This window comes from Xanthomonas sp. AM6 (assembly GCF_025665335.1).
In the GTDB taxonomy this organism is placed as follows: Bacteria; Pseudomonadota; Gammaproteobacteria; order Xanthomonadales; family Xanthomonadaceae; genus Xanthomonas_A.
The window spans coordinates 1,603,716-1,717,601 of sequence record NZ_CP106869.1; the positions used below are offsets into that span (position 1 = coordinate 1,603,716).

Sequence of the window (113,886 nt, forward strand, 5' to 3'; positions counted from 1 at the left end):
AAGGCGACGACCGCCGCCAGGACAAGGTGGTGATCGAGGCGTTGCGCGACATCAAGCCGGGCGAGGAGCTGACCTACAACTACGGCATCACCCTGGGCGAGCGGCACACGCCGCGGCTGAAGAAGATCTGGGAATGCCGCTGCGGCGCGAAGAACTGCACCGGCACCATGCTGCAGCCCAAGCGCTGAGCGCGCCTGCACGTCGCATCGACGTGCGGTTCACGACGTTGCAACCGCCGCGCTCCTACGGTGACGCTCCCCCATGCACAGGAGTTTCCCATGAGCGCAGCACCTTCCCTTGCCGGCAAGCACGTCGCGTTCCTGGCCACCGACGGCTTCGAGCAGTCCGAGTTGCAGGAACCCAAGCGCCTGCTGGAATCGTGGGGCGCGCAGGTCGACGTGATCGCGCCCGGCGACGCGTCCAGCATCCGCGGCTGGAACAAGAAGGACTGGGGCGACAGCGTGCCGGTCGACAAGCGCCTGGAGCAGGCCGATGCCGGCGCCTACGACGCGCTGGTGCTGCCCGGTGGCGTGATCAATCCGGACAACCTGCGCACCGAGGCCGGCGCGATCCGCTTCATCCAGGCATTCGCCAGCGCCGGCAAGCCGGTCGCGGCGATCTGCCATGGCCCCTGGCTGCTGGCCGAGAGCGGCTTGGTGCGCGACAAGCAGGTGACCTCGTGGCCGTCGGTCAAGACCGACCTGAGCAATGCCGGCGGCCGCTGGCAGGACGCCGAGGTGGTGGTGGACGGCAACCTGATCACTAGCCGCAAGCCGGACGACATCCCGGCGTTCGCGGCGGCGGTGGCCAAGGCGCTGGGCTGAGTCGGCGCAGTCTCCGTAACGGGAAACGGCGGCCCGCGGGCCGCCGTTTTGTATAGAAGGGCTTCCCCCGGCTGGGGAACGAAACAGCCGGGTCGATCGCCGGGAACGTGTCGCGGCTGAAGCCGCTCCTACAGTGCACCAGTTGGCTGGCCGGGCCCCTTTTGTAGGAGCGGCTTCAGCCGCGACGGCATCCGAAGTCTGACGCTGTCCGCAACCGATCCGGTTCCGACAGAACTCCCCGCCGATCGTCGCGGCTAGAGCGCGTGCGCGACGCGTACCGAAACCAGCGTGCAGTTTTTCGCGCCCTGTTCCGCGTCACGCAGCGCCATCGCATCACCTGCAGCCGTGCAGGCTCATTGACCCGACAGCGCCCCGGCCGGCACCAGCTGGCTGATGTCCTGGTTGAAGTGCACCACCAGCTTGCCGTTCTCCACCGCCGCCGACTGGATCTGCACGTTGCCCATCACCGCGGCCAGCGCCGGATCCAGTTTGTAGATCGGTTCCTTGCGCGCGTAGTCGTCCAGCCACACGTTGAGCAGCTCGCGGGTGTTGGCGTCGAGCTTGCCGCCACTGGCGGCCGGGCGGAAATCGTCGATGGTCGGCGCCTGCAGGTGGAAGCCCTGGGTCTGCTGCTCGTAGCGCAGCGCGCTGGTCAGCAGCACCGTGCCCAACGGGGTCGGCGCGCCGCCGCCGGTGGCCATGCTCAGGTCGAACTGCATCTTCAGCCGGTCGCCCGGCGGCAGCGACAGCTTGGGGTCGCGAATGGTCATCTTGACCAAGCCGCCGAGCGCCTTGTGCGTCTGCGGGAAGCTGCCGTCCAGATAATGCTGCACATCGGCGGCGCCGACGCTGACCTGCTTGCCCTGGATCATGGGCTCGGCGTGCAGTTGCGACGCGGTGGCGAGAATCAGCAGCGCGGCAGCGCGCAGGATCGGCAGGCGAAGCTTCATGGTGTGGCGCCTTGGCGGGATAAGAGGGTCAACATAACCGCAGCGGGTGAATGCGCGATTAGCGAAACGGGGCGGTGGAGGCGGATCGTGCATGCCATGGCGCCGCAGCGGTCCGCCGCGCGCGGAACACCGTGGGAGATCACGGCAGGCTGCAGCCGTACCCACGCGCGACAATCGCGGCAGACGACACGCGTGGTGCATGGCGTTGCGCATCCTCGCCAGCCTGGCGCACGTGCGCAGACGGCGCACGTGCGCAAGCTAGGTCGTCACGCTCGGCGCCAGCCGCGCGAGGATCGCGTCCAGCGACGGGCGCAGCGGCGCCAGCAGCGCCTGCGCCTCGCCGTCGCTGCGCTCGCTCAGCCCGCGCAGCAGTTGGGTACCGACGGTCAGCGCGGCGCGCTCGTCGCCGTGCAGCCCCGGATGGCGCTGCGCCGCTTCCAGCAGGCGCATCCAGTCCTGCCGGCAGCGGGCCTCGAATTCGATGGTGCAGCGGCCTTGGCATTGCAGCCCGTCGGCCTCGATCGGCGTGACGGTGATGCGGTAGCGTTGGGAGGCGGTCATGGGCGTGCGCAGGGGCGGGTGGTGAACCCAAGATAGGCGCCGACCGCCGCCGCCACGAGGGGGATGGCCGCGACGCTCTGTTCCAGCGGCTTCCGTGACGGGTTCAGCGCGCTGCGCGCAGCAGCGGCAACGGATCGTAGGCGCCGCCTTCGGCATAGACGCCGTAGTGCAGGTGCGGCGGCGTGCCGCGCGCATTGCCGCTGTCGCCGACGCTGCCGAGCGGGTCGCCGGCCTCGACCAGGTCGCCGACCTGCAGGCCTGGCGCCCAGTCCTGCAGGTGCGCGTAGTAATGGCGCTGCCGGGCCGGGCCTAGCACCCAGACCTGGCGCCCGCCCAGGCCGCGGTCGGCGACCGCCACCACGATGCCGCGGGTGGCCGACAGCACCGGCGTGCCGCGCTTGGCGAAGATGTCCACGCCGGCATGCTGGCGGTCGCGGCCGCGCGGCGCGCCGAAGGTGGCGGCGACGCGGCGCGGGTCCACGCCTTGCACCGGCATGTGCAGCGCGGCCGGCGGCGGCTGCCGCGCCAGTTCCCAGCCGACCCGCACGCGCAGCGCCCACGGCTGCCGCCAGGCCCATGCCAGCGACAACGCGAGACCGGCCAGCACCGCGAGGCGCAACAGCCAGCGGCGCAGCCGCCGCGCCGGCGAGGGCGCCGCCGTCATCGGCTACTGGTCGCCCTGGGCCGCGGCCTGCTGCTGCAGGTGCTGTTTCAAGCCCTCGTCGATGCCGAGCTGGCGCGCCAGCTCGTCCAGGTAGCTGCGTTCCATGAAGCTCTGCTCGTCGGCGGCGAGCAGGCTGGCCAGGTACATCTCCGAGGCGATTTCCGGGGTCGTCGCGGCCTGCGCCACCTCGGCCGGGTCCAGCGGCTTCTCCAGTTCCGCATGCAGCCAGCGCTGCACGTCCTCGTCGCCGTTGAGCCGGGTGAACTCGCCTTCGATCAGTTCGCGTTCGCGCGTATCGATATGGCCGTCGGCCTTGGCCGCGGCGACCAGCGCGCGCAGGATGGCCTGGCTGTGCTGCTCCACCTCCAGCGGCGGCAGCCGGTCCAGGGTCTGCGGTTCCGGCGCGGCGGCGCCGAGCTGCTGGCGCTTGTAGTCGCCGTAGGCGCGGTAGGCCATCACCCCGAGCGCGGCCAGGCCGCCGTAGGTGGCCAGCTTGCGCGTGGTGCGGTTCTTGCCCAGCAGCAGGCCGAGCGCGCCGCCGCTCAGGGCGCCCTTGCCGAAGTCGGCGTTGAGCATGCCGCCGAGGCCGCCGCCCTTGGCGGAGGCGCCTGCAGCGGCGGGCGTGCCGGTCTTGGCCATGGCCTGGCCGGCGGCGCCCTGCGCCGATTGCAGCAGTTGGTCGAGAAAGCCCTGTAGCTTCATGCACGCATTTCCTGTCGATGGGAGGCGCAGGTATAGCGGGCGTCGCCTTAGCGGCCTGTCAATCCCGTTGCCGGCGCCGGCGAGCGCGCAAAAAAAACGAGACGGCGCGGGCCGTCTCGTCGGTGTGCTTGCCTGGATCAGGCGTCGCTGCTCAGAGCGCGGCGTCCTTGAGCTTCTTCAGCGGGCGCACCTTCAGCTTGGTGGTGGCCGGCTTGGCGGCGAACCACTGCTCTTCCTTGGTGAACGGGTTGATGCCCTTGCGCTTCGGCTTGGCCGGCACGCTGACGGCGGTGATCTTGAGCAGGCCCGGCAGGGTGAACGAACCGGCGCCCTTCTTGTTGACCGAACCGGCCACGGCCTGCTCGAGCGAGGCCATCACCGCGCGCACGTCCTTGGCGATGACGCCGCTGGTTTCGGCGATATGCGCGACGAGTGCGGACTTGCTCAGTGCGTCCTTGATCGGCTTGGGAGCGGCCGGCTTGGCGGCGGTCTTGGTGGCTACTTTCTTCGCTGCCTTTTTCGGGGCAGCCTTTTTCGCGGTCTTTGCCATGATGTCCTGATTCCGTAAACGATAGGTGGTTGGGTCGCGCCGACCCCGTCGGCATGGCGAAATGTAGGGCATGTGCTACGCCGCGCCAATAGGCAAACGGCAAAAAACACCGAAAAAAACCCGGTGCCGGGTCTTTTTTGCGTCGCCGGGCGGCTTTGGCTCGGAAAAACGGCAGCGTACCGCCGTCGGGGACGCGTCGCGCCGATGCCCTCGGGCGCGCGAGGCGTGCTCGCCTGGCGCGTCGCGAACGCCGTCTGCGGCGTGGCTGTCCGCCTCTGCGGCGGCGCCCGCATGCGGGCGCGCCGCCGACGCTGGCGCGGTCCGCCTGTCGCGCACGCGTGTGGCCGCGTGCGGATTGCCGTCGCCATCGGCCGTCGTCGAGCCGGCCATGCCGGTGCGCAGCGCGCAGCCATGGGCGCAGCGAACCAGATGGCATGGCGCGGGAATCGTCTGTCGCCGGTGGCTCGGCGCGCTGCGCCGCACAAGGCCGTAACGCGTTCTGCCTTATCGTGCCGGTCTCATCCACCGACAGGAGCACCGCATGGGCATTTCGCGTCACGCCACCGCGCATTGGGAAGGCGACCTCAAGAGCGGCAAGGGCCAACTGAGCACGCCGCAGAGCGGGTTGCTGGAGAACACCCGCTACGCCTTCAGCAGCCGCTTCGGCGACGAGAAGGGCACCAACCCGGAAGAACTGATCGCCGCCGCACACGCCGGTTGCTTCACCATGGCGCTGTCGGCCAAGTTGAGCGAGGCCGGGTTCCCGCCGACCTCGCTGGACACGCGCGCCGAAGTCGACCTGTCGATGGAGGGCGGTCCGCAGCTGTCGCAGATCCGGCTCAAGGTCAAGGCGGTGGTCCCGAACATCGAGGCCGCGCAGTTCCGCGCGCTGGCCGACGACGCCAAGCAGAACTGCCCGGTGTCCAAGGCGCTCAGCGCCGTGCCGATCAGCCTGGAAGCGGACCTGGGTTGAGCGTGGCGGCCCGGTGCCCGCCGGGCCGCGCGCTTTCGAAACGCCGTCTTGTCCCGGCCGCGCCTGCGCTGCGCCAGGCGCGGCCTGCCGCTTCGGTGCGTTGCCGGGCGCGTTCCAGCGGCGAACGCGCATAAGCGCATTAGCGTCCGTGTAGCGGCAGCTGTCGCCGCGCTAAACAGTCGGCGCCGGCCGGTCCCAATTCAGTCGTGTTTCACCGGCGCGGACCGAGCATGCGGTTGCGCGATCCACGCGCCTGGAATCCTCGCCATGAACAAGCTCTCGACCCGTCTTCTGACCGCCGCGCTCGCCGTGGGCGTGGTCGGCTCCGCCGCTGCGCAGGACTACGGCCGCTACGACGACTATCGCGACCGCGGCTATTCGGGCAACGGCGCCTACGACTACGCCCGCGTGGTGCGTGCCGACCCGGTCATCGTGCCGGTGCGCGGGCCGCGCGAGACCACCGAGCGCTGCTACGAACGCCCGGCCTCCGACGAATACGTCGAGAACGGCTACCGCAGCGGCTACTACAGCGATGGCTATCGCGGCAACGACGGCGGGCGCAGCGCCGCCACCGTGGTCGGCGGCATCGCCGGCGCGTTGCTGGGCAGCCGCGTCGGCGGCGGCAGCGGGCGTTTCGTCGGCACCGCGGTCGGTACCATGGTCGGCGGCCTGGCCGGGCGCTCGATCTACGACAGCAACGCGCGCACCACGGTGCGGACCGGCTCGGTCAGCGTCTGCGAGCCGGTGGCCTATCGCAGCGAAAGCTACGACCGGGTGGACGGCTACGACGTGACCTACGAGTACGGCGGCCGCTACTACCACACCCATACCACGCAGCGTCCGGGCGACCGCATCCGCGTGCGGGTGGACGTGCTGCCGGATTGATCGGCGCCTGCGTGGCGGGAGGGCTCCGGTCATGCTGCCCATAGATCGCCGGCGTAGCGCATCACGGTAGGGCGGGAGCGGCGGCTGTCTGCACAAGCGGCATGGGTCGTCTTGGCCGATGTGGCGCATGCCGGCACGCCGCTGCCCGCTGCACCGCTGCCTGCAGCGCTTCGCTTGGCGTCGTGCCAATAGCTGCTCTCGCTACCGACGCAGGCGGAAATGCCCCCGCAAGCGAGGCAGTGGCAGCAGCCGGCACCAGCGGCTTGCTCCTCTTAGAATGCGCCGCAGCGGTCCCCGACGTCCTCCGAAGCTGCGGTGAGCCATGAAACTGCGTATTGCAACGCCGGCCGACGGCGCCGCCTTGAACAGGTTAAAGCGCGAGGCGTCGCTGGTGGCCGACGAGTACAGGCAGGCGCTCCTGGCCCATCCCGACTTGCTGCGTGTTCCCGAGGACCAGTTGCGCGCGGGCGCGGTGCTGCTTGCCGAACACGGGCGCGACATCGTCGGGTTCGCCGCGGTGGGTCGGCGGGAGGACGGAATCGAACTGGAAGGCTTGTTCGTCGCCCCGTCCCACTGGAGGCGGGGAGTGGGGCGGCGATTGGTCCAGGGCGCGGCCACCGAGTTCGGTGGCGATGCGCCGGTCGCCGTCCATGTCGTGGCAAGCCCGGACGCGGTGGCGTTCTACCAAGCCTGCGGTTTCGACGTCGTTTCCGATACGACGACACGGTTCGGCCCGGCCATCGTCATGCGGCGCGCCGGGACGCGCTGAGCAACCGCAGGAACGGCGCGGCCGGCGCTGCGGTGCCTGGCCGCTTCGAGGCGAGTGCCAAGCCCTTGGCCGCTGGTCCTTCTTGGATTGCCGTAAGGCAGGCGACTCCGTTCCGGCTCAGCGCCAGTCGATGCGGCCATCGATGACGGTCTGCACCTGGCCGCCGGACCAGACCTCGCCGGCGCTGTCCACGCTCAGGGTCAGCAAGGCGTCGTGGCCGACCTCGCGGCCCTGGCTGGCGACGTAGCGGCCGTCGCGGCCGGGCAGGGCGTGGCGATGGTCCAGCCATGCCGCGAGCACCGCGTTGGCGGCGCCCGACGCGGCGTCCTCGAAGCGGCGGCCGTTGCCGACGAAGGCGCGCACGGCAAGTTCGTAATCCTGGCCGCCGGCACGCGCGTAGGCGAACACGCCCATGCTGCCGGTGCTCTCGGCCAATGCGGCAACCGCGTCCCAGTCGGGCGCCAGGCCGCGCAGCGTGGCCTCGTCGGCGACGTCGACCAGCCACCAGCGCCTGCCTCCGTCCATCAGCACCGGCGGCTGCGTGCCGAGCGTCCAGCCGCGCAGCGCGGCGGCCAGGCGCGGATCCGCGGCATCGGCGGTCTCCGCCACCCGTGCGCGCGGGGTACGGATCGCGATGCTGCGCACGCCGCCGTCCACGTCCACCCGCAGCGGCAGCAGCCCGGCGACGCCTTCCTGCACCAACAGGCCGTCCCTGGGCGCGGCGATGCCGGCCTCCAGCACCGCATGCGCGGTGCCGACGCTGGGATGGCCGGCGAACGGCACCTCCTTCTGCGGACTGAACATGCGGATGCCGTAGCTGGCGCCCGGCTGCGTGGCCGGGAACACGAAGGTGGTCTCCGGCAGCCGCGTCCAGCGCGCGATCGCCTGCATGGCCGCCGCGTCCAGGCCCTGCGCATCCAGCACCACGGCCAGCGGGTTGCCGGCGCCGGGGCGCGGGGAGAACACATCCAGTTGCAGGAAACGGCGCGTGGTCATGGCGGGCATTCGCGAGTGGGGCGCGCAGCTTAGCAATCGGCGTGCGCGCCGGTGCGCCCGCGCTTTGCCGGCAACCCCCAGCAAGCGCCGGGCTTGGCATAGAATCGCAGGTTCCGCCCGGCGTTCCGGGCCTCTTTCCCTCCACCAGACCCCCCACACGAAATGTCCTCTTCCCCCCACGTCGATCGTTGGATCGTCCTCAAGTTCGGCGGCACCTCGGTGTCGCGTCGTCATCGCTGGGACACGATCGGAACGCTGGCGAAAAAACGCGCCGACGAGACCGGCGCGCGGGTGCTGGTGGTGGTGTCGGCGCTGTCGGGGGTGACCAACGAACTGACCGCCATCGCCGACGGCAGCGCCGACAGCGCGCAGCGCGTGGCCGCGCTGGAGCAGCGCCACCGCCAGTTCCTGGGCGAGCTGGAACTGGACGCCGACGCCGTACTCGGCGAACGCCTGGCGGCGCTGCGCGGGTTGCTGGACGACCCGCGCGCGGCGGCGCGCACGCTGGACTGGCAGGCCGAGGTGCTGGGCCAGGGCGAATTGCTGTCCTCCACGCTGGGTGCGGCCTACCTGCGCGCCAGCGGCCTGGACATCGGCTGGATGGACGCGCGCCAGTGGCTGGACGCGCTGCCACCGCAGCCCAACCAGAGCGAGTGGTCCAAGCGGCTGTCGGTGTCGTGCCAGTGGCAGTCCGACGCCGCCTGGCGCGAGCGCTTCGTCGCCCAGCCGGCGCGGATGCTGATCACCCAGGGCTTCATCTCCCGGCACCAAGACGGCGGCACCGCGATCCTCGGCCGCGGCGGCTCGGACACCTCGGCGGCGTACTTCGGCGCGCTGCTCGGCGCCAGCCGGGTGGAGATCTGGACCGACGTGCCGGGCATGTTCAGCGCCAACCCGCGCGAGGTGCCGGACGCGCGCCTGCTGACCCGGCTGGACTATTACGAGGCGCAGGAAATCGCCACCACCGGCGCCAAGGTGCTGCACCCGCGCTCGATCAAGCCGTGCCGCGACGGCGGCGTGCCGATGGCGATCCTGGACACCGAGCGCCCAGAGCTGCCCGGCACCAGCATCGACGGCAACGCGCGCACCGTGCCCGGGGTCAAGGCGATCAGCCGCCGCAACGGCATCGTGCTGGTGTCGATGGAAGGTATCGGCATGTGGCAGCAGGTCGGCTTCCTGGCCGACGTGTTCGCGCGCTTCGCCAAGCACGGGCTGTCGGTGGACCTGATCGGCTCGGCCGAGACCAACGTCACCGTGTCGCTGGACCCCAGCGAGAACCTGGTCAACACCGACGTGCTGGCGGCGCTGTCGGCCGACCTGGCGGAGATCTGCCGGGTCAAGATCATCGTGCCGTGCGCGGCGATCACCCTGGTCGGGCGCGGCATGCGCTCGCTGCTGCACAAGCTCTCGGACGTGTGGGCCACGTTCGGCAAGGAGCGCGTGCACATGATCTCGCAGTCGTCCAACGACCTGAACCTGACCTTCGTCATCGACGAGGCCGATGCCGACGGCCTGCTGCCGATCCTGCACGCCGAGCTGATCGACAGCGGCGCGATGCCGGTGGAGGAGACCGAGGTGTTCGGCCCGCGCTGGCGCGAGATCACCGGCAGCGTGCGCGCGCGGCCCACGCCGTGGTGGCACGCCGAGCGCGCGCACCTGTTGCGCCTGGCGCAGGCCGGCACGCCGCGCTACGTCTACCACCTGCCGACCTTGCGCGAGCGCGCCCGCGCGCTGCAGGCGATCGCGCCGATCGACCAGCGCTACTACGCGATCAAGGCCAACTCGCACCCGGCGCTCCTGGAGGCGCTGGTCGCCGAAGGCTTCGGCCTGGAATGCGTGTCGCACGGCGAACTGCGCCGGGTGTTCGACACGTTGCCGGAGCTGTCGCCGCGGCGCGTGCTGTTCACCCCCAGCTTCGCGCCGAAGGCCGAGTACGAAGCCGCGTTCGCGCTGGGGGTGACCGTCACCGTCGACAACGTCGAGCTGCTGCAGCGCTGGCCGGAGCTGTTCCGCGGCCGCAGCCTGTGGCTGCGCATCGACCTGGGCCATGGCGACGGCCACCACGAGAAGGTCAACACCGGCGGCAAGGCCTCCAAGTTCGGGCTGTCGGCCACGCGGGTGGACGAATTCGTCGAGGCCGCGCGCAGCCTGGACATCCGCATCGTTGGCGTGCACGCGCACCTGGGCAGCGGCGTGGAGACCGCGCAGCACTGGCGGCGCATGTGCGACGAACTGGCCGGCTTCGCGCGCCGCATCGGCAGCGTGGAAGTCATCGACATCGGCGGCGGCCTGCCGATCGCGTACAGCGCCGACGACGAGCCGTTCGACCTGGACGCCTGGGCGCAGGGCCTGGCCGAGGTCAAGGCGGTGCATCCGGCGTTCCGCCTGGCGATCGAGCCGGGCCGCTACCTGGTCGCCGAGTGCGGCGTGCTGCTGACCCGCGCCACCCAGGTGATCGACAAGGACGGCATCCGCCGGGTCGGCCTGGACGCGGGCATGAACGCGCTGGTGCGTCCGGCGCTGTACGACGCCTGGCACGACGTGGCCAACCTCAGCCGGCTGCAGGACCAGGCCGATGCGGTGTTCGACGTGGTCGGCCCGATCTGCGAATCCAGCGACGTGTTCGGCAAGCGCCGCCGGCTGCCGGCCGCCACCGCGCCGGACGACGTGATGCTGATCGCCGACGCCGGCGCCTACGGCTACGCGATGGCCAGCACCTACAACCAGCGCGAGCTGCCGCGGGAGGACGTGATCGATGCGCCCGCAGGCTGAGACCCATCTTCCTGCGCCGCCGCGCGCACCGCGACCGGCTCGCCGCGCTGCGGCGCGAATGCCGGTCCACCTGATTCCGGATACGCCATGACCGCTTTCGACAAACAGCAGATCACCACCTTCCGCTTCGTGCGCTGCGCGTTCGACGCCGACAGCGGCGTGGCGCGCCTGGTCTATGCCTTCGACCAGGGCCCGGAGCTGGTGGAGACGATCACCGTGCCCGGCGCGCCGTTCGTGCTGGACGCGGCGCGCGCGCAGGCGGTGCAGCGCGCGCTGCGCCTGCTGCACCTGATCGCCGGGGTCAGCTACTACAAGGCCGCGGTGCCGCCGCGGATCGCCATCGACGACTACGCGATCGACGCCGACACCGCCGCGCTGCTGGACAGCGTGTACCTGCATGGCCTGGGCGAGTTCGCCTACCGCAACGGCCTGGACCTGCACGGCAAGATCCGGTTCCCCGCGACGGCGCCGGCGGGCGAGGGCGCGGCGGCGCTGGGCCTGCGCGCGCACGCGCTGGTCGCGATCGGCGGCGGCAAGGATTCGCTGGTCAGCATCGAGGCGCTGCGCGCGGCCGGGGTGGAGCAGACCGTGGCCTGGATCGGCGGTTCGCAGCTGATCCGCGCCTGCGCCGAACGCACCGCGCTGCCGACCTTGAACATCGGCCGCGCGCTGGCGCCGGAGCTGTTCGAACTGAACCGGCAGGGCGCGTGGAACGGGCATATCCCGGTGACCGCGGTGAACTCGGCGATCCTGGTGTTCGCCGCGCTGCTGCACGACGCCGGCCAGGTGGTGTTCTCCAACGAGCACTCGGCCAGCTACGGCAGCCAGATCGCCGGCACCGGCGAGGTCAATCACCAGTGGTCCAAGGGCTGGGCGTTCGAGCAGGCGTTCGGCGCGCAGGTGCAGCGCTACGTGGCCGCGGACCTGCGCTACTACTCGCTGCTGCGCCCGCTGTCGGAGCTGGCGGTGGCGCGCCAGTTCGCCAAGAACGACCACTACGACGCGCATTTCTCCAGCTGCAACCGCAACTTCCACATCCTCGGCGAGCGCCCGGCGCACCGCTGGTGCGGGGTCTGCCCGAAGTGCCATTTCGTGTTCCTGGCGCTGGCGCCGTTCATGCCCAAGACGCGGCTGGTGCGGATCTTCGGCCGCAACCTGCTCGACGACGCGGCGCAGGCGCCGGGTTTCGACGCGCTGCTGGAGTTCCAGGACCACAAGCCGTTCGAATGCGTCGGCGAGGGCCGCGAATCGCGCGCGGCGATGGCCACGCTGGCTGCGCGCGCGGAATGGAAGGAGGACGCGCTGGTGGCGCGTTTCATCCGCGAGATCCAGCCGCAGCTGGACGCCGAAGACCTGCGCGTGGAGCCGCTGCTGGCGCTGGACGCGCAGCACCGCATCCCGGCCGAACTGTGGGAACGCGTGCGTGCGAATTTCGCAGCTTGAGGGGTTGCGCGTCGCGCTGTGGGGCTGGGGCCGCGAGGGGCGGGCGGCGTACGCCGCGGTGCGCGGCCGGGAATGTGGAATGGGGAATGGGGAATCGGCGGCGGCGCTGCCGCTGACGGTGTTCTGTTCGGCTGACGAGGCGGCGTCGCTGGCGGCGTTGGGCGATCCGGCGCTGCGCGTGGAGACCGAGGCCAGCGCCGAGCGGCTGGCGGCGTTCGATGTGGTGATCAAGTCGCCGGGGATCAGTCCGTACCGGGCCGAGGCGCAGGCCGCGGTGGCGGCCGGCACGCGCTTCCTCGGCGGTACCGCGCTGTGGTTCGCCGAGCACGCCGGCGCCGACGGCGTGGTGCCGGGCAGCGTCTGCGTCACCGGCACCAAGGGCAAGAGCACCAGCACCGCACTGCTGGCGCACCTGCTGCGCGCCGGCGGGCATCGCACCGGGCTGGTCGGCAACATCGGCCTGCCGCTGCTGGAAGTGCTGGCGCCGCCGCAGCCGCCGGACTACTGGGCGATCGAGCTGTCCAGCTACCAGACCGGCGACGTGGCGCGCAGCGGCGCGCGGCCGCAGCTGGCGCTGGTGCTGAACCTGTTCCCGGAGCACCTGGACTGGCATGGCAGCCAGGCGCGCTACATCGAGGACAAGCTGGCGCTGGTGACCCAGGCGCGGCCGCGCATCGCGCTGCTCAACGCCGCCGATCCGCAGTTGGCGGCGCTGGCGCTGGCCGACAGCGAGGTGCGCTGGTTCAACCGCGAGGACGGCTGGCACATGCGCGGCGACGTGGTGCATCGCGGCGACGTGGCGGTGTTCGACAGCGCGCGGGTGCCGCTGCCGGGCCGGCACAATCGCGGCAACCTGTGCGCGGTGCTGGCGGCGATCGAGGCGCTGGGCCTGGACGCGGCGGCGCTGGCGCCGGCCGCGGCGCAGTTCCGGCCGTTGCCGAACCGGCTGCAGACGCTGGGCGAGCGCGACGGCATCGCCTACGTCAACGATTCGATCAGCACCACGCCGCACGCCACGCTGGCGGCGCTGGACTGCTTCCGCGGGCGCCGCATCGCGCTGCTGGTCGGCGGCCACGACCGCGGCCTGGACTGGCAGGACTTCGCCGAACGCATGCGCGCCGGCGCGCCGCTGGAGATCGTCACCATGGGCGCCAACGGCCCGCGCATCCACGCGCTGCTGGCGCCGCAGGCCGCGGCCGGCGGTTTCGGCCTGCACGCCGCGGCGGACCTGCCGGCGGCGCTGGCGCGGGCGCGCGACGCCCTGGGCGCGGCTGGCGGCGTGGTGCTGCTGTCGCCGGGCGCGCCCAGCTTCGGCGCCTACCGCGACTACGTCGCGCGCGGCCGCCATTTCGCCGAACTGGCCGGGTTCGACCCGGAGGCGATCAGTGCGATTCCGGGGCTGGGCATCGCCTGAGCCGGTTGCTCCTGCAGTGGGTTGGCGCGCACGCCGCTTATCAGGTGCCGTGCCTGGAGCGCTTCGATCGATGATGCTGTCCGTGGGAGCGGCTCCAGTCGCGACGGGCACTACCGATAAAGCCCGTCGCGACTGAAGTCGCTCCCACAGTAGACTGCCGGCTGGTTCCGATGGGAGAGACGCGATGCGCACTCGTTCGATGCGGTGGATCGGCCTGCTGGGCCTGGCCCTGGCGTTGCCGTTGCCGGCGCTGGCCGCGATGCAGGCCAAGCCGGTGGAATGGAAGGTCGGCAAGGACAGCTTCAGCGGCGTGCTGGTCTACGACGACGGCGACCACGACAAGCGCCCGGGCCTAGTAATGGTGCCGAACTGGCGCGGCGTCAACGCGTCGGCGATCGAAAAAGCCAAGCAACTCGCCGGAGACGACTACGTGGTGCTGGTGGCCGACGTCTACGGCAAGGGCAAGCGCCCGGCCAACGACACCGAAGCCGGGCAGTTCGCCGGCGCGCTGAAAAAGGATCCGCCGACGCTGCGCGCGCGTGCATTGAAGGCGGTCGAGGTGCTGAAGGCGCAGGCCGGCAAGGCGCCGCTGGACGCCACGCGGATCGGCGCGGTCGGCTTCTGCTTCGGCGGCAGCACGGTGCTGGAACTGGTGCGCGCCGGCGCGCCGCTGGACGGGGTGGTCAGCCTGCACGGCGGCCTGTCCACGCCATCGCCGGCGGCCGCGGGCAGCGCGAAGACGCCGCTGCTGGTGCTCAACGGCGCCGACGACAAGAGCGTGAGCCGCGACGACATCGCCGCCTTCGAGCAGGAAATGAACGCGGCCGGCGCCGACTGGCAGTTCGTCAACTTCAGCGGCGCCGTGCACTGCTTCGCCGAGGCCGACGCCAACAGCCCGCCGGGTTGCCAGTACAACCCGCGTGCGGCCAAGCGGGCGTACCGGATGCTGCACGAGTTCTTTGAGGAGCGGTGGGATTAGGGCTTGGGGGCCGGGATTCGGGATTGGGGGTTCGGGATTGGAGATTCGCAAAGGCCAATCCCGATCACCGATCCGGTCCCGCAGCGACCGGGTTTGGAATTCGTAATCCGTCAAACGCGACTCTGCCGCCCTTGCGAATCCCCAATCCCGAATCCCCAATCCCATCCGGCGCGCCCCGCGCGCCGGATCAATGCCTGCGTTCGACCGCGTAGCGCGCCAGGCCGCGCAATGCGGCCACCGCTTCGCTCTCGGGCAGGCCGTCCAGCGCGCGTTCGGCGGCGGCGGCGTATTCGGCGGCGCGGCGCCGGCTGTAGTCGAGCCCGCCGCTGGCCTGGATCGCCGCCAGCACTTCCGGCATCGCCTCCGCATCGCCCTGTTCGACGATGTGGCGCAGGCGCTGGCGGGTGGCGGCGTCGGCATGGGCCATCGCGTGGATCAGCGGCAGCGTGGCCTTGCCCTCGGCCAGGTCGTCGCCCAGGTTCTTGCCCAGGTCGGCGGCATCGGCGGTGTAGTCCAGCACGTCGTCGGCGATCTGGAACGCATAGCCCAGGTGCATGCCGTAGTCGTACAGCCGCTGCTGCACTTCTGCCGACGCGCCCGAGGCCATCGCCCCGAGCCGGGTGCCGGCGGCGAACAGCACCGCGGTCTTGCGCTCGATCACGCGCAGGTAGGCGGCCTCGTCGGTATCGGGGTTGTGCACGTGCAGCAGCTGCAGCACCTCGCCTTCGGCGATGCGGTTGGTGGTGTCGGCCAGCAGCCGCATCACCGCCATGTCGTCCAGTTCGACCATCAGCTGGAAGCTGCGCGAATACAGGAAATCGCCGACCAGCACGCTGGGCGCGTTGCCCCACAGCGCGTTGGCGGTGCTGCGGCCGCGGCGCAGGTCCGATTCGTCGACCACGTCGTCGTGCAGCAGGGTCGAGGTGTGGATGAACTCGACGATCACCGCCAGCTGGTGGTGCACCGGCCCGCCGCCGGCGCAGGCGCGCCCGGCCAGCATCACCAGCATCGGCCGCAGGCGCTTGCCGCCGGCGGAGACGATGTGCTCGGCGATCTGGTTGATCAGCACCACGTCCGAAGCCAGACGGCGGCGGATCAGGGCATCGGCGGCGCTCATGTCGGGCGCCGCCAGCGCCTGGATCTGAGGCAGCCCCAGGGCGGGGCGGAGGTCTTCGGCGAGGCTCATGCGGTCGTACTGAGGGGAATGCAGGGATTATAGGCCACCCCGGCAGGGGCAAGTCTGACGCCTGAACCGGGGGAAGGCTGATATCCGCCGCCAGCCCGGTATAATTCACTGTCTACGTCCGTTCCCGAGCGGGCGCCCCCATCCGACCTGCCCGCGCCCGAGCGGGTTCACCATCCCGAACGGAAGAATTCCATGGCCCGCGGCATCAACAAAGTCATCCTCGTCGGCAACCTCGGCAACGATCCCGACACCAAGTACACCCAGTCCGGCATGGCGATCACCCGTATCAGCCTGGCCACCACCAGCGTGCGCAAGGACAAGGACGGCAACCAGCAGGAGCGCACTGAATGGCACCGTGTGGTGTTCTTCGGCAAGCTCGGCGAGATCGCCGGCGAGTACCTGCGCAAGGGCAGCTCGGTCTACGTCGAAGGCTCGATCCGCTACGACAAGTACACCGGCCAGGACGGCGTGGAGAAGTACTCCACCGACATCGTCGCCGACGAGATGCAGATGCTGGGCGGCCGCGGCGAAGGCGGTGGCGGCGGTGGTGCCGGCATGGGCGGCGATCGCCCGCAGCGCTCGGCCCCGCCGCGCCAGGAACGCCCGAACCAGGGCGGCGGCGGCCAGGACTACGCCCCGCGCCGCCAGCAGCCGGCGCCGCAGCAGTCCGCGCCGATGGACGATTTCGCCGACGACGACATCCCGTTCTGAACCACGCGTGGCAGCAAGTGGTGATGGACATCCGAAGAGAGCCCCGTTTTTACGGGGCTTTTCTTTTTTCGATGATTCTTCCTCGGTGAAAGTCCGACAGGGCTGCAGCTTCGACAGTCGGCGAAACAAACGCGGATCAACACGCCATCGCTTGGGTGGACGCGCAGGCCGCGATCGAACGTGTCAAAGGCACCCCCAGCGCCCAGCCGCAATCCAGGCGCTCGTCCACGGTGCCGGGCAAGTTCTTCTCGAAGGCAGTGCCTGAATCGGCCCAGTTCGAACGCGGCGTCACTGGTCCGGCCACGATCGGGTAGGGGCGGCGAACACGCCGGGCGTCGGCAATGGGGACCGAGGTGGGTAGGAGCTTGCGTGCCGAAGCGGCTTCCTGAGCCGCCTATGCGAAAGGCACCTAGTGGTCCACCTCCATGGGCTATCCGAAATTCCACCACCGTCCTGCAGCGACCGGCGCGACGACGTTGTGCCCTGCAGCATGGGTTTTCGTGCACTGCGTCTTGCAAAAAAACGAATCTCTCCTTTATGGTGCAATCGATTGCATTGCGGCAATCGTCAGCGTTTGATGCCGGTTGGGAGGCCGGAAAGCGGATGTCCATCCAATCGATCGGACCGGCGCCGGCCCCGGGATTCACGCGGCGAGATGCGCTGCGCATTGCCGTGGCCGGCAGCCTTGGGTTGGGCGCTGCGGGCGTGCTGCCTGCGTTTGCCGCTGCCGCGCCGCTCAAAGGCAACATGAAGCATTCCGTCGCCCGCTGGACGTTCCCGCAGCAGTCGATCGCCCAGCTTTGCCAGACGGTGAAAGGCATCGGTTTCGCCGCCATCGATCTGGTCGGCCCGGCGGATTGGCCGACGCTGAAGGCGAATGGCGTGTACAGCTCGATGTGCAACGGCGCGGAACTGGGCCTGGACAAGGGCTTCGCCGGCCGCCAGTTCCACGACCAGCTGGTCGAGCGCTACACGCGGCACATCGACCTGGTGGCCGATGCCGGTTATCGCAACCTCATCTGTTTTTCCGGCAATCGCAACGGCATGGACCCTCAGGAAGGCATGGCCCACGCCGAGGCGGGGCTCAAGCGCATCCTCGGGCATGCCGAGAAGCGCGGCGTCGTGCTGGTGATGGAGCTGCTGAACTCCAGGGTCGATCATCCCGACTACCTGTGCGACCACTCCGCATGGGGCGTCGAGCTGTGCCGGCGGATCGGCTCGGAGCATTTCGGCCTGCTGTACGACATCTACCACATGCAGATCATGGAGGGCGACATCATCGCCACCATCGGCAAGCATCATGCGTTCTTCAAGCATTACCACACCGCGGGCGTGCCTGGCCGGCACGAGATCGGAGACGATCAGGAACTCCACTATCCCGCCATCTGTCGCGCGATCCGCGATACCGGTTTCGACGGCTATCTGGCGCAGGAATTCATGCCTGCGGCGCCGGATCCCGTCGGCTCGCTGCGCGAGGCGATCCGCCTCTGCGACGTCTGAAACGATATCCACCCAGGTGAAGTAGAACCCATGGCAGACAATCACTACGACGCCATCGTCGTCGGCTCGGGAATCAGTGGCGGTTGGGCGGCGAAGGAACTGACCGAGAAAGGCCTCAAGGTCCTGATGCTGGAACGCGGCCGCAACATCGAACACGTCAAGGACTACGTCAACGCGATGAAGGAGGCGTGGGATTTCCCGCACCACAACCGGCCGACCCAGGCGATGAAGGCCGACTACCCGGTGCTGATGCGCGACTACGGCCTGGTCGAGAATCTGCAGGGGATGTGGGCCAACGAAAAGGAATCGCCCTACACCGAGATCAAGCGGTTCGACTGGTTCCGCGGCTATCACGTGGGCGGCCGCTCGCTGATGTGGGGACGGCAGAGCTATCGCCTGTCGGACCTGGATTTCCAGGCGAACCTCAAGGACGGCATCGCCATCGACTGGCCGATCCGTTACGCCGACATCGCGCCCTGGTACGACTACGTGGAGAAGTTCGCCGGCATCGCCGGCACGCGCGAGGGCCTGGACGTGTTGCCCGACGGCGAGTTCCTGCCGCCGATCCCTTTGAACATCGTCGAGAAGGACGTGGCCGCGCGGATCAAGAAGGCCTTTGGCGGGACCAGGCACCTGATCCACTCGCGCACCGCGAACATCACCGAGCCCAAGGTCGAGCAGGGCCGCGTCAACTGCCAGTACCGCAACAAGTGCATCCTGGGCTGCCCCTACGGCGCCTACTTCTCGACCCAGTCGGCGACGCTGCCGGCGGCCATGAAGACCGGCAACCTGACCTTGCGGCCCTTCTCGATCGTCAAGGAAGTGCTCTACGACAAGGACCGCAAGCGTGCGCGGGGCGTGGAGATCATCGATGCCGAGAGCGGACAGACCTACCAGTACACGGCCAACGTCATCTTCCTCAACGCGTCCTCCTTCAATTCGACCTGGCTGCTGATGAACTCGGCCACCGATGTCTGGGAAGGCGGGCTGGGGTCTTCGTCCGGCGAGCTGGGGCACAACGTGATGGACCATCATTTCGGCGCCGGTGCCGCCGGCCGGGTCGAGGGCTACGACGACAAGTACTACTTCGGCCGTCGTCCCTGCGGCTTCTACATTCCCCGTTTCCGCAACGTCGCCGCGGACAAGCGCGGCTACCTGCGCGGGTTCGGCTACCAGGGCGGCGCCAGCCGCACCGGGTGGTCGCGCGAGATCGCCGAGCTGAACATCGGCGCCGACCTGAAGGACGCGCTGACCCTGCCGGGCGAATGGCGCATCGGCATGACTGGATTCGGCGAAATGCTGCCTCACCACGACAACACGATTCGCCTGGACCGGCACCGCAAGGACAAATGGGGGCTGCCGGTGCTGGCGATGGACGTGTCCCTGCGCGCGAACGAAAAGGCCATGCGCAAGGACATGGCCGCCGATGCCGCCGAGATGCTGGAGGCCGCCGGCGTCAAGGACGTGCAGATGCACGATGACGATTACGCCCCGGGCAAGGGCATCCACGAGATGGGCACCGCGCGCATGGGCCGTGACCGAAAAAACTCCGTGCTGAACCAGCACAACCAGGTCTGGGACGCGCCGAATGTCTACGTGACCGACGGCGCCTGCATGACCTCCAGCGCCTGCGTGAATCCCTCGCTGACCTACATGGCGCTGACGGCACGGGCAGCGGACCATGCCGTGCGCGAACTGAAAGCGGGGAACCTGTGATGGATCGCCGCGAACTGCTGAAGATGATCGTCGCCGCCACGGGCGCGGCCATGGTCGGCCTGCCCGCGCTCGTCCACGGACAGGCGCCGGCCGAGGGCGCGAAGAACGCCTTCTCCGCCGCCGAGGTCGGCACGCTGGACGAGATCGCCGAGACCATCCTGCCGCGAACCAAGACGCCGGGGGCGAAGGACGCCGGCGTCGGTGCGTTCATGGCGCGATTCGTCACCGATTGCTACACCGCCGAGCAGCAGGCGGCGTTCCGCGCCGGCCTGGCCGACATCGACAAACGCGCCGGCGGCCGATTCGTGTCGCTCGCGCCGCAGGCCCGCACCGAGCTGCTGCGCGCCCTGGATGCGGAAGCCAGGAAACACCTCGTCACCGTGACCGACACCGGCACTGCCAAAGCGGCGGACGCGATGCCGCATCCCTTCACGATGATCAAGCAGCTGGCCATCTTCAGCTTCTTCACCTCGAAGGTCGCCGCGACCGAAGTGTTGCAGTACGTCGCCGTGCCGGGTCGCTACGACGGCGACCTCGCCTATGCCCCCGGTACGCCCGCTTGGGCGACCAACTGATGGACCGCAACGATCCGCCCATGCGCCACTTCCCCGGAAACACGATGACCAGATCCCTCCTGATGGCGGCCTGCCTGCTGGCCGCGGCGCCTGCGTTCGCGCAGGCCAGCGACGACCCCGCGCGCGATCCGAAGAAGACCGAGGTGTGGAAACCCGTGCCCGCGATGGTGGCCACGCCCCCGGGCCGCGCGCCCTCCGACGCGATCGTGCTGTTCGACGGCAAGGATCTCTCCGCCTGGGAGTCGGAGCAGGGCGGACGCGTGCCCTGGCTCGTCGCCGACGGCGCGCTGACCGTGGTTCCGGGAAGCAAGGGCATCCGGACCAAGCAGCGCTTCTGCGACATCCAGCTGCACGTCGAGTGGCGCACGCCCACCGCGACGCGGGGGTTCGAAGGCCAGCAGCGGGGGAACAGCGGCATCTTCCTGCAGGACCTGTATGAGCTGCAGGTGCTCGACAGCTACAACAACCCGACCTATGCCAACGGCCAGGCCGGCGCGATCTACAAGCAGGCCATTCCGCTGGTGAACGCCTCGCGTGCGCCGGGCCAGTGGCAGGTCTACGACGTCATCTGGAAGGCGCCCCGCTTTTCGCAGGGCGGCGGGCTCACGTCACCCGCGCGCATCACCGTCCTGCACAACGGCGTCCTGGTGCAGGACGACACCGTCGTGTCGGGCAAGACCGAGTACATCGGCGCGCCGTCGTACGCGCCACATGCGTGCGCGCCGATCTCCCTGCAGGAGCACGATTCCAAGGTCAGCTACCGCAACATCTGGGTGCGCGAACTGTAGCGCCGGCGCGCAGCCGGCGCCGGCATCCTATTGCGCCAGGAAGCTGGCAAGGTCGTCGACGTCCTGTTGGGACAGCTGGGGAAAGGGCGGCATCAAGCCGCCGCCCTTCCTGATCTTCTCCTTGATCTGCGCCGACTCCAGCCGCTTGCCCACGTCGATGAGCGCGGGGAACGCGCCCGGGACGCCCGCGCGATTGGCGCCGTGGCAGGCCGTGCAGTTCGTTGCGTAGAGCCGCGCGCCGGCCGCAGGGTCCTCCTTGGACCATGCCGTGGTCGCAAGCGTCGCCCCCAGCAGAACCGCGGCCACTGTCAGAATCGTTTTCAAATGTGGCTCCTTCTTGGGCTAGCGACGTGCACTGGCGGGCACGTTGGCTGGCAGGTGTTCACGCAGGTAGTCCGCGCCGGTCCGGATGACCGTGGCCGGGTCGCGCGGACGGTCGTGCTCGATGATGTACCAGCGCACGCCGGCGCCCGCCGCGGCAGGCAGGATCGCGTTCCAGCCCAGGACGCCCTTGCCCACGGCGGCGAAGCCGCCCTCGTCCTCGGCCTGGCCTTTCGGCGCGTTGTCCTTGGCGTGTACCGCGAACATGCGGCCCTTGAACTTGCCCAGCATCGCCGCCGGGTCGTAGCCCGCACGCGCGACCCAGGCCAGATCCAGCTCGGTCTCGAGCTCGGGGCCGGCCGCCGCGAACAGCAATTCGAGCCCCGTCTTGCCATTGAAGTCGACCAGCTCGAAGTCGTGGTTGTGGTAGGCCAGGCGCATGCCCTTGGCCTGCAATCGCTTCGCGATCTGGCCCAGTTCCTTGCCCAAGGCGGTCCAGCCCGCGGCATCGGCCGGCCGATCCTTCTCGGCCAGGTACGGCACCACCAGTGTCGTGTTGCCGATCGACCGATTGAAGGTCACCACGCCGTCCAGGTCCTTGCGCAGATCGGCCAGTTGCACGTGGGACGAGATCGCCTTGATCGCATACCTGTCCAGCAGTTGCTTGAGTTCCGCAGCGCTGACGTTCTGCGTGCCGACCGTTTCCACCGCGCCCACGCCGGCGTCGTGGACGATCTTCAACTGCTGGTCCAGCGAGCCGGCGTTGCGCAGCGTGTACATCTGCACTGCGATGGGTTTTTGCGGGCCGGCGGCGTCGCGTGCGAAGGCGGGCAGGGCGGCGAGGAACAGCAGTGCGAGCGTCGCGGTCCTGCGTGCAGGGGTGTTCATCAAGAAGTCCTCCCGGGATTCAACCGATGGATGTCCAGGCGCGCGTCCTGGCCGATGTGATGACGCGATCGACGATCAGCGCCGAGCGCAATCCGTCTTCGAAGGTGGGCAGGCCTTCCGGCCGCCCGCCTTCGATGGCGCGATAGGTGTCGGCGACGAACGCCTCGAAGCAATCGCCGTAGCCCTGCGCGTGCCCGGCCGGCAACGTCGCCAGCCGGCGCTGTTCGGCGCTGCCGGCGCCCGGCCCGCGCACGAAGATTTCCTCGCGCTGGTCGGGCAGGCCGATCCACAGCCGTTCGGCGTCTTCCTGGTCGAACGCCACGCTGGCCCTGGCGCCATCGATCTCGAACCAGAGGCGGTTGCGGCGTCCCGCCGAGACCTGGCTGACCGTCAACGAAGCCAGCGTGCCCGCGCCGGTCCTGAACATCGCCGCGGCCACGTCCTCGCTCGATACCGCCTGCATCGCGCCGCCCGCCGCCGGCGTGGTGAAGCTCTGCCCGGTGAGGGTGCCGCGCTCGGCGATCACGGTCGCGAACGCCGCGCTGACGTCGACGAAACGCTCGCCGCCGACCCATTCCACCAGGTCGCACCAGTGCGAGCCGATGTCGGCGAACACGCGCGAGGCGCCGCCCAGCGCCGGGTCCACGCGCCAGTTGTTGCTGGCGGGATCCAGCAGCCAGTCCTGCAGGTAGCTGCCGTGGATCAGGCGCAGCGGCCCCAGTTCGCCCTGCGCGATGCGGGCGCGCGCCTCGCGGACCACCGGGTGGTAGCGGTAGACGAAGGGCACCGTGGCGACCAGTCCGGTCGAGGCGGCCAATGCCGCCAATGCCTGGGCGTCTTCCAGCGTCGTGGCCAGCGGCTTTTCGCAGATCACGTGCTTGCCGGCTTCCAGCGCCGCCTGCGCCATGGCGCGGTGCAGATGGTTGGGCGTGCACACGTGCACGACCTGCACCTGCGGATCGGCGACGACGTCTTCGATGTCGCGATAGGCGCGCGGGACATCCCACGACTGCGCCACCTCGCGTGCGCGTTGCGGGGAAGAGGCGACGACGCCGCGGACCGCGGCGCCGGCCAGCAGCGCCGCGCGACGATGCACGGCGCCGATCATGCCCGTGCCGACGATGGCGATTCCAAGTTTGCTCATCGGTGGGTTCTCAGCGCGTGGAGGGGGCGGCCGCGACGACCGGCCGGTCGCGGAACAGCAACAGGAAGGCGACCAGCACGGCCAGCGCCACGCCTGCCGGGAACAGCCAGATCTGCTGCCAGTCCGGGCCCGCCGCCGTGGTGTAGTGCTCCACCACCGCGCCGGACAGGAACGTGCCGATCAACATGCCCACGCCGTACGTGGCCAGGGTGATGAACCCCTGCGCGCTGCTGCGCGCGGCGGGGCCGGCATGCGCATCGGTGTAGATCTGGCCGGTGACGAAGAAGAAGTCGTAGCAGATGCCGTGCAGCACGATGCCGATCACCAGCAGGGAGAAGCCGCCGCCCGCATCGCCGAAGGCGAACATGGCGTAGCGCACCACCCACGCCGCCATGCCCAGCGCCAGCATGGTCTTGACCCCCAGCCGCACGAACAGGAACGGCATGACCAGCATCAGCAGGACTTCGGACACCTGGCCCAGCGATTGCAGGCCGGCCGCGCCGCGCACGCCCAGATCGTTGAGATACGGGTTGGTGAAGTTGTAGTAGAACGCCAGCGGCACGCAGATGGCGATGGACGCCAGGAAGAACACCAGATAGGAGCGCGACTTCAGCAGCCGCAGCGAGTCCAGTCCCAGGATCTGCCCCAGCCCGGCGTCGCGCTGTTGCGCCAGCGGCGGCGTGTGCGGCAGGGTGAAGGCGTACAGGCCCAGGGCCAGCGACGCGATCGCCGCCATCCGGAACGTCAGCTCGAGCCGGTGCGCCTGTTCCCAGCCCAGCCAGCCGATCAGCACGCCCGCCACGATCCAGCCGACGCTGCCGGCCACCCGCACCGGCGGAAACTGCTTTTCAGGCGATTGCATGTGCCGCATCGCCACGCTGTTGGCCAGCGCCAGCGTCGGCATGAACAGCAGCATGTACACCATGACGCAGGCGGAGAACATGCCGAAGCTCGTCGCCGTGGACGCCAGCCACATCAGCACCGCGCCGGCGAGGTGCAGCACCGCGAGGATGCGCTGCGCCGCGAAGTAGCGATCGGCGATCAGGCCGACCAGGAACGGCGCCACGATGGCGCCGATGGACTGGCTGAGGAAGGCCGTCGCCACCTGGCTCGCGCTGGCCTGCAGGGGACCCTGCACCAGGTACGTCCCCAGGGTCACGAACCACGCCCCCCAGATGAAGAACTGCAGAAACATCATCGCGCCCAAGCGCGGCATGGTGTGCGTCATGGCTTCCCCTCCCAGGGCGGTATCGGCTCAGGTCCCCAGCATGCGGCGCAGCGATTGCGGATCGGCGCCGCTGTCGGCAAAGTCGTCGAAGGCGCGTTCGGTCACGCGGATGATGTGGTCGCGGATGAACGCGGCACCCTCCCGCGCGCCGTCTTCCGGATGCTTCAGGCAGCACTCCCACTCCAGCACCGCCCAGCCCGGGAAATCGTATTGCGCGAACTTCGAGAAGATCGCCTTGAAGTCGATCTGGCCATCGCCGAGCGAGCGGAACCGCCCCGGACGATCGATCCAGTCCTGGTAACCGGCATAGACGCCGCTGCGCGCGCTGGCGCGATACTCCGCGTCCTTGACGTGGAAGATGCCGATGCGCTGGTGATACCGGTCGATGAAGCCCAGGTAGTCCATCTGCTGCAGCAGCAGGTGGCTGGGGTCGTACAGGATCCTGGCGCGCGGGTGGTGGTCGACCACCTCCAGGAAGCGCTCGAAGGTCGCGCCGTCGTGCAGGTCCTCGCCCGGGTGGATCTCGAAGCACAGGTCCACGCCGCAGGCGTCGAAGGCGTCCAGGATGGGGCGCCAGCGGCGGCCGAGTTCGGCGAAGGCCTCGTCCACCAGGCCGGGCGGGCGTTGCGGCCAGGGATAGAAGTAGGGCCAGGCCAGCGCACCGGAGAACGTGGCGTGCGCGGTCAGTCCCAGGCGCTGGCTGGCCTTGGCGGCCATCTTCAACTGCTCCACCGCCCAGGCCTGGCGGGCGGCGGGATCGCCGCGCTTGTCCGGCGGTGCGAAGCCGTCGAACAGGCTGTCGTAGGCGGGGTGGACGGCGACCAGCTGCCCCTGCAGGTGGGTGGACAGCTCGGTGATCTGCAGGCCGTGCCCGGCCAGCATGCCGGCGACGTCGTCGCAGTACGCCTGGCTCTGCGCGGCCTGGGCCAGATCGAACAGGGGGGGCGTGCTGGTCGGTACTTGTACGCCAGAATAACCCAGGCCCGCGGCCCACCCGGCCAGCGTGTCCAAGCGATCGAAGGGAGGTTTGTCGCCGATGAACTGCGCCAGGAACAGCGCTGGACCCTTGAGCGTCTTCAACGTGATTCGCCTGATGCAATCGATTGCATTTATCCTAGCATGGGCCTCCCGCAAGACCCGTTGTGCACTGCACAGCAGAAAGAAGAACTAACGCCATGGCAACCATTTACGACATCGCAAGGCAGGTCGGCGTCTCCGCCGGCACGGTGTCGCGTGCGCTTTCCCGGCCGGAAAAAGTCCTGCCGGCCACGCGCACGCGCATCGAGCAGGCCGCCGCCGCGCTGGGCTATGTCCCCAACACGGTCGCCAGGACGCTCAAGACCCAGCGCAGCGGCAAGATCCTGGTCACCGTCCCGGACATCGCCAATCCGTTCTTCGCCCAGATCCTGCAGGGCGCGGAGGAAGCGGCGCAGGCGGTCGGCTACGCCGTCCTGCTGGGCGATACCCAGCACCAGCCCGACCGCGAGGAGCGCTACGCGCAGATGCTCCGGCGCAACGAGGCCGACGGCCTGATCGTGCTGGGGCACCGCCTGCCGCCGACGGCGCGCGCGATCGTCAAGCAACTGGGCGCCGCCGCGCCGGTGGTCAACGGATGCGAGTTCGACCCGGCGCTGGGCATCCCCAGCGTCCACATCGACAACGCGGCCGCCGCGCGCGCCGTGATGGAACATCTGTATGGACTGGGCCACGAGCGGATCGCCGTGGTGGGCGGCCCGCCCGACAACCCCCTGCACCGGCAGCGACTGGAAGGGGCCCGCGCCGCCGGCAAGGCGCGCGGCCGCCTGCGCAACCTGACCGTCGTGCCGGGCGACTTCTCCGTGGAATCCGGCCATGCGGCCGCGATGGCGCTGTTGGCCCGCGCGCCCGTGCCGACCGCGATCTTCTGCTTCAGCGACCAGATGGCGCTGGGCGCCCTGGCGGCCTGCCGGGACCTGGGCATCCGCGTGCCGGATGAGCTGTCCATCGTCGGCTTCGACGACCTGGCGTCGTCCCGTTACCTCACGCCCCCGTTGACGACCATCCGGCAACCCATGCGGGAGATCGGTGTCCGCGCGGTCAACCTGCTGCTCGCCATCATCGAAAGCGCGGATGTGCCGCTTCAGCAGACGCTGGATTTCCGCTTGATGTTGCGCGGGTCGACGGGCGCGCCGAAGCGGTAGGGGAGGCGCAGGGGCAGCGGGGTCTGTTGGCGCAGTTCCCAACAACGAACTTGGCGCCTGCCAGCCACTTTTTTGACTGGTTTTCCGGATTCGGTCGATCTCCAAGCGGCGCTGATCACGCAACCCTTGCGACGCGTCATTGCGGCGTTCTGGACCCACTGCCGGCGTCCGGTAGATGTGCACACCCCTTCCGAGGCTGTTCGCGTCACAGCCCAGGTTCGACAGGAAGGTCCGCTTTTGCGGGCCTTCTCCGTTCGCCAGGTCGAAAGTGAGGCGTGGGGTGTACGTCGGCATCTGCAGTGCGCACCCCATTCGACGCATGGAGCGTCGGCGCGGGCTGCGCGCGACAGCCTGATCGATGCGGCCGGGCGCCTGATCCTGGCGGGGTGGGTGCAGGGTCCGAGGCGCCGCCGCGCCGCCGCCGACGCTCGCCTTGCGTCGCGGAGCGCGCGCCGTATTACACTTTTGCCGCAAGCCAAACCAACATGGATACAGGGGATCAGGATGAGTGGAAGACTGGGGGCAGTCGCGTTGTGCTGTGTGCTGGGGATGGGGATCGGAATGGGGAGCGCGCAGGCGCAGGTGGACCTGGCGCCGTTCCTCAAGCAGGAACAGGTCGGCGAACTGAAGCTGTCGCCGACCGGCGAATATTACGCGGCCACCGTGCCGTTGGCGGACCGGACCGCGCTGGCGGTGATGCGCCGCTCCGACAGCAAGATCGTCGGCAGTTTCTCGATGGAGAAGAACACCCATGTCTCCGACTTCGAGTGGGTCAACGACACGCGCGTGTTGTTCAACATGGATATCAAGATCGGGGCGATGGATGAGCCACGTCCCACCGGCGAGTTGTTCGCGATCAATGCCGACGGCAGCGCGGCCGAACTGCTGGTGGGCCAGCGCGTCACCGGCAGCGGTCCGGGCACGCTGATCCAGACCAAGAAGGTGGAGGACGTCATCGCGCACATGGTCGGTCGGTTGCCCGGCGACGACCGCAATGTGGTGATCCAGGTGCGTCCTTTCAGCGTCACCAGGGATCCATACAGCCGCACCGAAGTGCTGGACGTGTACAGCGGCCGGCGGCGGCCGCTGGTCGGCTCGCCGAAGGTGCGCGGGGCCAGCTTCTACAGCGACGAGCAAGGCAAGGTGCGTTTTGCCGTGGGCGCCGATGCGGACCGAGCCAGCAAACTGTTCTACCGCGACGCGCAGGGCAGCGACTGGCGCCTGCTCAACGACGAGAATCTCAGCCATCACGCCGAATGGCCGATCGGTTTTTCCGAAGACGGGCGAACCGCTTATCTGCAGGTCCAACAGGACAAGGGTAGCGACGCGATCGTGGCCTGGAACGTGGACAGCAACGAGCGCAAGGTGGTGGCGCGCGATGCCCTGGCCGATCCGAGCCGGGTCATGTATCGCCACGGCAGCCGTGTTCCGGTGGGCATCGAGGTCCTCGGCGACAAGCCGCGCAGCCTGTTCTTCGACCCGGCCTCGCCCGAGGCCAAGACCCAGCGCTCGCTGGAAGCGGCATTCCCGGGGCAGGCGGTCTACGTCACCTCCAGCACCCGCGACGGTCGATTCAACCTGGTGCAGGTGCAGTCCGGACGCAATCCCGGCGAGTTCTATCTGTTCGATACCGTGGCGAAGAAGGCGGATTTCGCATTCGCCAGCCGTGCCGCGTTGCAGCCGCCGAAGCTGGCCGAGGTGCGACCGATCGCGTTGCAGGCGCGCGACGGCCTGCCGCTGCACGGCTTCGTGACCCTGCCTGCGGCGGCCGCGTCCGGCAAGGTGCCGATGGTGGTGATGCCACATGGCGGGCCGTTCGGCGTGTTCGACAGCGGCCTGTTTGATCAGGACGCGCAGATCCTGGCAGGTGCCGGTTATGCGGTGCTGCAGGTCAACTATCGCGGCTCCTCCAATTACGGCCGTGCCTTCCTGCAGGCCGGCGGTGGCGAATGGGGCGGTGCGATGCAGGACGACGTGACCGACGCCACGCGTTGGGCGATCGCCCAGGGCATCGCCGATCCTGCACGCATCTGCATGTACGGCGCCAGCTACGGTGCTTATGCGTCGCTGATGGGGGTGGCCAAGGAACCGGCGCTGTACCGCTGTGCGGCCGGCTACGTCGGCGTCTACGATTTGCCGATGCTGTACGTCAGGGGCGACACCCAGCAGCGCGATTCCGGCAGGACGTTTCTGCGCGAATGGGTGGGGACGAGCGACGAATTGGCCGCGGTGTCGCCGGTCAATCTCGCCGACAAGATCAAGGTGCCGGTGTTCCTGGCGGCCGGTGGCGAGGACGAAACTGCGCCCATCCAGCATTCGAAAAAGATGGAGGCGGCGCTGAAGAAGGCAGGGGTGCCTGTGGAGACGCTGTACGTCCCGACCGAGGGCCACGGCTTCTACACCGAAGAACACCGGCGCGAGTTCTACACCAAATTGCTGGCCTTCCTGAGCCGCTCGCTGGGCGGTGCGCAGGCCGCAGCACCGGCACCTGCGCGCTAGGCCTGCCCGCAAGCCGCATGTCCTGCACGTTCCGCGGCCCGGCCTCCGGCCGGGCCGCGGCGCTTCCGGCACCTGTCCCCGCTCAGCGCACCCCATGCATCATCCGCCGCAGCAGCGGCGCGGCGAGGAAGGCCAGGACCGCGCAGCCGACGCCGATCCACAGCATCAGCCAGAACAGGTGCGCGTACCTGGCCGCGGCGTCGGCGACGTTCAGGGCCTCGCCTTCCGGCACATCGATCGCGGCCAGCTTGCCGAACAGCGCGGCCAGCGCTTCGGAAAAGGCGGTGGCCAGGAACCAGGTGCCCATCATCAGGCTGACCACGCGCGGCACGGCGAGCTGGGTGACCGCCGACAGGCCGACCGGCGACAGGCACATCTCGCCGGCTTCCAGCACCAGGTAGGCCAGCACCAGCCACCACACGCTGGCCATCTGTCCGCTGGCGCCGACCTGCTGCGCGGCCAGCGCCAGCGGCACGAACGACAGGCCGGCCAGCAGCAGGCCCATCGCCGACTTGGCCGGCTTGGACGGCTCGCGGCCACGCCGCTCCAGCCACGCCCACAGCGCGGCGAACAGCGGCGCCAGCAGCACCAGGAACAATGCGCCCAGGTAGGTCAGCGAACCGGCGGTCTGCGGCAGCACCAGGCAGTCGCGGACCAGGAACAGCAGCATCAGCGCGCTCACCGCAACGAACAGCACGCGTGGCGCGGCCGATGCCGGGCGGCGGTCGGACAGCGATGCGGCCAGCACGAAGCCCAGCGGCGCCAGCAGCAGCGAGGCGATCGACCACGGCAACGGGGTGCCGTCGCGGATCACCAGCGACGGCACGATGTCCTTGGTCATCAGCCGGTCGGTGAAGGTGACCCAGGAGCCGTAGGTCTGCTCGTACAGGGTGAAGTACACCAGCGCCATCGCGATCAGCACCATCAGCGCGATCATCTGCTGGCGCTGCACCGGCGCGCACTGGGTGCCGGTGAACCAGGCGAACCACAGCAGCACGGCGCCGAGCACCAGCAGCATCAGCAGCAGCGCCAGCGAGATCTCCCCGCCCAGGCTGAAGGCGCCGTTGGCTGCGGCCCACATCAACCCGGCCACGGGCAGCACGCCGAGCGCCGCGGCCAGGTAGATCGCCCATTCGCGCGGCAGGCCGACCACGCGCTGGCGCAGCAGCGCCGGTTGCGCCGGCTCGGCATGGCCGTGCAGGTATTTCTGGCCCCACAGGAACATGCCCAGTCCGAGCAGCATGCCGATGCCGGCGGCGCCGAAGCCGTAGCGCCAGCCGTAGGCTTCGCCGAGGAAGCCGCACACCAGCGAGGCGAACAGCGCGCCGAGGTTGATGCCGGCGTAGAACAGCGAGAAGCCAGAGTCGCGGCGCGGATCGTCGGGCGCATACAGCTTGCCGACGATGGTGGAGATGTTCGGCTTGAGGAAGCCCACGCCCATGATGATCAGCGCCAGCGACAGATAGGTCGCGCCCAGCGACGCGGTGTCGCGCACCACCTCGCCGCCGACCCGGGTGGCGGCGTGGCCTTCGAAGGCCATGCCGACGTGGCCGAGCACCAGCAGGATGCCGCCGAACACCACCGCCTTGCGCATGCCCAGCCAGCGGTCGGCGAGCAGGCCGCCGATCACCGGCACGCAATACACCAGGCCGCCGTAGGCGCCGAGCAGGTCGAGCCCGGCCTTGTCGCCGAACAGGTGGTACTTGGTCAGGTACAGCAGCAACAGCGCCTTCATGCCGTAGAAGGAGAAGCGCTCCCACATCTCGGTGAAGAAGCAGACGTAGACGCCCTTGGGATGGCCGAGGAAGTCGTCGCGCGCGTCGCGCAGCGGCAGGAGGGAGGCGGACACGACGGGCCTTGGCGGAGTAGGGCAGCGGCGGAGTATAGGCGCGCCGGCGGCGGTTGGCTGGGCTGCAGCCGCAGGGGCGGGCCGGGTGGCGGGAGGTGCGATGCGTGCCGTCAGCCGCTCTTCCTTCTTCCGCGGGAGAAGGTGCCCCGCAGGGGCAGACGAGGGTACGGCAGCCAGTGCAGCGAGTGCTCGCGCTGTGCGCCCGGACCCTCACCCCAACCCCCTCTCTCTCCCCGGTGGGAGGGGGCTGGCCGCCGTGCACGCGATCTCCCAGCCCAATCCCAATCCCCAATCCCCAATCCCCAATCCCAGCCGCCCAACACATGTGCCACAAGCTGGGCGCCGAGACGCTGGACTTGCCTGGCCCCAGACGCTAGCGTGGAAAACGTTTTTGTCGTTTCAGGGGTAACCATGAACAACGCTGCTGCACCGCGTCAGCTCACTTTCCGCGCGGTCGTGCTGGCGATCGTGCTGGCGGTCGTGCTGTCCGCCGCCAACGCCTATCTCGGCCTGTTCGCCGGCCTGACCATCGCCACCGCGATCCCTGCCGCGGTGGTGTCGATGGGCGTGCTGCGCCTGCTCGGCGGCGGCACCATCCTGGAGAACAACATCGTGCAGACCGGCGCCTCGGCCGGTTCGTCGATCGCCGCGGGGGTGATCTTCACCATCCCGGCGCTGGTGATCATGGGCTACTGGCCGGACTTCAAGTACTGGTGGGTGCTCGGCATCGCCGGCATGGGCGGCCTGCTCGGGGTGCTGTTCTCGGTGCCGCTGCGGCGCTCGATGATCGTCGAGGACCCGCTGCCGTTCCCCGAGGGCAAGGCCGCGGCCGAAGTGCTCAAGGCCGGCGAGAACCCCGGGCCGGGGCTGAAGATCCTGGCGCTGTCGGCGCTGATCGGCGGGGTGGTCAAGCTGGGCGCGGCCAGCGGCCTGAAGGTGATCCCCGATACCTGGGCGCAGGCCACCTACCTGGGCAGCAGCAGGCTGGTCGGCTACGTCGGCACCAACCTGTCGCCGGCGCTGCTCGGGGTCGGCTACATCGTCGGGCTCAACGTCGGCATCGTGGTGCTGTCCGGCTCGATCCTGTCCTGGCACATCGCCATTCCGCTGTACCAGCAGTTCTTCATGGGGTCCGATCCGGCGCTGGCGCAGAGCCTGGCCACCGCGCCGGCGGCCGACGCGGCGTTCGCGATCTGGGCGGCCAAGGTGCGATACCTGGGCGTGGGCGCGATGCTGATCGGCGGCGTGTGGACGCTGTTCTCGCTGCGCAAGTCGCTGCTGTCCGGGGTCAAGAGCGGCTTCGCCGCCGCGGGCAAGAGCGCCGCCGGCACGGTCGTCGCCGACACCGACCGCGACCTGCCGATGAAGTGGATGCTGGTGGCGTTGCTGCTGTGCACGCTGCCGCTGCTGGGCCTTTACCAGGCGATCGTCGGCCAGTGGCACGTCAGTATTCCGATGACCCTCATCATGATCGTCGCCGGCTTCCTGTTCGTTTCGGTGTCCGGTTACCTGGCCGGGCTGATCGGTTCGTCGAACAACCCGGTGTCGGGCATCACCATCTCCACCATCCTGTTCGCCTCGGCGGTGCTGGTGCTGCTGCTCGGGCGCGATTCGCCGATCGGCGCGGTCGCCGCGATCATGATCGGCGCAGTGGTGTGCTGCGCTGCAGCGGTGGGCGGCGACAACCTGCAAGATCTGAAAACGGGTTATCTGGTCGGGGCCACGCCGTGGAAGCAGCAATTGATGCTGGCCATCGGTGCGTTCTCCTGCGCGCTGATCATGGCGCCGGTGCTGAACCTGCTGGCCGAGGCGTATGGCATCGGCAGCAAGACCTTGCCGGCGCCGCAGGCGATGCTGATGGCTTCTGTCGCCAAGGGCTTGTTCGGTGGCGATCTGCCCTGGACGATGATCGCCATCGGTACTGGCGTCGGCGCAGTGATCATCGCCTTTGACGAGTGGCTGAAAAAGTCCGGCAAGCGCTTCCGCGTGCCGGTGCTGGCCGCGGCGATCGGCATCTACCTGCCGCTGGAACTGATGGTGCCGATCTTCTTCGGCGGCCTGATCAGCTATCTGGTCGAGCGCTTCCACAAGATCCGCGCCGACGACGAGGACGGCCGCGACCGCGTGCACCGCCCCGGCGTGTTGTTTGCCGCCGGCCTGATCACTGGCGAGGCATTGATGGGTATCGGCATCGCGCTTCCGATCGTTATTACCAACAACAAGGACGTGCTTGCACTCCCTGAGGCCTACCATCTGAACCAGTGGTATGGCCTGGTATTGCTCGCCTTCGTCGGCTGGCTGCTGTACCGCACCGGCAAGAAGGGCGAACCGACGGCGCCGCCGTCCGCGTAAATTGGCCTCCACTCAAACAACGCACGAAGCCCGGCCCATCGCCGGGCTTTGTGTTTGTGTTGCGCAGCGCACTGGCGCTGCGCGTGGCAGTGCGTGCGCAAAAGCCTGTCCGTCGCGCCCCCGCGTGTCGCGATCGATCGCACCACGCGTAGAAGTTGCGGCACTGCAGCGACACTGCTCCGTTGCATCCGATCCTGCATCGCTGCAGCCTTGCAACCGAACCTGCCGCCGTTGACGCTGTTGCGGTCCCCGGTCCCCGGTCCCCGGTCCCCGGTCCCCGGTCCCCGGTCCCCGGTCCCGGCTGTCCCGTCTCCATGACTTCATGCCTTTGCACCCCACCCACCTACACGCCTACCATCGGCGTTTTACCGCGTTCCGGAGACACCCGATGACCTTGCGCTACGCCTTGCTGCCCCTGTGCCTGCTGACCGCGCTGCCTGCGCTGGCGGCGACCCGCGGTTTCGATGTCCGCGACATGGTGGCGCTGGACCGGGTGTCCTCGCCGTTGCTGACGCCCGACGGCGGCACCGTGATCTTCGCCAAGCGGCAAGTGGACAAGGCCAGCGACAAGGCCAGCACCGGGCTGTGGGTGCGCAACCTGCGCACCCGCGATGCGGCGCCGCCGAAGCGGCTGACCCCGGACGGCTGGAACGTCAATTCGCCGGAGCTGTCGGCCGACGGCAGGACCGTGTACTTCCTCAGCGCCAAGTCCGGCCGCCAGCAGCTGTACGCGCTGCCGCTGGCCGGCGGCGCGCCGCGCCAGCTCACCGATTTCGCGCTGGACGTGGACAGCTACCGCATCGCCCCGCAAGGCGACCGCGTCGCCTTCAGTGCCGGCGTGTTCCAGGACTGCGGCTCGGACCTGGGCTGCACGCAGAAGCGCCTGGACGCGACCAAGAACGCCAAGGCCAGCGGCGTGGTGTTCGACCAGTTGTTCGTGCGCCATTGGGACGCGTGGAACGACGGCCGCCGCAACAGCCTGTTCGTCGCGCCGCTGCCCGGCGACGCGAAGGCCAAGCCGGTGGTCGGCGCCTCGGCGATCAGCGTCACCCTGGCCGGCGACATTCCGTCCAAGCCGTTCGGCGGCAGCGAGGACTACACCTGGGCGCCGGACGGGCAGTCGCTGGTGGCCAGCGTGCGCGTGGCCGGGCGCGAGGAGCCATGGTCGACCAACTTCGACCTGTACCGGCTGGACGCGGCGGGCAAGGCGGCACCGGTCAACCTGACCGCGGCCAACCCGGCCTGGGACGCCGGCCCGGTGTTCTCGCCCGACGGCAAGACCCTGTACTACCGCGCGATGAAGCGCCCCGGTTTCGAGGCCGACCGCTTCGGCCTGATGGCGATGGACCTGGCCAGCGGCAAGACCCGCGAGATCGCGCCGAAGTGGGACCGCTCGGCCGACAGCATCCAGGTATCGGCCGACGGCAAGACCCTGTACGTGCCGGCGCAGGAAATGGGCCAGCATCCGCTGTTCGAGATCGATGTCGCCGACGGCGGCGTGTCGCAGATGGTCGGCGGCAACAGCGTGGCCGAGTTCGACATCAAGGGCGGCACCCTGGCGGTGATGACCAATTCACTGCAGACCGGCAACCAGCTGTTCACCGCGCCGATCATGCAGGAGGCCGGCGCCACCGAGATGCGCGCGATCACCCCCAGCGCCGGCGAGATGCTGCCCGACGTGAAGTTCGGCGAGGCCGAGCAGTTCTCGTTCAAGGGCTGGAACGACGAGACCGTGCACGGCTACGTGGTCAAGCCGTGGAACTACCAGGAAGGCAAGACCTATCCGGTGGCGTTCCTGATCCACGGCGGCCCGCAGGGCAGCTTCGGCAACGGCTGGAGCTATCGCTGGAATCCGCAGACCTACGCGGGGCAGGGCTATGCGGTGGTGATGATCGATTTCCACGGCTCCACCGGCTACGGCCAGGCGTTCACCGATGCGATCAGCCAGCACTGGGGCGACCGCCCGCTGGAAGACCTGCAGAAGGGCTGGGCCGCGGCGCAGAAGCAGTACAAGTTCCTCGACGGCGGCAAGGCCTGCGCGCTCGGCGCCAGCTACGGCGGCTTCATGGTCAACTGGATCGCCGGCAACTGGAACGCGCCGTTCAAGTGCCTGGTCAACCACGACGGTGTGTTCGACCAGCGCATGATGGGCTACGCCACCGAGGAGCTGTGGTTCACCGAGTGGGAGCAGGGCGGCACGCCGTACCAGAAGGCCGCGAACTACGAGAAGTTCAACCCGGTCAACCACGTGGCCGACTGGAAGAAGCCGATGCTGATCATCCACGGCCAGCTCGACTTCCGCATCCCGGTGGAGCAGGGCCTGGCCGCATTCGGCGCCGCGCAGCGCCAGGGCATCGAATCGAAGTTCCTGTACTTCCCGGACGAGAACCACTGGGTGCTGAAGCCGGACAACAGCATCCTGTGGCACGACACGGTCAATGCCTGGTTGAAGCAGCATATCGGGCAGTGAGGGAGCAGGGATTCGGGATCGGGGATCGGGGCTGCGCAAGCGGTGGCTGAGCCTGCGTCCCTCTGTTGCCTAACGGGCGCGGCGGGCGAGCCCGCGCGCGCTGCCCGCCGTTCCGAGTCCCCGTTCTCCATTCCCTAGTCCCGGCTGCCGAGATCCCGATGCCCAACGATGCCCTGATCCACAACGACATCGTCATCTTCGGCCTGATCGCCGCCACGCTGGGGGCGGTGTTCTGGACCGCGGCGCGGCCCAGCGGGTTCTGGAAGCGCTTCTACGCCGTGGTGCCGGCGCTGTTGCTGTGCTACCTGATTCCCGGCATCTACAACACCGTGGGGCTGATCGACGGGCAGCACAACCGCCTGTACGACCCGGTCGCGCGCGACGTGCTGCTGCCGGCGGCGCTGGTGCTGCTCACCCTCACCGTCGACCTGAAGGGCATCCTGCGGCTGGGACCCAAGCTGGTGGCGATGTACCTGGGCGCGTCCTTCAGCATCATGCTCGGCGCGGTGGTCGCGTTCCAGCTGATGAAGTGGCTGCATCCGGCCACGGTGGCCGGCGACACCTGGGCCGGCATGGCCGCGCTGGCCGGCAGCTGGATCGGCGGCGGCGCCAACATGCTGGCGATGCGCGAGGTGTTCGCGGTCGACGCCACCACCTTCGGCCAGTTCGCGGTGGTCGATGTCGGGGTCGGTTACGTGTGGATGGCGCTGCTGATCTTCCTCGCCCCGCGCGCGGCGGCGATCGATGCGCGCAGCGGCGCCGACACCCGCGGCATCGACGATCTGAAACGGCGCATCGCGCAGTTCCAGGCGCAGCACGAGCGCGTGGCCAGCCTGACCGACCTGATGCTGATCGTCGGCGTCGCCTTCGGCGCGGTCGGCCTGGCGCATGCGATCGCGGGACCGACGGCGGCGTGGTTCGCGGCCAATGTGAGCTGGGCCAGGCAGTTCAGCCTCGGCTCGCCGTTCGTGTGGGTGGTGGTGCTGTCCACCAGCTTCGGCCTGCTGCTCAGCTTCACCCGCGCGCGCACCCTGGAAGGCGCCGGCGCCTCGCGCATCGGCTCGCTGCTGCTGTATTTCCTGATCGCCTGCATCGGCATGCAGATGGATCTGCTGGCGCTGTTCGATCGGCCATGGATCTTCCTGCTCGGGCTGATCTGGCTGTGCGTGCATATCCTGTTGCTGCTGGCGCTGGGCAAAGTGCTGCGGGTGCCGTTCTTCTATTTCGTGATCGGCTCGCAGAGCAACGTCGGCGGCCCGGCCTCGGCGCCGGTGGTGGCGGCCGCGTTCCACCCGGCGCTGGCGCCGGTCGGCGTGCTGCTGGGCACGATGGGCTATGCCACCGGCACCTACCTGGCGTACCTGGTCGGGATCACCCTGCGCGCGATGGCGGGCGCGGGGTAGCGCGCCCTCATAAACCTGTAGGAGCGGCTTCAGCCGCGACGGGCCTTACCAATACGTTCTGTCGCGGCTGAAGCCGCTCCTGCAGGGCGATGTGCAGCTATCTACTGTTGCAACGCCACGCGGCGCTGCGGCTCTTCCTGCGGCGGCGGATTCGCCTGCAGGTTCTGCTGCTGCAACTGGCCGACGTTGGCCTGCGCCGGCTCGCTGGCCGCCGCCGCGGTCTGCACCTGGCTGCGCAGGTGCGCCGGGTCGTCGGCGCGGCCCTGCACCGCGAACAGGCGCTCGCCGTCGCGGCTCGGCACCAACTGGTCGATCTGCTTCAGGCCATCCTGGCCGGCGTGCGCGGCGACGCTGGCCGCGGTGTTGAGGAACTGCGCGTCGTCGCGCAGGCCGAGCCGCTCGCGCTGCCCGTCCAGTTGCACCACCGCGTCGTTGAACAGGCGGCTGCCGGTCGGCATCGCGCGGTCCTGGGACTGCGCCGGCGATTGCAGCGCCTGCGCCTTGATCACCGAATCGATGCCGTGCAGATCCAGGCGATGCAGGAACATCTTGCCCGGCACCAGGCGCTGGCCGAACGACAGCGGATCCGGGTCCGGCAGCTGGATCTGGTGGCCGGCGGCGTCGGGCATCGCCCACTTCAGCGGGATGCTGTCCTCCTGCAGGTGGGTCAGCAGTTCGTTCTTGACGTGGTAGCCGCGGATCAGGCCTTCGGCGGCGTAGGCCTTGGCCGCGGACGCGTCCAGGCCCTCGCGCTCCAGGGTGCGGTCGTTGACCCCGGCGGCGTTGAAGGTGACCGCGGGCACGTCGTTGACCATCGCCGAGGCCGCGGCCAGGCCGCCGCCGAGCGAATGCCCGGAGATCATCAGGTCCTGGCCGAACGCCTGCCTGGCCTGGCTGCCGAGCTGGATCGCCGCGGCGTACTGCGCGTCGGCAAAGCCCAGGCCCTGGCCGATGTTGTGTTTCCAGTCCTTGCCTTCGTCGGTGCCGCAGAAGCCCAGCACCACGTTGCCCTGGCCGTTGCGGTAGAACGCGGCGTCGAAGCCGCTCTTGGCGTCGTGCAGCATGCCCGGGTCGATGCCGGCGCGCTGCACGGCGGCGTCGTCCAGGCGGGTCCAGCCGTCGGGCAGCGGTGCGAAGGTTTCCGCGTCGCCGGCACGGCGCTGGCCGGCGGTGACGTACAGGTCCTGCAGCAGGGTGGGCAGTTGCCGGTCCACCGCCTGCGGTTGCTGGCCGCGGACGGCATCGGCGAAGGGGGCGGACGCGGCGTTGTCGGGGAGATCGTTCTGGCTCATGCGCGGCTCCTTGCGTGTCGTGCGACAGCCCGCTTCAGCGGGTCGCTTCCAGGGGGATGTCGTGGGCGCTCAGCCAGTCGCGCACGGCGGCGCGGGTCTGCTGCGCGGTGCGGTTGAGCAGGCGCTCGGGCGTGGTGAAGAAATACGCCTGGAAGGTCTTCTGCTGCGCGTTGCGCAGGCCCGGATCGACCCCGGCCTGCAGCAGCTTTAGCACCCACGGGTTGCCGGCGCTGCTCTGCGCGGCCAGGTGCAGCAGCGAGTTGCCGCTGGCGTCGACCCGGCGCGGATCGGCGCCGGCCTGCAGCAGCAACTGGATCTGTTCGTCGCGCTTGCTCTGCACGGCGCGGAACAGCGGCGTCCAGTGGCCGCGCGCGCTGACCGGATCCACCGGCGCGCCGTGCTGCAGCAGGATCTTCAGGTACTGCGGGTCCTTGGCCATCGCCGCCATGTGCACGACGGTTTCCTGGTCCATGCCCGGTTCGGACGGGTCGGCGCCCGCATCCAGCAGCGCGCCGAGCGCGAGCGGCTGTTCGTTCCAGATCGCCCATTCGAGCAGGGTGACGTTCTGGTCGCCGTGCGCGGACAGATCCACGCCGGGCGCGAGTTTTGCGATGCGTGCGGCATCGCCGCGCGCGACGGCGGCGGCGATGTCGGCGAGGCGGGGATCGCGGAACGCGACCGAGTGATCCTGCAGCGTGGCTGACATGGCAGATTGCTCCTTGGCGCCGGGCGAGGCGGCGCATGAGACCGAGAAGGACATCGAGGTCGCAAGAGCGATCAGGGCGGGGAACTGCTTGCGCATGGAAGGCTCCTTATCCTGTTCGCGTTCCTGTTCCGGCGGGACGCAATCCTCGCGTCCCGGCCCGATGCTAGCAGCTGCCTTGCAGCGATTCGGTAAGGTTTTGTTACAGCGGCTGCGCGACGGAAATCGCGATTTTGTGCGGCGAAGCGCCGATCGACCCCGAACGCTATCGCCGTGCGCATGCGGTCTTTTCGGCCCGGCATCGGTCTCTCAGGCCCGGTACGCATGCCTGTACGCCATGCGTTCCTGCCCGGCGGGCGCCGCCACCGGTCATCCGAGCACGGTGGCGTACATGCGCAGCCCGGCATAATGCGGGTTTGCACGAGGACCCTGGCGATGACCGCAACCCCCTTCGATCTGCTGATCAGCGACTGCGACGGCGTGCTCGTCGACAGCGAGGTGCTGGCCGACCGGGTCATGCTCGACGCCCTCGGCGCCTTCGTGCCGCGCGCCGAACTGGAGGCCTTTCTCGCCGGCAGTTTCGGCCAGACCGCGCACGAGATCGTGGAGCGGGTGCAGCGCCATTTCGCGGTGACCTTGCCGCCGGGCCTGTTCGACGAGATCCGGCAGCGTTCCGAAGCGTTGATCGCCGCCGAGGTGCAGCCGATCGACGGCGTGCGCGAGGCGCTGCTGGCGCTCCCGCTGCCGCTGGCGGTCGCCTCCAACAGCCTGCGCCACAGCGTGGTCGCCTCGGTGGCGCGCGCCGGGCTCGCCGAGCGGGTCGGCGGCAACATCTTCAGCGCCGACATGGTGGCGCGGCCGAAGCCGGCGCCGGACGTGTACCTGCTGGCCGCGCGCACCCTGGGCGCGGCGCCGCAACGGTGCCTGGTGATCGAGGACAGCGCCACCGGCGCCAGCGCCGCCCTGGCCGCGGGCATGACCGTGATCGGCTTCACCGGCGCCGCACACATCCCGCCTGGCCACGCCGCCACCCTGCGCCAGCTCGGCGTGGCCGCGGTGATGGAACGGATGCAGCAGTTGCCGCAGGTCTATGCCGACCTGGTGCGTGCCGCTGCGGCGTGAGGCTTGATGCCTTGCGCTTCAACAAGGCGCCCGTTGGGCTGCGTGTGTCGCGACTGAAGTCGCTCCTACAGGCCGCAACGCCTGCTACTAGCTGCGCGGGAGATGCGGCACGTGGCGGCACCGGATGCAATGCGAGCGCAGCGAACCATGCTCTGCGACGGCGCGCGTTGGGCTGCGTGCGTCGCGACTGAAGTCGCTCCTACAGGCCGCATGGCCTGCTACCAATTGCGTTGGAGATGCAGCGCGTAGCGGCACCGGATGCAATGTCATGGCAGCGAACCGCGCTCCACGCCAGCGCCTCCGAAGCCGCGGCGAGATCGCGCCATGCGCGATCCCGCCGTCGCCAATCCCCAATCCCCACTCTCCAATCCCGGCCCTTCAGCAGCAGCGAAACCCGCTCTTGCCGCCATAGCGCGCTTCCTGGCGCTCGCGGAAGAAGGTCTTGTAGTCCATCGGCTGTCGGTCGGGATGCTTCTCCAGCACGTGGCGCACGTAGTTGTCGTAGTCGGGGATGCCGCAGCACAGCCGCGCGGTCTGCACCAGGCGCCGCCACAGCCGGCGGTGCGCCTGGTACTGGCCGACCGGGACCAGGTCGTTGCTCATCACAGGTCCGCCATCTGGTGCGGCTGCAGCGCCACGTACGGCGTTTCCTTGTCGCTGCGCTGCGGGTTGCGGCGCGCGGCCACGATGGTCTTCACCGAGTAGATCAGGATCGAGAACACCACGAACAGGAACAGCGCGGTCAGCCCGGTGTTGACGTAGGCGTTGGTCACGATCTGCTGCATCTGCGCCACCGACTTGGCCGGCGCGGTGACGGTGCCGCTGGCGATTGCGTCCTGGAACTTGTGCGCCTGCGCCAAGAAGCCCTGCGCCGGGTTGGGATCGAAGATCTTGATCAGCCCGGCGTAGGTGGTGCAGATCAGCAGCCACAGCGCCGGCACGATGGTGACCCAGGCGTAGCGGTCGCGCTTGAGCTTGAACAGCACCACCGTGCCCAGCATCAGCGCGATGCCGGCGAGCATCTGGTTGGAGATGCCGAACAGCGGCCACAGCGTGCGGATGCCGCCGTACGGGTCCTTCACGCCGGTGTAGAGCAGGTAGCCCCACAGCGCCACGCAGCCGGCGGTGCCGATGATGTTGGCGCTCCACGACTCGGTCCGCTTCAGCGCCGGCACGAAGTTGCCGAGCAGGTCCTGCAGCATGAAGCGCCCGGCGCGGGTGCCGGCGTCGACCGCGGTGAGGATGAACAGCGCTTCGAACAGGATCGCGAAGTGGTACCAGAACGCCATCATGTCCTCGCCCGGCAGCAACTGGTGCAGGATCTGCGCGATGCCCACCGCCAGGGTCGGGGCGCCGCCGGCGCGGGCCAGGATGGTGGTCTCGCCGATGTCGCGGGCGGTGGCCTCGAGCACCTCGGGGGTGATGGCGAAGCCCCATTCGCTGACCTTGGCCGCGACCGCGACGACGTCGCTGCCGACCATCGACGCGGGCGCGTTCATCGCGAAGTACACGCCCGGCTCGATGATCGAGGCGGCGACCAGCGCCATCACCGCGACGAAGGATTCCATCAGCATGCCGCCGTAGCCGATGTAGCGCATGTGGCCTTCGTTGGCCAGCAGCTTGGGCGTGGTGCCGGAGGAGATCAGCGCGTGGAAGCCGGACACCGCGCCGCAGGCGATGGTGATGAACAGGAACGGGAAGATGCCGCCGGTCCACACCGGACCCATGCCGTTGTGCGCGTACTGGGTCAGCGCCGGCATCTTCAGGTCGGGCATGACCACCAGGATGCCGATGGCCAGGGCGATGATGGTGCCGATCTTGAGGAAGGTGGACAGGTAGTCGCGCGGCGCCAGCAGCAGCCACACCGGCAGCACTGAGGCGACGAAGCCGTAGCCGATCAGCATCCAGGTGATCTGCACGTCGGTGAAGGTGAAGGCCGGGCCCCAGGTCGGGTCGGCGGCGACCTTGCCGCCGAACCAGATCGCGGCCAGCAGCAGGATCAGCCCGACCACCGAGATCTCGCCGATCTTGCCGGGGCGGACGTAGCGCATGTACACGCCCATCAGGATCGCGATCGGCATCGTCGCGATCACCGTGAACATGCCCCACGGGCTTTCCGCCAGCGCCTTGACCACCACCATCGCCAGCACCGCCAGGATGATGATCATGATCAGGAACGCGCCGAACAGGGCGATGGTGCCGGGGATCTGGCCCATCTCCTCGCGCACCAGGTCGCCGAGCGAGCGGCCGTTGCGGCGGCTGGACAGGAACAGCACCACGAAGTCCTGCACCGCGCCGGCGAACACCACGCCGACCACCAGCCACAGCAGCCCGGGCAGGTAGCCCATCTGCGCGGCCAGCACCGGCCCGACCAGCGGCCCGGCGCCGGCGATGGCGGCGAAGTGGTGGCCGAACAGCACGTGCTTGTTGGTCGGCACGTAGTCCAGGCCGTCGTTGTTGAGCACCGCCGGGGTGGCGCGGGTCGGGTCCAGCTGCATCACCTTGGTGGCGATGAACAGGCTGTAGAAGCGGTAGGCGATCAGGTAGATCGAGACCGCGGCGACCACGATCCACAGCGCGTTGATGTGCTCGCCGCGGCGCAGGGCGACGGTGCCCAGGCAGAACGCCGCCAGCACCGCGAGCGCGGCCCAGGCCAGTTTGGAAAACCCTTTCATGCGGATCGCTCCCCTACGAGATTCCGGCAAGGGTCGCCCCGATGGCCTGGGGGGTCAATCCCGGGACACGCCCCGGCCCTAGTACTTTGGTCGTAGGCCGCGGCCGTGGGCGATGGCGCTGGGCCTGGCGTGCGCTGCCACCGGCGCAGGTCCGGCGGTGGTGATGGCGCGGGCTGCGGCACGCCGAGGTGGCCCGCGATCGGCATCGGGCGCGGGGCATCGGCTGGAAGAACGCGGCGCGGGATCGCCGGGCCTGGCTGCAGTCGGGACTGAAGTCCCTCCCACGAGAGCTTGCAGGCCGCCACCAGCACAGCAGTGCTGGACCGGCATGCGCTGCCATCGGCGCAGGTCCTGGCGATGACGAGGGTGCAAGGTGCGGCACGCCGGGGTGGTCCGTACTCGGCATCGGGCGCGGGGCATCGGCTGGAAGGGCGCGGCGCGGGATCGTCGGGCCTGGCTGCAGTCGGGACTGAAGTCCCTCCCACAAGCTTGCGGGCCGCCACCAGCGCAGCAGTGCTGGACCGGCGTGCGCTGCCACCGACGGCAGGTCGAGGTGGCCCATCGGCATCGATCGCGGGGCATCGGTTGGAAGAGCGCGGCGCGGATCACCGGGCCTGGCTGCAGTCGGGACTGAAATCCCTCCCACAAGAGCTTGCCGGCACCGCGCAGCGCCGGCCCGGCGTGCCGCGGGCCGCACGCCCACGATGGAACGATGGGTTGCGCCGCTCGCGGTTGGCCGCCGCCGCGGGCACGCCCATATTCGGGGCTTCACCAGGAGACTGCCTGCCATGACCGACACCCTCACCACCGCGCCCGCGCGCATCGCGCGCACGATCCGTGGCCGCGCCACCGCCGATGGCGACGGGGTCAGGCTGACCCGCGTCATCGGCGGCGCCGACCTGCCCGAGCTGGACCCGTTCCTGCTGCTGGACGAATTCGGCACCGACCGTGCCGAGGACTACATCGGCGGCTTCCCCAGCCATCCGCACCGCGGCTTCGAGACCGTGACCTACATGCTCGACGGGCGCATGCGGCACCAGGACAACCACGGCAACGAAGGCCTGCTGACGCCTGGCAGCGTGCAGTGGATGACCGCCGGCCGCGGCCTGGTGCATTCGGAGATGCCGGAGCAGGAGTCCGGACGCATGCGCGGCTTCCAGTTGTGGGTGAACCTGCCGGCGCGCGACAAGATGACCGCGCCGCGCTACCAGGAGTTCGCGCCCGAGCGCATCCCGCTGGCGCAGCCGGCGCCGGGGGTGGCGGTGAAGGTGATCGCCGGCCAGGTCGGCGAGGTGCGCGGGCCGATCGCGCAGCCGGCCACCGATCCGTTGTACCTGGACATCGCGCTGGACCCCGGCGCGCGCTGGGACTACCTGCTGCCGGCCGGGCACAACGCGTTCGCCTACGCCTACGAGGGCGCGGCGGCGGTGGGCGAGGGCGAGGCGGCACGCGCGCTGCCGGCGCAGACCCTGGCCGTGCTCGGCGGCGGCGACCTGCTGCAGTTGCAGGCGGGCGACGCGGGCGCGCGGCTGATCCTGGTCGCCGGCCGGCCGCTGCGCGAGCCGGTGGCGCGGCACGGGCCGTTCGTGATGAACACGCGCGAGGAGCTGATGCAGGCGTTCGTGGATTTCCAGGAAGGGCGGTTCTAGCGGTTCGCGTCGTCGATCGACGCGCCATGCAACCTGTAGGAGCGGCTTCAGCCGCGACGGGCGTTGCCGGTCACGCCTGTCGCGGCTGAAGCCGCTCCTACATGGACTTCGCCTGCCTCAGCGGTCCAGCGCCAGGCTGGTCGGCCGCATGTCCAGGCCCTGCACCAGCGACTGCAGCGATTGCAGTTCCTGCACGTCGCCGGCGTCGATCCAGACCTGCGCGTAGTGGTCCTTGCCCAGCTCGACCACGGTGACGCGGCGCGAGGCCAGGCCGGGAGCGTCGACGCCGCCCAGGTCGGGCCGGTACCAGTGCACGCTCTCGCCGGCGATGCTGCCTTTCTCTTCGCGCAGGTTGCGCGCCAGCGGGATGTTCGGGTCGCGCGCGGTCAGCATCATGCCCAGCACCTGGCGGCCGTCGGCGGTCGTCGCCCGGCACACGATGAAGCCCTTGTCGCTGCGCTCGTTCCACTGCAGCTTCGCCTGCGGCGGCAACTGCGGGCAGTTCTGCGCCTGCTGCGCCATGGCGGCGGCCGCGGGCAGGACGGCGGCCAGGACCAAGGGGCCGGTAAGCCAGTTTGCAAGCCTCATTCGCGATGTCCCCATGCGCCGCCGCAGTGCGGCGGTCTCGATCTTCAGCGCACGCCGACGCAGGCCGGCACGGCACCTCACCCTCATTCCGTTGCGGGATCCGTGCAATGCATACCCCTACGCAGTGCGTGTCCCGGTGCGCGGCTGCAATTTCCCCGGCCGCTGTCGGCACCTTAGCCCAGCGAGCGGCACTTGACAATTGGGATGCGGATCGACGTGGGCTGGATCCGCCGGCGCCCAGGGGCGATCGCCTGGGTGCAGGTCGGCGGCCCGTGGCCGCCGCGGCGCCCGCACTGCGTTGAAGCAGGGGACGCCGCCGCGCCAGTGGGCGATCGGCGCCGTCGTCCTTCCAACCCTGTACAAGGAGTGCAGCCAATGCCCAGCATCGACCCGCGCAAGTTCATCCTCGTCGCCAGCTACCAATCGCCCGGCGTCGCCGTCGGCGGCGGCGGTTTCGTCATCGTCGGCGGCAAGGTGATCAAGGTGCCGCCCAAGGGCCTGCGTCAGCTGCAGGCGGTCTACGGCCTGCTCGAGGCCAGCGACGGCGTGGGCAACAAGGCCCTGGCGCAGCAACTGCAGGAACTGGCGCTGGCGCTCGCCGAGGATGCGGTGCCGACGAAGGGCCGCGCCGCGGCCACGGCGGCGAGCTAGCGCGTATCGGTCCGCTCTCCAGGCAGCGGAGAGCGATTCCGGGCGGCCTCGGGTCCATCCGGTGCGGCGGGCGTTGCCGATGGCGCCCGTCGCCGATGGCCCGGGACCGCCTGCAACGCAGTCCCATCGCATCGTCGTCGAACGAAGCCCTTGGGGCGCGGCAGCGCGATCGGCGCGCGCCCGGTCGCGCCGCCAGACCTTACCTGCCCGGTTCGGGCAGCGGAATGAATTCCTGGTCGTCGCCGGGAATCAGCCCGAAGCGGCCTTCGCGCCAGTCCTGCTTGGCCTGCTCGATGCGCTCGGTGGAGCTGGAGACGAAGTTCCACCACAGGTGGCGCGGCCCGTCCAGCGGTTCGCCGCCCATCAGCATCGCCTTCAGCGGGGTCTTGGCGCGCAGCCGGCCGCGCGCGCCGGGTTCGGGCAGCACCAGATAGCGCGCGGGGATGTCCACGCCGTCCAGCTGCGCCTCGCCTTCCAGCACGTACAGCGAGCGCTGCACGTGGCCGTTGTCCAGGTCGATCTCCGCGTCCGCGTCCAGGTCCAGCGCCACGTTCAGCGTGTCGGCGAACACCTTGACCGGCGATTCCTCGCCGTAGGCGCGGCCGGCGATCACCCGCAGCCACACGCCGTCGCGGCGCTGCTGCGGCAGGCTGGCGGCGGCGTGGTGGTAGAACGCCGGCGCGGTCTCCTCGGCCGACTTCGGCAGCGCCACCCAGGTCTGCATGCCGTGCAGCGGATGCGCCTGCGCGCGCTGCGGCGCCGGCGTGCGCTCGGAATGGGCGATGCCGCGCCCGGCGGTCATCCAGTTGACGTCGCCGGCGCGGATCACCTGGTCCGAGCCGAGGGTGTCGCGGTGGCCGATCTCGCCGGACCACAGGAAGGTCACCGTGGCCAGGCCGATGTGCGGATGCGGGCGCACGTCGACGCCGCGGCCGGGTTCGAAGATCGCCGGGCCCATGTGGTCGATGAACACGAACGGGCCGACGCTGCGCGCCTGCAGGCTGGGCACCGCGCGGCGCACTTCGAAGCCGCCGATGTCGTGGACGCGGGGGGCGATCAGGGTGGGCATGGCGGGCACTCGCGGCGAACGGGGAGGCAAGCTTCGCATGCCGGCGCGGCCGCATGCCCGGGTGCGGGCAAGACGCAATGTTCCGCCGCGCGCGGCGGCGGCGAACAGTGCAGGGCGCTACAGCAGTCCCGGTTGCGTCGGGATCGCGACCTCGCCGCGGCGCGAGGCCAGGCGGTCGGCCAGGCGCGTGGGCTCCGGCAGCCGGTAGCCGCGCAGGTAGCGCCGGGTCCAGTCCAGCGCGCTGTCCACCGCGACGCGGTGGCCGGGCGAGACGATCAGCGGATTGCAGCGCGGCTTGCTGCGCAGCGCCCAGCCGACGGTCTCGCCGCGATGCACGATCGGGCTGCGGTCCCCGGCCTGCGGCCCGGGTTCGTCGAAGCGGCCGGCCAGCAGGCTCTTGGCCACGCCGATGCTGGGCAGGCCGGTGACCACGCCGAAGTGTGCGGCGATGCCGAGCCGGCGCGGATGGGCGATGCCCTGGCCGTCGACGAACACCAGGTCCGGGCGCTGCCGCAGCAGGGCCAGCGCGGCCAGCAATGCCGGCAGTTCGCGAAAGCTCAGCAGGCCCGGCACGTAGGGCATCGAGGTCGGCACGCGGGCGATTTCGGCCTGCTGCGGCTGCAAGGTGTCGGCATCGAGCAGCACCGCGGCGGCGCGGGTGACGCGGCCGTCGTCCTCGAAGCCGACGTCGAACCCGGCCAGCCAGCGCGGCGGGTCCGGCACCTCGTCCTGCAGCCGCAGCTGCCTGGCCAGCGTGGCCTGCAGCGCGCGCGCCTGCACGATGCTGCCGTCCCAGTCGCCGAAGACATTGCTGCGCGAAGAAGTGTCCATGCGCCGATGATCGCGCCGCGATCGTGGCCGCGGCGTGGAGGGCTGGGGATGGGGAAACGGGAATTGGGAATCGGCGAAGCCGGTTCCTGATCGATGGCGGGCGATGCGAGATCGCGGTCTCGACACAATTGCGGCGGTCGCCCGCAGCGCTGCCGGGCCGCCGCGTTCCGATACGGCACCGGCGCGCGCGCCTTGTAGGAGCGGCTTCAGCCGCGACAGATCGCCCGGCAGCTGGCGCTGGAGAGCCAGGCCGTTGCAATTCTCCATTCCCGGTTCCCCATTCCCAGCTACCACATGTCGCTACAATCCAGGGCCGCACGACCCTTGCATCCCCCCAACGGAGACCGTCGCAGTGACCCGCAAACTCGTACTGTTGCGCCATGGCCAGAGCCAGTGGAACCTGGATAACCGCTTCACCGGCTGGGTGGACGTGGAGCTCACCGAACAAGGCCGCCAGGAAGCCGCCGCCGCCGGCCGCCTGATGCGCGAGGAGGGGCTGCAGTTCGACGTGGCGCACACCTCGGTGCTCAAGCGCGCCATCCACACCCTGCAGGGCGCGCTGAAGGAACTGGACCAGGACTGGCTGCCGGTGCACAAGAGCTGGCGCCTCAACGAGCGCCACTACGGCGGCCTGCAGGGCCTGGACAAGGCCGAGACCGCGGCCAAGCACGGCGAGGAGCAGGTCAAGATCTGGCGCCGCTCCTACGACATCCCGCCGCCGCCGATGGACGCCGAGGACCCGGGCCATCCGCTGCACGACCGCCGCTACGCCACGCTGGACCGCAACGCGCTGCCGGCCACCGAGTCGCTGGCGACCACGCTCGAGCGCGTGCTGCCGTACTGGCACGACGCGATCGCTCCGCAACTGAAGGCCAGGCAGACCGTGCTGGTCACCGCGCACGGCAATTCGCTGCGCGCGCTGTACAAGTATTTGAACGGGGTGTCGCGCGAGGAAATCCTGGAGCTCAACATCCCCACCGGCATCCCGCTGCTGTTCGAGCTGGACGACACGCTGCAGGTGCAATCCTACCGCTACCTCGGCGATCCCGAAGCGGCGAAGAGGGCGGCCGAGGCGGTGGCCAACCAGGGCAAGGCGAAGTAAGGCCAGCGCGGCACGCGCCGCATCAAGGAGGATGGGATGTTCGCGTTCAGTATCTGGCACTTGGTGGTTCTGTTCGTCGTGCTGGGCCTGCCGGTGCTGATCGGCGTGCTGGTGTGGCTGGTCATCCGCAGCAACGGGCGCGCGGAGGCGGCCCGGCGCGCCGCTGCGCCGCCACCGCCGCTGCCGCCTGCGGCGCCGGTGGAAACGCGGCTGCGCGCGCTGGAGGACCTGCGCGCGCAAGGCCTGATCGAGCAGGCGGAATACGCGCGCCGGCGCGAGCAGATCCTGGCCGGGCTGTGAGCGCGCAGCGCCGCGGCGGCAGGCCTCAGCCGCCGCCGCGCGCGTCCACCCATACCCGCATCTCGCCTTCGCCGCGGTTGGCCCAGGCGAAGTAGGGCACGAAGGTCAGGGTCTGCGCCTGCCGCGACGGCGGCGGCGCGTCGTAGCGGTACAGCGGCGCGGCGTCGGCCTGCGCCTCGTCGTCGCCGTGCAGGCGTTCGCCCTCGGCCTGCAGCAGCACCTGGCCGGCCAGCGTGCCGCCGCCGGGTGCGGTGCGGATCGGCGCATCCTCCGGCAGGCGCAGCTGGTGCAACTGCGCGCCGTTGTCGGCCTGCTCCAGGCAGTACACCAGCGGCCCGCGCTGCAGCGCGACCTTGCCGGCCAGATGGCGCACGCGCGGATGCCCGCTGACCCGCATCACCGGCATCGGCAGCTGCAACTGCAGCGTGTCGCCGTGCTGCCAGCGCCGGCGCAGCACGCAGTAGCCGTGCTGCAGGTGCTCCTCGATCGCGATCGGCGCGCCGTTGAGCCGCAGCTGCGGCGCGCGGCACCAGTCCGGCAGGCGCAGCGCCAGCGCGGCCTCGACCGGCGTGTCGCACTCCACGCGAAGTTCGACCCGCTCCTGCCACGGATATTCGCCGCGCTGGCGCAGCGTCAGCGTGCGCCCGTCCACGTCGAAGGCCGCGTCGCTGCCGACGTACAGGTTCACGTAGAGCGTGTCGTCGCGGCGGGTGTAGAGGTAGTGGCCGAGCGAGGTCAGCACGCGGGCGATGTTGGGCGGGCAGCAGGCGCAGCCGAACCAGCGCTGGCGCACCGGCTTGACGTGGTCGAAGCCGTGGTTGCCGTGCACCGTGGGCGGATGCACTTCCAGCGGATTGACGTAGAAGAAGTGGCGCCCGTCCAGCGCCATGCCGGCCAGCACGGTGTTGTACAGCGCGCGCTCCATCACGTCGGCGTAGCGGCTGTCCGGCGCCAGCTGCAGCATGCGGTTGGCGAACATCATCAGCCCGATCGAGGCGCAGCTCTCGTTGTAGGCGGTGTCGTTGGGCAGGTCGTAGTCGACGCTGAACGCCTCGCCGTAGCTCTGCGCGCCGATCGCGCCGGTGAGGTACAGCTGCCGCTGCGTGGTGTTCTCCCACAGCCGCTCGCAGGTCGCGCGCAGCTGCGCATCGCCGCTGTGCCGCGCCAGGTGCGCCACGCCGGCGTACAGGTAGACGAAGCGCACCGCGTGGCCGACCGCGGTGGTCTGCAGCGCGACCGGCACGTGCGCCTGGCTGTAGGCCTTGTCGTGAATCATCCAGGCCGGCCCGTGGCCGCCCCAGAAATAGCTGCGCCCGCGCTTTTCGTATTCCTCGTCGTAGTAGTGCGGGGTGGTGCCGCGCTGCTCGACGAAGTAGCGGGTCAGCGCCAGGTAGCGCGGTTCGCCGGTGGCCTCGTACAGGCGCATCAGCGCCAGCTCGATCTCTGGATGCCCGGGGTAGCCGTGCAGTTGCTCCGGGCCGGGGCCGAAGGTGGCGTCGATGTGGTCGGCGAGCCGGCACACGATGTCCAGCAGCGCGCGCTTGCCGGTGGCCTGATAGTAGGCCACGCCGGCCTCGATCATGTGCCCGGCGCAGTACAGCTCGTGGCATTCGGCCAGGTTGGTCCAGCGCTGCTCCGGCGCCTTCACCGTGAAATAGGTGTTGAGGTAGCCGTCGGCCTGCTGCGCGGCGCCGATCAGCTCGATGGTGGCGTCGGCATCGCGCTCCAGCGCCGGATCGGGATGCTGCGCGAGCAGGTAGGCCACCGCTTCCAGCCACTTGGCCACGTCGCTGTCCTGGAACACCATGCCGTAGAACGCGCCGTCGCTGCGGCCGGCGGCGATGCGGAAGTTCTCGATCGCATGGCTGGGTTCGGCATCGGCGACCCTGTCGTTGAGCGCGTCCCACTGGTAGGGCAGCACCACCTCCTGCACCAGGCGCTGGTAGCGCTCCCAGAACGGATCGGCGATGCGCAGGCGGTCGAGCGGGAGTTCGGGCGGCGGGGCGGGCGAATGCGGCATGGAGGCGGCGATCCTGGGGAGGGGGAGAGGGGAGGGCATCAGTGCACCGGGCGTGCGGCCAGGTCGGAGGCGATCTCGGCCAGCAGCGGCCGCCGCAGCCGGCAGCGATGGATCACCGCGGCCAGCAGCAGGTGGATGGCCGCGGGGATCAGCGTTTCCAGCAGGGTGATCGCCTGCAGCGAGGCGGCGGTCTGGTGTTCGGCGCCGGCGCGGTAGCCCACGCGCACGAACAGGTAGCTGATCACCACCGCGCTGGACGCCCAGGCCAGCTTGATGCAGAACAGGTTGAAGGCGAAGTTGATGCCGGAGGACCGCACCCGGTTCTTCCAGGCGCCGTAGTCGTCGGCGAAGGCCATGATCGAGAAGTGCAGCGGCAGCGCGAAGCCGAGCACCAGGCAGTTGACGAAGATCAGCCCCAGCCACAGCGTCTGCTGCGCCGCGCCGGTGGGCATCCACCACTGCAGCACGCCCAGCGCGGCCAGCGCCAGGTTGGTGTGCAGGTACAGCGCCAGCGGGTCGAAGCGGCGGCACAGCGCGTTGACCACGATCGCCCCCAGCACCGTGGCCAGCGCCACCATCGCGAAGAACAGCGAGGCGTAGCCGGGGCTGCCGCCGAGCACGTAGGTGATGAAGTACAGGTAGCCGCCGCCGCGGATGTTGAACACGTTGATCAGCAGGAACGACATCAGCAGCACCAGCCGCATCTGGTCGTTGCGCAGCAGCCCGCGCAGATGCTGGCCGATGCCGGCATCGCCGAGCAGGCTGACCGGCACGCGTTCGCGCACGGCGAAGAAGCAGCACAGGAACATCGCCACTGCCAGCACGCTGAGCAGGCCCACGCCGAGCTGGTAGCCGCGCGCGGCGTCGCCGTCGCCGAGCACCCGCACCAGCCACGGCAGCCCGACCGAGACCAGGAAGCCGGCGATGCCGCACAGCACGAAGCGCCACGACTGCGCCGACACCACTTCGCGGTGGTCGCCGGTCATGCTGTTGATCAGCGCGCAGTACGGCACGTTGATCGCGGTGTAGCACAGCGACAGCAGGAAATAGCTGGCGAAGGCGTAGGCGACCTTGGCCGCGTAGCCCAGCTGCGGGGTGCTGAAGGTCAGCACGCAGGCGATGCCGATCGGCAGCGCGATCCACAGTTGCCAGCCGCGGAAGCGGCCCCAGCGGCTGCGGGTGCGGTCGGCGAGCACGCCCATCAGCGGATCGGACACCGCGTCGGCGATGCGCAGCACGGTGAACAGGGTGCCGACCAGCGCCGGGGTCAGGCCGAACACGTCGGTGTAGAAGAAGGTCAGGAAGTTGGCGATCAGGCAGGTGACGATGGTGCCGCCGGCATCGCCCAGGCCGTAGCCGAATTTTTCCAGGCGCGAGAGCTTGTGCGTGGCGGCCTGGTCGGCGCCTGCGGCAACGGGGCCAACGGCGGTCGCATTCAACGGGACGGTTCCTGGCGGGCGCGGGGTCCGGCGCCAGGCCAAAGTCGCACGCCGCCGGCATCCGGACAAGAGCCGCTGCGGTATAAAAACGGTACGATTCCGACCTGTGCGAGGATGCCGCCGCGTACGGCCGCATCGTCGTCGATTGCTGCATTGCAGCGTACGCCGTGCGTCAGGGGAGACGTTTCCGACATGCTCGAACTCGCAGTCGCCTATCCGATCCGGGTCCAGAACGGCGGCCTGTTCATCTCCCGCGGGGTCGGCGCGCATCCGACCCGTGTGATCCAGTCCTACGAGCTGATTTTCGTCGAACGCGGCACCTTGTCGATCCGCGAGCAGGACAGCGACTTCCACATCGGCCCCGGCGAGACCCTGATCCTGTGGCCCGGGCGCGAGCACGCCGGGCTCGGCCGCTTTCCCGACGACCTGCGCTTCTACTGGGTGCATTTCGAACTGGAGCCGGCGGCGGAAACGGCCGCCGAGGCGACGCTGCTGTCGATGCCGCAACGCACCGCGATCCGCGATCCGGAGCGCTTCGTCGGCCTGTTCCGCTGGTTCCTGAGCGAGCAGGAGGAGCGGCGCACGCTGCCGATGCTCGAACCCATCGTGCTGTCGATGCTGCAATGCGTGGCCGGCGCCTGGCCCGACCCGCACGACTCCGACCGCGCCGGCGTGGCCTTGGCCTACCGCGCCAAGCAGCTGATCGGCACCCAGTTCCACACCGCGCTCAACGCCTCCACGCTGGCCGCGCAGCTGCACTGCAATCCGGACTACCTGGGGCGCATCTACCGGCGCGCGTTCGGCACCACGCTGACCGAGGCGATCCACCGCCAGCGCATCGCCTTCGCCGAGAAGCTGCTGCTGGTGAACACCTGCGGCGTCGACGAGGTCGCGCAGCGCGCCGGCTTCAGCGATGGCGGCTACTTCCGCCGCATCTTCCGCCAGCGCCTGGGCATGACCCCGACCGCCTACCGGCGGCTGTACTGCAAGGAGCACATCAACTCGGGGTGAGCCGGGCATGCACGCAGCCGCCTACACAGCGCATTGCCTACACTGCGCCGAGGTCCCGGGAAGTCTGCGAATGAAGAAGAAGGCGCTGAAATGGAGCGGCATCGCCCTGGCGGCATGCGTGCTGGCCTCGCTGGTGGCGCTGTACGGCTACGGCCGCTTCGCCGACCGCGCGCAAGGCCCGGCCAGCCACGCGTTGCCGGCGACCGCGGTGCAGACCCCGATCGACCGTGTGGTCGCGCCGCTGACCGCGGCCCATGCGGGCCACAGCGGCATGGTGATCCTGCCCGACAACGTCGATGCGTTCGCGGTGCGCGCGGTGGCGGCGCGCGCGGCCGGGCGCAGCCTGGACCTGCAGTACTACATCTGGCATCCGGACTTCACCGGCAACCTGCTCTACAACGAACTGCTGCGCGCCGCCGACCGCGGCGTGCGCGTGCGCCTGCTGCTGGACGACATGAACGTGCACGGCAGCAAGTCGGTGCTGGCCGCGCTGGACAGCCATCCGCTGATCGAGGTGCGCCTGTTCAACCCGACCCGCGCGCGCGAGGGCACGCTGATGCGCGGCGTGGAGCTGGTGCTGCGCTTCTTCAGCGTCAACCGGCGCATGCACAACAAGGCCTGGATCGCCGACGGGCGCATCGCCGTGGTCGGCGGGCGCAACGTCGGCGACGAATACTTCGACGCCTCGCGCGACACCAACTTCATGGACACCGACGCGGCCGTGGTCGGGCCGGCGGTGGCGCAGGCCACGCAGATCTTCGACGCCTACTGGAACAGCCGCACCGCGGTACCGCTCGGCGCGCTGGTGCAGGCCGAGCCGGAGGCGCTGCCCAGGCTGCGCGCCAGCATCGACGCCGGCCTGCGCTCGGCGCGGGCGCATCCCTACGCGCAGCGCCTGCGCCGCGCGCCGAGCGTGCGCAACCTGCTCGAAGGCGAACGCCCGCTGCACTGGAGCGCCGAGGCCAGGATCGTCTCCGACCCGCCGGAGAAGGCCGAAGGCGCGCCGCCGCGCGCGGACTGGATGACGCCGCTGCTGGTCGGCGAGATGGCGCGCGCGCAGCGCGAGCTGGCGCTGATCTCGCCATACTTCGTGCCCGGCGACGACGGCATGCGCTGGATCGGCCAGCTGCGCCAGCGCGGGGTCGCGGTCGGCGTGCTGACCAATTCGCTGGCGGCCAACGACGTGGTCGCCGTGCACGGCGGCTATGCCGGCTACCGGGTGCCGTTGCTGCACCAGGGCGTGAAGCTGTTCGAACTCAAGCCCGAGGGCGACCCGGGCGGCAGCCTGTTCGGGTCCAGCGGCGCCAGCCTGCACACCAAGGCCTTCGTGGTCGATGGGCAGGAAGGCTTCATCGGCTCGTTCAACCTCGACCCGCGTTCGATGAACCTCAACACCGAGATGGGCCTGCTGTTCCGCGACCGCGCCGCGGCCGCCGAGTTGCAGCGGCTGTACCAAGCCAAGGTGTCGGCGCCGGTCAGCTACCGGCTGGCGCTGCAGGACGGCGCGCTGCGCTGGCACGACGATGCGGCGCAACCGCCGAAGGCCTGGGAGCGCGAGCCGGAAGCCGGGATCTGGCGCCGCGCGGCGGCGCGGGTGATCGGCTGGTTGCCGGTGGAGTCGCAGCTGTAGCGGCGCGATGGCCGATGGTTCCTGTAGGAGCGGCTGCAGCCGCCACAGGACGCCCGATGGTGCCTGTCGCGGCTGAAGCCACTCCTACAAGGGCAGAATCCAGGCGACGGTGAACCGCGCTAGCCGAGCTGCTGCACGATCTCGCGCGCCATCGCGCCCAGCGGCAGGATCTTCTCCGCGCCGCCGCGCTTGATCGCTTCCTTGGGCATGCCGAACACGATGCTGCTCTGTTCGTCCTGGGCCACGGTGCGCGCGCCGGCCTGGCGCATTTCCAGCAGGCCGACCGCGCCGTCGTCGCCCATGCCGGTCATGATGATGCCCAGCGCGTTGGCGCCGGCGGCGCGCGCGGCGGAACGGAACAGCACGTCCACCGACGGCCGGTGCCGGTTCACCGGCGGCCCGTCCACCACTTCGACGAAATACTGCGCGCCGCTGCGGCGCAGCAGCATGTGCTTGCCGCCGGGCGCGATCAGCGCACGGCCGGGCACCACGCGGTCGTTGTTGGCCGCTTCCTTCACCGCGATCTGGCACAGCGTGTCCAGGCGCGCGGCGAAGGCGGCGGTGAACTTCTCCGGCATGTGCTGGACGATGACGATGCCGGGGCTGACCCGCGGCAGCGCGGTCAGCACTTCCTCCAGCGCCTGGGTGCCGCCGGTGGAGGTGCCGATCGCGATCACCCGCTCGGTGGTCTGCGCCAGCGCGCGGCCGCCCTGCGCCGGCAGGATCACGTCGGCGGTGTGCTTGACCTCCGCCTCCACCGGCGGCGCGGCGCTGCGCGCGGCCAGGCGCTTGACGTTGGCGCGCGCAGCGGTGCGCACCGTGGCCACCAGTTCCTCGGCCGAATCGGTGAGGAACTGCTTCAGGCCGAGCTTGGGCTTGGTCACCACCGCCACCGCGCCGGCGGCCAGCGCATCCATGGTCACCCGCGCGCCCTTCTCGGTGAGCGTGGAGCAGATCACCACCGGGGTGGGGCGCTCGCTCATGATCTTGCGCAGGAAGGTGATGCCGTCCATCTTCGGCATCTCCACGTCCAGCACGATCACGTCCGGCCACTGCTGGCGCATCTTGTCCATCGCCAGCAGCGGGTCGGCGGCCGAGGCGATCACCTCGATTCCGGGCGCTTCGTTGAGCACCGCCACCAGCACCTGGCGCACCACCGCCGAATCGTCGACCACCATGGCCTTGATCGTCGTCGTCATCGGTCGTTCCTTTGCGTAGCGGTCGCGGCGCTCATGGCTTGCGGTACACCGACGGCGCCACCTGGACCACGTCGTCGTTGATGTCGTTGAGGCTTTCGGAGTGGCCGATGCAGAAGATGCCGCCGCGCTTGAGCGTGGACAGCACCCGCGCGACCACTTCGCGCTTGGTCTGGCCGTTGAAGTAGATCATCACGTTGCGCAGGAAGATCACGTCGAACTGGCCGAGGTTGGGCAGCGCGGCGTTGAGGTTGGCGTGCAGGAAGCGCACGTTGTCGCGCAGCTTGCGGTCGATCAGCAGGCTGCCTTCGTATTCGCCGCGGCCCTTCAGGCAGTAGCGCTTGAGCAGCGCCGGCGGCATGTGCTCGATGCGCTGCAGCGGATACAGGCCGGCGCGCGCCTTGGCCAGCACGCGGGTGCTGATGTCGGTGCCGACCACCTCGTAGGCGCGGCCCTGCAGCGCGTCGTCCAGCACCATCGCCATGCTGTAGGCCTCCTCGCCGCTGGAACTGGCCGCGCTCCAGCTGCGGAACGGCGCGCCGCCCTTGTGCTCGGTCGCCAGCCGGCGCAGCAGCTCGAAATGCTTGGGCTCGCGGAAGAAGTAGGTCTCGTTGGTGGTCAGCAGGTCGATCGCGGTCTGCACCTCCTCGCTGCCTTCGCGGCTCTCCAGCAGTTTCAGGTACTGGCTGTAGGTCTGCAGCGAGTGCGCCTTCAGGCGCTTGCCCAGGCGCCCGCACAGCATCGCCTTCTTGGCCGGGGAGATGGTGATGCCGGCGGCGTCGAAGATGAAGCGCTGGAACTTGCCGAATTCCTGCTCGGTGATGTCGGTGGTCATGAGGGTCCGTGAGTCAGTGATGCGGCGCTTGCGCCGAAGTGGGGCCGTGTTCCTGCAGCCGGGTCTGGTGCTCCAGCAGCCAGGTGGTCAGCGCACCGCCGCCCATCGGCCGCGCCAGCAGATAGCCCTGGCCCAGGTCGCAGCCCAGTTGCTGCAGCAACTGCCAGTCCTCCACGGTTTCGATGCCTTCGGCGACGGTGCTCAGGCCCAGCCGCTGGGCCATGCCCAGCGCCGATTCCAGCACGGTGCGCAGGTTGCGGCTGCGATGCGCGTCGTGCACGAAGATGCGGTCGATCTTCAGTTCGGTGAAGGGGATGCGGGTGAGCTGCTGCAGCGAGGAGAAGCCGGTGCCGTAGTCGTCCAGCGACAGGCCGAAGCCCTGCAGCCGCAGCCGCGCCAGCATGCCCAGCGCGCTGGCCTCGACCAGCGAGCTTTCGGTGATCTCGAGGATCATGTCGGCCGGCACCAGGCCGTGCCGGCGCAACTGGTCGTGCAGTTCGTCGAGCAGGCCCGGGTCCTGCAGCAGGCAGGGCGACAGGTTGATCGCCAGGGTCAGGCGGAAACCGGATTGCTTCCAGGTCGCCAGCCGCGCCATCGCCTGGTCGGCGACGCTGGCGGTCAGCGCGTGGATCAGGCCTTCGCGCTCGGCCAGGGCGATGAAGCGGTCCGGCGCGATCTGGCCGTTGACCGGGTGCCGCCAGCGCGCCAGCGCTTCCACGCCGCTGACCTGGCCGCTGCGCATGTCCACCTTGGGCTGGTACGCCACTTCGATGTCGCTGCGGCGCAACGCCTCGCGCAGCATCGCCGCATCGGTGGCGCCGTCCAGGCCGGCATCGCTGCGCGCTGCCGGTGTGGGCGGCGGGTTCGCCTGCAGGGCCGCGCCGAGCTCGGCCGCGCGCAGCGGCTTCTCCAGGCCGGCCAGCACCTGCAGGCCGTTGGCGCGGCCGACCTGCAGCACCGAATCGATCAGTGCCGCGCCGCGTTGCGAGGCGACCACGATCGGCACGCGCACGCTGCAGCGGGCCAGCGCGTCGAGCAGTTGCACGCCGTCCATGCCGGGCATTTCCAGGTCCACGATCAGCAGCCCCGGCGCCGGCCCCTGGGTCACCCGCGCCAGCGCCGCATGGCCGTCGTGCACGCCTTCCACCGCCTCCGCGCCCAGCCGCAGGCACAGCGCCAGCGCGTGCTCGCACTGGACCTGGCTGTCGTCGACGACCAGAACCGTTCCGAATTGGCTGAGCGTGGCGGTTTCGTGAACGAGCGGCATGCGGATGGCGTCCGTGGGCAAGGGCTGGGCGCGGCGCGGTGCGCCGCGCCGCGCGGGCGACTCAGGCGGCGATGCCCGCCTCCACGCCCGGCTCGATGCCGGCCATGGCGACGAACTCCTGGGTGGACAGCGCCGCATCGGCATCGAGCAGGATCACGAAGCGCTCGCCGACCTTGCCCATGCCGTGGATGAACTCGCGGCGGATGCCGGCGCCGAAGGCCGGGGCCGGGGCGATGTCGGCGGCGGCGATCTCCAGCACTTCGCTGACCGCGTCCACCAGCAGCCCCAGCACCTGGCGTTCGTTGCCGTTGGCGACTTCGACGATGACGATGCAGGTGCGCTTGGTGACCTCGCTGGCGGCGCGGCCGAAGCGCTGCTGCAGGTCCACCACCGGCACCACCGCGCCGCGCAGGTTGATCACCCCGCGCAGCGCCGGCGGCATCATCGGCACGTCGGTCGGCGTGCGGTACTCGATGATTTCCTTGATGCCGAGGATGCCGACCCCGAACATCTCCTTGCCGAGCAGGAAGGTCAGGAACTGGTCGGGCGCCAGGTCGGTGCCACCGAACGGCACGGAAGATTCGTGTGCGGTCATGGCCTGTCCTCAGAAGGTTTCGAAATGGGCTTCGTCCGGCGCGTCGCCGGCCAGCGCGAGATGGCTCTCGGCGAAGCGCGCCAGCGGCTTGCGCGCGGGCGCACGGGCAGCCTGCGCCGGCCTGCGCGCGGCCGCCGCCGGCGCGGCGCGGTGCGCCGGCCGCGACGGCGTGCCGCCGAGCTTGAAGAAGCTCATCAGCTGCTGCAGCTGCTCGGCCTGGCCGCTCATCTCCTCGGCGGTGGCGGCCAGTTCCTCGGAGTTGGACGCGGCCTGCTGGGTGGTCTGATTGAGCTGGCCGATCGCGGTGTTGATCTGGTTGACGCCCGAGGCCTGCTCTTCGGAGGCCGCGGTGATTTCCTGCACCAGGTCGGAGGTGCGCTTGATCGACGGCACCATCTCGTCCAGCAGCTTGCCGGCGTTCTCGGCCAGTTCGACGCTGGAGCCGGCGACGTCGCCGATCTCCTGCGCGGCCACCTGGGCGCGCTCGGCCAGCTTGCGCACTTCCGCGGCCACCACGGCGAAGCCCTTGCCGTGCTCGCCGGCGCGCGCCGCCTCGATGGCCGCGTTCAGCGCCAGCAGGTTGGTCTGGTAGGCGATGTCGTCGATGATGCCGATCTTCTGCGCGATCTGCTTCATCGCCTGCACCGTGGCGCGGACCGACTCGCCGCCGTCCATCGCCTGGCTGGAGGCCTTGCTGGCCATGCCGTCGGTGACCTTGGCGTTCTCGGTGTTCTGCCCGATCGAGGCGGTCATCTGCTCGATCGCCGCGCTGGTCTCTTCCACGCCGGCGGCCTGCTCGCTGGCGGCCTGGCTCAGCGCCTGCGCGGTGGAGCTGACTTCCTCCGAGGCGCTGGCCAGCGCTTCGGCGCTGCCGTTGACCTCGTTGACCACCTGCGACAGGCGCGCGATGGTGTCGTTGACGTAGTTCTTCATCTCCGCGTAGGCGCCGTCGTAGTGCTTGTCGATGTTCTGGGTCAGGTCGCCGTCGGCCATCGCGCCCATCACCCGCACCACGTCGCGGATGCTGTCGCCGGTGGTGCTCATCAGATCGTTGATGCCCTGGCCCATGTCGCGTTGGAAGCCGGCCAGGCCGTCGAGCGAGACGCGCTGCGAGAAGTCGCCGCGGTTGGCGGCGGCGACCGCCTGCCGCTGGCCGTTGATGATCGCCTTGAGCCGTTCCACCATGGTGCGGATCGCATACAGCGCGCTGCTGGTATCGCCGCTACGGGTCCGCACGTCCAGGTCGATCTCGCCGCGGGCCACGGCGTTGGCGATCTCGGCCACGTAGGCCGGCTCGCCGCCGAGCAATTTGCTCAGGGAGCGCACGATGAACACCGAGACGCCGATGCCGAGCAGGACCGACAGCGCGATCGCCGAGATGATCAGCGTGCGCGAGCTGGCGTAGAGCACGTCGGCGGCGCTGCTCGCGGCTTCGCCGCCGTTGGTGTTGAGCTCGACCAGCTTGGCCAGCGAATCGGCGGTGCCGCGATAGATCTGGCGCTGTTCGCCGTTGAGCAAGGCCAGCGCCTCGTCCTTCTTTTGCTGGTGCGAAAGATCCAGGACCTGCTTGTGCAGTTCCAGGTAGCGGTCGAACTTCTTGGAGAAGTCCTCGTAGATCGCGCGCTCCTCCGGCGTGGAGATCAGCTTGGCGTAGGTCTGCCGGTTCTTGGCGAAGGCGTCCGCCACCTGCTGCATGCGGATGTCGTAGTCCTGCATTTCGGCCGGAGCGCGGTTGATGACGTGCTGCAGTTCGTACAGGCGCAGCTGGTTGAAGCGGCCGGTCATTTCCTCGATGTTGCGGATGCTGGGCATCCAGTTGCCGGCGATATCGGTGGAGGCCTGGTTGATCTTGTTCATCTGCAGCATGGCAAAGATGCCCATCCCGAGCATCAGCAACAGCACCACCCCGAAGCTCAAGCCGATACGGGTCGCGATTTTCAAGTTTCCGAACATGTCATGCTCTCTCTGTTGCCGCGCTCGCCTTGGGCCACGCGTGCTGGATGGATGGGTGTTGCGTTTAGGTCAAAAACGTTGGAAGTCGCTTTCGTCCGGCGTCGACACCAGCGCCAGCCCGCCATCGCCGTAGCTGAACGAACGTGCGCGCTGTGTGGCGGATGGCTTCGCGGTCTTGCGCGGTGTCGCCGGCGCGCGCCGCAGGACCGGCGCCTGGCTGGTGCGGAAGAAGCTCATCAGCTGTTGCAGCTGCTCGGCCTGGCTGCTCATTTCCTCGGCGGTAGCGGCCAGTTCCTCGGAATTGGACGCGGCCTGCTGGGTGGTCTGGTTGAGCTGGCCGACCGCGGCGTTGATCTGGCCGACGCCGGAGGTCTGTTCCTCGGAGGCGGCGGTGATCTCCTGCACCAGGTCGGAGGTGCGCCGGATCGACGGCACCATCTGGTCGAGTAGCTTGCCGGCGTTCTCGGCCAGCTCGACGCTGGAGCTGGCGACGTCGCCGATCTCCTGCGCGGCGATCTGGCTGCGCTCGGCCAGCTTGCGCACTTCCGCGGCGACCACGGCGAAGCCCTTGCCGTGCTCGCCGGCGCGCGCCGCTTCGATGGCCGCGTTCAGCGCCAGCAGGTTGGTCTGGTAGGCGATGTCGTCGATGATGCCGATCTTCTGCGCGATCTGCTTCATCGCCGCGACCGTGGAACGTACCGCTTCGCCGCCCTCGCTGGCCTCGCGCGCCGCCTTGGCCGCCATGCCGTCGGTGACCTTGGCGTTCTCGGTGTTCTGCGCGATCGAGGCGCTCATCTGCTCCAGCGCCGCGCTGGTTTCCTCCACGCCGGCCGCCTGCTCGCTGGCGGCGTGGCTCAGCGACTGCGCGGTGGCGCTGACTTCCTCCGAGGCGCTGGCCAGCGCCTCGGCGTTGACGTTGACCTCGCCGACCACCTGCGCCAGGCGCGCGACGGTGGCGTTGATGCTGTCGCACAGTTCCTTCAGCTGGCCCTGGCAGGCGCTGTCGGCGGTGCGGGTCAGGTCGCCATCCTCGATCGCCTTGAGCACCTGGCGCACGTCGTTCAGCGGGCCGATCAGCGCATCCAGGGTCTGGTTGACGCCGTCGACGATGCGGCGGAAGTCGCCGTGATGCAGGCTGGCGTCGGCGCGCACGTCGAGGCGGCCGGCGCCGGCCGCGTCGACCAGCAGGTCGGTGTCGCGGATCAGCGCGCGCAGGTTGGCGCGCACCTGCTCGACGGTGTCGTTGATGAACGCCTTCTTGCCCGGGAAGCGCTCCAGCGGCGCGTCGAAGTTGCCGCGGCCGAACTCGGCGACGCAGGCCATGGCCTGCTTCTTGACCGCGATGTGCCCGGCGACCATGCGGTTGATGCCGTCGGCCATGGTGCGGAAGTCGCCGTCGAAGCGGGTGCTGTCGATGCTCACGTCGATGTCGCCGGCATCGTGCTCGGCGGACATGTGGTTCATCTGCGCGATCAGGCCCAGCAGGTTGCGGCGCACCTGCTCGATGGTGTCGTTGATGAAGGCCTTCTTGCCGGGAAAGCTCTCCAGCGGCGCCTGGAAGTTGCCGCGGCCGAATTCGGCGACGCAGGCCATGGCCTTCTTCTTGACCGCGATGTGCCCGGCGACCATGCGGTTGATGCCGTCGGCGATGTTGCGGAAGTCGCCCTCGAAGCGCTGGCTGTCGATGACCACGTCGATGTCGCCGGCATCGTGCTCGCGCGACATGCGCTCGATCTCGTCGCCGATCTGGCGCACGCCGGACTGCACCTCGCGCAGCGCCAGCAGGATCTCGCAGGCCTGGTCGTTACGCACCGTCGGCATCACCACGTCGAAATTGCCGCGGGCGAAGCGGGTCAGGGTGGTGGTGGCGATGCGCAGCGAACGCGAGATCGCATGCGCCACGTAAGCGAGCACCGCGCCGCCGAGGACCGCCGCGGCGACGGCCAGCGCCAGAATCTGGCCCGGCGGGAGCGCCAGGGCGAAGCCGGTGGCGCTGGCCGCCAACGGCAGCAGCACGGCGACGGCCGAGCCGATCCACAGCTTGGAAGAGAGCGAGAGAGCGTTGGACATGGCGGCGTACCTGTGCGTGGTTGGGTGGCGTGCACCGGACGTCGCGACCAGTGCGGGTGAGTGGCGTTGGCTCAGAACGTTGCGAAGGCGACCTGGCCGAGCCGCATGGCGGAGGGTGGCCCGGTCGGCGATGTGCGGTAGGACATGCGGCGGTTCCTGGCGGCGGCTGCGCGCTGCGCTGCGAAGCGGCCGTCAGGCCGCCAGCGACTCGGCGGCGGGCTCGACCTGGGTCAGCAGCGAGGGCACGTCCAGGATCAGGGCGACGCCGCCGCTGCCGAGGATGCTCGACCCGCTGATGCCCTTAACCCCGGCGAACACCTTGGACAGCGGTTTGATCACGGTCTGCCATTCGCCCAGCAGCGTGTCCACGACCAGCCCGAAGCGCTGCGCGCCCTGGCGGATCACCACGATGCTCTCGCGCGGCGGCGGCGCGCCGGCGATGCCGAACAGCGAACGCAGGCGCACGTACGGCAGCACCCCGCCGCGCAGGTCGATGTAGTCGCTCTGGTAGTTCGGCGCGAACTCCACGCATTCCTCGACCACGTCCAGCGGCACCACGAACACCGACTTGCCGACCCCGACCTGGAAACCGTTGATGATCGCCAGGGTCAGCGGCAGGCGCACCGAGATGGTGGTGCCCACGTCCTGCTGGCTGGCGATGTCCACGCTGCCGCGCAACGCGGTGATGTTGCGCTTGACCACGTCCATGCCGACGCCGCGGCCGGACAGGTTGGTGACCTTCTCGGCGGTGGAGAAGCCCGGCTCGAAGATCAGCGCGAACACCTCGCGGTCGGACAGGCTGCGGCCGGGTTCGATCAGGCCGCGCTCCAGCGCCTTGGCCAGGATCCGGTCGCGGTTGAGGCCGCCGCCGTCGTCGCTGATCTGGATGACGATGCTGCCCGAATCGTGGAACGCGTTCAGCCGCACCGTGCCGCGCACCGGCTTGCCGCGCGCCTGGCGCACGTCGGCCGGCTCGATGCCGTGGTCCATCGCGTTGCGCACCAGGTGGGTGAGCGGATCGGCGATCTTCTCCACCACCGACTTGTCCAGCTCGGTGTCCTCGCCGTTGACCACCAGCGCGATGTCCTTGCCCAGTTCGCGCGCCACGTCGTGGACCACGCGGTGGAAGCGGCTGAAGGTGCCGCCGATCTTGACCATGCGCAGCTGCAGCGCGCTCTCGCGCACTTCCTCGACCAGCCCGGCCAGGATCGAGGTGGATTCGAGCAGTTGCGCATCGCCGGTGCGCTGCGCGTTGGCGCCGGTGCTGGCCACGGCGATGATCAGTTCGCCGACCAGGTCGATCATGCGGTCGAGCTTGTCGGCATCGACGCGGATCGAGCCGCCGTCCTGCGCGCGCGCCGCGTTGCCGCCTTCGCCGCGCGCGGCGGCGGGCGCTGCCGTTGCTGCCTTGGCGGGCGCGGCGGTTGCGGCTGCAGGCGCGGCGACCGGTGCCGGGCTGTCGAAGCCGGCGAAGTCGTCGGCACGGGCGTGGCCGCCGGCCTCGGCGACCAGCAGCGGCAGTTCCAGGTTGGCGGCGTCGCCATGCGGGTCCACCGCCACCACCTGCAACTCGCAGTCGTCGCGGACGAATTCGAAGATGTCCTCGATCGCCGTCTGCTGCGCGTCGGAGCGCAACAGGATGTCGAAGCCCAGGTAGCACGCTTCCGGGTCCAGCTCCGGCAGTGCCGGCACGCGCTCGTGGCGCGTGCGCACCTTTTCCAGCGTGCCCAGGCTGCGCAGGCAGCGGATCAGGTGCAGCGGCGAGTTGCCGAAGCGCAGCGCGTCGGCGAACAGCTGCAGCGAGATCCGCCAGTAGCCGGTCTGCGTCGCGGCGGTGGCCGCCACCGCGACCGCGGCCGGCGCGGCGGCCGGTTGCAGGTAGGTGTGCAGGCGGGCCAGCAGCGGCTCGCCGTCGGCGGCGAGCACGGCCTCGTCGGCGTCGGCGCCGGCCGCCGCTTCCACCAGCGCGCGGATGTGGTCGCAGCAGGCCAGCATCAGCTGGATCAGCTCCGAGTCCAGCGCCACCGCGTTCTCGCGCACCAGGTCGAGCACGCTCTCCACCACATGGGTGAAGCCCACCAGTTGCGCCAGGTCGAACAGCCCGCCGGAGCCCTTGATGGTGTGTGCGGCGCGGAAGATGGCGTTGACCGCGTCCGGGCCGGCTTCGCCGCGTTCGGCTTCCAGCAGGTTGCGTTCCATGTCCTCGAGCAGGTCGCGGCTCTCGGCGATGAAGGTCTGCAGCAGTTGAGCGAGATTCATGGGGTGGCGCCGATCAATGGAAGGTGTCGCCGGCGGGCGCGAGCGTGTCGCGCAGGCCGAGCAGGTCGAGTGCGTCGGTGACCGGCGCGCTGCAGCCGTCGAGCTGGAACGGCCGGCCCAATGCGCGCAACGCGGCCTGGGTGGCGAGCAGCAGTTGCACGCCGGTGGCGTCGATCTCGGTGACCGCCTGCAGTTGCAGCTGCAGGCCGCCGGGATGCTCCAGCGCCGGCAGCAGCAACGGCTTGAGTTCGCCGGCGCGGCGGATGGTCATGTCGCCTTCCACGCTCAGTTGCAGCGGCAGGGGCGGGAATTCCGGCGGGGTCGAGCGCATGGCATGTCTCCGTGACGAGCATTGGGACCGGCGGAACCGGGTGGCGCGGGCGCGAACGCATGATCGGTTCGGTTCGCTGTAAGCAGATATCGGCGCCTTTTCGGAATATTTAGGCCGAATGCCATATTTGTCTCGCCAACCCTTGACATGGATGAGCGGTTCAGGTGTGGAATCGGCAACACATTCCAGGTCGCGCGCGCGTTGCTGCCGACTTGAAGGGAGCGATGCATGCGCCATGCCAATGCGATTGGTGCGCCGCAAAAAGCAAACGGCCGGTAATCCGGCCGTTTGTTCGGAACGCGCGCAGCCGCGCGGTGTTCGAGCGATCAGATGACGGGCATTGCCGTCGCCATCGTCAACGTGGCGACAGCGCCGCCAGCAAACCGCGCGCGGCATTGAAGCGGTCCGCCGCCTCGGGCAGCGGCAGCTTCAGCTTCAACTTGTCCGGGCCGTCCATCGCGTACAGCTTGGGCTGCTTCTGGATCATCTGGATGATGGTCATCGGATCGACGCGCGGCTTGGCCTCGAACACGATGCGACCGCCGTTCTCGCCCAGCTCCAGCTTGCGGATGCCCAGTTCGTTGGCCTGCAGCTTGAGCTCGGCGACCGCGAACAGATGCTTCACCGGATCCGGCAGCAGGCCGAAGCGGTCGATCATCTCCACCTGCAGTTCGCGCAGCTGGTCGCTGTCGCGCGCGCTGGAGATGCGCTTGTACAGGGTCAGGCGGGTGTGCACGTCGGGCAGGTAGTCGTCCGGGATCAGCGCCGGCACGTGCAGTTCCACTTCGGCGCCGCGCGCTTCCTCGCCGGCGTCCAGGTCCGGCAGCTTGCCCTGGCGGATGCTGCGCACCGCGCGTTCCAGCAGTTCGGTGTACAGGCTGAAGCCGACCTCGGCCATCTGCCCGCTCTGGTCCTCGCCGAGCAGTTCGCCGGCGCCGCGGATCTCCAGGTCGTGGGTGGCCAGGGTGAAGCCGGCGCCGAGTTCGTCCATCGAGGCGATCGCGTCCAGCCGCTTCTGCGCATCGCTGGTGATGCTGCGCCGGTCCGGCACCAGCAGGTAGGCGTAGGCGCGGTGGTGCGAGCGGCCGACGCGGCCGCGCAGCTGGTGCAGCTGCGCCAGGCCGAAGCGGTCGGCGCGGTTGATGACGATGGTGTTGGCATTGGGGATGTCGATGCCCGATTCGATGATCGTGGTCGACAGCAGCACGTTGAAGCGCTGCTTCTGGAAATCCAGCATCACCCGTTCCAGTTCGCGCTCGGGCATCTGCCCGTGGGCGATGCCGATGCGCGCTTCCGGCACCAGTTTGTTCAGCTCGCGCTGCATGCGGCCGATGCTTTCCACGTCGTTGTGCAGGAAGTACAGCTGGCCGCCGCGCGCCAGCTCGCGCTGGAACGCCTCGCGCAGCAGCGCGTTGTCCCAGGCGGTGACGAAGGTCTGCACCGCCAGCCGGTTCGGCGGCGGGGTAGCGATGATCGACAGGTCGCGCAGCCCGGCCATGGCCATGTTCAGCGTGCGCGGGATCGGCGTGGCGGTGAGGGTGAGCAGGTGCACGTTGGCGCGCAGCGCCTTCAGCGCTTCCTTCTGGCGCACGCCGAAGCGCTGTTCCTCGTCCACCACCACCAGGCCCAAGTCCTTGAACTTCACGTCCGGCTGCAGCAGGCGGTGGGTGCCGATGATCACGTCGATGCCGCCGTCGGCGACCTTCTCCAGCTCGGCCTTGATCTCCTTGGCGCTCTTGAAGCGCGACAGCACCTCCACCCGCAGCGGCCAGTCGGCGAAGCGGTCGCGGAAGTTGCGGTAGTGCTGCTCGGCCAGCAGCGTGGTCGGCACCAGCACCGCCACCTGCTTGCCGGCGCTGGCCGCGGCGAACGCGGCGCGCACCGCGACCTCGGTCTTGCCGAAGCCGACGTCGCCGCAGACCACGCGGTCCATCGGCTGGCTGCTGGCCAGGTCGCGCAGGGTGGACTCGATCGCGGCCAGCTGGTCGGTGGTTTCCTCGAACGGGAAGCCGGCCGCGAACGGTTCGTACATCGCGCGGTCGACCTGCAACGCCAGGCCGGCGCGGGCGCGGCGCCGGGCCTGGATCTCCAGCAGTTCGGCGGCCACGTCGCGCACCTTCTCGGCGGCGCGGCGCTTGGCCTTGGTCCATTGCTCGCCGCCCAGCGAATGCAGCGGCGCGGTCTCGGCCGAGGCGCCGGAGTAGCGGCTGATCAGGTGCAGCTGCGCGACCGGCACGTACAGGCGGTCGCCCTTGGCGTATTCGATCTCCAGGAACTCGCCGGGCATGCCGCCGGCATCGAGCACGATCAAGCCGCGGTAGCGGCCGACGCCGTGGTCCTCGTGCACGATCGGCGCGCCTTCGGTCAGCTCGCCAAGGTCGCGGATGATCGCTTCGGGCTCGCGCCCGGCGCGGCGCGTGCGCCGCGGCTGGCCGGCACGTTCGGGGAACAGCTGGCGCTCGGTGAGCACCGCGATCTGCGGATCGTCCAGCGCGAAGCCGTCGTCCAGCGGCGCCACCGCGATGGCGAACGCAGCCGGCGCAGCGTCGGCGTCGCGCCCCTCTCCCGCCGGCGACCGAAGGAAGTCCCCGTGGGAGAGAGGGGGTGGGGCGAGGGTACGCCCGCTCGCGACCTGCGGCTGCGCTGGCGTCGAGGATGCGGAAGCCTTCTTCGGCGAGGTCTGCGCGCGCGCCGCCCCCCCGTCAGGCGCTTGATGCCCCTTTCCGCCGGCGGGCGAAGGGAGGAACGCGGCGAAGTTCGGGATCACCTCCGGCTTCAGCCCCGCCGCGGCCAGCACTTCCAGCAGCGCCTCGCGGCGGCCCGGCGAATCGGCGGCGATCAGCACGCGGCCCGGGTAGTGATCGAGGAAGCCCTTCAGCGCCGCGGCCGGCGCCGCATCCTTGGCGGCGACCGGCAACGGCGGCAGCGGCTGGTCGCCCAGCGCCTGCGCCTCGGCGATGCGCGCGTGGTCGGCGGCCCACACCTCGATGCGCGGCAGCCCGTTGAGCTTCTCGCGCAGCGTGTCCGGCGCCTGGTACAGCTCCTCCGGCGCCAGCAGCGGGCGCTCCACGTCGTGGCGGCGCTGCTCGTAACGGTTCTGGGTCTGCGCCCAGAACGCATCGGCGGCGGCGCCCACGCCAGGCGCGAGCAACGGCAGCGCCGTCTCGCCCAGATAATCGAACAGGGTGGCGGTGGCGTCGCGCGCCTGCGCGCCGGCGCCGCGCGCTTCCTGGAAGAACAGCGGCAGGTAGTATTCGATGCCCGACGGCGCCAGCCGCGCCTTCAGGTCCTGGTACAGCGCGCTGCGCCGGGTGTCCACGTCGAAGCGCTCGCGCAGCGTGGCCAGCACGCGCTCGACGCTGGCGTCGTCCATCGGCACCTCGCGCCCGGGCAGCATCTTCACCGCCTGCACGTGGTCCAGCGAACGCTGCGATTCCGGGTCGAAGGCGCGGATCGAGTCGATGTCCTCGTCCAGCAGTTCGATGCGCAACGGGCTGTCGGCGCCCATCGGGTACACGTCGAGCAGGCCGCCGCGCACCGCGAAATCGCCCGGGTCCATCACCTGCGGCACGTTGCGGTAGCCGGCGCTCTCCAGGCGGCGCTTTTCCGCCTCCAGGTCCAGGCGCTGGCCCACGCGCAGGTCGAAGCTGCCGCCGACGATGTAGCGCAGCGGCGCCACCCGCTGCATCAGCGTCTGCACCGGCACCACCACGATGCCCTGTTTCAGCGCCGGCAGCCGGTGCAGCGCCGACAGGCGCTGGCTGACGATGTCCGGGTGCGGGCTGAACTGGTCGTAGGGCAGGGTTTCCCAATCCGGGAACGGCACCACCGGCAAGCTGTCGTCGCCGGCCAGCAGCGTATGCAGGTCGGCCTCGATCTGGTGCGCGCTCTGGTTGTCGCGCGCGACCACCAGCAGCGGCCCGCGATGCGCCGCGGCGGCGCAGGCGATGTGCCAGGCCAGCGCGGTCGAGGAGGCGGGAGCGCGCCAGAAGGCGCGGAGCTGGCCGGATTTGGGCAGCGGCGGAACGGGGAAGGAAAGAGGCGCCATGGACCGCTTAGTCTAGCAAGCCGGGACGAGCCGGGATCGGGGATTTGGGATTCGCTGGAAGGGCGCGTGCGCCCGGACGTGGGCGCTTGCCCGGCAGCGGTCGCTGCGGGCGGTGCATGCGGTGAACAGGTCAGCGGCAGCGGTGGGCCGCTGCGGCTCGCGAGCCGTGCTCGTCCGCGGTCTGCAGGCAGGCCACGCGCCTGGTGGCGGCGCGCCCGCGGCCGCTGGCTCAGTTGCTCAGTTCCAGCACCACGCGGACCAGTCCCGGGGTGTCCGGGTGCGGCATCGGCTGGAAGCCCAGCGATTCGGCCAGCTGCAGCATCGGCACGTTGCTTTCCAGCACGTCCCCGTAGAGCCGGTCCAGGTACTTGCGCCGCGCCCACTTGACCAGCTTGCGCATCAGCTGCCGGCCCAGGCCCTGGCCGGCGACGAAGCTGCTGACCAGGATCGCGTATTCGGCCTCGCGGGTGCCCGGCGTGATCGCCGCGCGCGCCACCGCGCCGACCACCGCTTCGCCCGGCGGCAGCGGTTCGGCCGCGACCAGGGTCAGCTCGGTCTTCGGATTGGGATGGGTCAGCCGCTGCGCCATGTCCTCGGTCAGTTCCTGTACCGAGTGCAGGAAGCGCTCGCGGATCTCGGCCGGGCCGAGCAGGCTGAAGGCGCCCTGCAGCGGCGCGCTGTCTTCCGGCCGGATCGGCCGGATCAGCAGCTCGCGGCCGCTGGGCAGGGTGAAGTTTTCATGCCACGGAGGCATGCGGTTGCGGGTAGCCATGGCCGGATGATCCTCGACGAAGCCTGGATTCTCGCATTACCCGGGGCCGCTGCCGTGAACGCAACGCTCACCGCGTTTGCCTACCCTAGGCGAGGGTTTTTTCGACGAGGAACGGCCATGTCCGGCAGCGGCGATTCGCGGCGCGCCATTTTCTTCGCGCTCGGCGCCAACCTGGCCATCGCCCTGGCCAAGGGCGCCGCGGCGCTGGCCACCGGCTCGGGCGCGATGCTCGCCGAGACCGTGCACTCGCTGGCCGATTGCGGCAACCAGCTGCTGTTGCTGCTGGGCATGCGCCAGGCCAAGCGCCCGGCCAACGCCGACTATCCGCTGGGCTACGGCCGCGCGATCTACTTCTGGTCGTTCCTGGTGGCGGTGATGCTGTTCTGCATCGGCGGCATGTTCTCGGTGTACGAGGGCGTGCACAAGCTGCTGCAGCCCGAGCCGCTGAGCAGTTGGGGCTGGGCGGTGGGCGTGCTGGGGTTCGCGCTGGTCGCCGAGGGCGTGTCGCTGCGCACCTGCCTGCAGGAGATCGGCAAGGTGCGCGGCGGGCGTTCGCTGTGGACCTGGTTCCGCGAAAGCCGCCAGGCCGAACTGATCGTGATCTTCGGCGAGGACCTGGCCGCGCTGCTCGGCCTGGCGCTGGCGCTGGCCGCGGTGCTGCTGACGGTGCTGACCGGCAACCCGCTGTGGGACGCGCTGGGCACCATCGCCATCGGCGCGCTGCTGATCGTGGTCGCGGTGCTGGTGGCGATCGAGATCAAGGCGATGCTGATCGGGCAGAGCGTGGATCCGGCGCTGCAGCGGCAACTGCATGCGTTCTTCCAGGCGCAGCCGGAGATCGAGCGGGTGATCCACCTGATCGCGATGCAGCTCGGCGAGGACGTGATGGTGTCGGTGCAGGCGACGCTGCGGCAGAAGCACGATGCGGCGGCGCTGCTCGCCGACATCACCCGCATCGAGCGCGGCCTGAAGCAGCAGTTCCCCACGGTGCGCTGGAGCTTCTTCGAGCCGGAACCGGGCGCGGCTTCCGGCGCCTGAGCGGGATTGCTACAGTGGCGCCGGCTTCGTCACGAGCATCGATGGAATGAAGACCTCGCACGCTGTCGCCGTGTCCACCGTGATCACGCTGGCCCTGCTCGCCGTGTTCGGCGGGCTGCTGCTGGGCGGCAGCCTGTGGCTCAAGCACAGCATGGAACTGCCGCTGCCGCCGGCGAGACCGACACCGACACCGACGCCGGCCGCGCCGGTGCAGGCCGAGCGGGCGCTGGTGCCGTATCGGACGCGCCTGGAGGCCACGCGCAAGCCGGTCGCGCAACTGCGCCTGCAGCCGATGGCGCAGGACGATCGCCTGGCCAGCAAGGTCGGCGGACGCCCGTACTGGACCGCGGACATGCCGTACCCGCGCGACGCCCGCGGCCAGCCGCTGGCGCTGCTGGCGCAGATCGATCTGGCGAAGATGCCGCCGCTGCGCGGCTTTCCGACGCAGGGCATGCTGCAGTTCTTCATCGGCAGCGACGACTTCTACGGGGCCAACTTCGACGGCGACATGGACCTGGCCGCGCTGAGCGCGCAGCGCAACTTCCGCGTGGTGTACTGGCCTCGGCCCGCGGCGGCGGCGCGCCAGGTCGACGTGCCGTTGCTGTCCGGGGACGCGCTGCCGTTCGATCCGGCGCATCCGCGGGCGCTGCACTTCAGCGTCGGCGAGGAAACCATCGGCAGCAGCGACGTGGGCTTCGCGCAGGCGCTGGGCCGGCCGTTGGAGGAGGTCGCCGCGGCCTATGCCGCGACGTCGGGCGCGCCGCAGGACACGGTGGAGGATGCGCTGTACGAGACCCTGCACCGCGGCGGGCACAAGCTCGGCGGCTACCCGGAGTTCACCCAGGAGGATCCGCGCACGCCGCAGGACCGGCAGGTGCTGCTGCTGCAGCTGGACAGCGACGAGGCGATGATGTGGGGCGACAGCGGCATCGCCAACTTCTTCATCGATCCGGCCGACCTGCAGCGCGGCGACTTCAGCCGGGTCGCGTTCCACTGGGATTGCTACTGAGGCGAGCGGTCCGGCCTGGCCGCGGCGAGAGGCATGCGCGCGGCGATCGCACGCAGTCGTGCAGTGCAATGCCTGCTGCCGCGGTGCGCCAGCGCGATAGCGGTGCGCGACCCTGCAGGCGTGCGGCCCTTCATTCCTCGCGCTTCAACCACTCCAGGCGCGTCGATGCGCCGGCTTCGCCCAGGTGCGTCTTCAGCGCCGGCAACGCGCTCGCCAGCACCTGCTCGAACTGCCAGGGCGGGTTGAGCAGCAGCATGCCGCTGCCGTTGAGCCGCAGCGGCGAATCGTCCGGGCGCACCTGCAGTTCGGCCAGCAGCACCGACTTGGCCGGCATCGCCGCGGCCTTGCGCAAGAAGGGCTGCAGGCTGCGGCGCTGCTTGATCGGGTACCACACCGCGCACATCGCTTGCGGCCAGCGGGTCAGCGTCTCGCGCAGGGTCGCGGCGATCAGCGGGTATTCGGCATCCTGCGCCTCGTACGGCGGGTCGATCAGCACCAGGCCGCGGCCGATCCTGGTCGCGCCCGACTTCGGCGGCAGGAACGCCCGGATCGACGCATAGCCGTCGCCGGCATGCACCTGCACGCGGCGGTCGTTGGCGAACAGCGCCTTCAGCTCGGCCGCTTCCTCCGGCTGCAGTTCGCAGGCGGCGAGCCGGTCCTGCTCGCGCATCGCCTGGGCGACCAGCAGCGGCGAGCCGGGATAGGCGACCAGCGCGCCGACCGGGTTGTCGGCCTGCACCGCGCGTAGGTAGCGCTCCAGCACCTCGGGCAGGGTCGGCTGGCCCATCAGCTTCAGCACCCCGGTCGCGGCCTCGCCGGTCTTGCGGCTCTCGCTGGCGGCGAACAGGTAGCGGCCGCGCCCGGCGTGGGTGTCGAGCACGAAGAACGGGCTGTCCTTGCGCTTGAGCGCATCGATCAGCGCGAGCAGCACGGTGTGCTTGAGCGCATCGGCATGGTTGCCGGCATGGAAGGCGTGGCGATAGTTCATCGGCGCAGTGTACGGGGCGCCACCGCGGGGGGCCATGCCGGCGCGCGGCGGCGGACGCCGATGCCGCCATCGCGCTGGAGTGCGTGCGCCAGCGCCGGGCCGCGCCGAGGTACCGGTTATCGCCTGCGCAGGCCCTCGCGCCGGCGAGACCGCGCATGGCGTATGGTCGCGGCCGTCAGATTCCCTTAAGCCCGGCCCGCTAGGTTTTCGCGATGCGCATCCTCCTGGTAGAAGACGATCCCTCGCTCGGCGACACGCTGCGCGCGTGGCTGAAACTGGACGGCTACACCGTGGACTGGCTGACCCGCGGCGACGAGGCCCGCGCCGCACTGCAGGCGCAGCCCTACCAGTGCGTGCTGCTGGACCGCGGCCTGCCCGGGCTGGACGGCGACGCCCTGCTGCGCACGCTGCGCGCGGCGCGGGTGACCACGCCGGTGCTGATGATCACCGCGCGCGATGCGCTGGAGGACCGGGTGCAGGGCCTGGACCTGGGCGCCGACGACTACCTGGTCAAGCCGTTCGACCTGGAAGAGCTGTCGGCGCGGATCCGCTCGGCGCTGCGCCGCAGCAGCGGCAATCCCAGCGTGGTCCTGGCGCACGGCGACGTGGAGCTGGATCCGGTGGCCAAGCGCGTCACCCGCGCTGGCGAGGCGGTGGCACTGACCGCGCGCGAGTACGCGGTGCTGCATGCGCTGATGGCGCGCAAGGGCCACATCGTCGGCCGCGACCAGCTGGAAGACGCGCTGTACGGCTGGGGCGAGGAGGTGGAGAGCAACGCGATCGAGGTGCACATCTCGCACCTGCGCAAGAAGCTGGGCAGCGAGCTGATCGCCACGATCCGGCGCCAGGGCTATTGCCTGGGAGCGCCGCGGTGACGTGGCCGCGCCGGCGGCGCGTCGCGGCAGGCGCGCCGCAGTTGCCGGAGCAACGCTATTCGCTGCGCCGGCGGCTGATCGCCACCACCCTGGGCTCGAGCATCGTGTGCTGGCTGGTCAGCCTGGGCGTCATCGTCGGCGTGGCCTGGACCGAGACCAGCGACGTGTTCGACGACGCGCTGGAGGAAAGCGCACGGCTGGTCGCGACCTTCGGTCCCGGCCTGCTGCACGGCGCCGCGCCTTCCGGCGACGGCGCCGACGACGGCATGGCGGCGGGGGCCGACGGCGGCGTGCGCCTGTACTACCAGATCGTCGACCGCCACGGCACGGTGCTGCGCCGCTCGGCGGACGTGCCGCGGCAGCCGTTCGTGCCGCCGCGGCAGGTGCACGGCGACGATGCCACCGGCACCGTGCGCCACGCGCAGCGGCTGTGGCGCGTGCACGTGCTGCACGCCCGCGCGCAGGACCTGTACGTGCAGGTCGCGCAGCCGCTGGAGGAGCGCACCGAACTGCTCGAGGACATGGCCGAGAACCTGGTGTGGCCGGCGCTGGCATTGCTGGCGCTGCTGGCCGCGCTCAACTGGTGGGTGATCCGCCGCCAGCTGCGGCCGCTGGAGCGCCTGGCCGAGGACATCGGCCGGCAATCGCCGCAGGATCTGAACGCGGTGTCCGCGGCCGGCCAGGCCGACGAGCTGCGCCCGATCGTGCAGGCGCTCAACGGCGTGCTCGCGCGGCTGGGCGAGGCGCTGCAGTCCGAGCGCCGCTTCACCGCCGATGCCGCGCACGAACTGCGCACGCCGCTGGCCGGCCTGCGCATGAAGATCCAGCTGATGCAGCGCGCCCACGCGGCGACGCTGGACGCGGCGCAGCGCCAGGAGCTCGCGGTGCTGCGCGGCGACGTGGACCGCGCCGCCGCGCTGGTGGACAACCTGCTGATGCTGGCGCGGCTGGATCCGCAACAGCCCGGCAGCCTGGCCTGCGCGGCGGTGGCGTTGCCGGCGCTGGTCGAGGCGCTGCTGGCCGACGTCGCGCCCGCGGCGGCGGCCAAGCGCATCGGCCTGCACGCGGACATCGGCGTGGACACGGTCTGGGCGCATGCCGAACTGCTGCGCAGCGCCTTGCGCAACCTGCTCGACAATGCGGTGCGCTACGGCAGGATGGACGGCCAGGTCCGCATCGACGCTGTCGCGGTGCGCGGCGCGGCCGGCGCGCCGTCGGCGGTGCGCATCGTGGTGCGCGACGACGGCCCCGGCGTGGCGCCGGCCGATCTGGCCCGGCTCACCCAGCGGTTCTTCCGCGTGCTCGGCAATGCCGGGCAGGGCAGCGGGCTGGGCCTGTCGCTGGTGGAGCGCATCGTCGCCCTGCACGGCGGGCAGCTGCGGCTGGATTCCGGCGGCGAGGGCATGGGCCTGGCGGTGCGCATCGAGTTGCCGCAGCGCGGGTCCTCAGCGCCCGGCTAGAACACGTGTTGTCGCGCGGCCGCGATGCCGATGCGGTGGCAAACGTGGTCGCACTCGCCTGAAGCAGGCGGGCGGGGCGCGGAACATCCGGGCATACGCGCGCCAGGCTCCAAAGACATCGGGTGCCTAGCGTCGCCGTCCAAGGCGACGCGCCGAAACGTCGATCCACACAGCGCCGAATCCGGAAGGTCCGCCTGAATCGCACCCCGGGGCATCAGATCCACTTCAGCTTCGTGCGGTGCAATGGCGTCCATGGCGATCGGCCATGACATCGAACCGAAGGAGCACTCCATGCGCAAGACCATCCTCTCCACGCTGGCCGTCGCCGCCATCGCCGTCCTCGCCGCCGGCCAGGCCGCCGCGCAGTACACCGGGCCCAGCAGCGTGCCGGTGACCACGGTCAAGCAGTTGCTGGACCAGGGCAAGGACGAGCAGCAGGTGGTGCTGCGCGGGCGCATCGCCTCGCACGATGGCGGCGACCGCTACACCTTCCGCGACGCGACCGGCAGCCTCAAGGTCGAGATCGATGCGCACGCGCTGCCGGCCGGGCGTCCGTTCGACGACAAGGCCCAGGTCGAACTGCTGGGCGAGTTCGACAAGGACTTCCGTTCCGCCGAAGTCGAAGTGGACGAAGTGCGCCTCCTGCGCTGAGCCGCCGATGCGCAGGCGCGGCGAGCCGCCCGCTTGCGCGCCGACCCAGCCGCCGCGGCGTAGGCCGGCGGCTGGCGGCGTCGGCACTGACCCGCGCCACGCTGCACGCCACGCCCGGCTGCGGCTATGCTGCGCGCCATGTCCGCGCCCGCCGCCCCCTGTGTCCTCGTCGTCGAGGACGAATCCGCCATCGCCGATACCGTGCTGTACGCGTTGCGCAGCGAGGGTTACCAGGTGCGGCACTGCCTGCTCGGGCGCGAGGCGCTGGCGCAGGCGCGCGCCGGCGGCATCGACGTGGTGGTGCTCGACGTCGGCCTGCCGGACCTGGGCGGCTTCGAGGTCTGCCGCGAACTGCGCAGCTTCAGCCAGGTGCCGGTGATCTTCCTGACCGCGCGCAACGACGAGATCGATCGCGTGCTCGGCCTGGAACTGGGCGCCGACGACTACATGGCCAAGCCGTTCTCGCCGCGCGAGCTGGTCGCGCGGGTGCGCGCGCGGTTGCGGCGCCCGGCCGCGCCGGCGGCGGCCGCCGAGCCGGGCTGGCAGAAGCACGGCGACTTCGCGATCGACCGCGACGGCCGCCGCATCCACTACCGCGACGCCGCGCTGGACCTGACCCGCTACGAATACGCGCTGCTGGCTGCGCTGCTGCAGCGGCCCGGCGCCATCCTCAGCCGCGCGCAACTGATGGACCGCGGCTGGGACGCCAGCGCCGACAGCGCCGACCGCACCGTGGACACCCACATCAAGACCCTGCGCGCCAAGCTGCGCGCGGCCGGCGCCGCGCACGACCCGATCCGCACCCACCGCGGGCTCGGCTACGCACTGGAGCACTGAGATGCGGCTGGGGCTGAAGCTGTTCCTGGGCTTCTTCCTGATCGTCGGCGTCGCCGCGTTCTTCGTGATGCGGGTGTTCGTCAACGAGGTCAAGCCCGGGGTGCGCCAGGCGATGGAATCGACCCTGGTGGACGCGGCCAACGTGCTGGCGCAGATGGCCGCCAGCGACCTGAAGGCCGGGCGCATCGACAGCGGCGCCTTCGCCCGCGACCTCGGCGCCGCGCAACGGCGCAACCCGCGCGCGATGGTGTGGCGCTTCCCCAAGCGCAGCGTCGATTACCGCGTCACCATCACCGATGCGGCCGGCGTGGTGGTGTTCGATTCGCGCGGCCAGGACCTGGGCCGCGACAACTCGCGCTGGAACGACGTCTACCGCACCCTGCGCGGCGAGTACGGCGCGCGCTCCAGCGCCGAGGGCGACGGCGACCCCAACCACACCGTGATGCACGTGGCCGCGCCGATCTACGACCCGGCCGACGGCCGCCGCCTGATCGGGGTACTGACCCTGTCCCAGCCCAACCGCAGCATCGAGCCGTTCATCGTCGCCAGCCAGCGCAGCATCCTGCTGCGCGGCGCCTGGCTGATCGGCATCTCCGCGCTGATCGGGTTGCTGATGACCTGGGGCCTGCTGCGCGGCATCGGCCGGCTCAACCGCTACGCGCAGGCGGTCAGCGCCGGCGAGCCGGTGCCGCCGCCGCCGCCGCGCCGCGACGAGATCGGCGACCTGGGCCGCGCGCTGGAGACGATGCGGCGCAAGCTCGAGGGCAAGGCCTACGTCGAGCAGTACGTGCAGTCGCTGACCCACGAGATGAAGAGCCCGCTGGCGGCGATCCGCGGCGCCGCCGAATTGCTGCAGGAGCCGCTGCCGGAGCCGGAGCGGCAGCGCTTCGTGCGCAACATCGCCGAGCAGCAGCAACGCCTCACCGAGACCATCGACAAACTGCTGGCGCTGGCCGAAGTGGAGCAGCACGGCTGGCTGCAGCGGCGCGAGCGGATCGTGCTGGCGCCGCTGTTCGCGCAGCTGGCCGAGGCGTTGGCGCCGCAGTTGCAGGCCGGCGGCCTGCGCCTGCAGGTGCAGATGCTCGACCCGGACCTGGCGGTTGTCGGCGACCCCTACCTGCTGCGCCAGGCCCTGCACAACCTGCTCGACAACGCGATCGGGTTCTCGCCGGCCGGCGCCGCGATCGTGTTGCGCGCCGAGCGCGACGCGGACGCGCGCGTCGCGCTGCTGGTGGAAGACGCCGGCCCCGGGGTGCCCGATTACGCGCTGGAACGGGTGTTCGAGCGCTTCTATTCGCTGGCGCGGCCGGGCAGCGGGCAGCGCAGCTCCGGCCTGGGCCTGCCGTTCGTGCGCGAAGTGGCGCGGCTGCACGGCGGCGAGGCGAGCCTGCGCAACTGCGAGAGCGGCGGCGCCATGGCGCGGTTGGCGCTGCCTGCGGGCTGAGGCTGCGTGCGTCGCGACTGAAGTCGCTCCCACGGGGGCGGATGCGCGCCTGAGCGGCTGTTTCGCTGCGGGAGGAGCTTGAGCCCCGAGCGGTATCCATCGCTGGAAGGTCTGGACACGGCGTTGGTCGCGGCTGAAGCCGCTCCTACAGGAAAGTGGGCTCGCGCGGGCTTGGCTGCATTCTGTAGGAGGGGCTTCAGCCCCGACAGATTGCCTGCGATGTGGTCTTGATTCGCTCTTCGCGAGGGATGCCGCTTCCAGGGGCGCATCGGGCCTGATGGGCGCACTGTGGGAGGGGCTTCAGCCCCGACGCGGCTGAGCGCCGAAAAACCTCGCGGCGGCCGCGACGGCTTTGACTTAGGCATGCGGCCACCTCCCGCAACCCGCCGCCCACTTCACACTCGCTTCAAATTCGCCTCAAACCCCGCACATGCGGGCGCGGCACCCTGGCGGCCTCCACCACCGAGGACCGTCGATGAAATCCCTGAAGCTTGTCCTGCGATTCGCCACCATCGGCGGATTGATCCTGTTGCTGCTGATCCCGCTGTTGATGATCCGCGGCACCATCAGCGGCCGCGAGCGCTATCGCGACGAGGCGGTCGAGCGCGTGTCGCAAAGCAAGGCCGGCGAGCAGCGCCTGCTCGGCCCGATGCGCGTGCTGCCCTGGTCGCAGGTGCGCGACGTCGCGGTGGTGGATGCCGACGGCAAGCGCACCGTCAGGCGCGAAACGGAAACCGGCTACGACCTGCAGACCCCGCGGCATCTGTCGATCGACGGCGAGATGAAGCCGTCGCAGCGCAGCATCGGCCTGTTCAAGGTGCAGGTGTACAGCCTGCACGCGCGGCTCAAGGCGCAGTTCGACGACATGGACTACGAAGAGATCGAGGGCCGCACCTACGGCCAGCCCTACCTGGTGCTCGGCATCGAGGACGTGCGCGGCCTGGTCGGCACGCCCAACCTGCGCGCCGACGGCAAGGCGCTGGGGCTGCAGCCCGGCGCGCTGGCGATGAGCGACGTCTCCAAGGGCGTGCATGCGGTGCTGCCGGCGCTGGCCGACGCCCGCCAGGGTCGGCTCACCGATCTGCACAGCGTGGAAATGGAATTCGTGCTCGACGGGACCCAGGCGCTGTCGATCGTGCCGGTGGGCGACGACAACCAGATCGCGCTGACCTCGCCGTGGCCGCATCCGCTGTTCGGCGGCCGCTTCCTGCCCAACGAGCGCCGCTTCGGCCCGCAGGGCTTCCAGGCCAGCTGGGCGCTGTCGTCGCTGGCGACCGGCGCACAGTCGCAGCTGGCGACCGGCAGCAGCGAGATCGATGCGCTGCGCGTGGACCTGGTCGACCCGGTCGACGTGTACACCCAGGCCGATCGGGCCAGCAAGTACGGCATCCTGTTCGTGGTGCTGACCTTCGTCGCCTTCGGCCTGTTCGAGCTGATCAAGCGCCTGCCGATCCATCCGCTGCAGTACCTGCTGGTCGGGCTGGCGCTGGCGATCTTCTTCCTGCTGTTGCTCAGCCTGTCCGAGCACATTGCGTTCTGGCAGGCGTATCTGATCTCGGCGGTGGCCTGCATCGGCCTGCAGTTCTTCTACCTGGCCGGGGTGTTGCGCAGCCGCGGCCGCGCCGCCGGTTTCGCCAGCATGCTCACCCTGCTGTACGGCGCGCTGTACGGGTTGCTGGCCTCCGAGGACAGCGCCTTGCTGATGGGCTCGCTGCTGCTGTTCGGCATCCTCGCCGCGATCATGTGGATCACCCGCAAGATCGACTGGTACGAACTCGGCGCGGCGCTGCGCTGAGCCGGTGCGCGACGAGGACGACGCCATGTCGACGCACATCCATCTGCACCGCCGCGTCCAGGCCCTGTTGCCGGACGCGTTGGACACCCGCGGCCTGCACCGCGGCAATGCCGGCGCGGCGCTGGCGCGCAGCGCGCAGGCGGCGCTGGTCACCGCCGCCGACCGCGGCGGCGCGCTGTGGCTGCGGTTGGGCGAACGCAGCCGCCAGGCGCTGGCCGCGCAAGGCCTGGCGTTCCTGGCGGCGGCGCTGCAGGCCCGCGCCGCCTTGCCCGGCGAGGCCGAGCCCTGGCGCTACTGCGCATGGCGCGCGCTGCGCCGCGATTCGGCCTGGGCGCCGGCTGCCGGGCAGGACGCCCAGCCGGCGCACGGACCCGGGTTCGTGACCTGGGAGGCGCAAGGCCGCGCGCGGCTGCTGGTGCTGCCGGCGCAGGCGGCGCTGCTGTGCCGCTGGTGGCGGTGAGCGTGCGCCGTCGCTGGCGCAAGGGGGGAAGCCGTATCCCCGCACCCGAAGGTCATGACAGGACGCAGGACCGGGCACGGACGCCCAGCGCCAGGACGGCGCCAGGAGTCGCACCGACCAGGGCATCGCCAAGCCGGCAGCGCCAGGGAAACGCCTGCGGTAGAGTTCACGGATGGACTCTCCGCTCTCCATCCAGCGCCTGCGCGGCGCGCAGATCGCTCCGTTCCTGGACGATGTGGCGCGGCTGCGCATCGCGGTGTTCCGCGACTGGCCCTACCTGTACGCCGGCGACCCGGGCTACGAGCGCGACTACCTGTCCGCCTACGCCGCCTCGCCGGACAGCGTGTTCGTGCTGGCGCGCGACGGCGACCGCGTGGTCGGTGCGTCCACCGGGCTGCCGCTGGGCGACGATGCCGAGGCATTCGGCGCGGCCTTCGCCGGCAGTGGCATCGCGGTGGCCGACGTGTTCTATTTCGGCGAATCGGTGCTGTTGCCCGAGTACCGCGGCCGCGGCGTCGGCCACGCCTTCTTCGACCATCGCCAGGCGCATGCGCGCGCGCTCGGCCGCTTCCGCCTGACCGCGTTCTGCGCGGTGGACCGCGACCCCGACGATCCGCGGTGCCCGCCCGGCTACCGCGGCAACGACGCGTTCTGGCGCAAGCGCGGCTACCAACCGCAGCCGTCGCTGCGCATGCAGTTGCCGTGGGAGGAACTGGACCGCGGCGAGATCCCGCACACCCTGACGTTCTGGACCCGTCCGCTGGAGCCCGCCGCATGAAGATCGCCGTCGCCAAGTACCCGATCGGTGCGCCGGTCGATTTCGCCGCCTTCGCCGACAAGCAGGCGGCCTTGATCGGGCAGGCCGCGCAGGCCGGCGCGCAGCTGGCGGTGCTGCCGGAATACCTGTCGCTGGAACTGGCCGCGACCTTCGCCGCGGCCGTGGCCGAGGACCTGCCGGCCTCGCTGGCGGCGATCCAGGCGCTGCATCCGCAGTACCTGGCGCTGTTCGCGCAGCTGGCGCAGCGGCACCGCCTGCACCTGGTCGCCGGCAGTTTCCTGCTGGCCAGCGGCGAGGGCCGCTACCGCAACCGCGCCTACTGGTTCGCGCCCGACGGCCGCCACGGCTGGCAGGACAAGTTGCAGCTGACCGGCTTCGAGAAGGCCACTGGCCTGATCGAGGGCGGCGACGCGCTGAAGGTGTTCGCGGCAGACGACGGCGTGCGCGCCGGTGTGGCGGTCTGCTACGACAGCGAGTTCCCGCTGCCGGTGCGCGCCCAGTACGAGGCCGGCGCGCGGCTGCTGGTGGTGCCCAGCTGCACCGACACCGAGGCCGGCGCCACCCGCGTGCGCGTGGGCTGCCTGGCGCGCGCGCTGGAGAACCGCCTCTTCGTCGCCCAGTCGGTGACCGCCGGCCTGGCCGAATGGAGCCCGGCGCTGGACGTGAACACCGGCGAGGCGGCGATCTACGCGCCGATGGACGCCGGTTTCCCGGCCGACGGCATCGTCGCGCAGACCCGCGGCGAGCAGGTCTGGGCGCTGGCCGAGCTGGACTTCGCCGCGTTCGAGGCCAGCCGCGCCCACGCCCAGGTCGCCAACGACCGCGACTGGCGCGGCCAGCTGGCGCCGGCCCTGGTGCGGGCAGAGTTGGGTAGCTTCGAGTAGGCGGCTGGTCGATCCGCGCGCAGGCGCGTTGGCTGGGCAGGCCGTCAACCGGCGCTGCGCCAGCGCGTGGCGGTGGCAGCGCCGCCAGCGCGGCCTTGCGCCCGATGTGGTCGCCGACATGGCCGACCGCGCCGAGCCCAGCGCTCGCGCGCCGGAAACCAGCAACGCGAACGGCGCTTGAAACGCCGCCAAGACCCGCGACGCAGCGGCATGCGCCGCGCCAGCACACGCCATCCGAACGCACGTTGCGTTCTGCTGTCGCCTCCCTCCATTGCCGACACCTTCCCCCGATGCCCAAGATCCTGCAGCCGCACGCCGTGCGCCTCGAATTCGCTCCCGGCGCCCTGGTCCACGCCAACCTGTCCGGCGCCGCCTGCACCGACGACTGGCTGTGGGTGGCCGGCGACGAGGCCTGCGCGGTCGACCGCCTGCACGCCATGACCCCGCTCGGCGAGGAAACGCTGCGCTTCGGCGAAGGCCGCAGCTTCGCCCTCGGCGATCTGCTCGACCTGCCCGGCGACCACGACGACGAGGCCGACCTGGAAGGCATGGCGCTGTCGCCGGGCTACCTGTGGGTGGTCGGCTCGCACGGCATGAAACGCAAGAACGCCAAGCCCGACCGCGACGACGCCGACAACGGCAAGCGCCTGGCCAAGCTCAAGCTCGACGCCAACCGTCGCCTGCTCGCCTGCCTGCCGATCGAGCGCGACGCCGACGGCGCGCCGCAGCTGGTGCGCGAAACCGCCGATGGCCGCCGCGCGCTGCGCCTGCAGGGCGACGCCAAGCACAACCAGCTCACCGAACTGCTCGCCGACGACCCGCATTTCGGCGCCTATCTGAAGATCCCCGGCAAGGACAACGGTTTCGACATCGAGGGCATGGCGGTGGACGGCCAGCGCCTGCTGCTGGGCCTGCGCGGCCCGGTGCTGCGCGGCTGGGCCGGGCTGCTGGAGATCGCGGTGGAGGCGCACCACGACCGCCTGCGGCTGCTCCCGCTGGACGGGGAGGGCACCCTGCTGCGCAAGCATTTCCTGCAACTGGGCGGGCTCGGCGTGCGCGACCTGCATTTCCATGGCGAGGACCTGTACCTGCTGGCCGGCCCGACCATGGTGCTCAATGGCGAGATCCGCCTGTTCCGCTGGCCCGGCGCGCGCGCGGCGCTGGCGGCCAACCGCGCGCCGGTGCGGTTCCAGCGCGAGCTGGTCAAGTCGCTGGCGCTGCCGCACGGCGAGGACAGCGATCGCGCCGAAGCGCTGTGCAACCTGCCGCCGGCGCTGACCGGCGGCGCGCCCGGCTGGCTGGTGCTGTACGACGCGCCGGGGCCGCAGCGCAGCGACGGCGAGTGCGTCGTGCATGGCGACCTGCTGCGCTAGCGCCTATCCCGATCGGGTGACAGGCCCTGCGTGAACCACCAGGGTTCTAGGCCTTTTGTAGGAGCGGCTTCAGCCGCGACGGGCATTACCGGTAGTGCCTGTCGCGGCTGAAGCCGCTCCGACAATGGAAAAGCCCAGGCACGGCGCCGCACTGCCTCTCCGGGCAATGCAAGGCACGGCGGGGTAAAATCGCCCGATTCCCGTTTGCTCCGAGCGTTCCATGGCCTGCCGCACCCGTTTCGCCCCCAGTCCCACCGGTTACCTGCACATCGGCGGCGCGCGCACCGCGCTGTACTGCTGGCTGGAGGCGCGCCACCGCGGCGGCGAGTTCGTGCTGCGCATCGAGGACACCGACCGCGAGCGCAGCACCCAGGCGGCGATCGACGCGATCCTGGACGCGATGGACTGGCTGGGCCTGGACTACGACCAAGGCCCGGTCTACCAGACCCAGCGCATCGCCCGCTACCAGGAAGTGGCCGCGCAACTGCTCGCCGCCGGCAAGGCCTATTACGCCTACGAGACCCGCGAGGAACTGGACGCGATGCGCGAAGCGGCGATGGCCAAGCAGGAAAAGCCCCGCTACAACGGCGCGGCGCGCGAGCAGAACCTGCCGCACCGCGACGATCCGAACCGCGTCATCCGCTTCAAGAACCCCGAAGGCGGCAGCGTGGTGTTCGACGACCTGATCAAGGGCCGCATCGAGATCGCCAACAGCGAGCTCGACGACATGGTGATCCTGCGCCCCGACGGCTACCCCACCTACAACTTCGCGGTGGTGGTGGACGACTGGGACATGGGCATCACCGAGGTGATCCGCGGCGACGACCACATCAACAACACCCCGCGCCAGATCAACATCTACGAAGCGCTGGGCGCGCCGGTGCCGAGGTTCGCGCACATGCCGATGATCCTGGACGAGCAGGGCGCCAAGCTGTCCAAGCGCACCGGCGCGGCCGACGTGATGCAGTACAGGGACGCCGGCTACCTGCCGCACGCGCTGATCAACTACCTGGCGCGGCTGGGCTGGTCGCACGGCGACCAGGAGCTGTTCGGCCGCCAGGAGCTGATCGACCTGTTCGACGTCAAGGACGTCAACTCCAAGGCCGCGCGGCTGGACATGGCCAAGCTCGGCTGGGTCAACCAGCATTACCTGAAGACCGACGACCCGGCCACGATCGCGCCGCAGCTGGAGTACCAGCTGGCCAAGCTCGGCATCGACCCGGCCGCCGGCCCGGCCGCCGCCGACGTGGTGCTGGCGCTGCGCGAGCGCGTGCAGACGCTGAAGGACATGGCCGAGAAGGCGGTGGTCTGGTACCGGCCGCTGGAGAGCTACGACGAGGCGGCCGTGGCCAAGCACCTCAAGCCCGGCGCCGAACTGGCCCTGGGCAAGGCGCGCGAGCTGCTGGCCGCGCTGGAGCAGTGGAGCGTGGACGCCGTCTCGGCCGCGCTGCACGAGGCCGCCGCGGCACTGGAGATCGGCATGGGCAAGGTCGCGCAGCCGCTGCGCGTGGCCATCACCGGCACCCAGGTCAGCCCGGACATCTCCTACACGGTGTACCTGGCCGGGCGCGAGCAGGCCTTGAAACGCATCGACGCCGCGCTCATCAAGATCCCAGCGGGAAGCTGATTCCCCGGAGAACCGCCATGTCCAGCAAGAAGACCGCCTGCACCGAGCCGCACCACCACGTCCACGACGCCGACGACTTCGTCAAGGTGGTGGAGCGGGTGAGCCGCGAACGCGGGCTGCGGCTGACGCCGATCCGGGCCAACGTGCTGCGGCTGATCGCCGAGGCGGCGCGCCCGGTGAAGGCCTACGAACTGCTGGAATGGGTGCGCGAAGGCAAGAGCGTGGGCGCCGACGCGCCGCCCACCGTGTACCGTGCGCTGGATTTCCTGATGGCCAACGGCTTCGTGCACAAGCTCGAGTCGGTCAACGCCTTCGTCGCCTGCCACCATCCCAGCAGCGCCCAGCACTCGGTGCCGTTCCTGATCTGCGACCGCTGCCACAGCGCGGTCGAACTGGAGGACCGCGACGTGGTCGCGCAGCTGGAACAGCGCGCCAAGGCGCTGGGCTTCCAGCCGCAGGCGCAGACCCTGGAAGTGCATGGCCTGTGCGCGCGCTGCGCGGGGTCGGCGAACCTGTGAATCTGCAGGGCCTGTTCCGCCATTCCATGGCCTCTGCTGCGTAGCGTCGGCAGGGCGCCGGGTCGCTCCTTCGACCCATGCGCAACCGCCTTGCGCAGGCGACGCAGGGCGACCGGCCGCATGGCCCCGATCGCACGCGTGGCGATTGATGCGCGGGGCTTCCAGGCCTATGTGGGCTGCGCCGGCTGGTGGTGGCGCGCGAGCAGGCCTAGAGTCGGGCTACACCCCAGCAAGGAGTCCCCCATGAACCTGTTCGCCACCGCGATGTCGTTGTCGATGACGGCCGCTGCCGTGCCGGGCGAGGAAGGCAAGCCGATCAAGGTGACCAGGGCCGGCACGTCCGCCTCGGCGAAGGGGCCGGCCGACTACTTCACCGGCAGCGTGCGCATCGACGCGCCGTTCCATACCGACGCCCCGGCGCGCGTGGGCGGCGCCACCGTCAGCTTCGAGCCCGGCGCGCGCACCGCCTGGCATACCCATCCGCTGGGTCAGACCCTGATCGTCACCGCCGGCGTCGGCCGCGTGCAGGAATGGGGCAAGCCGGCGCAGGAAATCCGTCCCGGCGACATCGTGTGGATCCCGCCGGGCGTGAAGCACTGGCATGGCGCCACGGCGCAGGTGGCGATGACACACATCGCGATCGCCGAGTCGCTGGACGGATCGCCGGTGGCGTGGCTGGAGCAGGTGTCCGACGAGCAGTACCGCGGCGGGTGACGGCGGCGTTCCAGCGAACGGGCGATCGCGCGCGCGACGACGGCGCGGGCGGGTCGTCGTCACCGGCGCCGGCCGCGTGCGCACAGCGCCGTCGCTGCGGCGAAGGCCACCGTTCGGCGCGTCGGCGTGGCGAAGAAGCGAGGGATGGGCGCGAATGCCGCCTGGCGTCCGCGCAACGGCAGCGGTCTGCCGGTCAGGCCGGCGCGTCGCCGCTGGCCGCTCGCGCGTGACCGTCCGCCGCCGCGCGCAGGCAGCGGACCAGATGCTCCGGGGAGAACGGCTTGGCGACCACCGGCAGGTGGCGCAGGTCCTCGCGGATGCCCTGCAGCCCATAGCCGGTGGCGAACACCAGCGGCAGGCCGCGAGCGCGTAGCGCCTCGGCGACAGGGAACACCTGCTGCCCGCCGATGTTGACGTCGAGCAGGGCGATGTCGAACCCGCCCTGTTCGACCGCCTGCAGCGCCGCCGGCACCGTGGCCACGTTGGCGATCACCTCCCAGCCCTGCATGGTCAGGATGCCCTCGATCATCATCGCCACCAGGCTCTCGTCCTCGACGATCAGGACGCGCAGGGGTTCGGTCGGTTGCATCGAGGCGTTCAATTCAGTGGGAAACGCATGCGGCAGCGCATGCCGCCAGGCGCGAAGGCGAACTCGACGTTCCCGCCGAGTTCGCTGGCGATGCAGCGGTCGATGAAGCGGGTGCCGAAGCCGCGCGTGGCCGGCGCCGCCACCACCGGGCCGCCGGTCTCGTGCCAGGAAAGGGCGAAAGCGCCGGCGTCCACCGTCCATTGCAACTCCACCTGCCCCGATTCGCACGACAGCGCGCCGTACTTCGCCGCGTTGGTCGCCAGTTCGTGCAGCACCATGCACAGCGCGAGGGCGATGCGCGGCGACAGCACCGCTTCCGGTCCGTTGCGGCGGATCCGCTCGCGGCCGGCGAGGGCGTAGGGCTCCAGCTCGGTCTCCAACAACTCGTCGATTCCCAGGCCGGTCCAGCTGCGCCGGGTCAGCAGGTCATGCGCCTTGCTGAGCGCGAGCAGACGCCCCTGGAACTTGTCCAGGAACTCGCTGGGCTCGGGCGAGGCGCGGAAGGTCTGGAAGGCGATCGATTGCACCGAGGCCAGGCTGTTCTTGACCCGGTGGTTGAGCTCGTGGATCAGCGCCTGCTGCTCTTCTTCGGCGCGTTTGCGGGTGGTGATGTCGACCAGCATGTTGACCGCGCCGATGACCGTGCCGTCCTCGTCGCGCAGCGGGGTCGGGAACGGCATGAAGGGCACCCGGGTTCCGTCGGGGCGCTCTGCGATCGCCTCCACGCCGCGGATCTCGCGCTGTTCCCTGAGCGCGACGGCCATCGGGCACTGGTCGTGCGGCAGCGGCGTGCCGTCGGCTTCGTACAGGCGCCAGGTCACGCACCATTCGTCGCTGCCGAGCACCGGCCGGCGGCCGGAAAAGTCGATCGCCGCCTCGTTGAAGAAGGTGATCTTGCCCTGGGCGTCGGTCATGTAGATCGCCGCCGGGAGCGCGTTGAGGATCTGCCGCAGCTGGTGCTCGCGCTCGCGCAGCGCTTCGTTGGCCAGGTGCTGTTCGGTGACGTCGACGGTGAAGCAGCGGGTGTTGACGAACGCACCATTGGCGTAGCGCGCGTTGGAGGTGATCTGCACGTGGCGGATCGAACCGTCGCGCGCGCGCAGGCGCGCGCTGCGCTTGTCGATCTTCTGCCCGGCGAGCAGGTCGCGCAGGATCTGCTCGATCACGTCCGCATCGACGTGGAAATCGCGGATCGAGCGCCCGACGTACTCCTCGGCCGGGTAGCCCAGCAGGTCCAGTTCGGCCTGGTTGGCGCGCACGATCGTGCCGTCGCCGGCCACCAGGTGCAGCCCGACCGCGCAGTTCTCGAAGAAGTCCTCCAGGTCCCGCTGGTATTGCCGGTTCTTTTCCTCGGCGCGCTTGTGCTCGGTGACGTCGCGGAAGCAGTTGACCGCGCCGGTGATGCGGCCGTGGCTGTCGCGCAGCGCCTCGATGTCGACCATCACGGTCCTGCGCGAGCCATCCTCGTGCGCCACCACGACTTCGCGGCCATGGCAGGATTCGCCGGTCAGCAGCGCGGTGGCCATCGGCGTGCGCTCGTGCGGCAACCATTCGCCGTTGGCCAGGAACAGGCGGTGCGCGCCGCAATAGCGCTCGTGGCGATCGCCCAGTCGCGGCGCGCGTCCCCACAGCCGGGCGGCGTGGCGGTTGTAGCGCAGGATGGTGCCGTCGACTGCGCAGACGTAGATGCCGGCGGGGATGGCATCCAGGACGCCCTGGTCGGCCTCGGCCAGCGCCTGCAGGCTGTTCGGCCGGTACAGCTCGTCGGGGGTGTCGACCATCGGTTCGACGGTGACGGACATGGGCAGGGGTATCTGGAAGTAGAGGCCAAAGTCTAGTCAGTTCCGGGTGTGTGTGCCCTTCACACGGCTGCAAGGCCATCCCCGCCGCGGCGCGCGTCCCTCGGGGCCGGCAGCGGCGGGACCGGCGCCGGCGGCCTGCGGGAACGGTGGCGCCGGCCAGGCTCGAGGGCCGCCCGTGGGAGCGACCAGGCCAGCCGGGCACGGCCGATGGCCGAGGGCGATGCGGCGTCCGCGCCGAGCGGGATTGCGCTCGGGCCGGCGACGATCCGGCGCCCGCGGTCGGTCAGCGGGATGTCTCGACGAACACCGGATTGGAGTAGAACCACAGGTCCTGCCAGGGATCCTCTCCGGCCACGTCGGCCAACGGAACGGTCTCGGCGGTGCTGGTGCCGCGTACGCGCACGAAGCCGCCCTGCGGCGGGACCGGCAGCTCCCAGGACACCGATCGCCACGGGCCGTCGCTGCGCCATTCGTCGGCGCCGAAACGCTTGGTCTGCATCTGCGGCCGGCCGTCCGCGTCGCGCGTTCCCACGATCAGTTCGATGTGCCGCAACGCCGGGCGCTGGCCGTTGGAGTTCGGCTGCGCGGGCTGGCGCACCTGCAGCCATACCCGCATCGTGGCGCCGGCCGGCACGGCCAGGGTGCCGCCCATCGTGGCGCCGCGCCCGCCGCCGCCGGCGGCCTGCACCGTCAGCTCCAGCGCGTCGATCAGCTCGCCGGTGACCGCGAACATCCGGCCCTCGCGCAGGCCGTCGAGGATGTCGGTGGCCTCGTGCCGGGCCCACACGTAGGTCTTGCTGTACTGCCCGGGATCGAAGTCGCCGCCGCCGTCGCGCAGGTTCACGTGCGAGTCCGAGGTCGCGGTGATCCAGAACCGCCGGCCCTGCGCCAGCAGTGAGTCCCACACGCCGCCGACCTGCGCGGTCATCTGGTCGAAGCCGCCGAACGTGGGCGCGGCATCGTTGCGGTACAGCCCGCGATGGACGGGGACGGCCTGGTGCCCGGGCGCGCCTTCCATGCCGACCAGCACCCGGGGCGCGGCATCGTGCCAGGCGCGCAATTCCGCCGGGTCCACGTCGCCCCAGCGGCCGACGCCGGTGGCGGTGCGCGAGGGATGGTTGACGAACATCAGCGGCGGCGCCGGCAGCGTGCGCATGTACGCCAGCGCGGCGAGCATCAACCGGCCATCGTCGCGGCTGCCCGGTTGCAGGGGCTCGGCGCGGCTGTAGTCGCGCTCGATCGCCATCTGGTGCTCGCGCTCCTGCGGCCCCGGCGCGATGATCAGCGAGGCGTGCTCGGCGGCCGGCACGTCGAACTCCATGCCGTGGAACTGGATCAGCGCCGGCACCTCGCGCCTGGCCTGCAGCAGCGCCGGCCAGGCCTGGTCGCGGCTTACGGCCGAGTGGCCTGGGCCGCCGTGGTCGGTATGCACCATCCAGCTCAGGCCATGGGCCAGGGCCTGGCGGGCGTTGCGCGTGCGCGAGTAGGGCGAGTCACCGCCGCGGATCGGCGTGGGCGGGGAGGTGGAGTGGTCCCAGTCCACGCTCCACTCGCTGTGCACGTGGTGGTCGCCGGCCTGCCAGCGGCGGCCGTCGTCCTTGTCCGCGGCCTGGGAGAAACCCGGCCACGCGATGAGCGCCGCGAGCGGCAGCAGGGTCAGGATATGCATCGGAATCTTCCTTCGTTCTTCGGCGGCGGCGCCGTCGGCGCGTAGGCGCGCATGGGCGCGCGTGGACGCATGGGCGGCCGTGGCGGTCGTCGGGACCGCCACGGCCGGGCGATGCGCCTGCGTCAGAAGTCGGCGCGGATGCCCAGGCTGACGCGGCGGCCGGAGCGCTCGTACATGGTCGGGAACGACGGATCCATCGTGTAGCCGGTGGTCTCCTCGTCGGTCATGTTGATGCCCTTCAGGCTGATCTTGACGTTGTCGGTCAGGCGGTAGCCGATGGAGACGTCCAGCTGGCCGTACGCGTCCCGCCAGATCGGGTACATGTCGTAGCCGATGGATTCCACGTACTCGTCCTTGTGGTTGTACGACACGCGCGCATCGAAGCGGTCGTTCTCGTAGTACACGGTGAAGTTGTAGGTCTTCTCCGACAGGCCCGGCATCGGCGTGCTGATGCCCAGGTCGGACTCCCCGGCCAGCGAGCTGTCCAGCATGGTGTAGTTGGCGTTGATGCCGAAGCCGTCCAATGCGCTGTGCAGCGCGCTCAGCGGCAACTGCGCGATCAGTTCGACGCCGTCCACGTCGTAGCTGCCGTCGGCGTTCACCGGCTGGTAGACGTCGAAGTCGTAGTAGCCGTTGAGCGTGCCGTTGGCGTTGTACACCGCCACGTCCTGGACCACGCTGGTGAGGGAGTTGACCACCACGCCGTCGATCTTCTTGCGGAAGTACGACGCCGCCAGCAACCCGCCGTTGTCCAGGTACCGCTCCAGGCCGATTTCCCACTGCTTGGCGTAGGTGGGCAGCAGGTCCGGGTTGCCGTCGGTGAAGCGGAACGAGCTCCAGCTGGCGGTGCGCTTGTAGGCGATGTCGGTCAGCGCCGGGCGGATCATGGTCTTGGACGCCGCCGCGCGCAGCAGCAGGCCCTGGGACAGTTCGGCGGTCATGTTCAGGCTGGGCAGCACGTCGTCGTAGCCGCCCTTCTTGGAGACCGGCGTGTCGGTGTAGCCGGTGGTGCCGTTCGCGTTCTGGACCTGGTGGTAGCCGAAGGACAGCACCGAGGTGTCGACGTAGCGCGCACCGGCGTTCACCGACACCGGCACCCGGCCCAGGTCGAAGGCCAGGTCGGCCATCGCATACAGGCTGGTCACTTTCTCGTCCACGCGGTAGTACTGGCCATCCTCGAACGGCGTGACGAAACCCGGATAGCGGTAGGCGCCGCGCGCGTAGTCGTTGGAGACCTGCATCCAGTCCAGGTCCTTCACGCTGTAGGCGCCGCCGGGGACGATGTCGCTGATCCACTGCAGCGGATTGTCGGCCAGGGTGCGGGTGTTGACCCATGAGGTGTTGCCGGCGCCGGGCCCGGTGATCTTGCGTTCGCCGTAGTTGCGCTCCTTCGACTTGTCGGTGTAGCGCGCGCCGAACTGCACCTTGTGCAGCGCCGGCAGGAAGGCCAGGTCCAGGGTCTTGCCGAAGTCCAGCTGCGCGGCGTACTTGTCGTCGGTGACCTTTTCCAGCGTGGTCTCGTAGGCCTCGAACAGGTACTTGTCCGAGGCGTCGTACATGTCGATGCTGCCCGGGCTGGCGCTGGGCACGGTCTCGCCGCTGTTGCCGGTCCAGCGCGTGCGCGAGGGCGCGTAGGCGACGTGCTTGAGGTTGGAGTAGTCCAGGGTCTTCTCCGCGCCGGAGTAGCCGAGCATCGCGTCGAGGTTCCAATCCTCGCCCTTCCAGTCCAGCGCCACGCTGTACTGGCTGTAGTCGGTCTTGTTGATGCGTTCCTTGCTCAGGATCTCGTGCTGGGTGGCGGTGTAGGACACGTCGCGCAGCACCACCATGCCGTACTCGGACAGGGTGGTGGCGTCGTATTCGTGGATGGTGCCGAGCGTGCTGCGGCTGGACGCGGAGTAGGCGGCGGCGTCGTACTCGTCCTCGGTGGTGTCGTAGGCGCCCACCATCGCGTCGAAGGTCAGGCTGAAGTCGTTGCTGGGCCTGTACTGCAACGAGGCGGTGGCGCCCCACTTGTCCTGCTCGTTGAGGTAGACGCGGTCGCCGACCTTGTCCTGGAACACGATCAGGTTGGTTTCGTCGGTGTCGGTGCGGTCGCGCACGACCACCCCGGCATCGCGCGCCAGCACCGCGGCCGCCTGCGTGCCGCGGGAGCCCGATGCGCCCAGGAAGCGCGACAGCGGGCGGAAGTTGATGCCGGAGGTCGAATCGGTGCGGTTGGTGCGCTTGGCCTTGGAGAACGACGCCAGCGCGCCCCAGTCGCCCCAGGTGTCGCTGGCCAGGAACGAGAACTTGGGATCGGTCTCCTCGGAAATGGAGTTGTACGCGCCTTCGGCGGAGGCCACCAGCTTGCGGCCCTGGTAGTCGAACGGGCGCGCGGTGGAGATCTGCACCGAGCCGGCGATGCCGCCTTCCTCGTCGGCGGCGGTGGGCGACTTCTGCACCGTCACCTGCTGGATGATCTCCGAGGCGAAGATGTCGAACTCCACGTCGCGCCCGCCGCTGCCGGAGGCGGTGGCCAGGTTGTTGATCGACACGTGGGTGTACTCGGACGGCAGGCCGCGCACGTTGACCTTGCTGCCCAGGCCCTTGTTGCGCTCGATGGTCACGCCCGGCATGCGCTGCAGCGCCTCGGCCAGGTTCTGCTCCGGAAAGTCGGCCACGTCGGTGGCGACGATGGAGTCGGAGAAGCCGATGGTCGAGCGCTTGATGTCCACCGCCTGCTCCAGGCTGCGGCTGTAGCTGCCGACCACCTCGATTTTCTCCAGTTCCTGCAGCGGAGCCTGTGCCTGCGCCCGTGCCTGCGCGGGGGCGGCGGTGTCCGGCAGCGCCCGGGTCGTCGGCGGCGCCGCGGCCGGCGCGCCCGGGGCGTCGGCCTCGATGGTCACCGTGGTGGCGTTGAGGTAGCGATAGCGCAGCCCGGTCCCGGCGAGCAGTTGCTTGAGCACCTCTTCGGGCGGCAGCCCTGCGGGAATGGCGCGGGTGTGCGGGTTGCCGGCGGTCTGCGTGCTGTAGACGAACTGCAGCCCGGTCTGGCGCGACAGCGCGTTGAGCGCGCGGTCCAGCGGTTGCGAGGGGATGGCGTCGGTGGCGATGCGGGTTTCCTGCGCGGTCGCGGTGGCGGTGGCGGCCTGCAGGGCAAGGGCGATGGAGAGGAACAGGATTCGGCGCATCGTAGGGTCCAGTGGGGTGGTGACGGGCGTGGCGCGGCGGGATCGTTCGCGCATGCCTGACTACGAGGGAGACGAATGCGGGTCGGGTACCGCTTTTCCGATGAATTTTTTTTGACACCGCCGCTGGGGCGCTGGCGGTGGCGGTGCGACGGCGCGGTGCGGCAGCCAGGCCGGGCACCGGTCGAGGCGGGCGCCGGACGAGCGCGATCGCCAGTGCCCGCGCCGGATTCAGGGCCGATGTGCCGGCGCGCCCTCGCGTGTCGTGGCCTGTCCCGGTCGCGCCGGGCGCGCTCATCGGCGACGAGCTGGACATGCGATTCCGCTGCGCCGCCGAGCAACGCGAGCGGTCGGTCGTCGGGTGCCCTGCCGTTGGCGCTTGGCGGCTCGGCGACCATGCAACTGCGTCGCGACACCACCCGGAGGCGCTCCTGAAAGTGCGCCCCCGCTGCAGATGCCCGAGTCGGAAATGCTCCGACGTTCCAGCTAAGTGCCGTAGCCGCCGAAGAACACCTGCAGCGCGCGCTGCGTCGCCTCGCGCAGGTAATCCGGCGATGGGTTCTTCAATGCGCCGAACAGGCAGGGCATCAGCGTTTCCGCTTCCAGCAGCCCGGCCAGGTGGCGGGCGGCGGTGGTCGGGTCGGCACGGCGCAGCAGGCCCCGCTCCATCTGTTCGTGCAGGTAAATGCCCAGGCGGCTCATGCCGTGGTCGGGGCCGCTCTCGAAGAACAGCAGGCCGATGTCCGAGCGGCCGGAGACGCCGATGATGGTCTGCCACACCTGCACCGACTGCTCCGAGCACAGGAACGCCAGGGCGTCCTCGCCCAGGCGCTGCAACGCGGTCGGCAGATCGTCCCGGGTCTGCATCAGCGCGGCCAGGAGCGGGTCCATGAAGCGCTCCGCGACGCTGTGCGCCACCGCCACGAACAGCTCTTCCTTGGACGGGAAATAACCGTACAGGGTGCGTTTGGAGCTGCCGGCGCGGCTGGCGATCTGGGTCATCGAGGCGCCCTCGAAACCGGCCTCCAGGAACACTCCGGCCGCTGCTTCGACGATCGCCTCGCGTTTGGCTTCGGTCCTGACGCGCATCGCTCTGCCACGGGAGAAGAGGCTTAAGTATACCGGGAGGGCAGAAATGGTTGACGGCCCCGAACCGCGTGATTAGTATACCGAACCGTACCGTTTAGATTGATTCCTCCTGCCTGCGTCCCATCCGGAGATTTCCTCGTGCGTCCTGTCCTGTCCTCTCGTCTATCGCCGGCCCTGGCCGTGGCGGCCACCCTGCTGTTGAGCGCCTGCGGTTCGCCCCCGGGCGGCCCGCCGCCGGAGGAGGGGACGCCGCAGATGGGCGTCGTCACCGTCGCCACGCGGCCGGTCGCGCTGACCACCGAGTTGCCGGGGCGTACGCTGCCGTACCTGATCGCCGATGTACGGCCGCAGGTGAACGGCATCATCCAGGCGCGCAAGTTCCGCGAGGGCGGCGAGGTCAAGGCCGGCGAGACGCTGTACCAGATCGATCCGGCCACCTACCGCGCCAGTTACGACAGCTACGTGGCCGCGCTGGGCAAGGCCCAGGCCACGCTGCGCAGCGCACGACTGAAGGCCGAGCGCTACGGCGAACTGGTCAAGGTGTCGGCGATCAGCAAGCAGGACAACGACGATGCCGCCGCCGCGCTGGGCCAGGCCGAGGCGGATGTCGCCGCGGCCAAGGCCAACGTGGAGAGCGCACGCATCAACCTGGCCTATGCGCGGGTGGATGCGCCGATTTCCGGGCGCATCGGCAAGTCCAGCGTGACCGCCGGCGCGCTGGTCACCGCCAACCAGTCGACCGCGCTGGCGACGATCCAGCAGCTCGATCCGATCTACGTCGACGTCACCCAGCCCAGCGCCTCGCTGCTGCGGCTCAAGCAGGCGCTGGCCGCCGGCGAGCTGGAGAAGGCCGACGCCACGGCGGCCAAGGTGAACCTGCTGCTGGAAGACGGCAGCGCGTATCCGCTGCAGGGGCGGCTGGAATTCTCCGACGTCACCGTCGACCAGGACACCGGCTCGATCACCGTGCGCGCGGTGTTCCCCAATCCGAACGCGGACCTGCTGCCCGGCATGTACGTGCGCGCGGTGCTGCAGGAGGGAACGAAGGACCAGGCGATCCTGGTGCCGCAGCAGGCGGTGTCGCGCAACGGCGCGGGCAAGCCGACCGCATACGTGGTCGGCAGCGACCACAAGCTGCAGTTGCGCGTGCTGGAGACCGATCGCGCGGTCGGCGACCAGTGGCTGGTGCGCAGCGGGCTCAAGCCCGGCGAGCAGCTGGTGGTCGATGGCCAGTCGCGGGCGCGGCCCGGGGCGACGGTCAAGACCGTGCCGTGGCAAGCGAATGCCGCCACTGCAGCTGCGGCGCCTGCCGCGGCCGCCGCGGCCGCGCCGCGCGCGGCGAACTGAGGCGCTGGACCGTCATGGCACGCTTCTTCATCGACCGCCCGATCTTCGCCTGGGTCCTTGCCATCATCGTGATGCTGGCCGGCATCCTCTCCGTGGCCACACTGCCCATCGCGCAATACCCCAGCATCGCGCCGCCCGCCGTGGCGATCACCGCCAACTATCCCGGCGCCTCGGCCAAGACCCTCGAGGACACCGTCACCCAGGTCATCGAGCAGAAGATGAAGGGGCTGGACCACCTGAGCTACATGGCCTCCACCAGCGAGTCCAGCGGCCAGGTCACCATCACCCTGACCTTCGACAACGGCACCGACCCGGACACCGCGCAGGTACAGGTGCAGAACAAGCTGTCGCTGGCCACGCCGTTGCTGCCGCAAGAGGTGCAGCAGCAGGGCGTGACCGTGACCAAGTCGGCGACCAACTTCCTCAACGTGCTGGCCTTCACCTCCGAAGACGGCAGCATGAGCGATTCGGACCTGTCCGATTACGTGGCCGCCAACGTGCAGGAAGCGATCAGCCGCGTCGAAGGCGTCGGCGACACCACCCTGTTCGGCTCGCAGTATTCGATGCGGATCTGGCTGGACCCCAACAAGCTGAGCAATTTCAGCCTGACCCCGCTGGACGTGAAGAACGCGGTCCAGGCGCAGAACGCGCAGGTCTCGGCCGGCCAGCTCGGCGCGTTGCCGGCCGCCGCCAACCAGCAGCTCAACGCGACCATCACCGCGCAGACGCGGCTGAAGACCGCCGCCGAGTTCGAGGACATCTTGCTGCGCACGCAGTCCGACGGCTCGCAGGTGCGCTTGCGCGACGTGGCCCGGATCGAGCTGGGCAGCGAGAGCTACAACACCGTCGGCCGCTACAACGGCAAGCCGGCCGCCGGCCTGGCGATCAAGCTCGCCACCGGCGCCAACGCGCTGGACACGGTCAAGGCGATCGACGCCAGCATCGCCGAGCAGGAGAAGTTCTTCCCGCCGGGCATGAAGGTGCAGAAGCCGTACGACACCACCCCGTTCGTGCGCATCTCGATCGAAGAGGTGGTGCGCACGCTGATCGAGGCGGTGGTGCTGGTGTTCCTGGTGATGTACCTGTTCCTGCAGAACTTCCGCGCCACGCTGATCCCGACCATCGCCGTGCCGGTGGTGCTGCTGGGCACGTTCGGCGTGCTGGCCGCGTTCGGTTTCACCATCAACACGCTGACCATGTTCGCGATGGTGCTGGCGATCGGCCTGCTGGTCGACGACGCCATCGTGGTGGTGGAGAACGTCGAGCGGGTGATGAGCGAAGAGCATCTGCCGCCCAGGGAAGCCACGCGCAAGTCGATGGGGCAGATCACCGGCGCGCTGGTCGGCGTGGCCCTGGTGCTGGCGGCGGTGTTCGTGCCGATGGCGTTCTTCGGCGGCTCCACCGGCGTGATCTACCGCCAGTTCTCGATCACCATCGTCGCGGCGATGACGCTGTCGGTGCTGGTGGCGATGGTGCTGACCCCGGCGCTGTGCGCGACCCTGCTCAAGCCGGCCAAGCAGCACGGCATGGCCACGACTGGATTCTTCGGCTGGTTCAACCGCGTGTTCGATCGCGGCAACGGCCGCTACCAGGGCATCGTGCGGCACATGCTGGGCAAGGGCTGGCGCTACATGATCGCCTACGCGGTGGTGTTGGCGCTGGTCGTGTTCGGCTTCATGAAGCTGCCCGTCGGCTTCCTGCCGGACGAGGACCAGGGCACGCTGTTCGTGCTGGTGCAGTTGCCGCCGGGCGCCACCGCGGCGCGCACCGATGCGGTGATCCACCAGGTCGAGCAGCATTTCCTGGTCGATCAGAAGGACTCGGTGGCCGGCATCTTCGCCGTATCCGGTTTCAGTTTCGCCGGCAGCGGGCAGAACGTGGGCTTCGCCTTCGTCAAGCTGCGGCCGTGGGACGAGCGCACCGGCAAGGGCCAGAGCGTGACCGACGTGGCGGCCAAGGCGGGTATGTTCTTCGCCGGCATCCGCGACGCCAAGGTGTTCGCGTTCGCGCCGCCGGCGGTGTCGGAACTGGGCAATGCGACTGGCTTCGACTTGATGCTGCAGGACCGCGCCAACCTCGGCCACGCGGCGCTGATGCAGGCGCGCAACCAGTTGCTGGCCGAGTTGTCGCAGGACAAGCGGCTGGTCGCGGTGCGTCCGAACGGGCAGGAGGACACGCCCGAGTTCAAGCTGGACATCGATCCGCACAAGGCGGAGACGCTGGGCCTGTCGATCTCCGACATCAACAGCACGTTCTCCAGCGCCTGGGGCAGCACCTACGTCAACGACTTCATCGACAAGGGCCGGGTCAAGAAGGTGATGCTGCAGGCCGATGCGCCGTACCGCATGCTGCCGGAGGACATCGACCGCTGGTACGTGCGCAACAGCGCCGGCACCATGGTCGCGTTCGGTTCCTTCGCCAAGGCCAGCTGGACCACCGGTTCGCCGCGGCTGGAACGCTACAACAGCGTGCCGTCGGTGGAGATCCTGGGCATGGCGATGCCGGGCGCGGCGTCCAGCGGCGAGGCGCTGGCCATCGTCGAGGCCGCGGCGGCCAAATTGCCGCCGGGCATCGGCTACGAGTGGACCGGGCTGTCGCGGCAGGAGAAGGCATCCAGCGGCCAGACCGGCATGCTGTACGGACTGTCGATCCTGATCGTGTTCCTGTGTCTTGCCGCCCTGTACGAAAGCTGGGCGATCCCGTTCGCGGTGATCCTGGTGGTGCCGCTGGGCGTGTTCGGCGCGCTGCTCGGCGCGGTGCTGACCTGGAAAATGAACGATGTGTACTTCCAGGTCGGCCTGCTGACCACGATCGGCCTGGCTTGCAAGAACGCGATCCTGATCGTGGAGTTCGCCCGCGAACTGCACGACAGCGGCAAGGGCCTGATCGAATCGGCGCTGGAAGCGGCACGCATGCGCTTGCGGCCGATCCTGATGACCTCGCTGGCGTTCATCCTCGGCGTGGTGCCGCTGGTCCTGGGCAGCGGCGCCGGTGCCGGCGCGCAGCACGCGCTGGGCACCGCGGTGATCGGCGGCATGCTGTCCGGCACGATCCTGGCGATCTTCTTCGTGCCGCTGTTCTTCGTGCTGGTGTGCGGCCTGTTCAAGCGCCGCGCTGGCGGCAACCCCGACGACCCGTCCGCCGCGCGCGTCGCGGAAGGAGCCTGAGATGAAGCGTTCGACTCTGACCCCGTTGGCGTTGACGGTGTCCGCCCTGCTCGCCGGCTGCAGCCTGATGCCGGCGTATGAGCGACCCGCCGCACCGGTGCCGGCGCAGTTCGACGGCGCCGGCGCCGAGAGCGGCGCGCAGCGGAGCGGCGGCGTCCCCGTCGCCGACATCGGCTGGCGCGCGGTGTTCACCGATCCCAAGTTGCAGCAGGTGATCGCGCTGGCGCTGGACAACAACCGCGACCTGCGCGTGGCCGCGCTCAACATCGACCAGGCCTGGGCGCAGTACCGGGTGCAGCGCGCGGACCTGGCGCCGGGCGTGGACCTGGCCGGCAGCGGCGGCGGTTCGCGCACGCCGGGCGATCTGTCGGGCACCGGACACGCGCTGGTCGCGCACAACTACAGCGCCACGCTCGGCATCAGCGCTTACGAACTGGACCTGTTCGGCCGCGTGCGCAGCCTCAAGGAACAGGCGCTGCAGCAGTTCCTGTCCACCACCGAGGCGCAGCGCAGCACCCACATCAGCCTGGTCGCGCAGGTCGCTACCGCCTATCTCACCCTGGCCGCCGACCAGGACCTGCTGCGGCTGGCGCAGGACACGCTGGCCAGCCAGAGCGAGAGCTACCGGCTGCAGCAGCGCAGTTTCGACCTCGGCGCGGTCTCGGCGCTGACCCTGCGGCAGGCGCGGACCACGGTGGAAAGCGCGCGGGTGGACGTGGAGCGCTACACCGCGCAGGTGGCGCAGGACCGCAATGCGCTGCGCCTGCTGGCCGGCACCGACGTGCCGGCCGAACTGCTGCCGACCGCGCTGCCGGACAGCGCCAGCGCCGACGCCAACATCCTGGCCGGGATTCCGGCGGGACTGCCGTCGGAGCTGCTGCAGCGCCGCCCGGATATCCTGGAAGCCGAGCGCACCCTGCAGGCGGCGAACGCCAACATCGGCGCGGCGCGTGCCGCGTTCTATCCGAGCATCACCCTGACCGCCTCGGCCGGCAGCGCCAGCGCCGGCCTGTCCGGCCTGTTCAAGGGCGGCTCCGGCAGCTGGAGCTTCGCGCCGAGCATTTCGTTGCCGATCTTCGACGGTGGCCGCAACCGCGCCAATCTCGACGTCGCCACCACCCAGCGCGACATCGACGTGGCCAACTACGAGAAGGCGGTCCAGACCGCGTTCCGCGAAGTGTCCGATGCGCTGGCCGCGCGCGATACGCTGGGCCGCCAGCTGCAGGCGCAACAGGCGCTGGTGGACGCGTCCGCCGACAGCTACCGGCTGTCGCAGGCGCGCTTCGAGCGCGGCGTGGACAGCTACCTCGGTGCGCTGGATGCGCAGCGCACGCTGTACGGCGCCGAGCAGACCCTGATCAACACGCGGCTGTCGCGCTTCACCAACCTGGTGACCTTCTACAAGGCGCTGGGCGGCGGCTGGGTGGAGATGGCCGCGGCCACGCAGGCCACGGCAGCGGTGGACCACTAGCGATGCCGCGGCACAGCGCCGCGCCGGTGCGGGCGCGGCGGCGCGAACCCGGGCCGATGCGCGAGAAGCGCGCCGCAATCCTGCGCGCCGCCCGCCAGCTGTTTTCCCGCAACGGCTTCGACAACACCAACATGGACGCCATCGCCGCCTGCGCGGACGTGTCCAAGGCCACCATCTACGCCCATTTCGCCAACAAGGACGCGTTGTTCCGCGCGACCGTGGACGCAATGGTGGGCGAGATGCCGGATCGCTGGGAGGCGCTGCTCGCCAGTGGCGGGCCGTTGCACCTGCGGCTGACGGCGGTGGCGCACGACCTCATGGAGATGACGGCCGCGCCGATGCTGCACGCCATCCAGCGCATGCTCGCGCTGTCCACGCAGTTGTCGCTGCAGCCTGCCGATACGTATTGGGAGCTGTGTTTCGAGCGCTACGACCGCGCCATGCAGCAGTTCCTGCGCGCCGAGATCCGGCAGGGCACGTTGGCGATCGCCGACGTGGCGCAAGCGTCCGCGCAGTTCTTCGGGCTGATCGCCAGCGCGCCGGCGTTGCGCGGATTGCTGACCGGCGAACCGTTCGCGCCGCAGCGGCCGGGCGCCGATTGCGTGGACAGCGCGGTCGCGTTGTTCGTGCGCGGCTACCGGGCCGAGCCGGGCCCGCGTCGGCGCTGCGCAGGCGCACGGCCGCCGCGCGCTAGGCGTGCTGTGCAGCCAGCGGCCGCTGTTCCCGGATCGGCAGATTGACCAGCGCCGCGGCCACGGCCAGGGCCATGTCGGCATACCACATCCACTGGTAGTTGCCGAAGCGCTCCAGCGCCACGCCGCCGAGCCAGGCGCCGAAGAAGCCGCCGATCTGGTGCGAGAGCAGGGTCAGGCCGAACAGGGTGCCCAGGTAGCGCGGCCCGAACAGCTTGCCGATCAGCCCGGCGGTGGGCGGGACCGTCGCCAGCCAGGTGAAGCCGAGCGCGGCGGCGAACAGGTAGAAGGTCAGCGGCGTCGGCGGCGCGAGCAGGTACAGCGCGATCAGCACCGCGCGGCTGGCGTACATCGCCAGCAGCAGCCACTTCATGCGCACGCGCTCGCCGAGCTTGCCGGCGACCAGGCTGCCGGCGACGTTGAACAGGCCGATCAGCGCGATGGCGATCGCCGAGACGCTGGGCGCCAGCCCGCACAGCGCGATTTCCCCGGGCAGGTGGGTCACCAGGAAGGCGATGTGCACGCCGCAGGTGAAGAAGCCCAGGTGCAGGCACCAATAGCTGCGGTCGCGCAGGGCGCTGCGCAGTTGCGCGCGCAGCCCGCCGTCCGGCGCGGCCGCCGTCGCGGTCGGGGCCTGCGCGTGGCCCCTGCGGCGCAGCGGCCAGGCCAGCGGCAGGGTCAGCAACGACAGCGCCGCCATGCCGGTCATGGCCATCGCCCAGCCGGCGGCGCCGATCATCCATTGCACCAGCGGCGCGAACAGGAACTGGCCGAGCGAGCCGCCGGCATTGATCAACCCGGCGGCGAACGAGCGCCGTTCCGGGGCGATGCGATGCGCGGTGGCGCCGATCAGCACCGAGAAGCTGCCGGCGCCGGCGCCGGCCGCGGCGAGCAGGCCCAGGCTGACGATCAGGCCCCATTCGGTCGGCAGCCACGGCGCCAGGCCCAGGCCCAGCGCGAGCAACGCGCCGCCCAGCCACAGCACCGGCAGCGGGCCGCGCTGGTCGGCGATGGCGCCGAACACCGGCTGCACCGCGCCCCACACGAACTGGCCGACCGCCAGCGCGAAGCTGATCGCGGCGATGCCGACGCCGCTGCTGCGGTGGATCGGCTCGACGAACAGGCCGGTGGTCTGGCGCGCGCCCATGGTCAGCATCAGCGTCGCCGAGGCGATGATCAGCAGGCCCCAGTGGCGGCTTGCCTGCGCGTGCGGCGCCGCCACGCTCACGCGGCGGCGTCCTCGCGCTCGGCACACAGCGCGCGTTCCAGCTGCCGCAGCTGGCGGTGCAGGGCGCCGATGGCGGCGTCGCCGGCCAGCGCGTCGATCCGCGCCTGCGCACGCTCCCAGTGCGGCAACGCACGCTTGAGCAGGCGCCGGCCGGCGGCGCTGACCACCACCAGCTTCTGCCGCGCATCGTCGCCGCGGCGTTGCTCGATCCAGCCGGCCGCCTGCATCGGCTTGAGATTGCGCGACAGCGTGCTGCGGTCCATGCCCAGGCGCTCGGCCAGCGCGCCGAGCTGCTGCGCGGTACCGGCGCGGCGCAGGATCGAATACTCGTTCAGGCTCAACCCCACCGCGCTCAGTTCGCGGTCGTAGACCTGCGAGGTTCGGCGCGCGGCGCGGCGCAGCAGGAAACAGGTGCAGCGGCAGGGAGCGGCATCGTCCATGTCCGGCAAAATACGTGCATATGCATGCAATTGGCAAGCGCAAGGCGGCAGCATGCCGCCGTCGTTCGCGGGCAGCACGGGCCCGGCATCGAAGCGATCCCGCGGGAAGGGGGCCGATCGCGTGCGGTTGCCGCGGCGGCGCGCCTCGCCCGGGCGACGACGCGCACGCCGGCCATTCGATGCATATGCGCGATCGCGCAGCGCCCGACGTTGCTATGCTCTGCGGCGCCTTGCGCTTGCCGGAGTGCCGCACCGATGCCGAAGACCCACGCCGCCTCTGTCCCCATCGCCGCCGCGCGGGCGCGGGCGCTGTGGCTGGACGCGCAGCGGCTGAGCACGCCGGCGCCGTTCGGCGCCGGGGCCGAGGCGGTGCGGCGGGCCACCGCGCACCTGGGCTACGTGCAGATCGACACCATCCACGTGATCGAGCGCAGCCACCACCATGTGCTGTACACCCGCATTCCCGACTACTGCAAGCAGGACCTGGAGCAGGCGCAGTCGCAGGACAAGTCGGTGTTCGAATACTGGACGCACGCGCTGGCCTACGTGCCGGTCGCCGACTACCGCATGTACGTGGCGCAGATGGCGCGCTACCGCGCCGAGGCGGACGCGGCGGGCAGGATCGATCCGGCCGACTACGCCAAGCTGCTGCGGCGCATCCGCAACGACGGGCCGTTGTCGATCCGCGACATCGACGACGACGTGCTGGTCGAGAAGACCCACCCGTGGGGCAGCCGCAAGCCCTCGCGCGCGGCGTTGCGCTACGGCTTCTTCAGCGGCGACCTGGTGGTCAGCCAGCGCAGCGGCATGCTCAAGACCTACGAGCTGGCCGCGCGCCATTTCGGCTGGGCACGGCGCCCGCGCCCGGCCAGCGACGCGCAGTACGCGCGCTACCTGCTGCAGCGCGCGCTGCGCGCGCAGGGCCTGGTCGGCGTGGACTCGATCTGCTACGGCCACGCCGGCGCCAAGCCCGCGGTGCGCGCGCTGATCGCCGCTGCGGTCGCGGCCAGGCGGCTGGTGCCGGTGCACCTGCAGGGCCAGGAGCAGGCCGCGCTGTGGGCCGAACCGGCGCTGCTCGACCACGCGCCGCCGCTGCCGGACGAGGCCACCGCGCACCTGCTGTCGCCGTTCGATCCGCTGGTGATCCAGCGCAAGCGGCTGCAGCAGTTCTTCGGCTACGAACACCGCTTCGAGGCCTACGTGCCGGCGGCGCAGCGGGTGCTCGGCTACTTCGCGTTGCCGGTGCTGGTCGGCGACCGCATCGTCGCCGCGCTGGACCTGAAGATGGACCGCCAGGCCGGCAGGATGCTGATCCAGAAGTGGACCTGGATCGTGCCGAAGCGGCCCGCGTTGAAGGCGGCGATCGACGCGGCGCTGCATCGCTTCGAGCGCTTTCACCTGCGATAGCCGCCGACGGGCATGGCGCCGTTGTGCGCTGGACCTCATGGTCGGGTCGAGGCGCATCCAGGCGGGGGTGTGTTTTCGCGGTCGCCGCCGGCAATGGCGGCAAGGCCGGGCGGTCATGAGCGGCCATGGGCGTCCTGCGAACGTGATGCGGGCGAGGCTTATACTTTCGCGGCCCGTTCAGGAGCAGGACGAGAGAAACGCTCGAATGAAGTTGATCCTCGAAGATTCCGAGCAGGCCTTGTCGGTGCAGGAACTGATCGAGTTCCAGGACGGATTCGGTGCGCAATTGCCGGCGGCCTTCAGGCAGTTTTATCTGGAGCACAATGGCGGCGATCTGTCGGACAGCAACGGCGACAACGATTTCCTGCTGGGCGGCTTCACGCCGATCAAGTACGGCGTGGCCCCTGTCGAGGTTGTCTATCGCGACCTGGTCGACAGTCTTCCGTCGTTGGAGGGCCTGATTCCCTTCGCACACGATTATGGTGGCAACTCTTATCTGTTGTCGCTCAGGAACGATGACTACGGAAAAATCTATCTGTACCTGATGGACGAAGACGAGTTGGCATTCGTATGCGCGTCGTTCGAGGAGTTCATGGCCGAGCTCGCCGGCTGACGGGGCGCTCCGGCCACGGTCGAACCTTGTTCCGATCGCTGCCGTAGTCGTCTGGATGCCGGCGGTGCGGTCGCGCCTTCTTCGCTGCAGGCCGGATGGCAAAGGATGGCCGAGGTGGCGTGCGGCACCGCTGGCGGTACGCGACGAACCGCCGGCGCTCACGGTACGGGTTGCCGGTACCACGCCTTCGGCCGACGCCGTGGCGCTGGCATGCCGGATACGGCCGCCGCGGATCGAGCCGGGATGGCCGCAGCGACGCCGGATCCGCGGCCGCAGGGCGCAACGCATCCGATGCGCGCTGCGCCGCTGCCACGGATATGGCTGTGCACAAACACAAGACCCCCGCAATACGGGGACGGCGGGTAGTGTCTGTGCCCAGGTCCGGAAGAAGGTGGCTTGCGATGAAGAACTGGGTGTTCCTGTTTATCGCGATCGTCGGCGAAGTGACCGCGACCTCGTCGTTGAAGGCGAGCGAAGGCTTCACCAGGCTGTGGCCGTCGCTGCTGGTCGTCGTCGGCTATGGCGTCGCGTTCTATTTTCTGTCGCTGACCTTGCGCAGCATTCCGGTGGGCATCGCCTATGCGTTGTGGTCCGGTATCGGGATCGTGCTGATCTCGCTGGTGTCGTGGCTGCTGTTCGGGCAGAAGCTCGATGCCGCGGCGATCGCCGGCATGGCCCTCATCGCTGCCGGGGTCGTGGTCATCAACGTGTTCTCCGGTTCGGCGCAGCACTAGGCGTACTGCGGCGTCCCCGCTCGATGCGCGCGCCCACCGGCGCGGCGGATGCCGCCTAGTTTCCGCGGGCCGGCGCGGCCGATGCGTTTGCTCCGGTGCCGACCGCGTCCACCACCGCCCGCGCCAGGCTGGCGCGCGAGTACGGCTTGGGCAGGCGCGGGATCTGCGGGTGCGCGCCCGGCGCCAGGTCGGTGTAGCCGGACACCAGCAGGATCGGCAGCGCCGGCTGCGCCTGGCGGATCGCCACCGCCAGCTGCATGCCGGTCATGTCCGGCATCGCGTAGTCGGTGACGACCAGGTCGAAGCGTTGCTGCGCGAGCGTGGCCAGCGCTTCGGGACCGGAACCGGCCACGGCGACCTGATGGCCGAGTTCGCCGAGCATCTGCGCGGTGTTGGCCAGCACCAGGCGGTCGTCGTCCACCGCCAGGATCTTCAGCGGGCCGGCCACGGCTTCCGGCGCTGCGGGCGCGCGCGGCGCGGGCGGGGCAAGGTCGGCGGCAGTCGCGTCCGCGGCCGGCAGCCAGATTTCCGCGGTGGTGCCCAGGCCCGGCGTGCTGTGGATCAGCAACGCGCCGCCGCATTGCTGGGCCAGCCCGTGCACCATCGACAGGCCCAGGCCGGTGCCCTTGCCGACGCCCTTGGTGGTGAAGAACGGCTCGGCGGCGCGCTTGAGCGTGGCCTCGTCCATGCCGGTGCCGGTGTCGGTGACCGCCAGGCACACGTAGCGGCCCGGGCGCAGCCCGTCGGCCGCGTGCCGGCGCCGCGTCGTGCGCGCGGCGATCAGGATGCGGCCCTGGCCGTCCATCGCGTCGCGCGCGTTCACCGCCAGGTTCAGCAGCGCCGATTCGAGCTGGTTGGCGTCGGTTTCCACCGCCGGCAACTGCGTCGGCAGTTCCAGCTGCAGCGCGATGGTCGCGCCCAGCGAGCGTTCCAGCAGGTCGGTCATGCCCTCGACCAGCGCCTTGACGTCGAGCCGCTCGGTGCGCAGGTCCTGCTTGCGCGCGAAGGCCAGCATGCGTGCGGTCAGCGCCGCGCCGCGCTCGGCGCCGGCGGTGGCGTTGTCCAGCAGCCGATGCAGCAACGCATCGTCGGGCACGCGCAGGCGCAGCAGTTCCAGGTTGCCCAGGATCACCGTCAGCAGGTTGTTGAAGTCGTGCGCGATGCCGCCGGTGAGGTTGCCGATCTCTTCCATCTTCTGCGCCTGCCGCAGCGCTTTCTCGGCCATGATCCGCGCGGTCATCTCCACCGCCTCGAACACCATCCCCACCGCCGCGCCGGCCGCGTCCAGCACCGGCCGCAGCGACAGGTCGAAGGCGCGCACGCCGGTGGGCAGGTTCAAGGTCATGCTCATGTGCTCGGTGGCGCCGGCGGCGACGCGCCGCACCGCCGCCTCGACCAGCGCCGGCGCGCCGTCGGTCTGCGCGAACCACGGCGTGGTCCACAGCGGCCAGCCGAGGATGTCGTCCAGGCGCGCGCCGATGCCCTGCAGCGCGGTGGCGTTGGTGTAGCGCAGGCGTCCGTCCAGGTCGAGCAGGCCCTGGAACAGGTGCGAGGTCTCCAGCACGGTGCGGATGTTGGATTGGCTCTGCGCCAGTTCGGCGGTGCGTTCGGCCACCTTGCGTTCCAGTTCGCGCAGGAAGCGCTGCTCGTCCAGCCGGCGCTGCGCTTCCGAGCGCACCCGTTCGATGTGCGCCCAGGAGCGCTCGGTCACCTCGGTCAGCAGCGACAGTTCCTCCTGCGTCCAGCGGTGCGGCACCCGGTCGTGGATGGCCATCAGCGCGGTCAGCCGGCCTTCCTTGACCAGCGGCATGCAGATGGTCGCGGCCAGGCCGATGTCCAGGAACGTGGCCGCTTCTTCCGGCGGCAGCTGCGCGCGGTTGTCGTCCAGCACCAGCGGCAGGCCGGCGCGCAGGTTGCCGACCGCCAGCCGCCCGAACGCGGTCAGGCTGTAGTGGCCGGTGATGCTCCGCGCGCCCGGCGCGCTCCAGTCGCCGCGGATGGTGAAGCCGTCCTGGTCCGGATCCATGTCCGCGTAGGCGCACACCGACACGCCCAGGTACTCGCCGAGCATGCGCGTGGTGGTGGCGAGGATGGCGCCGGCCTCGGTGCTGGCGGCGGTGGCCTTGGCCAGCGCGTCGAGGAAGCGCAGGCGCCGCTCGTTGGCGTGCAGCGCGTCGGCGGCGCGGCGCTGCTCGGTGACGTCGTGGCCTTCGATGAAGATGCCGGTGACCTCGCCGGACGGGCCGGTCACCGGCTGGCAGACGAAATCGAGGATGCGTTCGTGCGCCTGGCCGGCGTGCTGCAGCTGGAACTTGGCCGAGTTGGCGACGAAGGCCGTGCCCGAGCGGTAGGCGTCGTCCAGGATGGCGAGGAAGTCCGGCCGCGCCATGTCCGGCAGCGCCTCGCGGATCGGCAGGCCGAGCAGCGCGCCGCCGCCCATCAGGCGCACGAACGCGGGATTGGCCAGTTCGACCACGTGCTCGCGGCCGGTCAGCATCATCATCAGGCCGGGCGCCTGGTCGAACAGCCGCGTCAGGCGCGTGCGCTCGGCCTGGATGTGGGCCTGCGCGCGCACCCGCTCGGTGGTGTCGACAACGAAGGCGATGACCCCGGCCGGGACGCCGCTGTCGTCCAGCACCGGCGAGTAGTCCAGGTCCATCCACACCTGCTCGGGGCGGCCGTTGCGGTGCAGGGTCAGTTCCTGGTCCTTGTACGACAGCGTCCGCCCGGCCAGGCCCACCTTCATCACGTTGTCGTTGAACTCGGCCACTTCGGCCCAGCCCTGGCGCACTTCCGAGCCGAGCAGCTGCGGATGCCGCGCGCCGGCGAACACCGCGTAGGCGTCGTTGTAGATCATGATGCCTTCGCGGCCCCACAGCAGCACGATCGGCAGCGGCGAGCGCAGCAGCATCGCGGTCACCGTGCGCAGGCTCTGCGGCCACTCCGACAACGGCCCCAGCGGCGTGCGCGACCAGTCGAAGCGGGCGATCAGCGCGCCGGTCCGGCCGCCGCCGTGCAGGAAAGGGTACGCGAGGGCCTCAGTGTCGGAAGTCGCGTGGTCGGGGGTCATGAGGGAAATGGGCGGCGTCGTGCGGGCGAACGGCGGTACTTTACCGGAGCGTTTTCCGGCGGCCGTGACATGGAGTTCATGCGTGCGGGGGCGGCGAGACCGGGGCGGGGGGCCTCCGCGTGCGCCGCGCTCGGTCCCCGTGCGCAGGGCGACACCAGGCGCCGCGCGCGCCGCGGCGGGGGAACGGCGGCGCGCACAGTGCACATGCGGTGGACGGCGAGCGGATCGTGCCTTCACAGGCGCCTGCTTAGTCTGGGCCGTCCCTCACGAGCCTGCGCCGCCGCATGTCCGCCGCCAGACACTGTTTCCACGCCGCCATCGTCGCCTGCCAACACCGTGCGCCCGCCGTGCTGGCGGTGGTGATGGGCAGCGAAGGCTCCACCTATGCGCGTGCCGGCGCGGTCGCGCTGTTCGGCGCCGACGGCGCGCAGCAGGGCTGGCTCAGCGGCGGTTGCCTGGAGCCGGAGATCGCGCGGTGCGCGGCGGACGCGGCGGCGGCCGGCGCGGTGGCGTGGATGGAGATCGACACGCGCGACGACGAGGACCTGCTGTCCGGCTCGGCGGTGGGCTGCCGCGGCCGCCTGCGCCTGGCCCTGTTGCCGTTGCCGGCCTTGCCCGGCATCGAACGCCTGGCGCAGGCCTGGCTGCAGCGTCGCGGCAGCTTGGAGCTGGCGGTGCAGGGCGACGGTGGCGTGGTCGCCACGGTGTCCGGCCAGACGCTGCGGTGGCGCCTGCCGTGCCGGCCCTGGAACGGCGCGACGGCCTGCGACGGGCAGGTGCAGATCCCGCCGCCGCCGCGGGTCAGCGTGTTCGGCGCGGGCCCGGAAAGCGCCGTGCTGCTGCCGCTACTGCGGCAACTGGGCTGGATGACCACGCTGGTCGAGCAGCGCCCGCGCTGGGCCGCGCAGGCCGCGCTCGCCGACCTGGCCCTGGCCTGCACGCCGACCCGCGCGCTGGCCGACTGCGCCGACAGCGACGCGGCGCTGGTGATGCACCACCATTTCGAACTGGACCGCGAGGCGCTGGACGCGCTGGCGGCGAGCACGATCCCGTTCCTGGGCCTGCTCGGGCCGGCGCGCCGGCGCGAGGACCTGTTCCGTCTGCTGCGCCCGCGGCAGCACGCGCAATTGCTGCCGCGGTTGCACGCACCGGTCGGGCTGCGGCTGGGCGGCAGCGGCGCGGAGGCGATCGCGCTGAGCATCGCCGCGCAGTTGCAGGCCAGCCGTGCCGCGCAGCCGCGGCCGGGCGCCGTGCCGGAGACGGGCGTGCGGCGGCAGCGCCCGCACCGCGACGCCACGGCGCCGTTGCAGGCCGAGGAGGAGGAAGCGCGATGAGCCAGGCGCACGCCGCGTTGATCCTGGCCGCCGGCGCCAGCCGCCGCCTGGGCCATGCCAAGCAGGCGCTGACCCGCGACGGCGAGCCGCTGTTGCGCCGCGCCGCGCGCGTGGCGCTGGCCACGGCGCCGGCGCGTTGCGTGGTGGTGCTGGGCGCGCAGGCCGAGGCGCTGCGCCCGGCGCTGGACGGGCTGCCGGTGGAGGTGGTGCGCAATCCGGACTGGTCCAGCGGCATGGGCGGCAGCCTGGACTGCCTGCGCGCGGTGGTGCGCGACGACACCGCGATCACCCACAGCCTGGTGCTGGGCTGCGACCAGCCGGCGCTGGATGCCGCGCATCTGCACGACCTGCTGGCGGCGGCCACGCGTGCGGCGTCCGGCTGCGCGGTCAGCGCCTACGCCGGCGTCCGCGGCATGCCGGCGGTGGTGGCGCACCACCGTTGGCGCGAGCTGCGCTTGTCCGGCGACGAGGGCCTGCGCGCGCTGTTCGAGGCGATGGCGCCGGAGAGCCTGGGCTGCATCGTCGCCCCGGCCCTGGCGCTGGACGTGGACACGCAGCAGGACGTGCTGGCCGCGGTGGAGCGCGGTTGGCTGGATCCGTAGCGGCCAGGGGCTGGGCCGCACACGTCGGTCGATCGCTATTTCGATCGCGACGTGTAGGAGCGGCTTCAGCCGCGACCGTGGCGTTACCGGGAAAGCGTCGCGGCTGAAGCCGCTTCTACAGGGAAGCGCGACGCGCTGCGCCGGCCGCGCGCGAGCGAGCGTCGCGCGGCACAGCGAGCGCAGGAATTCGCCTCGCTCAGCCGATCAGCTTGTCCGGAGTGATCGGCAGTTCGCGGATGCGCTTGCCGGTGGCATGGAACACGGCGTTGGCGATCGCCGCGGGAATGCCGACCATGCCCAGTTCGCCCATGCCCTTGACCCCGAGCGCGTTGACGATGCGGTCCTGCTCCTCGACGAACATGGTCTCGATCTGGTGCACGTCGGCGTTGACCGGCACGTGGTAGTCGGCCAGCGAGGCATTGAGCATGCGCCCGTAGCGGTGGTCGACCTCGGTGCCTTCGCTGAGCGCCATGCCGATGCCCATCACCACCGCGCCGATCTCCTGGCTGTGCGAGGTCAGCGGATTCATGATCTTGCCGCAGGCGGTGGCCTCGATGACCCGCGTCACCTGCACCATGCCGGTGTCCGGGTCGACCTTGACCTCGATGAACTGCGCGCCGTGCGCGGCGGTGGCGTACTTCTTGCGCTCGGCCGACGGCTTGGATTCGTGCACCACTTCCAGTTCCTGCAGGCCGTGCTGGCGCATCAGCCTGGCCACGTCCAGGCCGGCCTGCGCGTTGCCGGTCGGGCGCAGTTGGCCATCCACGAGTTCCACCGCATCCACGTCCAGGCCGCTGAACGCGGATTGCCCATCCTGCCTGGCCAGTTCCAGCAGCTTGCCGCGCACCTCGCGCGCCGCGCCGTGGATCGCGCTGCCGACGCTGGCGGTGGTCCACGAGCCGCCCTGCGACGGCGCCTTCGGCAGGCGCGTGTCGCCGAGTTCGAACTGCACGCGCTTGGCGTCGATGCCCAGGTACTCGGCGGCGATCAAGGTCATCACCGTGTAGGTGCCCGGGCCGATGTCGGCGGTGGCGCTGCCGACCACGGCGCTGCCGTCGGCCTTGAGCACCACCCGCGCCAGCGCCGGCATCTGCATCGCCGGCCAGGTGCCGGTGGCCATGCCCCAGCCGACCAGCAGGCGGCCGTCGCGCATCGAGCGCGGCTCGGGGTTGCGCTTGCTCCAGCCGAAGGTCTCGGCGCCGAGCCGGTAGCACTCGCGCAGCGCCTTGCTCGAGAACGGCTTGCCGGTTTCCGGATCGGTCTCGGCGTAGTTGGCCAGGCGCAGCTGCAGCGGATCCATCTTCAGCGCGTAAGCCAGTTCGTCCATCGCGCATTCGATGCCGAACATCTGGCTGATCGCGCCGGGCGCGCGCATCGCCTGCGGCGTGGGCAGGTCGGTGTCCACCACCTCGAAGCGGTCCTCGACGTTGGGGCAGGCGTACAGCGAGCGCGCGTTGCGCAGGAACGCCTCGTTGAACGCCTCGATGCGCGAGGTGTTGAGCACGTGCCGGTAGCGGATCGCCTGCAGCTTGCCGGCGGCGTCGGCGCCCAGGTCCAGTTCCACCCGGTAGTAGGGGCGGTAGCCGTGGCCGCTGAACATCTGCCGGCGGGTGTAGACGATCTTGACCGGGCGGCCGACCGCCTTGGACACCGCGCCGAGCAGGAAGGTGTAGTAGTTCGGACGCAGGCACGAGCCGAACGCGCCGCCGACGAACAGCGACACCACGTTGACCCGCTCGACCGGGATGCCGAAGTAGCCGGCCAGCTGTTCGCGGTCCTGGTGGACGTTCTGGCTCTTGTTGATGACGGTCAGCGTGTCGCCGATCCAGTAGCCGATGCCGCCATGCGGTTCCATCGGGTTGTGGTGCTCGATCGGCATCGTGTACGCGGCCTGCACCTTGACCGGCGCGGCGGCGTACGCGGCGGCCGGATTGCCGCGCGGCGGCGGCGCGTCCTGCGGGGTCGGATCGTAGGCCTGGTCGAGCAGCGCCACGAAATCGGTGCTCGGCGTTTCCGCCGCGTACTCGACGTGGACCAGCCGCGCGGCGTGCCGCGCCTGCTCGAAGCTGGCGGCGACCACCACCGCGATCGGCTGCGCGCTGAAGTGGACGCGGTCGTCGACCAGGGCGCGGAACGACAGGTCCTCGCCCTTCTTCTTGACCTCGTCGGAGACCGGCTTGACCGAGTTCAGATGGGTCAGCACCTTGATCACCCCCGGCGCGGCCTCGGCGGCGCGGGTGTCCAGGCGCACGATGCGGCCCTTGGCGATGGTGCTGGTGACGATGTAGCCGTGGACCAGGTGCGGGATCTG

92 protein-coding genes (2 of these 92 running past the window's edge) are annotated in these 113,886 nt (G+C 70.1%); 50 read left to right on the top strand and 42 right to left on the bottom strand.

Translation table 11 applies throughout. The features are described 5' to 3' along the window. Positions 1–188, top strand: the end of a protein-coding gene (locus OCJ37_RS06620; RefSeq protein WP_263112881.1) for an SET domain-containing protein. The gene continues 280 nt to the left of window position 1, outside the view; only the last 188 of its 468 coding nucleotides appear in the window; the start codon falls outside the window, past its left edge; its stop codon occupies positions 186–188. A gap of 90 nt (positions 189–278) precedes the next feature. Next, positions 279–824, top strand: coding sequence for a type 1 glutamine amidotransferase domain-containing protein (locus OCJ37_RS06625; protein WP_263112882.1), 546 nt, complete (start codon positions 279–281; stop codon positions 822–824). 353 nt (positions 825–1,177) lie between these two features. On the opposite strand, the gene OCJ37_RS06630 is transcribed toward OCJ37_RS06625, so the two are convergent. From OCJ37_RS06630 to OCJ37_RS06650, 5 genes are all read right to left on the bottom strand, one after another. Next, positions 1,178–1,696: a DUF1439 domain-containing protein gene (locus OCJ37_RS06630; RefSeq protein WP_263113607.1), complete on the bottom strand. Its 519-nt coding sequence runs from the start codon at positions 1,694–1,696 to the stop codon at positions 1,178–1,180. A gap of 336 nt (positions 1,697–2,032) precedes the next feature. Continuing rightward, the gene (locus OCJ37_RS06635; RefSeq protein WP_263112883.1) at positions 2,033–2,335 is read right to left on the bottom strand and encodes a DUF3861 family protein; all 303 of its coding nucleotides are present in this window, start codon (positions 2,333–2,335) and stop codon (positions 2,033–2,035) included. Between the two features lie 103 nt (positions 2,336–2,438). Next, positions 2,439–2,999: a M23 family metallopeptidase gene (locus OCJ37_RS06640; RefSeq protein WP_263112884.1), complete on the bottom strand. Its 561-nt coding sequence runs from the start codon at positions 2,997–2,999 to the stop codon at positions 2,439–2,441. Between the two features lie 3 nt (positions 3,000–3,002). Next, entirely contained in the window at positions 3,003–3,701 is a 699-nt protein-coding gene (locus OCJ37_RS06645) for a tellurite resistance TerB family protein (protein WP_263112885.1), read from the bottom strand. Between the two features lie 151 nt (positions 3,702–3,852). Further along, positions 3,853–4,251 (bottom strand): HU family DNA-binding protein, encoded by a 399-nt coding sequence (locus tag OCJ37_RS06650; RefSeq protein ID WP_263113608.1) that lies wholly within the window; start codon positions 4,249–4,251, stop codon positions 3,853–3,855. Positions 4,252–4,792: 541 nt separating this feature from the next. Here OCJ37_RS06650 and OCJ37_RS06655 point away from each other — a divergent pair. The 3 genes from OCJ37_RS06655 (at position 4,793) to OCJ37_RS06665 (ending at position 6,878) form a co-directional block, all read left to right on the top strand. Further along, complete coding sequence (locus OCJ37_RS06655) at positions 4,793–5,224, top strand: OsmC family protein (protein ID WP_263112886.1); 432 nt, start codon at positions 4,793–4,795, stop codon at positions 5,222–5,224. 267 nt (positions 5,225–5,491) lie between these two features. Continuing rightward, entirely contained in the window at positions 5,492–6,109 is a 618-nt protein-coding gene (locus OCJ37_RS06660) for a glycine zipper 2TM domain-containing protein (RefSeq protein WP_263112887.1), read from the top strand. Between the two features lie 322 nt (positions 6,110–6,431). Continuing rightward, positions 6,432–6,878 carry a GNAT family N-acetyltransferase gene (locus OCJ37_RS06665; protein WP_263112888.1) on the top strand — a complete coding sequence of 149 codons (447 nt, stop codon included), beginning with the start codon at positions 6,432–6,434 and terminating at the stop codon, positions 6,876–6,878. A 117-nt stretch (positions 6,879–6,995) separates the two neighbouring features. Here the strand turns inward: OCJ37_RS06665 and OCJ37_RS06670 are convergent, their stop codons facing one another. After that, complete coding sequence (locus tag OCJ37_RS06670) at positions 6,996–7,874, bottom strand: PhzF family protein (RefSeq protein ID WP_263112889.1); 879 nt, start codon at positions 7,872–7,874, stop codon at positions 6,996–6,998. Between the two features lie 162 nt (positions 7,875–8,036). Here OCJ37_RS06670 and OCJ37_RS06675 point away from each other — a divergent pair, with 162 nt between their 5' ends. The 4 genes from OCJ37_RS06675 to OCJ37_RS06690 all read left to right on the top strand — a co-directional run bounded on the left by OCJ37_RS06675 (position 8,037) and on the right by OCJ37_RS06690 (position 14,482). Then, positions 8,037–10,646: a bifunctional aspartate kinase/diaminopimelate decarboxylase gene (locus tag OCJ37_RS06675; protein ID WP_263112890.1), complete on the top strand. Its 2,610-nt coding sequence runs from the start codon at positions 8,037–8,039 to the stop codon at positions 10,644–10,646. An 87-nt stretch (positions 10,647–10,733) separates the two neighbouring features. Further along, positions 10,734–12,089: a UDP-N-acetyl-alpha-D-muramoyl-L-alanyl-L-glutamate epimerase gene (murL, locus tag OCJ37_RS06680; protein WP_263112891.1), complete on the top strand. Its 1,356-nt coding sequence runs from the start codon at positions 10,734–10,736 to the stop codon at positions 12,087–12,089. Further along, positions 12,070–13,503 carry a UDP-N-acetylmuramoyl-L-alanine--D-glutamate ligase gene (gene murD, locus OCJ37_RS06685; protein ID WP_263112892.1) on the top strand — a complete coding sequence of 478 codons (1,434 nt, stop codon included), beginning with the start codon at positions 12,070–12,072 and terminating at the stop codon, positions 13,501–13,503. The genes murL and murD overlap by 20 nt, the downstream gene beginning before the upstream one ends. Positions 13,504–13,687: 184 nt before the next feature. After that, on the top strand, positions 13,688–14,482 hold the full coding sequence (locus OCJ37_RS06690) for a dienelactone hydrolase family protein (protein WP_263112893.1): 795 nt from the start codon (positions 13,688–13,690) through the stop codon (positions 14,480–14,482). Between the two features lie 187 nt (positions 14,483–14,669). On the opposite strand, the gene OCJ37_RS06695 is transcribed toward OCJ37_RS06690, so the two are convergent. Next, positions 14,670–15,668, bottom strand: a complete 999-nt coding sequence (locus tag OCJ37_RS06695) for a polyprenyl synthetase family protein (protein ID WP_263112894.1) — start codon at positions 15,666–15,668, stop codon at positions 14,670–14,672. Between the two features lie 192 nt (positions 15,669–15,860). On the opposite strand from OCJ37_RS06695, the gene OCJ37_RS06700 reads away from it, so the two are divergent. The 5 genes from OCJ37_RS06700 to OCJ37_RS06720 all read left to right on the top strand — a co-directional run bounded on the left by OCJ37_RS06700 (position 15,861) and on the right by OCJ37_RS06720 (position 20,958). Further along, positions 15,861–16,379 (top strand): single-stranded DNA-binding protein, encoded by a 519-nt coding sequence (locus OCJ37_RS06700; RefSeq protein ID WP_263112895.1) that lies wholly within the window; start codon positions 15,861–15,863, stop codon positions 16,377–16,379. A gap of 603 nt (positions 16,380–16,982) precedes the next feature. Continuing rightward, a complete protein-coding gene (locus OCJ37_RS06705; protein WP_263112896.1) occupies positions 16,983–17,879 on the top strand; it encodes a hydroxypyruvate isomerase family protein in 897 nt (298 codons plus the stop codon). Between the two features lie 30 nt (positions 17,880–17,909). Continuing rightward, positions 17,910–19,595 (top strand): GMC oxidoreductase, encoded by a 1,686-nt coding sequence (locus OCJ37_RS06710; protein WP_263112897.1) that lies wholly within the window; start codon positions 17,910–17,912, stop codon positions 19,593–19,595. Beyond that, entirely contained in the window at positions 19,595–20,170 is a 576-nt protein-coding gene (locus OCJ37_RS06715) for a gluconate 2-dehydrogenase subunit 3 family protein (protein ID WP_263112898.1), read from the top strand. Before OCJ37_RS06710 ends, OCJ37_RS06715 begins: the two co-directional genes overlap by 1 nt. 44 nt (positions 20,171–20,214) lie before the next feature. Continuing rightward, positions 20,215–20,958 (top strand): 3-keto-disaccharide hydrolase, encoded by a 744-nt coding sequence (locus OCJ37_RS06720; RefSeq protein WP_263113609.1) that lies wholly within the window; start codon positions 20,215–20,217, stop codon positions 20,956–20,958. Positions 20,959–20,985: 27 nt separating this feature from the next. On the opposite strand, the gene OCJ37_RS06725 is transcribed toward OCJ37_RS06720, so the two are convergent. The 5 genes from OCJ37_RS06725 to OCJ37_RS06745 are packed head-to-tail and all read right to left on the bottom strand — an operon-like array spanning position 20,986 to position 25,619. Beyond that, positions 20,986–21,282: a c-type cytochrome gene (locus OCJ37_RS06725; protein ID WP_263112899.1), complete on the bottom strand. Its 297-nt coding sequence runs from the start codon at positions 21,280–21,282 to the stop codon at positions 20,986–20,988. Positions 21,283–21,300: 18 nt separating this feature from the next. Beyond that, positions 21,301–22,167: a sugar phosphate isomerase/epimerase family protein gene (locus OCJ37_RS06730; protein WP_263112900.1), complete on the bottom strand. Its 867-nt coding sequence runs from the start codon at positions 22,165–22,167 to the stop codon at positions 21,301–21,303. A gap of 19 nt (positions 22,168–22,186) precedes the next feature. Beyond that, positions 22,187–23,311, bottom strand: a complete 1,125-nt coding sequence (locus OCJ37_RS06735) for a Gfo/Idh/MocA family protein (protein ID WP_263112901.1) — start codon at positions 23,309–23,311, stop codon at positions 22,187–22,189. A 10-nt stretch (positions 23,312–23,321) separates the two neighbouring features. Further along, positions 23,322–24,539: a nucleoside permease gene (locus OCJ37_RS06740; protein ID WP_263112902.1), complete on the bottom strand. Its 1,218-nt coding sequence runs from the start codon at positions 24,537–24,539 to the stop codon at positions 23,322–23,324. A gap of 27 nt (positions 24,540–24,566) precedes the next feature. Beyond that, entirely contained in the window at positions 24,567–25,619 is a 1,053-nt protein-coding gene (locus OCJ37_RS06745) for a sugar phosphate isomerase/epimerase family protein (protein WP_263112903.1), read from the bottom strand. Between the two features lie 95 nt (positions 25,620–25,714). On the opposite strand from OCJ37_RS06745, the gene OCJ37_RS06750 reads away from it, so the two are divergent. Both OCJ37_RS06750 and OCJ37_RS06755 read left to right on the top strand, forming a co-directional pair. Further along, positions 25,715–26,719, top strand: coding sequence for a LacI family DNA-binding transcriptional regulator (locus OCJ37_RS06750; RefSeq protein WP_263112904.1), 1,005 nt, complete (start codon positions 25,715–25,717; stop codon positions 26,717–26,719). 735 nt (positions 26,720–27,454) lie between these two features. Further along, positions 27,455–29,218, top strand: coding sequence for an alpha/beta hydrolase family protein (locus OCJ37_RS06755; RefSeq protein ID WP_317633218.1), 1,764 nt, complete (start codon positions 27,455–27,457; stop codon positions 29,216–29,218). Between the two features lie 82 nt (positions 29,219–29,300). Here the strand turns inward: OCJ37_RS06755 and OCJ37_RS06760 are convergent, their stop codons facing one another. After that, positions 29,301–31,067 (bottom strand): peptide MFS transporter, encoded by a 1,767-nt coding sequence (locus OCJ37_RS06760; RefSeq protein WP_263112905.1) that lies wholly within the window; start codon positions 31,065–31,067, stop codon positions 29,301–29,303. A gap of 411 nt (positions 31,068–31,478) precedes the next feature. Between OCJ37_RS06760 and OCJ37_RS06765 the strand changes: the two genes are divergently transcribed. The 3 genes from OCJ37_RS06765 (at position 31,479) to OCJ37_RS06775 (ending at position 37,292) form a co-directional block, all read left to right on the top strand. Continuing rightward, positions 31,479–33,419, top strand: coding sequence for an OPT family oligopeptide transporter (locus OCJ37_RS06765; protein ID WP_263112906.1), 1,941 nt, complete (start codon positions 31,479–31,481; stop codon positions 33,417–33,419). A 388-nt stretch (positions 33,420–33,807) separates the two neighbouring features. Then, entirely contained in the window at positions 33,808–35,889 is a 2,082-nt protein-coding gene (locus tag OCJ37_RS06770; protein ID WP_263112907.1) for an alpha/beta hydrolase family protein, read from the top strand. Between the two features lie 158 nt (positions 35,890–36,047). Then, positions 36,048–37,292, top strand: coding sequence for a DUF819 family protein (locus tag OCJ37_RS06775; protein ID WP_263112908.1), 1,245 nt, complete (start codon positions 36,048–36,050; stop codon positions 37,290–37,292). 101 nt (positions 37,293–37,393) lie between these two features. On the opposite strand, the gene OCJ37_RS06780 is transcribed toward OCJ37_RS06775, so the two are convergent. Then, positions 37,394–38,584, bottom strand: a complete 1,191-nt coding sequence (locus OCJ37_RS06780; RefSeq protein WP_263112909.1) for a Tle-like phospholipase domain-containing protein — start codon at positions 38,582–38,584, stop codon at positions 37,394–37,396. 34 nt (positions 38,585–38,618) lie between these two features. Next, complete coding sequence (locus OCJ37_RS06785) at positions 38,619–39,386, bottom strand: ankyrin repeat domain-containing protein (protein ID WP_263112910.1); 768 nt, start codon at positions 39,384–39,386, stop codon at positions 38,619–38,621. Between the two features lie 336 nt (positions 39,387–39,722). Between OCJ37_RS06785 and OCJ37_RS06790 the strand changes: the two genes are divergently transcribed. Next, the gene (locus OCJ37_RS06790; RefSeq protein WP_263112911.1) at positions 39,723–40,409 is read left to right on the top strand and encodes an HAD-IA family hydrolase; all 687 of its coding nucleotides are present in this window, start codon (positions 39,723–39,725) and stop codon (positions 40,407–40,409) included. Positions 40,410–40,787: 378 nt separating this feature from the next. Here OCJ37_RS06790 and OCJ37_RS06795 read toward each other — a convergent pair whose 3' ends face one another. Together OCJ37_RS06795 and OCJ37_RS06800 are read right to left on the bottom strand one after the other, a co-directional pair. After that, positions 40,788–41,012 carry a YbdD/YjiX family protein gene (locus tag OCJ37_RS06795; protein ID WP_064539465.1) on the bottom strand — a complete coding sequence of 75 codons (225 nt, stop codon included), beginning with the start codon at positions 41,010–41,012 and terminating at the stop codon, positions 40,788–40,790. Further along, entirely contained in the window at positions 41,012–43,084 is a 2,073-nt protein-coding gene (locus OCJ37_RS06800) for a carbon starvation CstA family protein (RefSeq protein WP_263112912.1), read from the bottom strand. Before OCJ37_RS06800 ends, OCJ37_RS06795 begins: the two co-directional genes overlap by 1 nt. Positions 43,085–43,872: 788 nt before the next feature. Between OCJ37_RS06800 and OCJ37_RS06805 the strand changes: the two genes are divergently transcribed. Continuing rightward, complete coding sequence (locus tag OCJ37_RS06805; protein ID WP_263112913.1) at positions 43,873–44,733, top strand: pirin family protein; 861 nt, start codon at positions 43,873–43,875, stop codon at positions 44,731–44,733. A gap of 117 nt (positions 44,734–44,850) precedes the next feature. On the opposite strand, the gene OCJ37_RS06810 is transcribed toward OCJ37_RS06805, so the two are convergent. Beyond that, a complete protein-coding gene (locus tag OCJ37_RS06810) occupies positions 44,851–45,321 on the bottom strand; it encodes a hypothetical protein (protein ID WP_263112914.1) in 471 nt (156 codons plus the stop codon). A 375-nt stretch (positions 45,322–45,696) separates the two neighbouring features. Here OCJ37_RS06810 and OCJ37_RS06815 point away from each other — a divergent pair, with 375 nt between their 5' ends. Next, positions 45,697–45,972, top strand: a complete 276-nt coding sequence (locus OCJ37_RS06815) for a hypothetical protein (protein ID WP_263112915.1) — start codon at positions 45,697–45,699, stop codon at positions 45,970–45,972. Positions 45,973–46,171: 199 nt separating this feature from the next. Here OCJ37_RS06815 and OCJ37_RS06820 read toward each other — a convergent pair whose 3' ends face one another. Both OCJ37_RS06820 and nfi read right to left on the bottom strand, forming a co-directional pair. Then, positions 46,172–47,041: a pirin family protein gene (locus OCJ37_RS06820; RefSeq protein ID WP_263112916.1), complete on the bottom strand. Its 870-nt coding sequence runs from the start codon at positions 47,039–47,041 to the stop codon at positions 46,172–46,174. Positions 47,042–47,158: 117 nt separating this feature from the next. Continuing rightward, positions 47,159–47,872, bottom strand: a complete 714-nt coding sequence (gene nfi / locus OCJ37_RS06825; RefSeq protein ID WP_263112917.1) for a deoxyribonuclease V — start codon at positions 47,870–47,872, stop codon at positions 47,159–47,161. A gap of 352 nt (positions 47,873–48,224) precedes the next feature. On the opposite strand from nfi, the gene gpmA reads away from it, so the two are divergent. Beyond that, the gene (gene gpmA, locus OCJ37_RS06830) at positions 48,225–48,974 is read left to right on the top strand and encodes a 2,3-diphosphoglycerate-dependent phosphoglycerate mutase (RefSeq protein ID WP_263112918.1); all 750 of its coding nucleotides are present in this window, start codon (positions 48,225–48,227) and stop codon (positions 48,972–48,974) included. A gap of 36 nt (positions 48,975–49,010) precedes the next feature. After that, entirely contained in the window at positions 49,011–49,274 is a 264-nt protein-coding gene (locus OCJ37_RS06835) for an SHOCT domain-containing protein (protein ID WP_263112919.1), read from the top strand. A 25-nt stretch (positions 49,275–49,299) separates the two neighbouring features. Here OCJ37_RS06835 and OCJ37_RS06840 read toward each other — a convergent pair whose 3' ends face one another. After that, positions 49,300–51,294 (bottom strand): glycoside hydrolase family 127 protein, encoded by a 1,995-nt coding sequence (locus OCJ37_RS06840; RefSeq protein ID WP_263112920.1) that lies wholly within the window; start codon positions 51,292–51,294, stop codon positions 49,300–49,302. A gap of 38 nt (positions 51,295–51,332) precedes the next feature. Further along, complete coding sequence (locus OCJ37_RS06845) at positions 51,333–52,733, bottom strand: MFS transporter (protein ID WP_263112921.1); 1,401 nt, start codon at positions 52,731–52,733, stop codon at positions 51,333–51,335. Positions 52,734–52,925: 192 nt separating this feature from the next. Here OCJ37_RS06845 and OCJ37_RS06850 point away from each other — a divergent pair, with 192 nt between their 5' ends. Continuing rightward, positions 52,926–53,744, top strand: coding sequence for an AraC family transcriptional regulator (locus OCJ37_RS06850; protein ID WP_263112922.1), 819 nt, complete (start codon positions 52,926–52,928; stop codon positions 53,742–53,744). Between the two features lie 70 nt (positions 53,745–53,814). Beyond that, positions 53,815–55,374, top strand: a complete 1,560-nt coding sequence (locus OCJ37_RS06855) for a phospholipase D family protein (protein ID WP_263112923.1) — start codon at positions 53,815–53,817, stop codon at positions 55,372–55,374. A 119-nt stretch (positions 55,375–55,493) separates the two neighbouring features. On the opposite strand, the gene OCJ37_RS06860 is transcribed toward OCJ37_RS06855, so the two are convergent. From OCJ37_RS06860 to OCJ37_RS06905, 10 genes are all read right to left on the bottom strand, one after another. Beyond that, positions 55,494–56,573 (bottom strand): protein-glutamate methylesterase/protein-glutamine glutaminase, encoded by a 1,080-nt coding sequence (locus tag OCJ37_RS06860; protein ID WP_263112924.1) that lies wholly within the window; start codon positions 56,571–56,573, stop codon positions 55,494–55,496. Positions 56,574–56,604: 31 nt separating this feature from the next. Continuing rightward, complete coding sequence (locus tag OCJ37_RS06865; RefSeq protein WP_263112925.1) at positions 56,605–57,405, bottom strand: CheR family methyltransferase; 801 nt, start codon at positions 57,403–57,405, stop codon at positions 56,605–56,607. 13 nt (positions 57,406–57,418) lie between these two features. Continuing rightward, complete coding sequence (locus tag OCJ37_RS06870; RefSeq protein WP_263112926.1) at positions 57,419–58,672, bottom strand: EAL domain-containing response regulator; 1,254 nt, start codon at positions 58,670–58,672, stop codon at positions 57,419–57,421. A 61-nt stretch (positions 58,673–58,733) separates the two neighbouring features. Beyond that, the gene (locus OCJ37_RS06875; protein WP_263112927.1) at positions 58,734–59,267 is read right to left on the bottom strand and encodes a chemotaxis protein CheW; all 534 of its coding nucleotides are present in this window, start codon (positions 59,265–59,267) and stop codon (positions 58,734–58,736) included. A 9-nt stretch (positions 59,268–59,276) separates the two neighbouring features. Continuing rightward, positions 59,277–61,220, bottom strand: a complete 1,944-nt coding sequence (locus tag OCJ37_RS06880) for a methyl-accepting chemotaxis protein (protein WP_263112928.1) — start codon at positions 61,218–61,220, stop codon at positions 59,277–59,279. 69 nt (positions 61,221–61,289) lie between these two features. Further along, positions 61,290–63,290 (bottom strand): methyl-accepting chemotaxis protein, encoded by a 2,001-nt coding sequence (locus tag OCJ37_RS06885; RefSeq protein WP_263112929.1) that lies wholly within the window; start codon positions 63,288–63,290, stop codon positions 61,290–61,292. A gap of 192 nt (positions 63,291–63,482) precedes the next feature. Beyond that, positions 63,483–65,549 (bottom strand): chemotaxis protein CheA, encoded by a 2,067-nt coding sequence (locus OCJ37_RS06890; protein WP_263112930.1) that lies wholly within the window; start codon positions 65,547–65,549, stop codon positions 63,483–63,485. A 13-nt stretch (positions 65,550–65,562) separates the two neighbouring features. Then, entirely contained in the window at positions 65,563–65,880 is a 318-nt protein-coding gene (locus tag OCJ37_RS06895) for an STAS domain-containing protein (RefSeq protein ID WP_263112931.1), read from the bottom strand. Between the two features lie 355 nt (positions 65,881–66,235). Next, entirely contained in the window at positions 66,236–69,928 is a 3,693-nt protein-coding gene (gene mfd, locus OCJ37_RS06900; protein WP_263112932.1) for a transcription-repair coupling factor, read from the bottom strand. Between the two features lie 229 nt (positions 69,929–70,157). Continuing rightward, positions 70,158–70,700 (bottom strand): GNAT family N-acetyltransferase, encoded by a 543-nt coding sequence (locus tag OCJ37_RS06905; protein ID WP_263112933.1) that lies wholly within the window; start codon positions 70,698–70,700, stop codon positions 70,158–70,160. Between the two features lie 117 nt (positions 70,701–70,817). Between OCJ37_RS06905 and OCJ37_RS06910 the strand changes: the two genes are divergently transcribed. Together OCJ37_RS06910 and OCJ37_RS06915 are read left to right on the top strand one after the other, a co-directional pair. Then, a complete protein-coding gene (locus tag OCJ37_RS06910) occupies positions 70,818–71,738 on the top strand; it encodes a cation diffusion facilitator family transporter (protein ID WP_263112934.1) in 921 nt (306 codons plus the stop codon). Between the two features lie 46 nt (positions 71,739–71,784). Next, positions 71,785–72,747: a YwqG family protein gene (locus tag OCJ37_RS06915; protein WP_263112935.1), complete on the top strand. Its 963-nt coding sequence runs from the start codon at positions 71,785–71,787 to the stop codon at positions 72,745–72,747. A gap of 130 nt (positions 72,748–72,877) precedes the next feature. Here the strand turns inward: OCJ37_RS06915 and rlmJ are convergent, their stop codons facing one another. Continuing rightward, on the bottom strand, positions 72,878–73,735 hold the full coding sequence (gene rlmJ / locus OCJ37_RS06920) for a 23S rRNA (adenine(2030)-N(6))-methyltransferase RlmJ (RefSeq protein WP_263112936.1): 858 nt from the start codon (positions 73,733–73,735) through the stop codon (positions 72,878–72,880). A 212-nt stretch (positions 73,736–73,947) separates the two neighbouring features. Between rlmJ and OCJ37_RS06925 the strand changes: the two genes are divergently transcribed. The 13 genes from OCJ37_RS06925 (at position 73,948) to OCJ37_RS06985 (ending at position 87,151) form a co-directional block, all read left to right on the top strand. After that, positions 73,948–74,610 (top strand): response regulator transcription factor, encoded by a 663-nt coding sequence (locus OCJ37_RS06925; RefSeq protein WP_263112937.1) that lies wholly within the window; start codon positions 73,948–73,950, stop codon positions 74,608–74,610. Further along, positions 74,607–76,070 (top strand): ATP-binding protein, encoded by a 1,464-nt coding sequence (locus tag OCJ37_RS06930; RefSeq protein WP_263112938.1) that lies wholly within the window; start codon positions 74,607–74,609, stop codon positions 76,068–76,070. Before OCJ37_RS06925 ends, OCJ37_RS06930 begins: the two co-directional genes overlap by 4 nt. Positions 76,071–76,361: 291 nt before the next feature. Further along, positions 76,362–76,721: a YgiW/YdeI family stress tolerance OB fold protein gene (locus OCJ37_RS06935; protein ID WP_263112939.1), complete on the top strand. Its 360-nt coding sequence runs from the start codon at positions 76,362–76,364 to the stop codon at positions 76,719–76,721. A gap of 126 nt (positions 76,722–76,847) precedes the next feature. Continuing rightward, entirely contained in the window at positions 76,848–77,558 is a 711-nt protein-coding gene (gene creB, locus OCJ37_RS06940; RefSeq protein WP_263112940.1) for a two-component system response regulator CreB, read from the top strand. A 1-nt stretch (position 77,559) separates the two neighbouring features. Beyond that, positions 77,560–79,002, top strand: coding sequence for a two-component system sensor histidine kinase CreC (creC, locus tag OCJ37_RS06945; RefSeq protein ID WP_263112941.1), 1,443 nt, complete (start codon positions 77,560–77,562; stop codon positions 79,000–79,002). A gap of 475 nt (positions 79,003–79,477) precedes the next feature. Then, the gene (gene creD / locus OCJ37_RS06950; protein ID WP_263112942.1) at positions 79,478–80,797 is read left to right on the top strand and encodes a cell envelope integrity protein CreD; all 1,320 of its coding nucleotides are present in this window, start codon (positions 79,478–79,480) and stop codon (positions 80,795–80,797) included. Between the two features lie 25 nt (positions 80,798–80,822). Further along, positions 80,823–81,257, top strand: coding sequence for a hypothetical protein (locus tag OCJ37_RS06955; RefSeq protein ID WP_263112943.1), 435 nt, complete (start codon positions 80,823–80,825; stop codon positions 81,255–81,257). Positions 81,258–81,429: 172 nt separating this feature from the next. After that, a complete protein-coding gene (locus tag OCJ37_RS06960) occupies positions 81,430–82,035 on the top strand; it encodes a GNAT family N-acetyltransferase (RefSeq protein WP_263112944.1) in 606 nt (201 codons plus the stop codon). Then, the gene (locus OCJ37_RS06965) at positions 82,032–82,919 is read left to right on the top strand and encodes a carbon-nitrogen hydrolase family protein (protein WP_263112945.1); all 888 of its coding nucleotides are present in this window, start codon (positions 82,032–82,034) and stop codon (positions 82,917–82,919) included. The genes OCJ37_RS06960 and OCJ37_RS06965 overlap by 4 nt, the downstream gene beginning before the upstream one ends. 290 nt (positions 82,920–83,209) lie before the next feature. Beyond that, the gene (locus OCJ37_RS06970) at positions 83,210–84,292 is read left to right on the top strand and encodes a DUF3616 domain-containing protein (protein ID WP_263112946.1); all 1,083 of its coding nucleotides are present in this window, start codon (positions 83,210–83,212) and stop codon (positions 84,290–84,292) included. 220 nt (positions 84,293–84,512) lie between these two features. Continuing rightward, entirely contained in the window at positions 84,513–85,919 is a 1,407-nt protein-coding gene (gene gltX, locus OCJ37_RS06975) for a glutamate--tRNA ligase (protein WP_263112947.1), read from the top strand. Positions 85,920–85,936: 17 nt separating this feature from the next. After that, on the top strand, positions 85,937–86,437 hold the full coding sequence (locus OCJ37_RS06980; protein ID WP_263112948.1) for a transcriptional repressor: 501 nt from the start codon (positions 85,937–85,939) through the stop codon (positions 86,435–86,437). Between the two features lie 243 nt (positions 86,438–86,680). Beyond that, positions 86,681–87,151, top strand: coding sequence for a (R)-mandelonitrile lyase (locus tag OCJ37_RS06985; protein WP_263112949.1), 471 nt, complete (start codon positions 86,681–86,683; stop codon positions 87,149–87,151). Between the two features lie 193 nt (positions 87,152–87,344). Here OCJ37_RS06985 and OCJ37_RS06990 read toward each other — a convergent pair whose 3' ends face one another. The 5 genes from OCJ37_RS06990 to OCJ37_RS07010 all read right to left on the bottom strand — a co-directional run bounded on the left by OCJ37_RS06990 (position 87,345) and on the right by OCJ37_RS07010 (position 95,470). Continuing rightward, positions 87,345–87,740: a response regulator gene (locus OCJ37_RS06990; protein ID WP_317633219.1), complete on the bottom strand. Its 396-nt coding sequence runs from the start codon at positions 87,738–87,740 to the stop codon at positions 87,345–87,347. Between the two features lie 8 nt (positions 87,741–87,748). Continuing rightward, positions 87,749–89,542 carry a sensor histidine kinase gene (locus OCJ37_RS06995; RefSeq protein WP_263112950.1) on the bottom strand — a complete coding sequence of 598 codons (1,794 nt, stop codon included), beginning with the start codon at positions 89,540–89,542 and terminating at the stop codon, positions 87,749–87,751. Between the two features lie 283 nt (positions 89,543–89,825). Then, a complete protein-coding gene (locus OCJ37_RS07000) occupies positions 89,826–91,211 on the bottom strand; it encodes a hypothetical protein (RefSeq protein ID WP_263112951.1) in 1,386 nt (461 codons plus the stop codon). A gap of 122 nt (positions 91,212–91,333) precedes the next feature. Further along, entirely contained in the window at positions 91,334–94,384 is a 3,051-nt protein-coding gene (locus tag OCJ37_RS07005) for a TonB-dependent receptor (protein ID WP_263112952.1), read from the bottom strand. A 483-nt stretch (positions 94,385–94,867) separates the two neighbouring features. Further along, positions 94,868–95,470 (bottom strand): TetR/AcrR family transcriptional regulator, encoded by a 603-nt coding sequence (locus tag OCJ37_RS07010; protein ID WP_263112953.1) that lies wholly within the window; start codon positions 95,468–95,470, stop codon positions 94,868–94,870. A 138-nt stretch (positions 95,471–95,608) separates the two neighbouring features. On the opposite strand from OCJ37_RS07010, the gene OCJ37_RS07015 reads away from it, so the two are divergent. From OCJ37_RS07015 to OCJ37_RS07030, 4 genes are read left to right on the top strand one after another with little or no spacing between them, the layout of a single operon-like run. Next, positions 95,609–96,817, top strand: coding sequence for an efflux RND transporter periplasmic adaptor subunit (locus OCJ37_RS07015; RefSeq protein WP_263112954.1), 1,209 nt, complete (start codon positions 95,609–95,611; stop codon positions 96,815–96,817). A 14-nt stretch (positions 96,818–96,831) separates the two neighbouring features. Further along, positions 96,832–99,984: an efflux RND transporter permease subunit gene (locus OCJ37_RS07020; protein ID WP_263112955.1), complete on the top strand. Its 3,153-nt coding sequence runs from the start codon at positions 96,832–96,834 to the stop codon at positions 99,982–99,984. Between the two features lies 1 nt (position 99,985). Beyond that, positions 99,986–101,455 (top strand): AdeC/AdeK/OprM family multidrug efflux complex outer membrane factor, encoded by a 1,470-nt coding sequence (gene adeC / locus OCJ37_RS07025; RefSeq protein WP_263112956.1) that lies wholly within the window; start codon positions 99,986–99,988, stop codon positions 101,453–101,455. A 2-nt stretch (positions 101,456–101,457) separates the two neighbouring features. Further along, positions 101,458–102,195, top strand: a complete 738-nt coding sequence (locus tag OCJ37_RS07030) for a TetR/AcrR family transcriptional regulator (RefSeq protein ID WP_263112957.1) — start codon at positions 101,458–101,460, stop codon at positions 102,193–102,195. Here OCJ37_RS07030 and OCJ37_RS07035 read toward each other — a convergent pair. Beyond that, positions 102,146–103,375: an MFS transporter gene (locus OCJ37_RS07035; RefSeq protein WP_263112958.1), complete on the bottom strand. Its 1,230-nt coding sequence runs from the start codon at positions 103,373–103,375 to the stop codon at positions 102,146–102,148. The genes OCJ37_RS07030 and OCJ37_RS07035 overlap by 50 nt on opposite strands. Further along, the gene (locus OCJ37_RS07040; RefSeq protein ID WP_263112959.1) at positions 103,372–103,815 is read right to left on the bottom strand and encodes a MarR family winged helix-turn-helix transcriptional regulator; all 444 of its coding nucleotides are present in this window, start codon (positions 103,813–103,815) and stop codon (positions 103,372–103,374) included. Before OCJ37_RS07040 ends, OCJ37_RS07035 begins: the two co-directional genes overlap by 4 nt. Before the next feature lie 255 nt (positions 103,816–104,070). Here OCJ37_RS07040 and OCJ37_RS07045 point away from each other — a divergent pair, with 255 nt between their 5' ends. The 3 genes from OCJ37_RS07045 to OCJ37_RS07055 all read left to right on the top strand — a co-directional run bounded on the left by OCJ37_RS07045 (position 104,071) and on the right by OCJ37_RS07055 (position 106,569). Then, positions 104,071–105,222 carry a winged helix-turn-helix domain-containing protein gene (locus OCJ37_RS07045; RefSeq protein WP_263112960.1) on the top strand — a complete coding sequence of 384 codons (1,152 nt, stop codon included), beginning with the start codon at positions 104,071–104,073 and terminating at the stop codon, positions 105,220–105,222. Between the two features lie 205 nt (positions 105,223–105,427). Continuing rightward, entirely contained in the window at positions 105,428–105,835 is a 408-nt protein-coding gene (locus OCJ37_RS07050) for an SMI1/KNR4 family protein (protein WP_263112961.1), read from the top strand. A gap of 401 nt (positions 105,836–106,236) precedes the next feature. Then, entirely contained in the window at positions 106,237–106,569 is a 333-nt protein-coding gene (locus OCJ37_RS07055) for a DMT family transporter (RefSeq protein WP_263112962.1), read from the top strand. Between the two features lie 55 nt (positions 106,570–106,624). On the opposite strand, the gene OCJ37_RS07060 is transcribed toward OCJ37_RS07055, so the two are convergent. Next, on the bottom strand, positions 106,625–109,639 hold the full coding sequence (locus OCJ37_RS07060) for a PAS domain-containing protein (protein ID WP_263112963.1): 3,015 nt from the start codon (positions 109,637–109,639) through the stop codon (positions 106,625–106,627). Between the two features lie 284 nt (positions 109,640–109,923). Here OCJ37_RS07060 and OCJ37_RS07065 point away from each other — a divergent pair, with 284 nt between their 5' ends. After that, a complete protein-coding gene (locus OCJ37_RS07065) occupies positions 109,924–110,973 on the top strand; it encodes an XdhC family protein (RefSeq protein WP_263112964.1) in 1,050 nt (349 codons plus the stop codon). Beyond that, positions 110,970–111,575, top strand: coding sequence for a nucleotidyltransferase family protein (locus tag OCJ37_RS07070; RefSeq protein WP_263112965.1), 606 nt, complete (start codon positions 110,970–110,972; stop codon positions 111,573–111,575). Before OCJ37_RS07065 ends, OCJ37_RS07070 begins: the two co-directional genes overlap by 4 nt. Positions 111,576–111,771: 196 nt before the next feature. Here the strand turns inward: OCJ37_RS07070 and OCJ37_RS07075 are convergent, their stop codons facing one another. After that, positions 111,772–113,886, bottom strand: partial view of a xanthine dehydrogenase family protein molybdopterin-binding subunit gene (locus tag OCJ37_RS07075; protein ID WP_263112966.1) — the 3' portion only. The gene runs 81 nt beyond the window's last position; the window shows 2,115 of its 2,196 coding nt (coding positions 82–2,196); its start codon lies off the right edge, out of view; the stop codon is at positions 111,772–111,774.

Excerpts from the sequence above, each read along its gene's own strand:
- OCJ37_RS06625 (WP_263112882.1), top strand. The coding sequence starts at position 279 with ATGAGCGCAGCACCTTCCCTTGCCGGCAAGCACGTCGCGTTCCTGGCC.
- OCJ37_RS06630 (WP_263113607.1), bottom strand. The coding sequence starts at position 1,696 with ATGATCCAGGGCAAGCAGGTCAGCGTCGGCGCCGCCGATGTGCAGCAT.
- OCJ37_RS06635 (WP_263112883.1), bottom strand. The coding sequence starts at position 2,335 with ATGACCGCCTCCCAACGCTACCGCATCACCGTCACGCCGATCGAGGCC.
- OCJ37_RS06640 (WP_263112884.1), bottom strand. The coding sequence starts at position 2,999 with ATGACGGCGGCGCCCTCGCCGGCGCGGCGGCTGCGCCGCTGGCTGTTG.
- OCJ37_RS06645 (WP_263112885.1), bottom strand. The coding sequence starts at position 3,701 with ATGAAGCTACAGGGCTTTCTCGACCAACTGCTGCAATCGGCGCAGGGC.
- OCJ37_RS06650 (WP_263113608.1), bottom strand. The coding sequence starts at position 4,251 with ATGGCAAAGACCGCGAAAAAGGCTGCCCCGAAAAAGGCAGCGAAGAAA.
- OCJ37_RS06655 (WP_263112886.1), top strand. The coding sequence starts at position 4,793 with ATGGGCATTTCGCGTCACGCCACCGCGCATTGGGAAGGCGACCTCAAG.
- OCJ37_RS06660 (WP_263112887.1), top strand. The coding sequence starts at position 5,492 with ATGAACAAGCTCTCGACCCGTCTTCTGACCGCCGCGCTCGCCGTGGGC.
- OCJ37_RS06665 (WP_263112888.1), top strand. The coding sequence starts at position 6,432 with ATGAAACTGCGTATTGCAACGCCGGCCGACGGCGCCGCCTTGAACAGG.
- OCJ37_RS06670 (WP_263112889.1), bottom strand. The coding sequence starts at position 7,874 with ATGACCACGCGCCGTTTCCTGCAACTGGATGTGTTCTCCCCGCGCCCC.
- OCJ37_RS06675 (WP_263112890.1), top strand. The coding sequence starts at position 8,037 with ATGTCCTCTTCCCCCCACGTCGATCGTTGGATCGTCCTCAAGTTCGGC.
- murL (WP_263112891.1), top strand. The coding sequence starts at position 10,734 with ATGACCGCTTTCGACAAACAGCAGATCACCACCTTCCGCTTCGTGCGC.
- OCJ37_RS06690 (WP_263112893.1), top strand. The coding sequence starts at position 13,688 with ATGCGCACTCGTTCGATGCGGTGGATCGGCCTGCTGGGCCTGGCCCTG.
- OCJ37_RS06695 (WP_263112894.1), bottom strand. The coding sequence starts at position 15,668 with ATGAGCCTCGCCGAAGACCTCCGCCCCGCCCTGGGGCTGCCTCAGATC.
- OCJ37_RS06700 (WP_263112895.1), top strand. The coding sequence starts at position 15,861 with ATGGCCCGCGGCATCAACAAAGTCATCCTCGTCGGCAACCTCGGCAAC.
- OCJ37_RS06705 (WP_263112896.1), top strand. The coding sequence starts at position 16,983 with ATGTCCATCCAATCGATCGGACCGGCGCCGGCCCCGGGATTCACGCGG.
- OCJ37_RS06710 (WP_263112897.1), top strand. The coding sequence starts at position 17,910 with ATGGCAGACAATCACTACGACGCCATCGTCGTCGGCTCGGGAATCAGT.
- OCJ37_RS06715 (WP_263112898.1), top strand. The coding sequence starts at position 19,595 with ATGGATCGCCGCGAACTGCTGAAGATGATCGTCGCCGCCACGGGCGCG.
- OCJ37_RS06720 (WP_263113609.1), top strand. The coding sequence starts at position 20,215 with ATGACCAGATCCCTCCTGATGGCGGCCTGCCTGCTGGCCGCGGCGCCT.
- OCJ37_RS06730 (WP_263112900.1), bottom strand. The coding sequence starts at position 22,167 with ATGAACACCCCTGCACGCAGGACCGCGACGCTCGCACTGCTGTTCCTC.
- OCJ37_RS06735 (WP_263112901.1), bottom strand. The coding sequence starts at position 23,311 with ATGAGCAAACTTGGAATCGCCATCGTCGGCACGGGCATGATCGGCGCC.
- OCJ37_RS06740 (WP_263112902.1), bottom strand. The coding sequence starts at position 24,539 with ATGACGCACACCATGCCGCGCTTGGGCGCGATGATGTTTCTGCAGTTC.
- OCJ37_RS06750 (WP_263112904.1), top strand. The coding sequence starts at position 25,715 with ATGGCAACCATTTACGACATCGCAAGGCAGGTCGGCGTCTCCGCCGGC.
- OCJ37_RS06755 (WP_317633218.1), top strand. The coding sequence starts at position 27,455 with ATGGAGAAGAACACCCATGTCTCCGACTTCGAGTGGGTCAACGACACG.
- OCJ37_RS06765 (WP_263112906.1), top strand. The coding sequence starts at position 31,479 with ATGAACAACGCTGCTGCACCGCGTCAGCTCACTTTCCGCGCGGTCGTG.
- OCJ37_RS06770 (WP_263112907.1), top strand. The coding sequence starts at position 33,808 with ATGACCTTGCGCTACGCCTTGCTGCCCCTGTGCCTGCTGACCGCGCTG.
- OCJ37_RS06775 (WP_263112908.1), top strand. The coding sequence starts at position 36,048 with ATGCCCAACGATGCCCTGATCCACAACGACATCGTCATCTTCGGCCTG.
- OCJ37_RS06780 (WP_263112909.1), bottom strand. The coding sequence starts at position 38,584 with ATGAGCCAGAACGATCTCCCCGACAACGCCGCGTCCGCCCCCTTCGCC.
- OCJ37_RS06785 (WP_263112910.1), bottom strand. The coding sequence starts at position 39,386 with ATGCGCAAGCAGTTCCCCGCCCTGATCGCTCTTGCGACCTCGATGTCC.
- OCJ37_RS06790 (WP_263112911.1), top strand. The coding sequence starts at position 39,723 with ATGACCGCAACCCCCTTCGATCTGCTGATCAGCGACTGCGACGGCGTG.
- OCJ37_RS06795 (WP_064539465.1), bottom strand. The coding sequence starts at position 41,012 with ATGAGCAACGACCTGGTCCCGGTCGGCCAGTACCAGGCGCACCGCCGG.
- OCJ37_RS06800 (WP_263112912.1), bottom strand. The coding sequence starts at position 43,084 with ATGAAAGGGTTTTCCAAACTGGCCTGGGCCGCGCTCGCGGTGCTGGCG.
- OCJ37_RS06805 (WP_263112913.1), top strand. The coding sequence starts at position 43,873 with ATGACCGACACCCTCACCACCGCGCCCGCGCGCATCGCGCGCACGATC.
- OCJ37_RS06810 (WP_263112914.1), bottom strand. The coding sequence starts at position 45,321 with ATGAGGCTTGCAAACTGGCTTACCGGCCCCTTGGTCCTGGCCGCCGTC.
- OCJ37_RS06815 (WP_263112915.1), top strand. The coding sequence starts at position 45,697 with ATGCCCAGCATCGACCCGCGCAAGTTCATCCTCGTCGCCAGCTACCAA.
- OCJ37_RS06820 (WP_263112916.1), bottom strand. The coding sequence starts at position 47,041 with ATGCCCACCCTGATCGCCCCCCGCGTCCACGACATCGGCGGCTTCGAA.
- nfi (WP_263112917.1), bottom strand. The coding sequence starts at position 47,872 with ATGGACACTTCTTCGCGCAGCAATGTCTTCGGCGACTGGGACGGCAGC.
- OCJ37_RS06835 (WP_263112919.1), top strand. The coding sequence starts at position 49,011 with ATGTTCGCGTTCAGTATCTGGCACTTGGTGGTTCTGTTCGTCGTGCTG.
- OCJ37_RS06840 (WP_263112920.1), bottom strand. The coding sequence starts at position 51,294 with ATGCCGCATTCGCCCGCCCCGCCGCCCGAACTCCCGCTCGACCGCCTG.
- OCJ37_RS06850 (WP_263112922.1), top strand. The coding sequence starts at position 52,926 with ATGCTCGAACTCGCAGTCGCCTATCCGATCCGGGTCCAGAACGGCGGC.
- OCJ37_RS06855 (WP_263112923.1), top strand. The coding sequence starts at position 53,815 with ATGAAGAAGAAGGCGCTGAAATGGAGCGGCATCGCCCTGGCGGCATGC.
- OCJ37_RS06860 (WP_263112924.1), bottom strand. The coding sequence starts at position 56,573 with ATGACGACGACGATCAAGGCCATGGTGGTCGACGATTCGGCGGTGGTG.
- OCJ37_RS06865 (WP_263112925.1), bottom strand. The coding sequence starts at position 57,405 with ATGACCACCGACATCACCGAGCAGGAATTCGGCAAGTTCCAGCGCTTC.
- OCJ37_RS06870 (WP_263112926.1), bottom strand. The coding sequence starts at position 58,672 with ATGCCGCTCGTTCACGAAACCGCCACGCTCAGCCAATTCGGAACGGTT.
- OCJ37_RS06875 (WP_263112927.1), bottom strand. The coding sequence starts at position 59,267 with ATGACCGCACACGAATCTTCCGTGCCGTTCGGTGGCACCGACCTGGCG.
- OCJ37_RS06880 (WP_263112928.1), bottom strand. The coding sequence starts at position 61,220 with ATGTTCGGAAACTTGAAAATCGCGACCCGTATCGGCTTGAGCTTCGGG.
- OCJ37_RS06885 (WP_263112929.1), bottom strand. The coding sequence starts at position 63,290 with ATGTCCAACGCTCTCTCGCTCTCTTCCAAGCTGTGGATCGGCTCGGCC.
- OCJ37_RS06890 (WP_263112930.1), bottom strand. The coding sequence starts at position 65,549 with ATGAATCTCGCTCAACTGCTGCAGACCTTCATCGCCGAGAGCCGCGAC.
- OCJ37_RS06895 (WP_263112931.1), bottom strand. The coding sequence starts at position 65,880 with ATGCGCTCGACCCCGCCGGAATTCCCGCCCCTGCCGCTGCAACTGAGC.
- mfd (WP_263112932.1), bottom strand. The coding sequence starts at position 69,928 with ATGGCGCCTCTTTCCTTCCCCGTTCCGCCGCTGCCCAAATCCGGCCAG.
- OCJ37_RS06905 (WP_263112933.1), bottom strand. The coding sequence starts at position 70,700 with ATGGCTACCCGCAACCGCATGCCTCCGTGGCATGAAAACTTCACCCTG.
- OCJ37_RS06910 (WP_263112934.1), top strand. The coding sequence starts at position 70,818 with ATGTCCGGCAGCGGCGATTCGCGGCGCGCCATTTTCTTCGCGCTCGGC.
- OCJ37_RS06915 (WP_263112935.1), top strand. The coding sequence starts at position 71,785 with ATGAAGACCTCGCACGCTGTCGCCGTGTCCACCGTGATCACGCTGGCC.
- rlmJ (WP_263112936.1), bottom strand. The coding sequence starts at position 73,735 with ATGAACTATCGCCACGCCTTCCATGCCGGCAACCATGCCGATGCGCTC.
- OCJ37_RS06925 (WP_263112937.1), top strand. The coding sequence starts at position 73,948 with ATGCGCATCCTCCTGGTAGAAGACGATCCCTCGCTCGGCGACACGCTG.
- OCJ37_RS06935 (WP_263112939.1), top strand. The coding sequence starts at position 76,362 with ATGCGCAAGACCATCCTCTCCACGCTGGCCGTCGCCGCCATCGCCGTC.
- creB (WP_263112940.1), top strand. The coding sequence starts at position 76,848 with ATGCTGCGCGCCATGTCCGCGCCCGCCGCCCCCTGTGTCCTCGTCGTC.
- creC (WP_263112941.1), top strand. The coding sequence starts at position 77,560 with ATGCGGCTGGGGCTGAAGCTGTTCCTGGGCTTCTTCCTGATCGTCGGC.
- creD (WP_263112942.1), top strand. The coding sequence starts at position 79,478 with ATGAAATCCCTGAAGCTTGTCCTGCGATTCGCCACCATCGGCGGATTG.
- OCJ37_RS06955 (WP_263112943.1), top strand. The coding sequence starts at position 80,823 with ATGTCGACGCACATCCATCTGCACCGCCGCGTCCAGGCCCTGTTGCCG.
- OCJ37_RS06960 (WP_263112944.1), top strand. The coding sequence starts at position 81,430 with ATGGACTCTCCGCTCTCCATCCAGCGCCTGCGCGGCGCGCAGATCGCT.
- OCJ37_RS06965 (WP_263112945.1), top strand. The coding sequence starts at position 82,032 with ATGAAGATCGCCGTCGCCAAGTACCCGATCGGTGCGCCGGTCGATTTC.
- OCJ37_RS06970 (WP_263112946.1), top strand. The coding sequence starts at position 83,210 with ATGCCCAAGATCCTGCAGCCGCACGCCGTGCGCCTCGAATTCGCTCCC.
- gltX (WP_263112947.1), top strand. The coding sequence starts at position 84,513 with ATGGCCTGCCGCACCCGTTTCGCCCCCAGTCCCACCGGTTACCTGCAC.
- OCJ37_RS06980 (WP_263112948.1), top strand. The coding sequence starts at position 85,937 with ATGTCCAGCAAGAAGACCGCCTGCACCGAGCCGCACCACCACGTCCAC.
- OCJ37_RS06985 (WP_263112949.1), top strand. The coding sequence starts at position 86,681 with ATGAACCTGTTCGCCACCGCGATGTCGTTGTCGATGACGGCCGCTGCC.
- OCJ37_RS06990 (WP_317633219.1), bottom strand. The coding sequence starts at position 87,740 with ATGCAACCGACCGAACCCCTGCGCGTCCTGATCGTCGAGGACGAGAGC.
- OCJ37_RS06995 (WP_263112950.1), bottom strand. The coding sequence starts at position 89,542 with ATGTCCGTCACCGTCGAACCGATGGTCGACACCCCCGACGAGCTGTAC.
- OCJ37_RS07000 (WP_263112951.1), bottom strand. The coding sequence starts at position 91,211 with ATGCATATCCTGACCCTGCTGCCGCTCGCGGCGCTCATCGCGTGGCCG.
- OCJ37_RS07005 (WP_263112952.1), bottom strand. The coding sequence starts at position 94,384 with ATGCGCCGAATCCTGTTCCTCTCCATCGCCCTTGCCCTGCAGGCCGCC.
- OCJ37_RS07010 (WP_263112953.1), bottom strand. The coding sequence starts at position 95,470 with ATGCGCGTCAGGACCGAAGCCAAACGCGAGGCGATCGTCGAAGCAGCG.
- OCJ37_RS07020 (WP_263112955.1), top strand. The coding sequence starts at position 96,832 with ATGGCACGCTTCTTCATCGACCGCCCGATCTTCGCCTGGGTCCTTGCC.
- adeC (WP_263112956.1), top strand. The coding sequence starts at position 99,986 with ATGAAGCGTTCGACTCTGACCCCGTTGGCGTTGACGGTGTCCGCCCTG.
- OCJ37_RS07030 (WP_263112957.1), top strand. The coding sequence starts at position 101,458 with ATGCCGCGGCACAGCGCCGCGCCGGTGCGGGCGCGGCGGCGCGAACCC.
- OCJ37_RS07040 (WP_263112959.1), bottom strand. The coding sequence starts at position 103,815 with ATGGACGATGCCGCTCCCTGCCGCTGCACCTGTTTCCTGCTGCGCCGC.
- OCJ37_RS07045 (WP_263112960.1), top strand. The coding sequence starts at position 104,071 with ATGCCGAAGACCCACGCCGCCTCTGTCCCCATCGCCGCCGCGCGGGCG.
- OCJ37_RS07050 (WP_263112961.1), top strand. The coding sequence starts at position 105,428 with ATGAAGTTGATCCTCGAAGATTCCGAGCAGGCCTTGTCGGTGCAGGAA.
- OCJ37_RS07055 (WP_263112962.1), top strand. The coding sequence starts at position 106,237 with ATGAAGAACTGGGTGTTCCTGTTTATCGCGATCGTCGGCGAAGTGACC.
- OCJ37_RS07060 (WP_263112963.1), bottom strand. The coding sequence starts at position 109,639 with ATGACCCCCGACCACGCGACTTCCGACACTGAGGCCCTCGCGTACCCT.
- OCJ37_RS07065 (WP_263112964.1), top strand. The coding sequence starts at position 109,924 with ATGTCCGCCGCCAGACACTGTTTCCACGCCGCCATCGTCGCCTGCCAA.
- OCJ37_RS07070 (WP_263112965.1), top strand. The coding sequence starts at position 110,970 with ATGAGCCAGGCGCACGCCGCGTTGATCCTGGCCGCCGGCGCCAGCCGC.